The following is a 113500-nucleotide window of genomic DNA, read 5'->3' as shown; positions in this document are numbered from 1 at the left end:
AGCATTCGACTATATATACTTCCGACGCACAACTCGGAGTCAATATGACCGAACCAAATTCCCTGCGGTGCCTGTGTGGCACCGTCAATATTCAGTTAAAAGGCCAACCGGAAGCAAGAGCGAACTGTCATTGCCAGTCCTGCCGGGATTTCTACGGGACTTCGATGTTGTCGGCAACTGCATGGCTACCCGAGCGAGTCGCGGTGATCAGCGGTAGCCTCTCGAAATTTGCACATCCGACAAAGCAACTGTCGCGCGCCTTTTGCCCCCATTGCGGCGAAACAGTGTTTGGTACCAACCGCCTCGGCATGTTAGTCATTCCCAACAGCTTTGTTGCGCGGGCGGCGGGCGGTGAATTGCCCGAACCAATGCAGGCGACGATGCATCTGTTCTATCGGCATAGGATCATCGACGTGGATGACAAGCTGCCGAAGTACCTCGATGGATGGGACGGGCCGACTTACGTTGGTTAGTCTGGCTGAGTACGTCGACACACAAACGAGCGAAGGACTACTCCTGGTTGAATCCACAAACTTCTTCGCCGTTATCATCAGCCCCTCTGGTCCGTTTCACCCGCAATCGACTGCACGCATTTATCGACGCTCAACTCCCATAGCGCGCTACGCGGCAGCGTCTCGTCGGAGGCTCGCTCAAGCACCGCCAGCGCGCGCGGTTTGAGCCGCACCAGGAGCAGCCGCTGTCCACGCGACGTCAATTCGGCGGAGAAGATGCGCAGTGCTTCGATCACTGAACTATCGACATCGGGTGTTTCTTCGAGACTCAGCATTACCGTCTGCACCGGCGTCGACTGCCCCCGCAGCATTAAACGCACCTTACTGAGCACGCGTTCGGCATTGGCAAAGAAGAGAGGTACCTCTGGCCGCACGATCGTGATGCCGGGGATGGGGGTTGCATCCGTGTGTGCGGAGATGTCGACGAAATCGTGGCTATCTCTCAGGCGCCCGAGCACCGAGACTGCCGGCTCAGACAAGTTACGCAGTGTTAGCAGAAGGCTCACCCCGATGGCGACCAGCAAGCCGTGAAGTATGCCAAACACGAGCACAGCCAGCAGCGCCGCTATCACGACCAGTCTGTCACGTTGCCACGTCCAGTACGGCTTGAACACGTCCGGGTGCAGTGAGTGACTGACGGCATAAATGACGATCGCAGCAAGCACCGGTTCGGGCGTGCGAGACAACTGCGGTAACAGCATCAGCACGATCAGTGCAATGACCGCTGCGGCAAATATCCCCGCGAAGCGGGTCTGCGCGCCGGCGGCTTCGTTGGCGGAAGTCGCCGAGTAGCCTGCACCCACCGGCATCCCGTGCAGTAATCCGGAGACAAGATTTGCGCAGCCGAGCGCCATGAGGTCCCGGTTAGCCGACACGACATCGCCATGCTTTAGCGCGAAGCTGCGGATCGACCCGTACGATTCCGCATACAGAATCAGCATCAGCGCAAACGCGAGTTCCGCCGTTTGCAGCCACTGTGAGCGGTCGAACCGTGGCAGGCCGACCGTCATATCGTGAAAATCGATCACGCCAACGGTGCCAATGCCATGTGCATGCCAGTCGATCCGGTACCCCAACGCGATGCCGAGCACAATCACCGCCAGCGTCGCCGGCATGCGGGCACTTCGGCCCAGCCCGAAAAGGATGGCCAGCGCAGCCGCCCCCAGCGCCACGCTATAGAAATTCCAACTGGGCGCTTGATGCGCGAGATCGAAAGCGATTCGCAGCGTATCGGTGTAATGCGAGTGCACGCCGAGTATGGCCGGCAGTTGCTTGATGGCAATCGTCAGCGCCAGGCCGAACGCAAAACCGCGCAAGACCGGCTTCGAGACAAAGTCCGACATGGCGCCCAAACGCGACGCGCCGGCCAGCAGAAAAAGAATGCCAGTCGCGGCAACGAGGGCGGCGGCGTAGGCGAGCTGCGCACCGATGCCCCCGTCGCCGGCCCCCACCGTGGCGGCAAGCACGGCTGCGGATGAGGATGTTCCCGATACGATCGCGAATCGGCTACTGCCCGTTAGCCCATAGACGACAAGCCCGGTGAGCAGCGCAATCAGGCCCGCCTGCGGTGGCAGTCCAGCGATACCCGCGTAGGCAATGGCCTCAGGCAGCAAGAGTCCTGCTATCGAAACGCCGGCCAGTACGTCACGCCCAATACGAACCCGTCGCGGGGGAGGTGGCTCGACTGAACTCGTATAGGTGGATGGCTTCTGAAGCTGTACGGCGGCGGCATGGCCGGTATCGATAGTCATATCGAGGGGCGTTATCGAATATACGGCGGTTGATAACTGTCAAGGCGTCACACGGTGACGAGCCATTATCGCCGGATTTGTTCGGAACGAGATTCCTCGAGTTCGTTATGGCACTCGCAAGTTGAGTTTTGCCGGCGGCATGCGTCCGTTGTCCTGGCGAATTCGACACGATAGGCGCTCCGCATGCCCGTCCTGCCAGGCCTCGAGATAGCCTGTCGCCCGATCGATTGACAACATGAGAAAGAAAAATTAGGATGTGATCGTTTCCTAAATTGGCGAGATAAAGATGATCCAGGCTGTTGCAAGCCGGCCCCGGGGGCGGCCGAGAGAATTCGACGAAGAGCGAGTGCTCAGTCGCGCCATCGCGCTATTCAGTGCTTCGGGATATTCGGCCACAGGAATTAGCGATCTCCAGCAGGCTACCGGCCTGACGGCCGGCAGCCTTTACAAGGCGTATCTGGACAAGGAAGGGATCTTTGCCAAAGCGCTCGAGCGTTATATCGCCCGGCGCGAGGCGGAGGTCAGCGCCATGATAAAAGGCGCGGAGAACGCACGCGCCAGCATCACAGCGCTGCTTGGCCTATATGCACGGCTGAGCCAAGGAAAGGAAGGCAAACTCGGCTGTCTGCTGGTGGCGGGCATCGCCGAGCTGCCTCAATTCTCTCGGGTCGGCGATGCGTTGCGGGGCCAGCTTGCGCAGCGTCGAGATCTATTGGCCAGACTGGTCGCCCAAGGGCAGGCCGACGGCTCGATCACTACCGCAAGCGATCCCGCGACCGTGGCAGATGTGTTGCTTGCACTGTTGCAGGGCATGCGCGTGGTCGGAAAAGCCGGTGCATTCAGCGACGATGCGGACGCATTTGTTGCCCTAGCACTCAAAGTCCTGGAGTGACCATGAACCGCCAAACGTTTGCGCTCGTGTCGGTCGGACTCACCTCCGGTCGCGGCTTACCGCGTAGCGAAGGCAGCACCGACCCTTCCATCTGTTCATACACCGGCAGCGTATGCGGCGTGGTCGCACTGACTGCGATGACCGTCGCGCTGCGCTATTCGAAAAGGACTCCGTCATGATACATGGCGTACTGCCGGCCGCCCCCGCCGGTTTTGAACATCGATTTGCTACCGTGAATGGTCTGCGTTTCCACTATGTCGACGGTGGCGCGAAGGCAGAACGCACCGTCGTCCTCATCGCCGGCTTTCCCGAGAGTTGGTACGCGTGGCGTAAGGTGATGCCGTTGCTTGGCAACGACTTTCGTGTCGTCGCCATCGACTTGCCGGGCCAAGGCGATAGTGATCGACCGCTCGACGGCTATGACACGCAAACCGTCGCACAACGTGTGCACGACCTTGTGAATCATCTCGGCATCAAGCGATACAGTATCGCCGCGCATGACGTCGGCGCATGGGTTGCGTTTCCATACGCGCACTTATTCAGCGAGGAAGTCGAGGCGCTGGCGCTAATGGATGCGGGCATCCCAGGCATCACCCTGCCGGACATGCTGCCGTCGTCTTCCAAGCTGTCGTGGAAGACCTGGCATTTCTCCTTTCACGCGGTCCCAGATCTTCCGGAGATTCTGCTTGGCGGTCGGGAAAGAGCCTATCTCGAATGGTTCTTCTGGAGCAAGGCGGCCAATCCGGCATGTTACGGCGAGGACGAAATTGCCGAGTATCTGAGGACCTACTGCGCGCCTGGCGGAATGCGCGCGGGGCTCGCATTCTATCGCGCCGCGGCCCTCTCGGCCGAACAGAACCGCGCGCTTTCGCACGACCGGAAGCTCAAGATGCCGGTACTCGGCCTCAGTGCAGACCAGGGGTCGATCCCGGATATGTCGGCTGCACTCCGCCCATTCGCAGATGAGGTGAGCGGCGAGACCATCGTGAATTGCGGACACTTTCAGCCAGAGGAACAGCCTGAGGCCGTAGCGCACGCCTTGGCGAGGTTTTTTGCTTCAGTTTGAATGACGGACGATCTGCCGCTCGTCGGCGATGGGTGGCGTTGATCGCCAAGTCGACGTCTGGCCAAGCGCGGAAAGTGATGGATTTCTCCGCTGCTGGCCAGGGGCTTGCGGTAGTCCTTATGCACGCGCTTCTGACGGTACGATGGTGAGCAGCAACTCGTCGAGGCGTTCGAGGGTGGCAGCCAGACCGTCCTTCAATCCCATCTCGATAGCTTTTTGCACATCGGCCGGCGAGTTGTAGAGCACAACGGTGGTCACAAGGGTCCGTTCCTTCGCATCGGCGAAAGCGACGTCCCAGCGTGCCCTCGGCAGGCTCGGATTCACGACGCCCGATTCATCACAAAAACCGTCGAGCGCTACGTAGCCATCGATCGGATTGATTGCCTGGTAGTCCAGACGGTTCCAGAATGATTCCCCGTCAGGCGTCGTCATGGCGTAGTGCCAATAGCCGCCTTCCTTGAACTCCATGTGCTTTGTCCGGGTGGTGAGCGGCTTGGGCGCGAACCATTGATCGAGCAATTCGCGCTTTGTATGGCAATCCCACACCAGTTGGCGTCCTGCTGCGAATTCCCGCTTCACCGTGATGCTGTTTTTTTCCATATCGACGACGAAATCAAATCGAAGGTCAGCTTTCATTGTCTTGTCCTTGGAGTTTTTCCAACAGGTTGTCCAGGTTGTCGTACCTGCTTGCCCAGATCGCGCGCTGCTCGGCAAACCACCGTTCGGCGGCCGCCAGATTCTGGCGATCGAGCATGCACGTGCGAGTTCTGCCGGTCTTGCTCGAGTGAATCAACCCGGTGTCTTCCAGTACCCGCACATGCTTCATGAACGACGGCAGCGCCATGTCGAAGGGTTCTGCCAACTCGCTCACCGTCGCGGGCCCCACGCCGAGCCGTTGAATAACTGCCCTGCGCGTAGGGTCCGCCAGTGCGTGAAAGACCGAGTTCAGCGCAATTCCATAGTTATCCATTCGGCTAACTATACGCGAGCTTATCGGTTGGCGCAAGAACCAGTCTTGGGGGTATGTTGGGCGCGCGTTGGAGGTGTCGGGCGACCTCGCCTACGATGCGCAGGTCGTTGGCTGCTGTCTTTTGGGGAAAGCTGGCGCATATTCGCTGACGTCATGACGCGGCTCGCGCATGAAGCCCCGTTGATACGGAAACGATAAGCGCATGCCAAGTCACGCGACTGCACCGATGCCAACCGATTGAAACAAGCAAGCGATCAGAATGCGTTGTCGAATGGCCGGTGGCGGACGCAAAGTCGTCGTTTGACTTGTTGCCGACAGGAGCCACGTCCGATGCGCTTCCTGGCCGATTGCGTCCTATCACAAGCATCTGCTTGCGACCCTTCTCTGTCGTTCCGCTCAGGCCGCAGTAGCGACCGCTATCGTGTGTAAAGAGGGCTCTGCCCGCCTGCTTGCCTGCCCGCGCGCGGCTTTTCGCTAATGCAATGAGCCTGGCCCATCAGGCTCGTCAACGCATCATAAATAGATTGCTCGGCGCGAACGGCGTGTTCTTCATCGACCGCGATAGCGCACCCTCAGATGCCACCGTGCGCGGCGATAAACATGGCGACGGCCGACCGGCAATAGGATTCGATTTCGTTGTCGTCCTCTGCTCTCGCCTCATCGAAGCGTGCGATCAGCAGGAGATCGGCCCCTTTGAAAAGCGCGGCAAACAAGCGGGCGGACAGGTGCGCATCGGGTACGTTCAGCATCCCCTTCTCGTGCAACTGACGCAACACGGCCTCGATGTGGGCGATGACATGGGCAGGCCCGGCCTCGTAGTGGAGCTTGCTTAACGCCTTTTGATTCGTCTTGTCGGCCAAGACCATGGCCTCGACACTGCGGACGTCCGGGCTCAACAGCGTGCGAAGCAGGGATGATCCCATCGCCATGAGCTGATCTTCGGCTGAACCGTCGACGCCGTCAGAAAGGGCCTGCGGTGCAAACTCATCGCAGCGGGCCACCATGGCCGCGCTGAACAGCGCCTCCTTGTTCTCGAAGTGCCGATAGATGCTGAGCTTGGATATCTTCGCCCGCTGCGCGACCTTGTCCATGGTCGTCGCTTGAAAACCCAATTCCACAAAGAGTTTGCAGGCCGCGTCGACGATCGTTTGGCGAAGTGCCTCGTTGGCGGGCCGGCCGCGCCGGCTCTGGCTATTTTCGGTCACGATAATTATGGTACTTGACAGTATTGAAATCTGTTAATACGATACCGCATAGTATCGCAATGTGCAAGCCAAGGGCAGGTTTCAACCGGTTGTCCAGATCAGGCGTCCCCGGGGCCCACCCCTCATTCACAACACGGAGCCCATCACCATGAATGACGTCATCATCATAGGCGGCAGCTTTGCTGGCCTCGCCGCCGCCTTGCAGCTTGGCCGTGCCCGCCGCAAGGTCACCGTTCTCGATACCGGCCGGCCGCGTAACCGCTTTGCCGGCCACTCACATGGCCTGCTCGGCCACGATCACAAGCCGCCGCTGGACATCCTGGTCGAGGCGCGGCAGCAGCTGTCGCGCTATCCAACGATCAGCTTCGTCAATGCCCGGGCCGAAAGCGTGTCTGGCGCCATCGACGATTTCTGTGTCGTCACTGACGATCACGAAAGCCTGAGGGCGCGCCGCCTGATCCTGAGCTATGGCGTCGCCGACCAGATGCCTGATGTTCCGGGCTTCGCCGAAAGCTGGGGCACGTCCATCGTGCCCTGCCCCTATTGCGACGGCTTTGAAGTCGCTGGCCAGCATTGGGGCCTTGTCTGGTCCAGCCCGCAGTCGTACCAATCTGCCAAGCTGTTCCGCGATTGGACTGACAAGTTGACTGTCTTCACCGATGGTCATGACATCGCGCCCGATATCGAGGCCGATCTGGCGCGCCGCAACATACCTCTCGTCGATGGACGGATCGTCGAGATCGCCCACCAGAAGGGCCATATCACCACCGTCAATCTGGATACTGGTCGCAATGTCTCGGTCGACGTCCTGTTCGCCCATCCGCGCAACAAGCCGTCCGCAAGCCTGCATACATCTCTGGGCCTCGCCACGGTCGATACGCCCACCGGCATAGTACTCAAGGTCGACGAGCGCCGCCAAACCAGCATGCCCGGCATCTACGCCGCTGGCGACCTCGCCACGCCCTTCTTGCCATCGGTCACCCAGGCATCCTCGCAGGGCGCATTGGCGGGCATCTTCGCCCAGCAGTCGATGGTGGTTTGAGAGCACAGATTCCCTTCTCCCATTGCGTCGTCGCCTTCGAAAAGGTTGGCGTAGATCGGCGCAGTGAAGAGCGGATCGTCGAGTCAAGGAGATGACATGGCAAAGCAAAGTGCTGATCAGGTGGGTGACTGGAATGGTCAAAGCGGTGAGCGCTGGGTCGCCAACCAGGCCCGGCTCGACGCTCTGGTGGCGGTGTTTGGCCAGGCCGCGATAGAAGCCGCCGCGCCCGCGACGGGTGAGCGCGCGCTGGACATCGGTTGCGGCGCGGGCGCATCGAGTCTGGCTCTGGCCGCCCGCGTTGGCGCGGGGGGCCAAGTGCTGGGCGTGGACATATCCGAGCCGCTGATCGAGCGAGCGCGCGCGCTTGCGCGCCACGATACGCCGGCCCTGTTTCAGGTGGCCGACGCCAGCAGCGCAGAGCTGCCCGAAGGCGCGTTTGACATCCTGTTCTCGCGTTTCGGCGTGATGTTCTTCGACGATCCGACAGCGGCGTTCGCCCACATGCGACGCGCACTCCGGCCTGGCGGGCGGGTCGCTTTTGTCTGCTGGCGCGGGGCGGCCGAGAACGACTGGATGCGCCTGCCGGTGGGCGCGCTCAAGGGCATTCTCCCGCCGAGCGCGCTGCCCGATCCCGAAGCGCTCGGCCCGTTTTCGTTCGGCGACCGAGCGCGCGTGGCGCGCATCCTGACGGCGGCCGGCTTCACCGATATCGCTATCATGCCCTTCGACGCGTCCGTCCCATTCGGCGAGGGCGAAACGCGGGACGCTGCGGTCGACGCCGCGGTGAAGATGACGCTCGAGGTCGGCCCGCTGTCGCGTGTGCTCGCTGACCAGCCCGACGACCTCCGCGCCCGCGCCGCGGCTGCAGTTCGTGCCGCCTTCGAGAGCCTCCCCGGTGAGCGGTCGGTGATGATCAACGGCGCGGCGTGGGTCGTCAATGCACGCAATCCCGCACGTTGACAGGTTACGTCGACCAATGTGTCAGAACCGGCAATTCCTCGTGTCTCGGGGAGGGTCTACCTTGAGCGCCGAACGACCGAAACGCGGCGCTGATTAGCCATTGAGGGCAAAAAGAGTAGTGGCGCTTGATGGCCGCTTGCCGTCGCTCATGACGGTCGGTTTCCGACCCATCCGAGTCACTCGACGCACGGCTGGTTGAACGGCGATTTCCGACCGTGAAGCGGCCGTTCGGCTTCCGGCCTCAATGGCCTTTACCTGCTCGTGGGAAGAACCAAGGCGCAGGAATGATCGATCGGACCGCCCCGTGGCAACTTCGGACGAATGCGTGCCTCGCGGATAGCCGTTTGATGCACTCGACGCGTTAGACCCGCTGCCAGGGCGCGGCCACTTCCACGATCGATTACAAGCCAAAAATGAGCGAGCGATGTGCCGCAACGCCCGCTGCAACGCCGGCGGCCGAGGCGAACGTCGCGTTGGACCATGCGCTCGCCGCATCGCCAGCGGCAAACACTCCCGGAACGGTGGTCTGCTTCCAGTCGTCCACGCGGATAACGGGACCTATCGGACCTTCGTCGAACTCGCATCCGAGCTGCTTTGCGAGCGGACTTGCCATCTGGGTGCGCGGCCCCACAAACAGTGCATCGATGTCGATGGCGCGGCCGTCGGCGAGACGCAACCCTGTCATGTTGGGTACGTCGCCAAGCACTTCCACGACTGGCGCCCGTTCGATCCGCACATTGCGGGCTTCGAGCAACGCAGTCTCTTCGGGCGATGGCTCGACTATGCCTTGCGTAAACCAGGTTGTCGGTCCCCAGTCGGGAACGAGCATCGCCTGATGAATCGATAGTGAATGCGTTGCCAGGACGCCGAGCCGCTTGTCCGCGACTTCGTAACCGTGACAATACGGACAATGCAGCGCGCTGATACCCCACCGTTCATCCAGGCCGGGGAGAGAGGGCAGTTCGTCTCGAACGCCCGTCGCAAGGATCAATCGATCCGCGCTTGCGGTGCTCCCACTGCTTTGCGTGACGATGAAGCAATCATCAACACGCTCCGCCGTGCGTGCTTCGCCTGTCGCGACGTGCGCCGTCGGATACGCCGAGAGTTGCGCCGTCGCCTCATCGATGATCTCGCCGGGCGCCTTGCCATCCTGCCCGAGAAAACCATGAGCGTGTGATGCGAATCGATTGCGTGGCTTTCTACTATCGAGCACAAGCACACGCCGTCGCGCGCGCGCCAGCTGCATTGCGGCTGAAAGACCGGCGAAGCTGCCGCCGATCACGATGACGTCGTAGTGCTCGTCCATACGTTCCCTCTCCAGATCATCATGCAACATTGTGAGTTGCATGATAACGCCATGTTAAACTCTTATGCAACTTGAAAAGTTTCTTGAGATGAGTGCCCACGATGAAGACCGATAGCCGCATGTCTCGCGTCTTGCACGCGCTGATTCACATGAAGCATGCGGAGGGTCCGCTCACCTCCGAAGCGCTCGGTGAAATGCTGTGCACGAACGCCGTCGTCGTGAGGCGTTTGTTCAGCGGTCTGCGCGATATTGGATACGTCACTTCGGAGAAAGGGCACGGAGGCGGTTGGGTGCTGGCCGAACCCCTCGAAAACATCACGCTACTGGACGTCTACCGTGCGGTCGGTGAACCTTCGCTTTTCTCGCATCTTGTTTCGGAGGATCATCCGGAATGTCTTGTCGAACAAGCTGTGAATGCCCATCTTTCGGCGACGCTTCTCGAAGCCGAGGCTGTCCTGCTGAAAAAATTCGAGAAGGTCACCATTGCGATGCTTGCAGGAGAAGTTGAAACTTCGGCGTTGCGGTCGAAATCGTCTCGCGTAGGGAATAAATAGCAGTCGCCGTATGCGGCCCGTCCGGTTCGGCGATGCACACGTAGGCGATTGGCAGGGTTGGGATGCGAACCCGCCGTTTAAATGGCAGTTTTGCGGGACGGGCTAGTGACTGCCGCTGGCCGCTCGCCGTCGCTCATGACGGTCGGTTTCCGACCCGTTGCTGCCGGTCGCGTATGTGAGTGGAACGTCTGTCTGTCAGCATAAACCGGTCATTCGACATACCTCAGAGAGGCTGCACGCTTGAATGCCGTGTGGAATGCAACTTGACCGACCTTGCCGGGAACGTCGATTAGAACGCAGTGCCGGATTAAGTCTGCGGGCGATCACAGGGCTATGTGGCTGAACTGTTGGCCTCAACACCGCTTCGATCAGAGTTTGGGTGCCTTTCCTAAACCCAGCTTTTCCATTGCCTCATGGGCGTCAATTATCATCGTAGCAATTTCCCCTACCGTGACCCGGAGACTTGTTGCGCGTGACCGCATGTGCTCGTAGGCGTCATTCTCACTGAGTCGATGGGCATCCATCAGAATCCGTATCGCCTTCTCGATATGGCGTCGCGCCTTGATTGCTTCTTCAAGCTTTCCGATCTTGTGGTGAAGTCGCTGTTGATAGCCAGAGGAGGCGCGTGCCAGCACCAGCGTGCTCAGTATCCCCGTGGAGCGATACGGCTTCGTGATCACGCCATGCGCCCGCGTGTCGACGAGCAGTTTCAAAGCTGTCGGGTTCTCATAGTCGGACAGCGCGATGAGTGTCGCATCGGTGTCTGCCGCGCACCAGTTGCCCGCGCTGCGTAACTCGGGGCCAACAAGAAAGAGGATCACGTCCGCATCTGCGGGCAACTGAGCTGGAAATGGCCAGACGGTGCGAACGGGGCAACCGATGCGGCGCAATTGCTCTTCCAGAACGCCACGATCCTCTCCCGGCGGATGGATCACGACGACCCGCAGCGAACGCAAATCGTCGAACAGCCGACGCGCGCCGGTGTTCATGTGAGTTCTCCGTTAAGCCAGAAGTCCGTGAAGCCGTAAGAGGTCAGATAAGGATCTGGTTTGACCGGACCGCTGCCTTCCCACACGACGTCGAACGCTCCATCTGGGCGACAGACGGCAATACGTGGCGTAAGGATCGCGTGGTTATTCTCAGGGTCGATCCTGAGCAACCCCTCGGGTGAATCGAACCCGACTTCACGAACAGCCGCCACCAGCTTTGCTGTGTCGAGACTACGGGTGCGTGCCAAGGCGAGGGCGAAGAGGTGTGCCTGGTTGTATGCCATTTCCGACCACATGCTGGCCGGCTGGTCTCCGAAACGCGCCTGCCACGCATTCATGAAACGCCGGTTGCTCTCATTGTCTAACGTATTGACGTAGCTGGCAGCTACGATATGCCCGCCACACAATTCCGGGCCAATCATCCGCGTTTCGCCCTCCGTCATTGTCAGACTGGCGATCGGGATACAGGCGGGATCGATACCGTGTTCGCGATAGAGTTTGTAGAACGCGCGTGCTCCACGTCCGATCAGGGTCGAAAAAACTACGTCCGGCTCGACGGCCTTGATCTCCCGCACGACCGCTTCGAGGGCGGAAGGGGCCGCGTCGCTTGGCAGGTAGACTTCTTCCACGATCTCTCCGCCGTGCTCTTCGACCATATCGCGCATGATTCGGTTCGACTCGCGCGGATAGATATAGTCGGCCCCAACCAGGAAAAAGCGCTTTCCGTGATGGCGGAGAAGATACGCCGCAAGTTGCATGCTGTTCTGGTTAGGTACTGCGCCCGTGTAGATGATGTTCGGCGAATACTCAAAGCCCTCATAGATCGAGCAGTACCAGAGCAGTGCGTTGTTGCGCTCGATCACCGGCAGCACTGCCTTACGGCTGGAAGAAGTGGAACACCCGAATATTACCGTTGCGTCGTCTTCCTGCAGCATGCGTGTAGCGAGCCGCCTGTATTCATCCGGGTCGCTCTTCGGGTCATACACGACGGGGTCAAGCAATCGCCCGTCGACGCCACCAGCGGCGTTGATTTCTTCGATTGCGAGTACAGTGCCCAAAAAATGCTCGGATTCTGTTGCCGCTGTGACGCCGGTTCGTGAGAACAGGACGCCGATGCGCCAGCCTGGCTCAGTAACGGAATTTCGGCTCGAGTTCATCTGAAATACCTTATCGATCGAAGAGACGCTGGATATCTTCCTGCGCCGAAGAATTCTGTAGCGCCAGCATGAGGAGAATTCTCGCTTTCTGTGGGCTGAGATTGTCGGCGAAGATCGAACCTGCCGCCTTCAGTGTGCTCCCGCCGCCAACAAAACCATACACCGGCAATACCCGGCCGTTGGGCACGCGCGTCGAAATGACAACAGGCACGTCGGCCATGATTGCTTCCCTGATCGCCTCGTACATTTCGGCGTTGACGTTGCCAAAACCAAGCGCCTGTATCACGATTCCTCTGGCGCCCAGCTTCAGGGCGGCGCGAACCAGGCCACCATCGGCGCCGGCGTACATTGGTACAATTTCCACGTACGGCAGTGTGTCCCTTTCAAGACGAATGAACTGCCGGCGCACAGGTGAGCGGGCAAATACAACACGGTCTTCGTCCACTGTTCCAAGGAACCCGAAATCCCCGGACCGGAATGCTTCCACATCAGCCGTATGTGCCTTGGTGACCTCCCGCGCCGCATTGATCTGGTTGTTCAATACAACAACGGCGCCTTTGCCGCGTGCATCCGGCGAAAGGCAAACTCGCGCAGCATTGAGCAGGTTACGCGGACCATCGAAATCGGATGCAGACGCGTTACGCTGCGCACCGGTTAGAACGATCGGCTTGTGCGTGTCGGTTGTCAGATCGAGAAACCAGGCGGTTTCTTCCAGGGTGTCCGTTCCATGGGAAACAATAACGCCCGCCACGTCATCCTTTGCCAGCGCAGATGATATTGCCCTGTGCAGCTCAATCCAACGCTGCGGCCCCATGTAATCGGAAGGCACATTGGACAGGTTGTTGACCTCCAGTCTTGCGATCGCGGTGATGGCCGGGACAGCCGCCAACAGGTCTTCGCCGGACAGAGCCGGGACCGGCGCCTGTTTCAGCGGATCGATCTTCATCGCAATGGTACCGCCCGTTGCGATGTAGGCACACTTAGGGAGTTGGGAAGGAGCAGAGGCAGTCATCGGTTCGTTAAATGGGTCATCGTTGGCGACGGCGATAGACACGCCATGCAGGGCTGAACCGCCCGCCCGCGGCGTGTCTTTTCAGACCGACTTAGACGCGGAGGTGCTCGAATACCGAATCTGCAGCTACCGGGTTTTTCGCATCACCGTTGTCGATAATTTCGCCCTGCTTCAGCACGGCATAGCGGTCTGCGACCTTCAGGGCGAAAGGCACGTGCTGCTCGATCAGCAGCAGTGTTGTGCCGTGGCGACGTCGTTCCCAAAGCAGCGCTTCGGCAAGGCGGTCAATGACCGACGGTTGCAGACCCTCAGTGATTTCATCAAGCAGGATGATCGATGGGCGCATCATGAGGGCGCGGGCGACCAGCAACATCTTCTGCTCGCCGCCGGACAGTGTGCCCGCATGTTGCTTGAGTCGGCTCTTGAAGACCGGAAAAATCGGTTCGATTTCCGCAAACCGCTCGTCGAACACCGATACCTTTTCAAGTCCGAGGCGCAGATTGTCACGGATAGTGAGATCCGGAAACAACGCGTGTTCCTGCGCCGCGTAAGCGATTCCGGCACGGGCAATCCGGTGCGGCGGCAGGCGGGTGATGTCCTGCCCGTTCAGATGGATTGCACCGCTCTTTTTCGGCAGGTAGCCCATGATCGTCTTGAGCAGCGTCGTCTTGCCCATGCCGTTCTTGCCCAGCAGGGCTACCGCGTCGCCGCTCGCGACGGTCATGGATAGCTTGCGCAGCACCACGGAAGCCTTGTATCCGCTGGTCACGTCCTGCAGGTCCAATGCGATCTGGCTCATGATGCCTCCCCTGATGTGGCGGTACCCGCGCTTCCCGTATCGTGCGCGGTTCCGGCATATATCGTTCTGACCAACTCCGAATTGACTACCTCATCGAAGCTGCCTTGCATCACGATTTGACCCTGATGCAGGACTACGATGCGTGTTGCGATTTCCTTCACGAAGTCGAGGTCGTGTTCAACCAGCAGGCAACACAGTTGATACTGGTGAGCCAATGCCGCAAGCACGTTGCCGATCTGCGTACGTTCGGTTTTTGTCAATCCTGCCGTTGGTTCGTCGAGCAGCACGATACGCGGCTCCAATGCAAGCACCATCGCCAGTTCCAGTGCCTGCTGCTGGCCGTGCGACAGGTCTTTCGCTACGGCCCCCAGCTTCTGGTCGAGGCCCGTTGTGCGAACTACCTCGAGCGCATACGGTGGCAATGCAAGCGTGTGTGAACGCTTGAAGAACGAAGGCCGTTCGATGATCGTGCCAGAGATCCTCAGGCATTCCCCGACTGTCAGGGAATCGAATATGTTCGCGTTCTGGAATTTGCGGCCCAGACCGAAACGCACGCACTGGTCAGGCGGCAAATCGCGGATATCATTTCCGCAAAGCACAACCGTGCCGTCGGAACGCTCTGCACCGTCGCTCATGCATCGCATCAATGTGGTTTTGCCTGCTCCGTTCGGCCCGATCAGTCCAACCAGTTCCCCCGCTTTGGCATTCAGGTCGATGCCCTGCAGCACCTTCAGGCTACCGAAATGTTTGGCGACACCGGCCATCTGCAGCGCCGGCGCGGAAGCCGGTTGCACATGATCGGGGCGCACGGGACGCTCAACCAGTTCGAGTTCAACGGCATTTCCAGTCAGACTGCGAAACGGTTTGAGCAGCAATGGCACCAGGCCTTGCGGCAACAGGACAATTACCGCGACGAACGCCGCACCAAGGATGAGCTGCCATGCAAACGGCATGCTGCCGCTCAGATACGACGTTGCAACATTGATCAGCAGCGTGCCAATCACAGGTCCCCACAATGTACCTCGACCGCCGAGCGCGACCCATATGATCAACTGCGTCCCTAGAACGAAGCCGGTCAGTTCCGGCGCAACCACGCCGCTGAACGATCCATAGCCAAATCCCGCGATGCTGGCAACAATGGCCGCCACAACCAGCAGGACAATCTTCCCAAGCGATGTGTTGATGCCAAGGTATGAACAGCGCGATTCATTATCGCGAATGGCCACCAGCACGCGGCCGCCATCGCTGCGCACGAAAAGCCACGCAAGCGTCGCGATGCCCAGCAATCCAGCACCCGCTATCCAGTACCACGCGTGGAGCGACAGATCAAATGTTTCGTAGCCGGTCAGGCCCGAGCTTGAGCCGGTCCACTCACCGCCAGACAGGAGCACCTGGCTGAGAACGATTGGCAAGACGAGCGACATCACAGTGGCAAAGAATGGAGAAGCGCCCCGATAAAATGACAGCCAGCCGAGCAACACTGCGATCACGGCCGCGACGAGGATGGCGGCGCCCACTGCCAGTACGACGTATCCGGGCGAGAAGCCGCCGTGTGTGAACAAGAGGCCCGCGGCATAGGCACCAACGCCGAAGAAGGCCGATTGCCCGAACGTCAGGTAACCCGTATAGCCCCACAGGATGTCGACGGTGACCGCGACGATCGAGAAGAAGAACGCCTGAATCAGGACGTTCAGGAGGTACGTGCCGAACAGGAACGGACCGACGGCCAGCAGCAGAACGGCCGATGCACCGACCAGAAGCATTCCGCGCGAAGGTATCTTTCGCCGATCCGACAACCGAATCTCGCTTTGCGAGGATTTGACGCCGACAGGGGCCGGCGACATGTTGATTTTAGCCATGCGAGAACCCCTTCGGACGAACGCGCAGCGTGAGAGCGGCAAGTACGGCGATGGTCAGGCCACCCAATACCGGACTGACAAACGTGCTAACAAGAACCTGGCACGCCCCGAACACCAGACACGTAACCAGCAGACTGACCATCGAGTAGCCTGAAACCATGACCAGCATGAAGGCACTGACCAGCCACGGTAGCCCCATGTTGGGATCGACGCTTGACAAGGGCGTAATCAGCGTGCCCGCCAGGGAACCAAGCGCTGCGCCCAGACTGAACGTGATGAAGCGGATGCGTCCAGAATGAATGCCGAGTCCGCGCGCGAGATCCTCATTCATGATCACCGCACGGGTCTTGACGCCAAAGCGTGTGCCGGACAGTAGCGCGGTGAGAAGCCCGCACAAGCCCAACGCGATCGGAATCAGCAGCAGGCGATAGGCAGAATAGTCCGTACCGGCGATCGAGAATGCTCCCTTCAGCGGCGTTTCGACAAACTGCACCTCCCGGCCGAACACCATCACAATGATCTGCCCGATGACGATTCCGAGACCCCAGGTGGCAAGGATTGCGTCGAGGGGGCGCTTATACAGGGGACGCACGATCACCTGCTCGACGAGCATGCCAACTCCTACGCCCACAGCCATTGCGAGTGGCACGCCAAACCATGGATTGAGTTTCAATTGCGTGACCACAAAGCTCGAGTAGGCACCCATCGTCAGCAGCGCACCGTGGGCGAAGTTGACGATTTTCATCACGCCGAAAATCATCATCAAGCCGGCGGTCACGATGAACAGTATCGCCGCGGTGGTGAAAATATCTAGTGCTAGAACCATTTCCGTCTCCAGTCGCATCCGCCCGCGCGGCGTACCACGCCAAGCCAGCAGGCGGATGCCTTGTCCTTGACCTCGTCTACTTGATGTTCGGGCATTGCGAGCCCGGATTGACATCAGGGAAGGTCTGCAAAATCTTCACGGAACCATCGGGCTGGATCTGACCGAGGCGCATCGCAAGCGGCGTGTGCCGGCTCTTGTCCATCGATACCACGCCGCGTGGCCCATTGAACGATACCTGGCCAAGTGCCTTTATCACCTTGCCTGGGTCTGTCGAGCCCGCCTTTTCGACCGCGGCCTTGTAAAGGAAGAAGGCCTCGTACTGCGGCTCGGACAGTTCGTTGGGCGTCTTTACGTCCTTCCCAAACTGTTTGTCCATTGCAGTGAGAAATTTCTTGTTTGCGGACGTGTCAATGCTCGTCAGATAGGACCCGGACATGTAGATGCCCGTGGCAACGTCACCCATGCTCTTCGCTGTCCCTTCGTCAATGGCGAGGTTGCCGTACGGCAGCGTCATCCCCGAACCCTTCAGCTGCTTGGCGAGCGCCACATTAGGCGCTCCCCCCGCTGTGGCGCTAATCAGCGCATCGGGATGAACGGAACGGATCTTGGAAAGAATCGGTGTCCAGTCCGTGCTGTCGATCGGCAGGTACTCTTCACCGACAACCTTGCCGCCGTGCTGCTCGATATATTTCTTTGTGAACTCGAGCATGCCGCGACCGAACGCATAGTCGCTGCCGACCAGGTAGAACGTCTTCGCGCCCTTGCTCTTCTCGAAGAAGTCGACGACAGGTGCGACCTGTTGCTCCGGCACCCAGCCGTTGACATACATCCACGGACTGCACGACCGGCCTTCATAGAACGACGTGTAGATGAACGGCTTCTTGCCGCGAGCGACGATGGGCAAAGCCGCATTGCGCGCCGCACTGGTCTCCATCGAGATGATCGCGTCAACGTCTTTCTGGAACACCAGCGTGTCGTACGCCTTCTGTGCGCCGACTGCACCAGACGCGTCGTCTGCGATTTCGAGCTGGACCTTGCGTCCCAGGATGCCACCGGCGGCGTTGATTTCTTCGACCGCGAGCTGCGATGACTGCACGACGGCAGGTGCGACTACGCTGTTGGCGCCGGACAAGCCAACCGCAACACCGATCTTGATGGGCTCTGCGGCATATGTGTTTGCAGCAAGCGCGGCTATCGCAGCTACGGCGCCTACAAGGACGCGATGTTTGAACTGATTCATGGTGTCTCCTTCACGTAAGGTCGGTTTCGTTTTCAGGATCATGCGGACATTGCCTGGCAGCTCACGGACGTGAGGAAGGCCAGCCCGTGCCCAGCATCGGGTCGTACACGTCCATGCGCCGGTCGCGCAGCAAGTGGTTAAAAGCATTGAGCGAGCGCCCAGACCGGATGCCCTGCAGATCGATTTGTGCATACAGGATTTCTTCGCGATCCTGACTAGCGGGGCCGGCCAGCGGCCATCCGTCACCGCCCACGATCAGGCTTTGTCCGATGAATGGTTGCCCGCGCTCGGTGCCGATCCGGTTCGCGCACGCGATCATCAGGCCATTGCTATGTGCGGCGGCCATGGTGAGCGTCGCGGCCATCGCCTGGTGCTCTGCCGGCTGCCCCGGCATGGGCACCCAGTTCGTTGGCACGCAGACGATGTCGGCGCCATGGGCGGCTGCCAGCCGGTACACCTCCGGGAACCATCCGTCGTAGCAGATTGCGATCGAGATCCTCCCGAGCGCTGTATGGAACACCGGCGCGCCGCGATTACCCGGTTCGAAGTAGACGTTTTCGTTGTTCCAAAGGTGGAGCTTCCGGTACGTCCCGATGTGCCCGGACGGGCCGACGCAGACAGCCGAGTTGTAAAGTCGCTTGCCCTCGCGCTCTGCAACGCCCGCAACGATATGTACGCCAAGACGCTGTGCCGCGTCAGCCCAGATCTGGACCGTCTCGCCGTTCGGAAGATCTTCGGCCAGCGCGAACGCTTCTTCGCGGTCGGCAAAAACATAGCCGGTGTTGGCCAATTCGGGCAGGACAACGAGGGCCGCGCCGTTCTTCGCAGCTTCCTCGATGTAGCGGAGCGACCTCGCGACGTTTTCATGCTTTTCGCCGATGCGGGGCTCCATCTGTACGCAGGCCACAACCGGACCGTTAGTGTTCCGAGGGGCAGGGCTGCGCTGAAAGTTTTCCAATTCTGTTCTCCAAAAGCAAAAAGCCCCCGAACCAGCGTTGGTACGCAAGTTCGGGGGCTGCATAGCCTTCCATGTAGCACGGCATCGTTGCCGCGGATTGCCAATGAAACTCGGCAATCGATGGCGCAAATGTACGAAGCCCGCGTCAGCCCGTCAAGGAGATTTGACTGATTCTAGGGAAAGCCCTTAGCTCTCTCCGGCGAGTCCAAAATCCGGAAGGCTCTGAGGGCGTTTCGCGTAGCCCCACGGGCCCCGAGTCACGACGCCGGCTGCCTGCTTGCCGAGCGCGCAACCGCTTGTGGGCCAACGGCTGCGGCCCTATTCGCTTGTTGCCCTAGGCTCGCCGCAATGCAACACGCCGGGCAGCACTATCGCCGTCACGCCTTAACTCGCGTTTCCTCACAATGCAGGCAAGCCGACTCTCGTAACGCTAGGCAAGCCAACTCTCCTCAATGGTGGCAAGCGACTCGTGTTGAAGGACCGCTGATCGAGGGTGAACGGCCGCCTGAATGCGATCCATGACCGACCGGAGATGGCCGGTAACTGTCGTCATTGCGGTTTGCGAACGTAGTAGATATCCCACTCCGTTTCTATCGTCTTCGCGAATCCGTGCCGTTGATAGAAGCGATTCGACGTCGCTGTGCGTTGTGCTTTCGAACGTTACATTCATCCGTCATGCCTCGTTAATGGAGTGTCGATGTGAGGCGCATGCAGCGCAACGCCTATGCCATTCGCAGATCGCGCAACACATCAAGTACGTGTTGCGTGGAGCGCTCGATGTGCCCCGCGCGATGGGCAATGCCGAGCCGACGCCACAACGCCGGCCGCAATGGGCGCATGACAACGCGCTTGTCGGGCAATGGCGCAGTCGCCTCATGGGGTAACAGCGCGGCGCCGTATCCTGCCGCGACCAGACTCTTGATCGCGTCGTTGTAGTTAAGCTCGATGCGTGGCACCGGTTGATGCCCCCCGGTCGCGAACCACTCCGCCGTCAGTTGTGAAAGACGCGTTGTCGCGTCGTTGAGAATGAGCGGTTGGCCAGCGAGCCATGCGGGCGTGACGCGGGCAGGGCACTGCCAATGTGCCGGCACAAAAGCCATCACGGGGTCGCGCCTCCAAGGCGTGATCACGAGTCCAGCCTCGGGCGGCTGAGGCAGCGCAACGAGCCCAACGTCCAGCGTTCCATCCACCAGTCCGGACAACGTCTCCCGCGACGTGAGCACTGCAACCTGAATGTCGATGGCGGGATGGTGCTGGCGCAGCACCTCAAGCGCTTGCGGTAACAGGTGTGCGATCGCGCCCGTCGAAGCGCCGATCCGCGCGCGCCCTTCGAGTCCTTGCACCTGGCGTTGAATGTCCGCTAGCGCCTGCTCCGCATCGGCCAGCAATCGACGTGCGCGCTCCACCAGCACCTCGCCTATCGCCGACGGCCTGACATGTCCGCGCTTTCGCGACAGCAGTGGCGCCCCAATGCGGTCTTCCAGTTCCGCGATGTGGAGGCTGACCGTTGGCGGTGCCAAGTGCAATGCACGTGCCGCCTCGGCAAATGAGCCGCGGTCTGCGATGGCCACGAGGGTGCGCAAGCGGTCCAGGCTGATTTCTCGCATGTCGGCGTCCAGATTCAGGAAAAATGAATGATCACGTTGTGAAATTCAACTTTCCCTATTCTATCTGTCAACGGAATATAGGGACTCGTGCTCGTTTTTGCTGGTTACCATTCAAAGTCAACGGAGTATTTCACGTATGGGCTCTCCCGTTGTATTCATCGACGGCGATCAAGGCACCACCGGGTTGCTGATCCAGGAACGGCTTCGTCACCGGACCGACATCAGACTGATGACGCTTGATGCCGCGGAGCGCAAAGATTTGCGGCGTCGCACGGAATTCATCAACGCCTGCGACATCGCGATCCTCTGTTTGCCTGATGCCGCGGCACGCGAGGCAGTGACCGCGATTGTCAATCCTGCGGTTCGAGTCATCGACGCCAGCTCCGCGCACCGCACGCAGCCGGACTGGGTCTACGGATTTCCGGAGATGGCGCCGGGGCAGGCCGAACGAATTGCCAACGCCCGCCGCGTCACCAATCCCGGTTGCTATCCGACCGGTGCGCTTGGCTTGCTGGGGCCGTTGGTGCAGGCCGGGCTTATCCCGCCCGATTACCCGATCAGCATTCATGCGGTCTCGGGGTACTCCGGTCGGGGACGGGCAGGCGTGGAGGAGTATGAGGGGGCGGGAGCCGTCAACGCGCCGTCATACCAGGTCTATGGCCTGAAACTCGCGCACAAACACGCGCCGGAAATCCAGAAGCACGCGGGGCTCGCGGAGCGTCCCATTTTCGTCCCGGCATACGGAGCGTTCCGTCAGGGCATCGTGCTGACGGTGCCCCTGGCGGTGCGGTTGCTGGCGCCCGGCGTGGACGGCGTGGCGCTACACACCGCCCTCGCTCGCCACTATGCTGAGGCGGTTCACGTGCGGGTCTTGCCGCTGCATGAATCGAGCGCCGTGGAGCACTTGGATCCACAAGTGCTGAACGGTACGAACGACATGCAATTAAGCGTGTTTCATAACGTGGACGACGGACAAGTCTTGCTGGCCGCCGTTTTCGACAACCTTGGCAAAGGCGCGTCTGGCGCTGCGGTTCAGAACCTGGACCTGATGCTTGCGTCGCAGTAGTTGTCGCGGGCTTGAGATGGCGTTCGGCCACCTCCGGATGTGCCAACGGCGGTTGGCGCATCTGTTGGTGGCCGTCGAACGATTCGTTCCGGTCGGTAAGGGTTAGCGGTCCGCCGGCTCAGGACGACCCTTCTCCGCCGTCGGACAGCTATTTGTGAGCGTCTCTACCACGCTCGATTACGGTCGTTCGTGGAGACATTTTCTGGACGGTGATCCGAAGCATTTGCTTCCACCCTCGATCGAAACACGTCAACTCGATCGGTCTCGCCCAGCGGCGGTGCATCAGTACTCGAACCTACGCAACTGTTAGAGCGCCAATGTCTCGTTGGTATCGACCGCATTGAGCAGCCTCGCAACGACTTCTCGCGTTTCACTGAGTTCGCGCAGCCGAACGTCGAGCTTTTCGACTTCACCGCGCAGCAACGCGCGCGCCTCTACGCATGGATGAAACACCGGTTTCTCACCGAGTACACAAGGCAGCAATAGCCGGATACTGCTGATCTTCAAACCTGCCGCGCTGAGCGTGCGGATGCGCTGTGCGGCGTCTACTTCGTCGGAACCGTATTCGCGGTAGCCCGAATCGGTCCTCCTCGGATTGAGGAGACCTTCGTTCTCGTAATACCGCAGCATCCGCTCACTGACACCGGTGCGGCGAGCCAGTTCTCCGATACGCATGACATCCCCAGAAAGAAACGCTTGACCTTGACAGCGATGTCAAAGTTTAACCTCTTTCGACCGCGCGGATTTCCCGCCGGTCCCTTCGTCAAGAGACCCCCAATATGACACCATCCAATGACACGTTTGACGGAACGTTTCCGTTTTCGCCGCGCTTCAGCGATGTTGCCGGCTTTCGCATGCATTACGTTGACGAAGGGCCTGCCGACGGCGCGGTCGTCCTGTGCATTCACGGGGAACCGACGTGGGGCTACCTGTTTCGTGATCTGATCAAGGCGCTCGCGGGCGACTACCGTGTGATCGCGCCCGACCACATGGGATTCGGCAAGAGCGAGACGCCGGGACATCGCACGTACTGGCTACAGGATCATATCGACAACCTTGAAAAGCTCGTGCTTGCGCTGGATTTAGACGACATCACTCTCGTCATGCACGACTTCGGCGGCCCCGTTGGCATGGGACTCGCCGCACGGCATCCGGGCCGCATTCGCCGAGTCGTCAGCACGAACGGACCGACGCCGTTTGGTCAAAGCACGTTATTCGACCGGCTGAATGCGAATGCCGCAGTCTCGCCATGGTTCCAGTGGATTCTCCGCTCCGATTCGCAAGGTCGTCTCGAACCCGTGCTGGACGAACTGGGCTTCAACATCCTGAGTGTCTTGAAGCTTAACGGCTTCGAAAACCACGCGCGTATTGACGATACGTGGCTGCGCGCCTACGGCTCGCGCTTCGCTCTGCCGACCGACAGTGCAGGCGCGATTGGCTGGGCAAAGGGCTTCGCGATCGGGGCACATCGTTTCGAAGTGCCCGACGCGCTAGCCCTCGACGCGATCCGTTCAAAGCCAGCGCTTGCCATCTGGGGGGAGGCCGATCGGACGCTGGCAGCTGAACACTTTCTTCCGCTGTTCAGCGAGCTATTTCCCATGGCGCCGGTTCACCGACTCGCCGGGGTCGGCCATTACAGCTTCGAGGATGCGCCGCAAGCGATTACCGGACTGATTGCCGCATTCTTGAAGGCGCACTAACTCGCGCTTGGCCGGCCCGCAACACCGGCCTGGTGTGTCCGGAGTCGATCATTTCAATTCTTCCCCGCAGCCTGGCGCGGATTGAGCGTCGCAACGTCCGAGGAGAACGGCCAGACGTTCGTGCTTTGTAGAAGTCCGTTTATGGCCGATACCGGTCACGCGCGAAGGGCAGTTTCTGACCCTTCCCGGATGTTCTCTGTTGGCTGCCTTAAATGTCTCTTGTCGGAGATAGACGGTCATCCGAATGCACATCCCCTGACGAAGGAGGGCGGCCGCGATCGGCCATTCTCTGCAACAGCGCGAGCATACCCCTCGTCCCTCAATGAGCATTAACCATCAGCGTCAACAGTCCACGCTAGAAAGACTTCATGCTCGATGGGAAGCTGGCTTTTGCCGCAGTGACGATCCACTTTCTGAACGCCCTGACGGCTTCGTCGTCCGCACGATCCACATTGACGACCATGGTGTAATCGGGGCCGCGCCAAACCGGTCCATGCAATGGACACACGAGCCTCCCCGCGGCGATCTCGCGCTCGATGAGGGGCAGCGACGCCAGGGTAACGCCGAGGCCTTCCGTCGCTGCGGCTAACTGCAGAAACACGTGATCGAAATTGAGATGGCGTACACCCCGCATGGTCGGCTCGCCCGCCTCCCGTACCCATTCAGACCATGCTGTGTGCGTGCTCGTCGAATGCAGCCATGTGTGGTTGCGCAAATCGGCGACGGCCCGGAGCGGACGACTGACCAAAGCCTTTGGACTGCATGCGGGCAAGCGCAGGTCGGGCATCAGGATCGATGACTTGAGGCCGGCCGCGTCTTCGGGGCCGGAGCGCACGCCGACGTCGAATGCATCGCTGACATAGCGGAGCCGGCGCGAAGTGGTCGAAAGCCTCACATCGACGTCCGGATACAGCGCCTGGAAATCTGCCAGCCTGGGAATAAGCCAGCACAGCGCAAAGCTCGCCAACGCATTCACGCGTACCACACCCCTGATTCGACGCGTGATCGATTCCCGTCGCAATAGGCCCACCGAATTGCCCAGCTGCGCGAACGCGCCGTTGACATCGCCGAGCAATGTGGTTCCCTCGTCGGTGGGCACGACGCCGCGCGCGCGACGCTCGAACAACGGAACGCCGAACCAGTCTTCCAGCATGCGGATTTGCTTACCCACCGCCCAATGCGTCACATGAAGCTCGTTCGCCGCACCCGCGAAGCTGCCGAGACGGGCCACCGCCTCGAAGTACCGCAAGGCATTCAAGGGGGGTAACTTTTCGGTATCCGCGGCGACGCGCTTCCTGGTACTCATAGGTGACTTTTTCTCCCGTCCGAGGCAATTTTATGTCAGTTGTTGCACGGGTGGGGCGACCGTACACTTCGGTCTGGCTTGCAACGATATGCGCGACGTGACTCGCACGTGCGCGCCCTGGTCCAACGAATGCGACTTCTCTTCCTCTCCGCGCAGGCGACGAACACAGCCGAGTGCCCCGATCCGACCCGCTCCGCGCAACGCAAACGCGTTTTATGGCTCTCGTGCACGGCACACGCGTTGCACGACGGCTACACCGACATGATCTACGCGCTGTTGCCTACATGGCAGGCGGATTTCGGCCTCGGCTACGGCGCGCTCGCGCTGTTGCGCGGCATCTACGCGGGCACCATGGCGACGCTGCAAGTGCCTGCCGGCAGCCTGGTACGCTTGCTTGGCACGCGCGCGACGCTCGCGATCGGCACGCTGCTCGCCGCGCTAGGCTATGCCCTCGCGGGCATGTCGGGCTCTTTGCTGGGGCTATGCGTTGCGCTCGCCGTGTCGGGTTGCGGATCGAGCACGCAGCATCCGCTCGGGTCGGGCGCTGTGTCGCGTGCATACGGACGCGACGCCCGCGCTCCGCTCAGTGTCTATAACTTTGCAGGCGATCTCGGCAAATCCGCGCTGCCCGCGGCCGTTTCGCTGCTGATTAACTTCATGCCGTGGCGTCATGCGCTGTGGGCGATGTCGACCATCGGCATTCTGGTCGCGCTGGTCATCGCACTTTTCCTCCCTTCGGTGTGCAGAATCGAATCGGAAGCCGAAGCGACGGCCGGCGAAGCCACGAAAAGTTCGCGAAGCGGATTCTCGCTGCTGTTTGCGATCGGCGTGCTCGATACCGCTGTGCGGATGGGCTTGCTCACGTTTCTGCCGTTTCTCCTGCGCTCGAAAGGCATCTCGCCTCAGATGATGGGTACGGCGCTGGCGCTGGTGTTCATCGGCGGCGCGGCGGGCAAGTTCGCTTGCGGCGCGCTCGGCGCGCGGGTCGGCGTGATCGGAGCGGTGTTCACCACCGAAGGCGCCACCGCGCTGCTGATTCTCGCCCTGATCTGGCTGCCGCTCGCGCCCGCGACGATCTTGCTGCCGCTGCTCGGCGTGATGCTCAACGGCACGTCGTCGGTGCTTTATGGGACGGTACCCGAACTCGCGCCGGCCGGTCGCACCGAGCGGGCATTCGCGCTCTTCTACACCGGCACGATCGCATCGGGGGCACTCGCTCCGATCGCGTACGGACTGGTGGGCGATCGGATCGGCGTGCACGGTGCGACGATCGTGACCGCCGCCACCGCGCTTGTCATCTTTCCGTTAGCGCTTGCGCTTCGCCGTCATCTAAGCACGACGTGAGTTGCCAAGTACGAGCGATGCTCAACACATCAGGAAGCCTACGACAATGCATGACACTCCGACAATCGCCCTGGTGGGCCCTGGCGCAATCGGCGCTACCGTTGCCGCTGCGCTTCACGAAGCAGGCCGTACTCCGGCGCTATTCGGGCGCACCGCACACGACCATCTGCACGTGCGATTCGACGGCGGACAGATTTGCGTGCCTGGGCCCGTGCGGACAAATCCGGCCGGCATCGAAACGACGTTCGATCTCGTCTTCGTCGCGGTGAAGACGACGCAGGTCGAAGCTGCGTCGACGTGGTTGTCCGCGTTGTGCGGTGAGAAGACTGTGGTTTGCGTGTTGCAGAACGGCGTGGAACAAAGGGATCAATTCGCGCCTTACGTGTCGAAAGACCGTGTGCTGCCTTCGGTGGTCTGGTTTCCCGCTCAACGGAAAGTCGATGCCTCGGTGTGGCTGCATGCGAAGCCGAGACTCACATTGCCGGACACGCCGGCGGCCCAGGCCGTCGTGACGGCGTTGCGCGACACCCGCTGTTCCGTGGATGTGACCGAGGACTTCACCAGCATCGCGTGGCGCAAACTGCTTCAGAACGCAGTCGCCGGATTGATGGTTCTGACGGGCCGCCGCGCCGGCATGTATTCCCGCGCCGATATCGAACACCTGTCGCTCGCGTATCTGAAGGAGTGCATCGAGGTCGCTCGTGCGGAAGGCGCGGCACTAGGCGATGAGGTCATGCGAGAAATCGTCGATGGATTCCGGCGCGCGCCACCCGATCTTGGCACATCGATCCTCGCCGACCGGCAAGCAGGCCGGCCGCTCGAATGGGATAGCCGGAACGGCGTCATACAGCGTTGCGGCCGCGCGCGTGACATCGCCACGCCGGTCAGCGATCTAATCGTGCCGCTGCTGGCGGCGGCGAGCGATGGACCAGGTTAGGCTCAGCACGGCCGTCTGTGTTCGATCCATGCGTCCAAGAGCCGGATCGGACGTTGACGGGTTTCGAAGTCAACCGGGCATCCGAGTGTCCGGCCTTTAATTCAGGCGAACGGCAGAAGCTGCCCGGTACCTGCCCGATGGCAACGGCGGATGTTGGCGGGACGCCCGATCAACGGGATGTTAAGTCGGGAAGATCTCCATCTTCCCTCGGGCAAGTCCACGCTGGATTGTCGCTAAATCGGGTATTCCAAAATCCGCAAAAATCGGTAGTCTGTGAGGCTTCGGCGAATCATGGATCCTCGCTGCACGAAAGCAATCATCCGGATATCTCCATGACTGAACCTCGTTTCACATTCCTTGACCAGCACGAATGGGAAAAATGGTTGACTCAGAACGGCGGTACGTCGACCGGGATATGGCTACGTCTTGCCAAGAAGGGCACCGGGCTGCAGACATTGACGTATGAGCAGGCGCTGGAAAGTGCCCTTTGTCATGGCTGGATCGACGGTCAAAAGCAGACGGAAAGTGATGAATACTGGTTGCAGCGCTTCACGCGACGCTCCGCAAAAAGTATCTGGTCCCGGCTCAACAAAGAGCGGGCCGAAACGCTGATCGCCGCAGGCAGAATGCTGCCTTCTGGCATGCGGGAAATCGAGAGAGCCAAAGCGGACGGCCGCTGGGAGGCAGCCTATACCTCGCCCAGTAACTCGGTCGTGCCGGACGACCTGCAGGTCGCACTGGATGCCAATCCCAAGGCCAGCGAGTTCTTTGCAACGCTGAGCGGCCGAAACCGCTATGCGATCCTGTTTCGGATACAGAACGCCAAAACGCCCGCGACGCGGAGGCGCAGGATCGAGGAGTTCATCGGCATGCTGAATCGCGGTGAAACCATTCATCCCTAAGCCGGGCAGTTCAACATCCAAGCAAAGTCGCCGGACGATGCCGCGCGCAGGGTGGGCAACCTGCTGCGCGCGCCTCGTGCCGTGCGTCGAGGCCCCGACGCTGCTATTGGGTCGTGCGGAGATGGGGCGAAGCGTTACGCTTCGCAACCACGCGCGAGCGAGCAGATCAGGTCGAGACCGTCTCCAGTTGAATGCCCCTTGTTTCAACGCCGAAGAACCAAACACATGCGGCGGCAATGCCGAAACAAACCGCCCCGAACAGAAATACGGCGTCGCTCGTTGACCACGTGACGATCGCTCCCACGAGGGTCGGGCCCAACAACGCGCCAATTCGACCGCAGAACGAGGCGTATCCACACCCCGTGGCGCGCGCCCGCGAAGGAAACAATTCCGGTGTATAGGCATAGAGGACCGCCCACATACCAAATGCGAAGAATTGCATGCTCGCCCCTGCGACATAACTCGACCACTGGTCGGCCCCGGCCTGCAACACCTGGCCGAAAACATAGGTGGCGAGCGCGCCGCCAACGAGGGTGCCGACGCACGTCAACTTTCGCCCTAGACGTTCTACCGACCACGCCGCGACGAGGAAGCCGGGAATGCCGCCGAGCGAGATACAGACCGTGAACAGAACGGACTGCGTGACGGCGACCCCGCTCGCCTGCTGCAGCGCGCCAAGCCATGTATTCAAACCGTAGAATCCGAGAAGCGCGAAGAACCAGAGCGTACCGACGACCAGCGCGCGAACGCGGTAGTTCGCCGACCAGATGACTCGCATGCCGCGTTCTTCGGGCAGACTCTCCGAGGCGATCGGTGGAACGTGGGGCAGGACATTCAGGTGAAGTCGGCGCATGACCGACTGCTCCACGCGCGCCACAACCGCATCAGCTTCGGCATACCGTCCCTGCGATTCGAGCCAACGAGGTGACTCCGGTACATAGCGGCGAATGACAAACAGGAACAGCGCGGGCACGGCCTCCAGGGCGAACAAGACGCGCCAACCGTGGTGCGCCAGCACGTAGTAGGAAAGCAGTCCGGCACTGATGAAAGCGATAGGCCAATTACCGTCCATCAACGCCAGATACTTACCTCGCTTGTCGGTGGGAATGAACTCCGACAGCAAGGTTTGCGCGAGCGGTAACTCCATTCCCATGCCGATCCCGAGCAGTAACCGGTACGCACTCAACTCGACCGGCCCCGATGCGACGGCACAGAGCACGCTGCCCAATCCCCAGACCACCATACTGATCTGAAACACCGGCTTTCGTCCGAAGCGGTCGGCAGCAATGCCCGAGCAGATTGCGCCGATCGCCATGCCGACGAAGCTCGCACTTCCGATCATCCCGGCCTGCACATTGGTAAGTGCGAAGTCGGCCTTGATCGATCCGAGCACGAACGTCATGGTGGCCAGATCGATATTGTCGAAGAAGAATGCCAGCGCTATGACGAGAAACAACCAACGGTGATACCCGCAGATGGGCAGCCGCTCCAGGCGTTGGGCCGCCGTTACACGACCGACTTCAATCGATTGCATTTTCATTCAACCTCCTCCGTTTTGACCGATCTCGTGGAATGTGTCAGTACCGGAGATCGGTACTGACATCCATCAATGTGGGCCGCCAAAACTAGTGAGGCGCGCGGGAAAATGTCGTATGCAATCGGAGTTACGCCAAGATGATGCTGCGGGATCACGTGGCATGCGTGCAACGCAAGCGACGGCGCGCGTCTCCATACTGCCCAACGCGATTATTTCGTGCGACTGAAGCGATGAGGATCGAACGCTCCTTCCGGGAGGCCCGACACGCACGCCCCTCGCTCGAATGGATAGCGAAGATAAGGTGCTTGAGGCTGGCCCGGCGGCGAATACTGGCCGTCTGCGAGAATGCGCTTCTTCGCGCTGAGGTTCTCGATCTGACATCGGATGGCCACGATCTGATTCGCGGCCCCCGGTTCGATGGCGGTGTAGTCGTTTTCCGGACGAAACTTCCCCAATGCCTGGTTCTGATGCGCAATCACGTCCTGTGTTTCCATGCGGGTGAAAGCTTTGCATCGCGCGATGACGCTGTAGTACTCAAGACTGGTGTTCTGCCCTTTGGGTGCCTTGAGCAATGCGATGGGTCGATCGATCACGATAACAATGTGCGGATCTTCCTGGATCAGTCGTGAAAATTTTCCGAATCGCGAACAGTGAATCAGGAAGGCGTCGCCTGAAAACGTAAAGCTCTGTGGCACCACGTAGGGAAACGGCTTGTCGTTCACGGCCACACGACAGATCAGCTCGTCGCGCAAAAACGCTTCGATGGCAGGCCAATCGCTCCACGTCAGATCCGTTCGGCGCATTGTGTTATCAAGATACTCAGGCGTCATGATCCATGTCTCCTGTTGAAATGATGAGTTGTTGTTCTCGCCCGGGCCCTACCCCGATGCCCGCGACGCGACACGCCGTTGCCTCCTGGACCGCCAGGACAAATTTTTGCAATGACAAGGGAAGCAAAGAGAAGGCAAGCGGGGTATCCGGGAGGGCGTCGAAGGCGGGGAAGTGGCGGATTGTCGGAACCCACCGCCCCTCCCGTGCCTCGTCGACCAGGACGGGAATCCGACCGTCGCGTGTCTTTGAGAACAGCGACAGGCAGTCGCACTTGTTCAGATACAGTTCGTCCACGCCATGGCGCTCGACGACCGCAGCCAGCTCGGCAAGGTCGAGCCGCCCGAGACGGCGCGGCCGTCCGCTGCCGGTGCCGTATTCTCCCGTCAACAGGCGAAGGGCGACGCCGACCGCGAACTCATCCTCTGACGCCAGCATTTCGTGAGCGTCGAAACGGTCTTGTTCCTCACGCCAACCAATACCGCGCAGCTCGGCGTCTGCGCAATAGCGGGCTGACTGGTCTCCTCCGAATTCGGCGCGAAACGGCCCCGCGCCGACGCGCGAAGCAATGGCCTTCGCGACACCGATCGTCTTGCGGTGATATTGACTGGGAAGATCGCCACCGACGAAGGCAAATGCCGGCGCCGTATGACTGGCGGTGACATAAGGCTGTTGTCCGCCGGTGACGTCGAGCATTACGGACTGGGCACCTTCGAACAGAACGCGGGCCCCGCCCTTGACCCTGCGCGTAAGCCATCGCGAGTCCGCGACGACGATTGTGCTCTGTAGGTCTTGCCATGCCGCGCGCATGCCTGTGATTGCGACGGCTGTCGCGGCTAAGGCTTCCGACGAGTTGTCGTGTAAAGCCGCGTAACGCGCCATCTGCTCGAACGCGCCCGCTTCGTCGGCGACCAGATCGCGAATCTGTACCACGGTGCGTATGCCGCGCTGCCAACGCAGCGACAAGTCTGCATAGCATGGACCAATGCCGTTGCCGGTCGTGCCAATGCCAGCCCCGTGTCCGGCATCGAGATCGAGATGCACGGGCTGAATGACCGTGCAGTGTTCACTCAAGTACAGCCGCGTTGCCAGCTGACAACCGGCGTTTCGGAGCGTGGTGATCTCGTCGGAAAGTTTCGTTAGATTGACGACGCATCCGGAGCCGATGTAGAGCAGCTTTCCCGAATGAAATACGCCTGAAGGCACCTGGGCGAGTCGAGCGCTTGCGCGTGGCGTCTGCACCGTGTGGCCTGCGTTCGCACCACCATTGAAGCGGGCAACGATGTCGTAATCGGCCGCAAGCATGTCGACGATCTTGGCTTTTCCCTCATCGCCGTATTGCAGGCCGACAAGAACATCGGCATATCCCGAGCCGGCGCTCATGAGGCGAGGGCGAACGTGGCTTCCACCTCGACGGGCGCATTGAACGGCAGACTTGCCACACCGATGGCGATACGGGCATGCGCTCCCGCCTCGCCGAAGAGCTGCGTCAGTAGTTCTGATGCCGCGTTCACGATAAACGGCGCGTCGGCAAATCCTTCGGATGTCGCGACGAATCCGCCTACCCGCAGCACGCTCTCGATGCGATCGAGGCGTCCGTCGGTGGCAACGTGGGCCCAACCAAGAAGATTCATCACGCAAAGCCTCGCCGCACTTCGTGCGTCATCGGTCGAAACGTCGGAGGGCACTTTGCCCACCCAAACGGGCACGCCATTTCGCACCGGCAATTGCCCGGAGACGATGAGCGTGTTGCCATGCAATTTGAAGGGCTTGAAAGGGGCCGGTGCCACCGTAAGGCTCGGCAATGCCAGCCCCGCTGCGGTGATGCGGTCGTAGATGTTCATGAGATCTCCAGAATGGCGCCGCGGCTGCGGCTGCCTGTCAATTCTGGATGATCCGGCAGGTGGGGAATGTAGCGGCGACGCAGACGTATATCGCGATTGCGCCAATCGACATCACGCGACTCAGGGCTTGAAAAATTCCGTCGGCGTGCAACCGAGCGCCTTGCGGAACATCGCGCTGAAAGCGCTTGTACTGTCATAGCCGAGCGACGAGGCAATGTCCGTCACGGAATGTTGCGCGCTCAGCATCTGCACGGCCACGAGCAATCGGGCTTGTTGCCGCCAGCGCGTAAAGGTCATGCCGGTCTGTTCCGGAAACAGTCGGATGATGGTGCGCTCGCTGGCGCCCACGACTCTGCTCCACGCCGCGACGGATGTCTCTTCCGAGGGATTCGAAAGAATCCACCGGCAAATGCGGGCGATGCGCTCGTCCGACGGCATGGGAAGGTGCAGCGGCTCGGTGCTCAGCGGTCGAATCTCATGAAACAGCAGATCTACGACGGCCGCATCCCGGCTATTGGGCGCATAGTCGACAGGCATCCGGGTGACGGCGTCGATGAGTTCGCGCAGCAGCGGCGACACCGACACCACGCAGCAATCGCTTGAGCGAAGCGGGGCGCGGTCGGCATCGAAATAAAGCGTGCGCATTTCGATGGCGCCGACCGCCTGCATGCAATGCCTGACGCTCGGCGGTACCCAGACAGCGCGAAGCGACGGCACGACCCAGTTGCCTTTCGCGGTGGTGACGACAATGGCACCCGTGCTTGCATAGATCAGCTGTCCACGGACGTGTTCGTGATAATCGATGAAGAAGCGATCCGGCAGGTCGCGAGCCATGCCACCCACCGGCCGCGCGATCCGCTGGTAATCGTCTCGATCCTCACTTTTTCCGAACATGGCGTAACCTCGTCATAGCTTGACACTTGTCCGCGCGCCGCGGCGTCGTGTGTCTCTTAGATTCGGAATTTGCGCCGTAACGATGCGGCGCGAGATCGACTTCCATTCCGATAAGTGAGGCTAGCATGCCGGTTTACCGTTCATTTGATCAAGAGGCGTTGGATCGTCAGTACAACGTTCGCGCGGGCATTCCCGATCATCTCGAAATTTTTTCTCGTTGGGCCCGCACTGGCGAGGCCTTCCGTCGCGCCAAGACTTTCAGGGGGGATGTCGCGTACGGCAGCGAGGCGAAGCAGACCTACGACCTGTTTCCCGCGCCGTGGCAAGGCCGGCCAACGCTCGTGTTCATTCATGGCGGCTACTGGCAATCGCTGGATAAATCCGATTTCAGCGCGCTGGCCGGTCTATATCAGGCCAACGACATCAACTTTGTGGTCGTGAACTATCGCTTGGCGCCAGAGGTACGGATGGCGGAAATCGTCGACGACAATCGCCAGGCAGTGCTGCACCTGTACCGAAATGCCGCGAGCCTCGGCATCGATCGCGACGCAATTTATGTTTGCGGCAGCTCGGCGGGCGGTCATTTGACGGCTGCATTGGCAGGCACTGACTGGGCGTCGTTCGATGCCCCCCCCAATTTGATCAAGGGGGCGTGTGCGATCAGCGGTCTTTACGACCTTGAGCCGATACGCCTGTGCTATCTGAACAAGGCGGTTCAGCTCGATGAAGATGACGTGGTCGCCTTTAGCCCGATCCATCATCTCCCTAAAGTACCGCTGGCGTACATTCTCAGTGTGGGCGGAGACGAGTCGGATGAATTTCATCGACTTCAGGCACAGTACCAAACGATACTGAACGACCACGGTCTGGACGTACGGATCGTGCGCCAGCGTGACGGCCATCATTTCGATGCCGTTGACCGAGTGGGCGAAGCGGGGAGCGATCTTTCGAGCGCGATTCTCACCATGATCAACGCCCGATAATTGCCTGTGGCATTGCGTGTCCGGCCATGCGTCGCGATCCTTCGTGATCGACGGACTGTGGTCGGTTACCGCCGCTGGCGAATGGTCGCTCCTGGCACCCTATTGCGCCGGGCGCGATTGTCACCGGTTGCCTTAAGCGAACCCTTCGGCCCGCCGACGTGTTAAAATCCTTGACTGATCAAACATTGATCCGTCAAAAAAATGGCTCCCAGTCCCAATACCCCGCATTCGGCGGGGCAGGTATTGCCGTTCCGGCAATCGATCGTGGCGATGCTCGGCCTGTGTTTCTGTACGATGATGGTGGCGCTCGACCAGACAGTGGTCGGTACCGCGCTGCCGACCATCGTCTCTGAACTCAAGGGTTTCGAGTACTACGCCTGGGTCGCAACCTCGTATCTCCTCACCTCCGTCATCACCGTGCCGATCTTCGGACGTCTCGGCGACTTCTACGGACGCAAGCCCTTCGTCGTTGCGGCCATCATCATCTTCACCGCCGCATCGGTCCTGTGCGGCGCCTCGAACAGCATGTTGTTTCTCGTCATTGCGCGCGCTCTGCAAGGTATCGGCGGCGGCATGCTCGTCGGCACCGCATTCGCCTGCATCCCCGAGCTGTTCCCCGATCCCCACGTGCGTCTGCGCTGGCAGGTCATGCTCAGTTCCGCCTTCGGAATCGCCAACGCCATCGGGCCCTCGCTCGGCGGTTTCCTCACCGAAGCCTATGGCTGGCGATCGGTTTTCTACGTCAACCTCCCCGTGGGTCTGCTCGGTCTGTGGTTTGTCGGCCGTCACCTGCCGCATATGCGCGCTGGCGGGCACGGCAAGGCGAGCCTCGACTGGCTCGGCGCCGTCCTGATCACCGCCACGCTCGGTAGCCTGCAAATGCTCGTCGAATGGCTGCCCGCCGATGGCCTCTCGCGCGGCGTGCTCATGTTGCTCGTCGTGTTGGCGATCTCGTCGTATGCGCTTTACCGGTGGGAGCGGCGCACGTCGCATCCGATCGTGCCGTTCGAAATGTTCCGCGACAAGAAACTCGCGCCACTTTTCGTGCTGTCGGCCTTCGCCGGCTTCACCATGTTCGGGGTGCTGTTCTACGCGCCATTGCTGCTCCAGGGCGGCTTCGGCCTCTCGCCGAGGGAAACGGGTCTGCTGATCACGCCGATGGTCGTGTGCATCACCGTCGGCAGCATCGTGAACGGCCGGCTCATCACGCGCCTGCCAAATCCGAACGTGATGCTCTACGGCGGCTTCTTTCTGCTCGCGCTCGCGTGCGCCGGCGTGATCACCACGCATCGCGGCACGCCGCATGCCCTGATCGCCACCTACATGCTGTTCGCCGGACTGGGCCTCGGTTTCGTCATGCCGAACCTCACCGTCTTCGCTCAGGAAGTTGCCGGGCCCGCGCACCTGGGCATCGCCACCGCGCTCATGCAATCTCTGCGCATGATCGGGGGGATGCTCGGCACGGCCATCGTCGGGACGCTCGTGAACCACAGCTACACCGGCCGCGTGACGGATGCCCTCGCCGCCAACGGCGGCACGCATTGGGTGCCGCAACTTGCCGATCCGCAGATCCTCGTCAATGCGCAATCGCAAAGCGATTTCCTGAGCGCGCTCGCACCCCTGGGGCAGAATGGCGCGCTCTTCATCGAATCGGCTCGCACGTCGCTCGTTGCCGCCATCCACAACGGGCAAATGATGTCGCTCGCTGCAGCGCTCGCCGGTCTGTGGTTCGTCAAGCGCGTGCCGCTCATTCGTCTGACGCGCGGCGCCAAGCCGCAGCCGCCCGTCGGGGAGTGACGCGATGCCCACACCGCAAAGACGCAACGTTATCCAGCAACTCGGCCAGACCTATCGGGCGATGATGCTTGCCTTCGACGCCCAGGTCGGACACCCGCTGCCGCGCTGGCGAATCATTCTCGCGCTGGCCGAGCGGGGTACCTGTTCTCAGAAGTTTCTCGCGGAACATTGCCGTCTCGATCCGGCGTCGCTCACACGTCAGTTGAAGGCGATGGAAGCGCTCGGCTGGATCTCGCGCGCGACCGATCCGCACGACAACCGTCTCACGAACGTCACGCTTACCGTCGCCGGCATGGCCGTGTACGACGAGGCGACGCCACGCCGTCAGGCCTTCTTCGACGACGCGCTCGAAGGCATGACGCCCGCCGAGATTGCAACCCTGGAAAGCGCTCTCGGTCATCTGGAAGCGCAGTTCAAGTCGGTGGCGTCGCGAGCGAAAGCGACCGATACCGACGCGAAGCCAAGTGGCGACGCGACGCGACCCGCGCACGTCGAGACGCCGACGCCGGCGTTAGCCACGTCACCCGGAAAACGCGCGTCGCGCAGTCGCGCGTAAGCGCCTCGTCGCGACGCGCCACTGCGCACATCGCGACCGTGTCGGACGTAAAAAAGCCGCCCATCGTGAGCTGCATCCCAACGGTTGGATTCGCGTCCAACCTCGCGGGGCAGTTCACATCGGGCGGCTTTTTCGTTGTAGCGCGCGCAGCAGCGGCTGAAGCGAGACGCGTTGCGTTATCGATGTACGATCAGAAGAACGTCTGCACGATGTCGACGACGTTGTAATCGCTGTCCACCACCGGCAAATGACGCCATTTGTCGAACGTGAGGCACGGATGCGAGATGTCGAACGCGATCATGTCGCCCACGCGGATGTTGTCGCCCGGGGCGATGCGCAGATACGCGTGCTGATCCATCATGCCCGTGACTTCCCAGTGCGCCGGCGTTGCCGTCGGTGCTTTGCTCTCGCCCGGACGGAACTGCAGCGCCGGTTCCGGCATGCCGGCATCGAACGCCGCGTCGCGCTTGCCGAGGGCGATGATCGCGCGCTCCGGCTCGGGAATCGATTGCACATACGCCCAGAGTTGCAGCGCCGGTTGCAGTTGCGAGCGCATCTGCTTCGCGATCGGGTTGCGCGTGGCGATCTGCGCTTGCGCGGCCTTGTAGATGCCGACGTCGTGCGTGAGATAGCAGCCCGGGCGCAACACGACGTCGAGCGGCGCCCCCACGTCCTTGTGCGCGAACTCGTCCGCGACGACGTCGTACCACGCCGAACCTGCACCCGAGAGTACCGCCGGCGTGCGCTCGATGCGACCCGCCGCCACCAGTTCGCGCGTGATGCCCACCGCGCGTTGCAGGAACGCCCGAATGTCCGCTTCGGTGCTCAGCACCCCCTCGTAGACTTCCACACCCGCGAGCTTGACCGCGTCGTGATACTGCGCCAGAGCGTCGAGCACGGCCTGCTGCTGCGCGGCGTCGCGCACCCCGGTACGGCCGCCGGTCACGCCCAGTTCGATGAGCACCTGGATCGACTGACCGCGCGCACGGAAGAACTTGCCCAGATGCTCCACCGCGGCGGCGGAGTCCACCAGACAGAAGAATTCGAAATCAGGATCCGTCAGCAAATCGGCGATCAGCGCCATGTTGCGCTTGCCGACGAGCTGGTTCGCCATGAGCACGCGTCGCACACCGTGGTGATACGCCGCGTGGGTCTGCTGCGCCGTGGCGAGCGTGATGCCCCACGCGCCCCCCTCGAGTTGTCGGCGGAACAGCTTGGGCGCCATCGTCGTCTTGCCGTGCGGGGCGAGTTTCACGCCGTACTCATGCACGAAGCGCTGCATCCACGCGAGGTTGTGACGGATCTTTTCCTCGTAGAGCACCGCCGTCGGCAGGCTCAGATCTTCGTCCAGCAGATTCCATCCCAATCCGGCCGTCGCGGACGGGGCGAGCGGGACTTCCATCGCCCCCAGACCCTTGTTGAGGGTATCGATCATGCCGTGCTGATAGTTTGTATCATTCATTGGGAATCATCTCCGTGACGATGCGGATAGGGCCGCTGGATGCCTCCTATAATAGCTTTTAATTCCCTGTGTTTGACAATTTTGTTATAAAGTACCAAAAAAGTTGCCAAACCTATCAGCAAGGCACCCCGGCACGGCGTCGTGGGGGCCACATGGACCCGAGAGATGCCCGAAACCTTCGATATCGTGACGCGCGTTGCCGAGCGCACCGACGCGCTGAGCCAGGCGGAACGCAAGGTCGCGCAGGTGGTGCTGGACGATGTCGCCGGCGCGGCAGCGGTGTCGATCAACGTGCTGGCCGAGCGCGCGGGCGTGAGCGAGGCGAGCGTGACGCGTTTCGCCAAGGCGATGGGCTGCCGCGACGTGCGCGATCTCAAGCTGCGTCTGGCGCAAGCCGCCGTCGTCGGACAGCGCTTTTTCGGCGCGAACGCGGCGAGCGGGCCGGACGGCTCGACGGAAACCATCGACCGCATTGCCGACGATATCCAGACGACGTTGCAGTTGCATCGCAGCCTCATCAAGCCGGACACCGCGCGTCGCGCGGCGGCCCGGTTGCTGTCGGCGCGCATGGTGTACGCGTTCGGAATGGGGGGCGGCTCGTCGCTGATGGCCGATGAAGCGCGTTACCGGCTTGTCCGGCTCGGACGCCCGGTCGCGACCTATCAGGACGCCGTGCTCGCCCGCATGGTTGCCAGCACGCTCGGGCGCGACGACGTGGTGCTCGCCTTCTCGGTGAGCGGCCACACGCCGGAGCTGGTCTCGGCCTGCGAGATCGCCCGCGAGTACGGCGCGCAGGTGGTGGCGGTCACGGCGACCGGCTCGCCGCTCGCGGCGCTGGCCGACGAGGTGCTGCCGATCCGTGCGCTGGAAACGGATTTCATTTTCAAGCCGTCGTCGTCGCGCTACGCGATGCTGCTGGCGATGGACGTGCTGGCCACGGAACTGGCGTTGCTCGCCAAGCCGCAGAGCCAGGCGCTGTTGCGGCGGATCAAGTACGTGCTCGATACGCATCGGGGCGGCGGTGATCGCCAGCCCCTGGGAGACTGACATGACTGACTGCCTCGCGAACCGAACGGTCGACACCCTCATCACCAACGTGCGTCTGGCGGACGGCTCCGGCGCGCCCATGACCGACGCGCGCTTCGACGTCGCGCTGCGCGACGGCCGCATCCAAACGATCGCCCCGGCCGGTGCGCTCGCCGGCTGGCACGCCGCGCAACAGATTCGCGGCGACGGCCAGGTGTTGAGCCCGGGCTTCATCGACGTACATACGCACGACGACACGAACGTCGTGCGCACGCCCGACATGACGCCGAAGCTCTCGCAGGGCGTGACGACGGTCGTCGTCGGCAACTGCGGCATCAGCGCGGCGCCGGTCACGCTCAGGGGCGATCCGCCCGATCCGATGAACCTGCTGGGCGACGCCGACGCATTCCAGTATCCGACCTTCGCCGCCTACGTTACCGCGCTCGAAGCCGCGCAGCCCGCGATCAACGTGGCGGCGCTCATCGGTCACACCGCGCTGCGCAGCAACCATATGGATCGCCTCGACCGGCCCGCGACCGAGGCCGAAATCGAAGGCATGCGCGCCCAATTGCGCGAAGCACTCGAGCATGGCGCATTGGGGTTGTCGACGGGGCTGGCCTACGCGAACGCGAATGCCGCGCCGACGGAGGAAGTGCTCGCGCTCGCCGAGCCGCTCGCCGCGGCGGGCGGTCTCTATGCGACGCACCTGCGCACGGAGTTCGCCGAGATTCTCGAAGCGCTTGATGAAGCCTTCCGCATCGGCCGTCATGCCCGCGTGCCGGTCGTCGTCTCGCACCTGAAGTGCGCGGGCGTCGACAACTGGGGACGCAGCAAGGAGATTCTCGACGCGCTCGACCAGGCGCAGCGCTTCCAGCCGGTCGGCTGCGACTGCTATCCGTACACGGCCAGTTCGTCGACGCTCGACCTCAAACAGGTGACGGACGACTTCGACATTCTGGTGACGTGGTCGCAACCGTACCCGGAGCAGGGCGGCAAGCTGCTCGCGACGATCGCGGTCGAGTGGGGCGTCGACCTGATGGAGGCCGCGAAGCGTCTGCAACCGGCGGGCGCGGTGTATCACTGCATGGAGGAAGACGACGTGCGGCGCATTCTGCGGCACCCGGCAACGGTCGTCGGCTCCGACGGGCTGCCGAACGATCCGTTGCCGCATCCGCGTCTGTGGGGCGCCTTCCCGCGTGTGCTCGGTCGCTACAGCCGCGAGCAGCAACTGTTCCCACTGGCCGAGGCCGTTCACAAGATGACGGGGCTCTCCGCCGAGCGCTTCGGTCTGACGGACCGGGGGCTGGTACGCGAGGGGTATTGGGCCGACCTGGTGCTGTTCGATCCGGCCACCGTGGCCGATGCCGCGACCTTCACCGATCCCATGCAGCCTGCGTACGGTATTGCGGCGGTGTGGGTCAACGGCGTGCTGGCTTGGCAGGATCGCGCGCCTACGCAGAATGCACGCGCAGGCCGCTTCGTGCGTCGCGGCACGCCGCAGCCGGTGCTTTGAATGAGTGGAAATGAAACCGTTTAGTCGAAAGGAGCAATGATGAGCATCAAACGATATGGCGTGGAAGGCGGGCAGGGCACAGGCGGGCAACGCATGCCGTTCGCACGCGCCACCGAAGCTGACGGCTTTCTGTTCGTCTCGGGTCAGACCCCGATGAAAGATGGCGAAGTGATCGACGGGGGCATCGTTGCCCAGTCGCATCAGGCCATCCGGAACATGCTGGCGATTCTCACCGAAGCCGGTTACGGACCCGAGCATGTAATGCGCATTGGCGTGTGGCTCGACGACCCGCGCGACTTCGCGTCGTTCAACAAGGTGTTCAAGGAGTACTTCGGCGATCATCCGCCCGCGCGCGCCTGCGTGGTGTCGAGCATGGTGATCGACTGCAAGGTGGAAGTGGACTGCGTGGCATACAAGAAGCCAGCCGCATAAAGCCCGAAGGGCAGAGGGATCGAAGGCCCGCGGCATGCGGGCTGTGCATTGACGGACACTTCAGTACCCGTTTCACAAAGTTTGCGGTTTGGCTTCGATGGCGGGTGTCGTCGCGAGCGCGCAGTCTTCAATCTCCTAACCCAAGAGGAGGTGGACTGTGACACTAGGATCAATTTCCGGGATCGCGCCGACGATGCAAGCACCGCAGACGGACGTCGAGGCCGTCGATGAGCAACGCGTCACGATCGATTTTCCGGCGTCGCCCGATGACGTCCGTTTGCGCTCTCAAAGCACTAGCTCGTGCCGCCTCAGCATGGCGGGGTGTACCAGCGGGATGTCGGGGCTGGTAACGCTGGTACTGGGATTGGCGGGACTCGCGACCGCGGCCTACGTCTGCGTTGAGACCGATAAGCAGGCCGGTAGCGCCGTTGCCAATAGCGAGATTCAACGGCTGGGATATGGCTTCGGTGGGAGTGTGGCCGTCCTGGGGGGCATGCTCGTGACGTATGGCGTCGGTCAGCTCTGCTATGCCGCGGCGAAGCGTCGTGAAGCTCAGGAAGAGGCGTTGGAGCTTAGCCAGCAGGCGCGATTCGAATCGACGATGGGAGAACTCCGTCCGTGAGCACGTTCGAGATTCCCCAGGGCAAGCGGCCATCGTCGCAGCATATCGCCAAGGAGATCGACGTGGCGCTGGCGGTGGTGCGCGACGCACAAAAGCAGCAGGCGGCGATGGGCATGCCGAGTCCCGGCGCGTGGGACGCGATGCAGTGCGATGCCGCGTATCGCTGCGGCTATGGTGCTTACGAGCGTGGCGACTACGCGCAGGCGATCGAGTGCTTCGCGCCGCTGTTGTCGGCGTGTCCGCTCCAGGCCGACTACGCGGTGGCGCTGGCGCTCTCGGTGCAACGGCTCGGTGAACCCAAGGCGGCGCTGTCGCTGTTCATGGCGGCGGCGTTGCTGGACGAGGCGTCGCCCGGCCCGATGTATCGCGTTGGCGAGTGCCTGATCGAGTTGCGCCAATTCGACGCGGCCTATCGCGCCATGAAGGAAACGCTGCACCGCTGCGCCGGTCGACCCCAGTATGCCAACGTGGGCAACGCGGCCCGCCGGATGATGGCCCGCGTCAGCTTCATGCGCTGACTCCCCTCTAGATGTGCGTGGATTGGCGACGGGTCTCATCAACCCGTCGCTTTTTTTCGCCCTCGGCTTATTGGCGAGCCGTGCGGGCGTTGTCCGGCATCGGCAACGTGAAGTTGGTGCGGAACGGGTTGATATCGAGTCCGCCACGCCGCGTGTAGCGCGCGTAGACGGCCAACTGGGTCGGTTGGCACTGGCGCAGGATGTCCATGAAGATCCCTTCCACGCATTGCTCATGAAAGCCAGTGTGGCGCCGGTACGAAATCACGTACTTGAGCAGCCCTTCCTGGTCGATGGGCGGGCCAACGTAGCGAATCTGCAGACTGCCCCAGTCGGGTTGTCCTGTCACCGGGCAGTTGGACTTGAACAGGTTCGAGACGAGGGTTTCCTCCACAGGCGCTTCGCCCTGTGCGGCCTTGAGCAAGGTCGCATCCGGCGAATAAATATCCGTGTCGATATCGAGCCGGTCGACGAGCAGGCCGTCAAGTTCGTCGAGTTCGAGTTTGGCGAAGCCGCCCGGCTCGACGAGACGCACCTGCACCGCCGCGCCTGCGGCTTCGGACAGATCCTGCTGAATCAGCGCCCGGGCGGCATCGGCATTCGCCAGTTTGGTCTGGGCGAATGAGCCGAGATACAGCTTGAACGATTTCGATTCGATGATGTTCGGCGAGTCGGCCGGCACCATGGCCGTGAGCAACGCGATCTGCGGCTTGCCCTTGTCGTTGAGCCACGAGAGTTCGTAGCCGTTCCAGATGTCGGCGCCAAAGAACGGCAGGACGTCGGGTACGCCGATGGCCGCGCGCGCCGGGGCACGGGCGATCGCGAAGAGCAGGGACGGGTCGTATTGCTCGGTGTAGGCAACTTCCTTGCCGAGCGGAGATTGGTCAGGCGTGGTCATGGTTGGCAATGCCGCTGATAACGTGTCCGGTCGGGCTCACCCGCGCGGCGGACTCGCAGTGGCGTGTCTGATCGTCAAAGAAGAAATCGGGCTCGAATTCGCGCAGGAACGCGCCCTTGTCGAGCCCACCCAGGAACATCGCCTCGTCGATGTCGATTTTCCAGTCCATCAGCGTGCGGATGGCCCGCTCGTGGGCCGGGGCCGAGCGCGCCGTGACCAGCGCCGTGCGGATTTTGACCGGCACTTCGTGGCCCGCCAGGCTTTGCAGGCGATGCAGGGCCTGCAACAGCGGCTTGAACGGACCCGGCGGCAGCGGGGTCGCGGCACGTTCGGTCTCGTGCTGCTGGAACGCGTCGAGGCCGTTGCGCTGGAAGACCCGTTCGGCTTCGTCGGAGAAGAGCACGGCGTCGCCGTCGAAGGCGATGCGGATTTCGTCGGGATGCAGCTCGGCCTTTTTCGCCGAGTCGGGATAGACGCGCGCGGAAGGAAAGCCGGCCACCAGCGCACTGCGCACGTCGCGCTCGTTCGCGGAGAGAAACAGGTGCGCGCCCAACGCATTGAGATAACCGAACGGATCGCGCCCGCGCGTGAACACGCCGCGCTCGATCTTGAGGTCGACCTGACGCGCCGAACGAAACACGCGCATGCCGCTCACGGGATCGTTGCGCGAGAGGACGACGACTTCCACGCGGTGGTTGTCGATCTCGTTGCCCTGGTTGAAGGCGAGGAGCTTCTGCACGAGCGGGAAGGCGACGCCGACGCGTGCGGGCACGTCGAGGCGGTCGAGCTGGTACTGCCGGTACGATCGGTCGTCGCCGCCAGCCACCCCGGCCTCGTACACGCGGTTCTCTTCTTCGAAGTCGAACAGCGCGCGCGAGGATATCGCGACAACGAGTTTGTTCTCGAGCGTGATCGGCATGGTGGCAGCGAAACTCCTGTCGTGAGGCGGTGAGCGGCGGCGTCTATCGGGCCGGCTTACGCGAGGAACAGCTTGTAGACCGGGTTGTCGCTCTCGTCCCAGTAAGGATAGCCGAGCGTGGCGAGGAAGTCGCGGAACGCGGCCTTCTCGTTGTCGGGCACCTGGATCCCCACGAGGATATTGCTGTAATCGGCCCCCTGGTTGCGGTAGTGGAACAGGCTGATGTTCCAGTTCGGGCTCATGGCCGAGAGGAAAGTCATCAGCGCGCCCGGACGCTCCGGGAACTGGAAGCGGTACAGCACTTCATGGCTGGCGAGTGTGGAGCGGCCGCCGACCATGTAGCGGATGTGCTGCTTGGAGAGTTCGTCGTTGGACAGGTCGAGCGTGGGAAAGCCGTGGCGTTCGAAGCCGGCTTTGATGCGCTCGCCTTCGTCGCGGTTGTGCATCTGTATACCCACGAAGATGTGGGCGCTCGACGCTTCGCTGATGCGATAGTTGAACTCGGTCACGTTGCGGTTGCCCACCACTTCGGTGAAGCGCTTGAAGCTGCCGCGCGCTTCGGGAATGGTGACGGCGAACACGGCTTCGCGGGCTTCACCGACTTCGGCACGCTCGGCCACGAAGCGCAGACGGTCGAAGTTCATGTTGGCGCCGGAGGTGATCGCGACGAGCGTTTCGCCTTTGAGCTTTTCGCGCTCGGAGTAGAGCTTGGCCCCGGCCACGGACAGGGCGCCCGACGGTTCGAGCACGCTGCGGGTGTCCTGGAAGACGTCTTTGATGGCGGCGCAAAGTTGGTCGGTGTCCACGCGCACGACTTCGTCGAGGTAGGCCGCGCACAGGCGGAAGGTCTCGGCGCCGACGTATTTGACGGCGGTGCCATCGGCGAAGAGGCCGACGTCGCTCAGCAGGACACGTTCGCCGGCGTGAATCGATTGGGCCATGGCGTCGGAGTCGACGGATTGCACGCCAATGACTTTGATCTCAGGCCGCACGGCTTTGACGTAGGCCGCCACGCCCGCAGCCAGGCCGCCACCGCCGATGGGCACGAAGATGGCATGCAGCGGTCCCTGGTGCTGGCGCAGAATTTCCATGGCGATGGTGCCCTGGCCGGCGATGACGTCGGGGTCATCGAACGGGGGCACGAAGGTCAGGCCGCGCTCTTCTTGCAATGTCATCGCGTGGGCGTAGGCGTCGCTGTAGGAGTCGCCCGCGAGCACGACTTCGACGGCGCGCCCGCCGTGGGTTTTCACGGCCTCGATTTTCACCTGCGGCGTGGTGACGGGCATGACGATGACGGCCTTGCAGCCCAGGCGCGCAGCAGAGTAAGCGACGCCTTGCGCGTGATTGCCTGCCGATGCGGTGAGCACGCCGCGCTCGCGGTCGGCTTCGCTCAGGTTGGCCATCTTGTTGTATGCACCCCGAATCTTGAAGGAGAACACCGTCTGGTTGTCTTCGCGCTTGAGATAAATTCGATTGTGCAGACGCATGGAGAGCGTGCGTGCGAGTTCGAGTTCGCTTTCTTTGGCGACGTCGTAGACTTTGGCGGTCAGAATCTTCTTCAGATAGTCGGGAGCTGCGTCGGACATGATTTAAGGCTTCTTCAGGTTAGGCACATCGAGGAACGAAAGGACAATGATAGACCAGCACGTCCGCCGGGGCGGTCGCGCTTGGTTTCTCGGGAAAAAACGGGAAAGGAGAGTGCGCGCCCTAGCGAAGGTCGTCTGGGGTGTCGATGTCGCGCACGATTCCGGCGTCGTCGACATCGACGATCGTAATGTGCCCGCTAATCAACAGGTCGCGCGCGCCGATGTCGCCATCGAGGGCGCTCAGGCGCGGTGTCAGGGCGGATCCGAACGCGACGGGGTGGCCGCGTTGTCCTTGGTAACTCGGAGCGACGATGGCGTCGGGCGACGTGAGTCCGCCGGCAATCGCGCGAATGGTGTTCGGATGAATGTAGGGCATGTCGGCCAGCGCGATGAGCCAGCCGTCGAGATGTTCGAGCCCCGAGGGCGGCGCTTCGTCGACGCCGGACCGGATGCCGGCGGCAAGCGTTGCGCCCATGCCGCGTTGGGTGGCATGGCTCATGACGACTTCACACCCGGCCTGCAACAGCACGCTCTCCAGCTCGGCCGAGTCCGGGCGCACCACCGCGATGACGCGCGGCAACACCGCCAGCAGCGCGTGGGCGCTGGCGAGGGCAACGGGTCGGTTCAGGGGATCGCCAGGCAGCGGCGCGAGCAGCTTGTTCCTGCGCCCCGCCGCATCGAAGCGGGTACCGAGTCCGCCTGCCAGTAGAATGGCCACGGGCGGCGTCGAGGGTCGGGTCATGGGGGTGCATTATGCGCCAGACTCTTTGTTTCTGCCAAACGCGTGCGTGTACCCTCTCGCGGGATGTGCCGACCGTCCGGTCGGTCATGGAGGCAGGGTTGCCGCCATTTTTTCGGTCGTTTTTGTCTTTTCCCGGAGTTGCATGGAGTCGTTCATCACCTGGCTGCTCGGCGTGCTGGCCCTGCCCGGCGTCGGCCTGCCGGCCATTTTCCTGGTGTCGTTTCTGTCGGCCACGCTTCTGCCCATGGGCTCGGAGCCCGCACTGTTCGGCTATGTGACGCTCAATCCACATATGCTCTGGACCGCCATCGCGGTGGCCAGCATAGGCAATACCGCTGGTGGCATGCTCGACTGGTGGATGGGCTTCGCCGCTCGCCGCGGCTTCGTTCGCCTGAAAGCCCGCCGACGCGCGCACGCCCGTACCGCCGCACTCGCGGGCGGCCCGATGCCAGAGCCCGCCAGCACGAAGCGCCCCAACGGACAAGCCCCGATGAATGAGCGCTATCACCGCTGGATGCGCCGCTTCGGCCCACCCCTGCTCCTGCTCTCCTGGCTGCCCGTGGTCGGCGACCCGTTCTGTACCCTCGCCGGATGGCTGCGACTCTCCTGGCGCGAATGCCTCTTCTTTATCGCCGTCGGCAAAACGCTTCGCTATGTCGCCGTCACGTTTCTGATGCTGCGCGTGCCCGAGTCGTTTTGGCACGGCATCTTTGCGCCCCTTAAACACCTGCTCATTGGCTGACGACCGGGCTGACGCCTGGACTGACACACACACCGGTGGTCATGCCACGCGCTTCCTTCTTCCTATGCCCGAGAGGCCGGACCGGGGCCCCTTTCCGCCTCTCAAACATAAACCCAACTCGCTGCAGAAAGGGGCCCCGGTCCGGCCCACCGTCACGCTCCCCCAAGCCCAACCCGCCCGACGTGCGCTTGCGCTACGCCTTGCCTCCGTTTCCGTTACGCCTTCGTCAGGTCGAACGGCAACGCCCGCATCCGCTTTCCCGTCAACGCAAATATGGCGTTCGCATACGCCGGCGCCAACGGCGGCAACCCCGGCTCTCCCATCCCCGTCGGTGCATCCCCCGAACCCACAATGTGCACACTGATGGCCGGCATGTCGGGCAAACGCGCCACCATGTATTGATGGAAGTTGCTCTGCTCAACTTCTCCATCCTTCATCGTGATCGCCGCGCCCGGTATCGTCATCCCCAATCCCATCAAGGCCGCTCCCTCGACCTGCGCCGCCACCGTCAACGGATTGACCGCGAAATTGCAATGCACCCCCGCCGTCACACTCACCAAACGCGGTGAATCATTGCGCATCTCAGCCACTACGACGTACGCCACCACGGAATCAAACGACTCATGCACCGCCACACCCCACGCCTGGCCCGACGGTAACTGCGCTTTTCCATAGCCGGAACGTTCAACCGCCAACGCCAACGCCTCCCGGTGCCGAGGATGCTTATCTCCCATCAACCCATACCGATACGCCACCGGGTCCTGACCCGCTTCCTTCGATAGTTCGTCTATCAATGTTTCCATGACGTACGCCGTATGCGTGTTGCCCACGGATCGCCACCACAGCACCGGCACGTTGACCTGCGGACTGTGCAACGTGAGCCGCAACGGCACCGCATATGGGGTGCCCGCAACGCCCTCGACGCTGGTGCCGTCGATGCCGTTCTTGACCATCATCTTTTCGAACGGCGTGCCCTGCAAAATCGACTGACCCACGATGGTGTGATCCCACGCCAGCACGTTGCCCTTGGCATCCAGGCCGATCTCGGCACGATGGACGTACATCGGACGGTAGTAACCGCCACGGATGTCGTCTTCCCGGCTCCAGATCACTTTCACCGGCTCACGATGCCCCGCACGCCGCCACGCTTTCGCCACCTGGGCCGCCTCGACGCCATAGTCGGACGTCGGGACCGCGCGGCGGCCAAATCCGCCGCCCGCCATGAGCGTGTGCAGTTTGACCTGCTCGGGCTTGAGGTCGAGCGTGCGCGCAATGGCGGCCTGGTCGACGGTCTGGAACTGTGTGCCGGTCCACACTTGCGCGCCCTTGTCGGAAAGCTGCACGGTGCAGTTGAGCGGCTCCATAGGCGCGTGCGCCAGGTACGGGAAGTGGTATTCGGCAACGAGGGTTTTGGGCGCACCCTTGAGCTTGGAGATGTCCGCGTCGATCGCGACCGTGCCCGGCGTCTTGGCCATTTCCACATATTTGGCCAGTTGGGCGGTCGTGTCGACATGCTCAACGCCCGTCGTGTCCCACGTGGCCTTGAGCGCGTCGCGCCCGGTCTTGGCCTGCCAGTAGCCATCGGCAATGACGGCCACGGCGGTGCCGCCCCGGTCGTCCGGGATCTCTAGGACATCGCGCACGCCCTTGACCGCCCGCGCAGCTTTGGCGTCGAACTGCTTCACTTTGGCACCGAACACGGGCGGGCGAGCAACGACAGCAACTTTCAGGTTCGGCAGCTTGAAGTCCATGCCGTACATCGGCACGCCCATGGACTTGGCCCGCGCGTCGAGCCGTCCCGTTGGCTTGCCAAGTAGGCGGAACGCCGAAGGTTCCTTGAGCGCGACATCGGCCGGCACCGGCTGCGCCTGCGCGCGCGCGGCAAGACTGCCGTACGTGGCGCGCTGGCCGTTCGGGCCGAGCACGACGCCGTTCTCGGTGCGCAACTGCGCCGCCGGCACTTTCCACTGCTGCGCCGCGGCCGCGATGAGCATGGCCCGAGCAGATGCGCCAATGCGCCGGTATTGCAGCCACGAATGCGCGACGGAGCCCGAGCCCCCCGTCATCTGGATGCCGAACACGGGGTCTTTGTAGACGTCGGCCGCCGGCGCCAGCTCGCTGCGCACTTTGGCCCAGTCGCAATCGAGTTCTTCGGCGACGAGCATGGGCAGCGCCGTCTGTACGCCTTGTCCGAAATCGAGGCGGTTGACCTGGATGGTGACGGTGTCGTCCGGCGCAATGCGCACGAAGGCCGAGGGCACGACGGGCGTGGCGGCCGCGCCCTGGGCGCTGGCTGCCCGCATGGCGCCGGGCAGCGACATTTCGAGCATGAGTCCACCGGCCGCAAGCGCCGAGGTCTTGAGAAATACTCGGCGCGTCAGGCCGGCGAAGTCGCCCACGGCGACGCCAGGGCGCGGGGAAAAGCGAAGTTCACGCATGGGTATCTCCTCGCCTCAGGCCAGCGACGCCGCAGCGTCTTTGATCGCCGCACGAATGCGGGCGTAGGTGCCGCAACGGCAGATGTTGCCGGACATTGCGGCGTCGATCTGTTCGTCGTTGGGCTGTTTGTTCTCGCGCAGCAACGCCGTGGCGGACATGATCTGGCCGCTCTGGCAGTAGCCGCACTGGGGCACGTCGTGTTTGACCCAGGCGTTCTGCACAGCACGCCCGACGGCGTCCGCCCCGACGTTTTCAATGGTGGTGATGGCCTTTCCCGCGACTGCGGAGACCGGGGTGATGCAGCTTCGGATGGGCGCACCGTCGAGATGCACGGTGCACGCGCCGCACAGCGCCATGCCGCAACCGAACTTGGTGCCGGTCATGTTGAGCGCGTCGCGCAGGGTCCAGAGCAGGGGAGTGGCCGGGTCGACATCGACCTGCACGACACGGCCGTTCAGTTGAAACGAGACCATAGAGACACCTCTTGACGGGTGGAGAGACCGGGGATCGGCAAAACATACTCCCATTCGGTGAAAGTTTCAGCGCAGGCGTGTGTCATAAGTCGTTGTATCCATTCGGATATAGCGATCAGCAGGAAGGTCGGCGATAGGGCGGGAATGCGAAGGGGCCGGCGCTCGTGTAGGGGCGGTCAACGCGGCAGTGAACGCGCCGGAGCGTCGGGAAGGAGGGGAATCTCGCGCCTCGCGGCGAATTCGGCGCGGTGCCGACGTGTTGCGGTGCAATGAAGTACAATTCTGGCTACATTCCCCTACCAACCTGTTCCCAAGCCGGAAGAAAGATCTGGGCATGCGCACGAACTGCCTCACCCCCCTGTGTTTCTACGCGATGATCGGACACGATTCGTCATCGACGTCTTCGCACGGCAGTCGTCGATCTCGTTGACCGCAGATCGTCTGTTGCCGGCCCGCGCGCACCCGTCGCGCTTGCCGCCGGCATCCATTGCGCTTACCCGATTTTGACTTTCGGCGCGTCTCGCGAGACGAACGCCGACGGCGGATGCACCGCCGCATTGACGAGCCCGACAAGATGAACGCACCCTTGCCCGCCTTCGAGCCGCACGACGCCAAGCATGCACTCGCCGCCCAGCCGCCGCGACTGCGCGAGATCCCCTACAACTACACGTCGTTTTCGGACCGCGAAATCGTCATGCGCCTGCTGGGCGCCGACGCCTGGCACATCCTCGACGAACTCCGCGCGGAGCGACGCACCGGCCGCTCGGCCCGCATGCTCTACGAGGTACTCGGCGATATCTGGGTGGTTCGCCGCAATCCGTATCTGCAAGACGACCTGCTCGATAATCCGAAGCGCCGCAAGCTGCTGATCGACGCGCTGGACCATCGTCTGAACGAGATCGACAAGCGTCGCCGCGCGGATGTGGCCGCGAACGCCGATGCGAACGGCCGCGAACGCGCCGCCCGTGTGGAGCAACTGGAGGTGGCGGCACGCCGCGCCGTGGCAGACTTCGCCGAGGAGTTCGCGAAGATGGCCGAGCTGCGCCGTCGCGCGAAGAAGGTGCTCGGTCGCACGACCGCGCATGACAACATCAAGTTCGACGGTCTGTCGCGCGTCTCGCATGTGACGGACGCGACGGACTGGCGCGTGGAGTACCCGTTCGTGGTGCTCACGCCGGACAGCGAAGCCGAAATGGCGGCGCTGGTGAAGGGGTGCTTCGAGTTGGGACTGACGGTGATTCCGCGCGGAGGCGGCACCGGCTACACGGGCGGCGCGATTCCGCTCACGCCGTTCTCGGCCGTGATCAATACGGAAAAGCTCGAGCAGCTCGATGAGGTCGAGTACTCGGCGCTGCCGGGCGTCGACGAACCGGTGCCGACGATTTTCTCGGGCGCCGGCGTGGTGACGCGTCGCGTGGCCGAGGCCGCCGAGCGGGCTGGTCTGGTGTTCGCGGTCGACCCGACGTCGATCGACGCATCGTGCATCGGTGGCAACGTGGCGATGAACGCCGGTGGCAAGAAGGCCGTGCTGTGGGGCACCGCGCTCGATAACCTCGCGTGGTGGCGCATGGTCGACCCGCAGGGCAATTGGCTCGAGGTCACCCGCCTCGATCACAATCTCGGCAAGATTCACGACATTCCGGTCGCTCGCTTCGAGTTGACGTGGTTCGACGGCAATTACGCCCCGGGCGCCGTGCTGCTCAAGACGGAAAAACTGGACATCGAAGGCAAGCGTTTCCGTAAGGAAGGGCTCGGCAAGGATGTGACGGACAAGTTCCTCGCCGGTCTGCCGGGCATTCAGAAGGAAGGCTGCGATGGTCTGATCACGAGCGCGCGCTGGATTCTGCACAAGATGCCCGCGCACACGCGCACGGTATGCCTGGAGTTCTTCGGCCAGGCGAAGGAAGCGATTCCGAGCATCGTCGAGATCAAGGACTACATGTTCGCGCAGACGGCGGCCGGCGGCGCGATTCTGGCGGGCCTGGAGCATCTGGACGAACGCTATCTGCGCGCCGTGGGCTACGCCACGAAGTCGAAGCGCAATGCGTTCCCGAAGATGGTGCTGATCGGCGATATCGTTGGCGACGATGACAACGCCGTCGCTCAGGCGACGTCGGAAGTGATTCGCATGGCCAACGGCAAGAGCGGCGAAGGTTTCGTCGCGGTGTCGGCCGAAGCCCGCAAGAAGTTCTGGCTCGACCGCTCGCGTACCGCCGCCATCGCGCGCCACACCAACGCCTTCAAGATCAATGAAGACGTGGTGATTCCGCTGCCGCGCATGGGCGAGTACACGGATCACATCGAACGCATCAACATCGAGCTGTCGCTCAAGAACAAGCTGCAACTGGTCGATGCGCTCGAAGCCTTCTTCGACGCCGGCAATCTGCCGCTGGGCAAGACGGATGACGCGAACGAGATTCCGTCGGCCGAACTGCTCGAAGATCGCGTGCAAACGGCACTCACGCTGCTGCGCGACGTGCGCGCGCGCTGGGTGTTCCTGCGCGATCATTTCGAACTGCCGCTGGCCGAAGCGATTCCGCTGCTCAATCGACACGGCGTGCGCGACCTCAACGTGGCGCTCAACGATCGGCTGAGCAAGCAGCCGCAAACCCGACTCATCGACTTGCTGCAGGATCGTACGGTGCGCGTGTCGTGGAAGCAGGAGATCCGCGGAGAACTGCGCAAGATTTTCTCGGGCGCGGAGTTCAAGCCGATCCTTGAGGAAGCGCAAGCGATTCACAAGCGCGTGCTGCACGGCCGCGTGTTCGTCGCGCTGCACATGCACGCGGGCGACGGCAATGTGCACACGAACATCCCGGTGAACTCGGATAACTACGAGATGCTCCAGGATGCGCACAAGGCGGTGGCACGCATCATGGCCATCGCCCGTTCGCTCGATGGCGTGATCTCGGGCGAACACGGTATCGGCATTACCAAGCTGGAGTTCCTGACGGAAGCCGAGATCGGCGAATTCCGCGCGTACAAGCAACGCGTGGATCCGGAAGGGCGCTTCAACAAGGGCAAGCTGCTCGATATGCCGGAACTGCCCGCCGACCTGCGCAATGCCTATACGCCCAGCTTCGGGCTGATGGGGTATGAGTCGCTGATCATGCAGCAGTCGGATATCGGCGCGATCGCGGACAGCGTGAAAGACTGCCTGCGCTGCGGCAAGTGCAAGCCGGTGTGCGCCACGCACGTGCCGCGCGCGAACCTGCTTTACAGCCCGCGCAACAAGATTCTCGCAACGTCGCTGCTCATCGAGGCGTTTCTGTACGAAGAGCAAACGCGCCGCGGGGTGTCGATCAAGCACTGGGACGAGTTCAACGACGTGGCCGATCACTGCACGGTGTGCCACAAGTGCGTAACGCCGTGTCCGGTGAAGATCGACTTCGGCGACGTGACGATGAACATGCGCAACCTGCTGCGCAAGATGGGCAAGAAGAAGTTCAATCCGGGCGCGGCCGCCGGCATGTTCTTCCTGAACGCGACGAACCCGGAGACGATCAACATCACCCGCAAGGTGATGATCGACTGGGGTTACAAGGCGCAGCGTTTCGGCGCGGACGTCTTCAAGAAGCTAGCGAAGAAGCAGACGGCACGTCCGCCTGCAACGGTGGGCAAGCCGCCGCTGCGCGAGGAAGTGATCCACTTCGTCAACAAGAAGATGCCGGGCAACCTGCCGAAGAAGACGGCGCGCGCACTGCTCGACATCGAAGACAACAAGGTCGTGCCGATCATTCGCAATCCGAAGACCACCACGGTCGATTCGGAAGCGGTGTTCTATTTCCCGGGCTGCGGCTCGGAGCGCCTGTTCTCGCAGGTCGGGCTCGCCACGCAGGCGATGCTCTGGCATGTGGGCGTGCAGACGGTGCTGCCGCCGGGCTATCTGTGCTGCGGGTATCCGCAGCGCGGCTCGGGGCAGGGCGAGAAGGCCGAGAAGATCGTGACGGACAATCGCGTGCTGTTCCACCGCATGGCGAACACGCTGAACTATCTCGATATCAAGACCGTGGTCGTGTCGTGCGGCACTTGCTACGACCAGCTCGCGGGCTATGAATTCGAGAAGATCTTCCCGGGCTGCCGCATCGTCGACATCCACGAATACCTGCTCGAGAAGAACGTGAAGCTCGAAGGCGTGAACGGTACGCGCTACATGTATCACGACCCGTGCCACACGCCGATCAAGACGATGGATCCGGTCAAGCTCGTGAACGAGTTGATGGGCAGCGAGCACGACGGCTACAAGATCGAGAAGAACGATCGGTGTTGCGGTGAGTCGGGCACACTGGCGGTCACGCGTCCGGACATCTCGACGCAGATCCGCTTCCGCAAGGAAGAGGAGATGCGCAAGGGCGCGGCGAAGCTGCGCGCGGACGGCAAGGTCGAGGACGTCAAGATTCTGACGAGCTGCCCGTCGTGCCTGCAAGGGCTGTCGCGTTATAACGACGACGCCGACATCACGGCGGACTATATCGTCGTGGAGATCGCCAAGCATGTGCTGGGTGACGAGTGGCTGGTGGACTACGTGAAGGATGCGAACCACGGCGGCATCGAACGCGTGCTGGTCTGATGGCCCGCTCGGGGACGCGGCCGATGCCTGACCGACGGACCATGGAGGCGGCATGGGGGTAGTCCTCACCGCGCTGATCCTGCTGTTTGTGGTGGCGCTGACCGGCGTGCTGGTCAGCTACGTCAAAGTTCTGCCGGTGCCGATCGTGCAGATCGCTGTGGGCGCCGCGCTCGCTTTTCCGGGCGCGGGGCTGCACATCGATCTCGATCCGGAGATCTTCTTCCTGCTGTTCATCCCGCCGTTGCTCTTCGCCGACGGCTGGCGCATGCCCAAACGCGAGTTCTGGCACCTGCGCGTGCCGATCGTCGCGATGGCGCTCGGTCTGGTGATCTTCACGGTGCTCGGCGTGGGCTATTTCATCCACTGGATGATTCCGTCGATTCCGCTTGCCGTGGCGTTCGCGCTCGGCGGCGTGCTCTCGCCAACCGATGCCGTGGCCGTCTCCGCCATCACCGCACGCCTGCAGATGCCCACGCGCCTCATGCACGTGCTCGAAGGCGAGGCCATGATGAACGACGCATCGGGCCTGGTCGCGTTCAAGTTCGCCATCGTGGCCGCGACCACGGGACTCTTTTCGATCGGTAACGCCACGTTCTCGTTTTTCGTCATCGCGCTGGGCGGCTTGCTCGCCGGCTGGGCCGTGACGTGGCTGTTCACGCAGTTCCATCGCCGCGTGATGGCGGCGTCCGCCGAAGAGCCGGCGACGGTCGTGCTGCTGCTGTTGCTCATGCCGTTTGCGGCCTATCTGCTGGCCGAACATTTCGGCTTCTCGGGCATTCTCGCGGCCGTGGCCGCCGGCATGACGGTCAGCTCGACCGATCTGCTCAATACCCGCACCGCCACCCGCATTCTCGGTAACGGGGTGTGGTCGATGCTCGAATTCGTGTTCAATGGCGCAGTGTTCGTGCTGCTCGGCCTGCAATTGCCTGACATCGTGCGTGCCGCGTTGCGGCCCGGCGAGCCGCATTGGGGAACGCTGCTCAATCTCGGCGAACTGATGGCCTACGTCGGCGCGATTTCGGCGGTGCTCATCGTGCTGCGCTTCTGCTGGGTGTGGGTGGCGTGGCGCGTGATGTATTTTCTCGGTATGCGACGTGGCGAAATCACAATGAAGCCCGGCATGCGCTTCACTGGCGTGACGGCCCTCTCGGGCGTGCGCGGCGCGGTGACGCTGGCCGGTGCGCTCTCGGTGCCGCTGGCCCTGCCGGGCGGCGCGCCGTTTCCGGGACGCGATCTGCTGATTTTCCTGGCCGCCGGCGTGATTCTGCTCTCGCTTGTCGGCGGCAGCCTCGGTTTGCCGTTCCTGCTGCGCGGCGTGCGCTGGCCGGTCGAGGACCCGCGCAATCGTGAGATGGGCGAGGCGCGCCTCGCGGCGTCGGAGGCGGCGATCCGCACCGTTGAATCGCTGCAAAAAGTCATTGCGAAGTCGGGCGACGAACTCGACACTGCCGTGTGCGCCGAAGCGGCCGCGCGGGTGATGGGGCGGTATCGCCGCACGCTCAACGCGTCGAACGCGACCGACGACGAGATGCGCGTGCGCGCGGTGCGTGAGGTCGAAGTCGAACGCCGGCTGCGCGCCGCCGCCCTGCAGGCCGAGCGCGGGGAACTGTCGCGTCTGCGCCTGGCGCACCGCATCAACGACGAGACGCTGCGCGAATTGATCAGCGAGATCGACTTCGCCGAACTTGCGCTCGGCCCGGTCGACCCGGCCACCGGCAAACGTTACAAGCGCAACAAGCAGTGAGCGCACTGACAGCACTGACCTGAACCGTCTGCGGCGCACGCGGGGAGGGCAGGGCAAACGAGGGAAGACGCATGATGGAATGTCCGTTTTGCACCGGAGAGGGCGGCGATGTCGTATGGCGCGACCCGGTGCTGCGCGTGGTGCTGGCGAATGAGATCGGCTACCCGGGCTTCGCTCGGGTGATCTGGCATGCCCACGTCGCCGAAATGAGCGATCTGCCCGCGGCGGCGCGCGAGCATGTGATGCGCGCTGTGTTCGCCGTCGAGACAGCCCAGCGCACAGTCATGTCGCCGCACAAGATCAACGTGGCGAGTCTGGGCAACATGGTGCCGCACGTGCACTGGCACGTGATTCCGCGATATCGCGACGACGTTCATTTTCCCGGCTCGGTCTGGAGCGCGCCGCAACGCGAGGTGCCGGCGGCGGTGCTCGCCGAGCGCGCCGCCTGGACACCCGCCCTGCGCGAGGCCGTGGTGGCGGAATTGAATCGTCTCCCGGCGTGGCCGGCATGACCGTTGAGGCCTGAGCGGCTATACTGCCGGCCGATGTGTCGCATGTCGGCGCACCGACCGATTATTCTGGAGCAAGACCATGGCTGGGCTGGAGAAAGACACGCCGATTCCCGTTTCCTTGACGCTGCATCGCACATCGAAGGTGCTGGAACTGGGCTACGAGGACGGAACACACTACCGCCTGCCGTTCGAATTCCTGCGCGTACTCTCGCCGTCGGCGGAAGTGCGTGGCCACGGCCCGGGGCAGGAGACGCTGCAAACCGGCAAGCGCGATGTCGATCTGAATGGCCTGGAGCCGATCGGCAATTACGCCGTGCGCCCGGTGTTTTCGGACGGACACGATACCGGCATCTATTCGTGGGATTACCTCTACGAGCTGTGCGTGCGTCAGGACGCGCTGTGGCAGGAATACCTGGACAAGCTCGCGTCAGCGGGGGTCGATCGCGACACGCCGATGTCGTCGCCGGCTGCGGGTGGCTGCCACCACCATTGAGGCCCCGGCGGGGCGCACGTGCGTGTGGCGCGCCCGCTTACATGAATCTGGGAGATTGCAATGGGCCAACAGACCCACTTCGGTTATGAAACCGTCGACGAGAAGGAAAAGGCCGGCAAGGTCGCCGAGGTGTTCCATTCGGTCGCGAGCAAGTACGACATCATGAATGACCTGATGTCGGGTGGACTGCACCGGATCTGGAAAGCCTTCACGATCGGACGCGCCGCCGTGCGCCCCGGCTTCAAGGTGCTCGACATCGCGGGCGGCACGGGCGACCTGTCGAAGGCGTTTGCGCGCGCGGCCGGCCCAACCGGCGAAGTCTGGCTCACCGACATCAACGAATCGATGCTGCGCGTGGGGCGCGATCGCCTGCTCGACGCAGGCATTGTCACCCCGACCCTGCTGTGCGATGCCGAAAAGCTGCCGTTCCCGTCGAACTATTTCGATGTGGTCACCGTGGCGTTTGGCCTGCGCAACATGACGCACAAGGATGCCGCGCTCGCCGAAATGCGCCGCGTGATCAAACCGGGCGGCAAGGTCATGGTGCTCGAGTTCTCGAAGGTTTGGCAGCCGCTCGAGAAGGCGTACGACACCTATTCGTTCAAGGTGCTGCCGTGGCTCGGTTCGCGCATCGCGGGCGACGCCGACAGCTACCGCTATCTGGCCGAGTCGATTCGCATGCACCCGGACCAGGAAACGCTCAAGTCCCTGATGGAACAGGTCGGTCTCGAACGTGTGGAATATCACAACCTGACCGCGGGGGTCGTCGCGCTGCATATCGGACGCAAATTCTGAGTTTGCGCTCACTTACCTGACGCACCCCAGCGCCCCGGACTGCGGAAAAAAGCCGCGCCGGGGCGTTTCTCTAAGAACGAGCTAATTCTGCTGTGGCAGAATCGGCCGTCGCCTCATCTGGTTTCAGTACGTAAAAAAGTGCTGAACCATTCCGGTTGACGCCTGTCAGTAGACAGCAACCTATAAACTCCACGGAGAGACCAGAACGATGTTCCAGTTCCTGAAAAACAAGCTGTTGTTGGGCGTGGTGGCCGGCGTAGTGGCGGTCGGCATGACGATCGCGGACGCCGATGCCAAACGCGTTGGCGGCGGCCGGAGCATCGGCAAGCAGTCCAGCACCGTGACGCAGCGCCAGCAAGCGCCGCAACAACCGACGCAAGCCACGCCGGGCACCGCACCGCAGCAGGCCGCACCGGCGGCAGCAGGGGCCGGTGCCGCAGGGGCCGCGGCCGCCGCCAAGCCGGCCAATCGCTGGCTCGGCCCGATCGCCGGTCTGGCGGCCGGTCTCGGTATCGCGGCCCTGCTCTCGCACTTCGGCCTGGGCGGCGCGTTCGCCAGCATGATGGCCAACGTCATCATGATTGCGCTGATCGCCTTCGCCGTGATGTGGCTGATCCGTCGTTTCCGCGGCAATAAGTCGCAGTCCCAGACGCCGGCGTATGCGGGCGCGGGTAACGACGCGTCGAACAACACGCTGCGCCAGTCGTGGGACAGCCAGCCGCAACAACCGTCGCAACCGGCACAACCGGCGTCTTCGTCGGCCCAGCCGTCGCTGTCGGGCGTGCCCGTCGCCGCGGGGGCCGCTGCCGCAGCCGCCCCGTTCGGCGTGCCGGCCGGCTTCGATGTCGACGGATTCCTGCGCAGTGCCAAGGTGTACTTCAACCGTCTGCAAGCGGCCTGGGACAAGGGCGATCAGGCCGATATCAACGAGTTCACCACGCCGCAGATGTTCGCGGAAATCAAGATGGACCTCGAAGAGCGCGGCAAGTCGGTCAACCGCACGGACGTCGTGCAACTCAATGCCGAACTGCTTGGCATCGAGGAATCGGCCGTCGAGTATGTGGCAAGCGTTCGCTTCTCGGGCCTGATCCGCGAAGCCGAGGGTGCCGCGGCCGAGCCGTTCAACGAAGTGTGGAACCTGACCAAGCCGGTGACCGGTAGCGGCGGCTGGGTGCTCGCCGGGATTCAACAGGCTAGCTAAGCGCACGACGGTTTTGCCGTAACCTGCCTTACAATGAGAGCCCGCGTCTAAAGCGCGGGCTCTTTTTTTTGCCGTCCGCCGATCGTTGCCGGGCGGCGTCTTTCGGTACGACCGGCGCGCATCGCCGGCCGACCGCCAAGCTCATGACCGTAGCCGCCAAAGCCTTTGCCGCCACCGTGAACCACTTGCTTGCCCGCGAACCGTGGGCGCGCGACCGTCTGCGCCATCACATCGGGGCGTCTGCCCGGCTGGCGATGTCGGCCATCGACCTGCGTCTGCGCGTGGGCGACGACGGCTATCTGGTCGCCGCCGATGCCAACCTGTCTTGCGACGTCAGCATCGCGGTGCCGCCGGCGGCGCTCGCCGACTTCGCGGGCGGCGGTCAGGCGGCTGTCATGCGACACGTCAAGATCGAGGGCGATGCCGAGTTTGCCAACACGGTCTCCTATCTGGCCCAGCATCTGCGCTGGGAGGTGGCCGAAGACCTGAGCAAGGTGATCGGCGACGCGGCGGCACACCGGGTGACCGAAACCGGCAAGGCGGCGGTGGCCGGCGCACGCCGCACCGGCGGCACGCTGGCGCGCTCGCTCGCCGATTACCTCGTGGAGGAGAACCCGCTGCTGGTCGGGCGTGGGCGCCTCGATGCGATGCGCAGCGGCATCGGCACGCTGCGCGACGATCTCGCGCGGCTGGAAAAGCGCCTGGAGAAGCTCGAACGCCAGACGGCCGGGCGCGATGCGGCAGCCGCCTCGGTATCCCGCCCCCTGGGAGGTCGCTGAACGATGCGCCTCCTGCGTCTGATCAAGATCTTTTTCGTCAGCTACCGCTACGGGCTCGACGAACTGGTGCTCTCGAGCATTCCTCATCCCATGGCACGCGGGCTGCTGCGCGTGTTGTCGTTCGGGCGCAGTGGGCTCAAAGCGCCGCGCGGCGAACGTTTGCGCCTCGCGCTTGAATCGCTGGGGCCGATTTTCGTGAAGTTCGGACAAGTGCTCTCGACGCGCCGTGATCTGATGCCGCCCGATATCGCGCAGGAACTGGCGCGTCTCCAGGATCAGGTGCCGCCGTTTGATCCGGCAGTTGCCCGCGCGAGCATCGAGAAGTCGCTGGGTCACCCACTCGAAGACGTCTTCGTGGAATTCGAGCGCATGCCGGTCGCGAGCGCCTCGATTGCGCAGGTGCACTTCGCCCGAGTTCGCGATGGCGAGCACGCCGGCAAAGAAGTCGCGGTCAAGGTATTGCGCCCGAATATGCTCAACGTGATCGACAGCGATCTGGCGCTCATGCGCGATCTCGCCGGTTGGGTCGAGCGGTTGTGGCCAGACGGCAAGCGGTTGAAGCCGCGTGAGGTGGTCGCCGAGTTCGACAAGTATCTGCACGACGAACTCGACCTGATGCGCGAGGCCGCCAACGCCGCGCAACTTCGTCGCAACTTCATCGACTCGGGCATGCTGATGGTGCCCGAGATCTATTGGGAATTCAGTTCCAGCGCCGTCCTCGTGATGGAGCGCATGCACGGGGTGCCGATCAGCCAGATCGACGTGCTGCGCGAGGCGGGCGTCGACCTCAAGAAGCTTGCGCGCGAGGGCGTCGAGATCTTCTTCACCCAGTTCCTGCGCGACGGCTTCTTCCACGCCGACATGCATCCGGGCAACATCCTGGTCAGTCTCGACCCGGCGACGTTCGGCCGGTATATCGCACTCGACTGCGGCATCGTCGGCGCGCTGTCCGAGTTCGACAAGAATTACCTCGCGCAGAACTTCCTCGCGTTCTTCCGTCGCGACTACCACCGGGTGGCATCGCTGCATCTGGAGTCGGGCTGGGTGCCGGCCGACACGCGGGTCGAAGAACTCGAAGGGGCGATTCGCGCCGTCTGCGAGCCTTACTTCGACCGGCCGCTCAAGGAGATTTCGCTCGGGCTCGTGCTCATGCGCCTGTTCCAGACGTCGCGCCGCTTCAACGTCGAGATTCAACCGCAGCTCGTGCTGCTGCAAAAGACGCTGCTCAATATCGAAGGTCTCGGCCGTCAGCTCGACCCGGATCTGGATTTGTGGAAGACGGCCAAGCCGTTCCTCGAACGGTGGATGGCCGAACAGATCGGCCCGCGCGGCTGGCTTGAACGGCTGAAGGCCGAAGCGCCGCAGTGGAGCAAGACGATGCCGCAACTGCCGCGGCTCATCCACCAGGCGCTCGCCGCGCATGCGCGTCCGCAGGACGACACCGTGCTGCTCGCGTTACTTCAGGAACAACGCCGCACCAATCGGCTGCTGACGGGCGCGTTCTGTCTGGTGGGCGGCGTCGCCATCGGCGTGTTGACGGCATTTGTCTGGCTCTACGGCGGATTCTGAAAATAGCGGAGCCTATGGTGCCCATCGTCCGAACGCCTTACGTCGCATTTGCCGCCCCTCGAGAAGATGACCGCCCGGAGACGGGCGGTGCGTCCGCCGCGCCTGCCGCACCTTCCGTCCCGACTTTCTCCCATCGCGATCCGTCGCGCGCGGAATTCTGGGACGAGCGTTTCGCGAGTGCCTTCATGCCTTGGGATGCGGCCGGGGTGCCCAGGGCGCTGCGCGACTTCGTCGCAGGCGAGGGCGCACCCCGGGCCACGCTGATCCCGGGCTGTGGCTCGGCGTATGAGGCCGCGTGGCTCGACACGCAAGGCTGGCCGGTGCGGGCCATCGACTTCTCGGCGACCGCCGTCGCGTCGGCCAAGGCGGGGCTCGGTTCACACGCGGCGCTCGTGGAACAGGCCGATTTCTTCACCTATACGCCGCCGTTCGCGCTCGAGGTGGTCTACGAGCGGGCGTTTCTCTGCGCCTTGCCCCGCACCCTCTGGCAGGACTACGCACGCCGGATGGCGCAACTGCTGCCCCAAGGTGGACGTCTGGCCGGATTCTTCTTCCTCAAGGAAACGCTGAAGGGCCCGCCGTTCGGCATCGCGCCGGACGCCCTGGATGCTCTGCTCGGTCAGGACTTCGTCTGCGAGGCGGACCGGCTTGTCGACGACTCGGTGCCGGTCTTCGCCGGGGCCGAACACTGGATGATCTGGCGCCGGCGCTGAGCGTCGAACACGCCTTTTGGCGTCTCGGCGGTGACTGCGCACAGGCACCATCAGCATGCAACGTCACCTCAGACGCTAGGCAATTCCCGATATTTGCCGCCATCGAACCGGGCCGTCGCGATTTTTCCTCCCCGCGTCGCGCTCGCGCCGCTATAATCGGCCGAAATTTTTTCGCCAGGCGGCACAGCGGGCAGATAAAAGCGCTCCATCGCATCGGCCCCGTCATGCACGACCTGATTTTCTGTTGCCCGGAAGGCTGAGGCCCAAGGCGCGGTATCGTTCGCTTGCGCAGTGGCCGTTTGAGGCCGGACCGGGCGCAAGACGGACGCCGCCACGCCATGACCGACGCCCCGGGGATTGGCGGGGGCCGCGCTATGCTGATCTGGTTTGTCATACTGTATTGGGTCATTTCAGTGGCCATCGGGCTGTTGGCCGCCCTCAAGGTCCGCAATACCAAGGATTTCACCGTCGCCGGCCGTCGCCTGCCCTACGGCATGGTCATCGCCGTGGTCTTCGCCACCTGGTTCGGCTCAGAAGCGGTGCTCGGCATTCCCGCCACCTTCCTCGGCGAAGGGCTGCGCGGCGTGGTCTCGGATCCGTTCGGTTCGTCGATGTGCCTGGTGCTCGTCGGCATGTTTTTCGCCCGCAAGCTGTATCGCATGAACCTCATGACGATCGGCGACTTCTACAAGCTCAGGTACAACCGTACGGTTGAAGTGGTGACGAGTATCGCCATCGTGATCTCGTACCTCGGCTGGGTCGGTGCGCAGATCAAGGCGCTGGGACTCGTGTTTCACGCGGTGTCCGGCGGCGCAATGTCCGAGCCCATGGGCATGGTGATCGGCGCGGTCTCGGTGCTGGCCTATACGCTGCTCGGCGGCATGATCTCGGTGGCGGTGACCGACTTCATCCAGATGATCATCATCGTCGTGGGGCTTGTGTACATCGCTGTGCAGGTCTCTGGCATGGTGCCGGGGGGGGCGAGCGCGGTGATCACACACGCGGCTCAGGCCGGCAAGTTCGCGTTCCTGCCGGAGTTGAACCCAACCGAAGTGCTGGCGTTCATTGCCGCGGGCATTACCATGATGTTCGGCTCGATTCCGCAACAGGACGTGTTCCAGCGCGTGATGTCGTCCAAGTCGGAGAATGTCGCGGTCGCCGGTTCGGTCACGGGCGGCGTGCTGTACTTCTTCTTCACGTTCATCCCCATCTTCCTGGCCTACTCGGCCCTGCTGATCGCCCCGTCGATGGTGCAGAAGTACATCGGCACCGATCCGCAACAGATTCTGCCGCAGTTGGTGCTTACTAGTGTGCCGGTCGTGGCGCAAGTGATGTTCTTCGGTGCGCTCCTCTCGGCCATCAAGAGCTGCGCGTCGGCCACGCTGCTGGCGCCCTCGGTGACGTTCGCGGAGAACATCGTCCGCCCGATGCTGCGCGGTCGTATCGACGACAAGCACCTGCTGCGACTGATGCGTATCGTCGTGCTCTGTTTCACGGCGCTGGTGCTGGTGTACGCGCTGAATTCCACGGCGTCGATCTTCCATATGGTCGAGAGCGCATACAAGGTCACGCTCGTGTGTTGCTTCGTGCCGCTGGCGTTCGGACTTTACTGGAAGCGTTCGAGCTCGCTGGGCGGCACGCTCGCCGTGCTCTTCGGCCTGGTCGTCTGGATCGGGTGCGAATGGCTGGCGCCCGAGGCCATGGTGCCGGCGCAGTTGGCGGGGCTGGCGGCCTCGATCGCCGGCATGGTCATTGGCTCGCTCCTCCAACCCAACGCAGGGCATGCGCAGTCTCGGGAGCCGCAGGCGTCGACGATCTGACGACCCAGGCCGGGAAGCCTTTCACTACGCGGATTACGGCAACGACCCATCTTGATCTTGGGTCGTTGCGGCCCCATATGTCGCTGGACAAATCCCGAAAGCCTTGTGAAGCGGTTATAATTCAAGGCTTTGCGCGCCTTTTTCCGTCGGAAAGTACCATGCCTATCTATGCCTATCGTTGCGAAACATGCGGTTTCGCCAAGGATGTGCTGCAAAAAATGAGCGATGATCCGCTCTCCCAGTGCCCGGAATGCGGCAAGGACACGTTTCGCAAGCAGGTGACTGCGGCCGGGTTCCAGCTCAAGGGTTCGGGGTGGTATGTGACCGATTTCCGTGGCGGTTCGGGCGGCGCGAGTGCCTCGGGCGCGGCGTCGACCTCGTCGGCGCCGGCAGCGGCGTCGGGCGAGAGCGCGACGTCGTCCGCTTCGGCCTCGTCGTCTGGCGGCGAGTCGTCGAGCGCGCCGGCGGCGAGCTGTGGCGGCGGTTGCGCCTGCCACTGAGATAGACAGAACGATGCGCGTTCGAGCCCGGCGGCCGGATGCGCCGGAACGCGGATTCGCCTGCTGACATACCCATAGCCGCCCACCTTCGCGAGCCCTGCCATGCGCGTTAAAAAACCCGCGTTGAAGACGATTTTCCTCACCGGCCTGCTGGTGCTGGTGCCGCTCGCCATCACGCTGTGGGTCCTCGGCCTGATCATCGGCACGATGGATCAGACCTTGCTGCTGTTGCCGGACGACTGGCAGCCGTCGCACCTTATCGGCATGCGCGTGCCCGGCTTCGGCGTGGTGGTGACGCTCGCGTTCGTGTTCGTCGTTGGCCTTCTGGCGCATAATTTCATCGGCCAGAAGCTGGTCGGCTGGTGGGAAGCCATCCTGACGCGCATTCCCATCGTTGGACCGCTGTATGGCAGCGTCAAGCAGGTGTCCGACACCTTGCTGTCGAGCAACGGCAACGCGTTTCGCAAGGCGTTGCTCGTGCGATATCCGCACGCGGATTCCTGGACCATCGCTTTCCTGACCGGCGCGCCGGGCGGCGACGTGGTCAATCATTTGCAGGGCGAGTTCGTGAGCGTCTATGTCCCGACGACGCCGAACCCGACGTCGGGTTTCTTCCTGATGATGCGGGCGAGCGACGTGGTCGAACTCGACATGACGGTCGATGCCGCCCTCAAGTACATCGTATCGATGGGCGTGGTGGCGCCCGCCCACAACCCGCGCCAGCAACGTCCCGGTCCGCTCCTCTGAGCCACCGGGAATCGCCGGCGCCATTTTTTGAAAATCGGAACAGCAAAATGTCCATGCGTACCTCCTACTGCGGTCTGGTGACCGAGCAACAACTGGGCCAAACGGTCAAGCTGTGTGGCTGGGTCAATCGCCGCCGCGATCACGGCGGGGTCATTTTCATCGACCTGCGCGATCGCGAAGGTCTGGTGCAGGTCGTGTGCGATCCGGACCGCGCGGAGATGTTCAAGGCCGCCGAAGGCCTGCGCAATGAATTCTGCGTGCAGATCACGGGCCTGGTGCGCAGCCGTCCGGCGGGCACCGAGAACGCCAACCTGACGAGCGGCAAGATCGAAGTGCTGTGCCACGCGCTCGAAGTGCTCAACCCGTCGGTCACGCCCCCGTTCCAGCTCGACGACGAAAACCTGTCGGAAACCACGCGCCTCACGCATCGCGTGCTGGATCTGCGTCGTCCGCAGATGCAATACAACCTGCGCCTGCGCTACAAGGTGGCGATGGAAGTGCGCAAATATCTCGACGCGCAAGGCTTCATCGACATCGAAACCCCGATGCTCACGAAGAGCACCCCGGAAGGCGCACGCGACTATCTGGTGCCCTCGCGTGTGAACGCCGGCATGTTCTTCGCGTTGCCGCAGTCGCCGCAGCTCTTCAAGCAGCTCTTGATGGTGGCCGGCTTCGACCGCTATTACCAGATCACCAAGTGCTTCCGCGACGAAGACCTGCGCGCTGACCGTCAGCCGGAATTCACGCAGATCGACTGCGAAACCTCGTTCCTCACGGAGCAGGAAATCCGCGATCTGTTCGAGAACATGATTCGTCACGTGTTCAAGGAAGCCATCGACGTCGACCTCGATGCCAAGGTGCCGGTCATGGAGTACGCGGAAGCGATGCGTCGCTTCGGCTCCGACAAGCCCGATCTGCGCGTGAAGCTCGAATTCACCGAGCTGACCGACGTGATGGGCGACGTGGACTTCAAGGTGTTCTCGGTGCCGGCCACGACCGAAGGCGGTCGCGTGGTTGCGCTGCGCGTGCCGGGCGGTGCGGAGATCTCGCGTAGCGAAATCGACGCCTACACCGATTTCGTGAAGATTTACGGCGCGAAGGGCCTGGCGTGGATCAAGGTCAACGAAGTGGCCAAGGGCCGCGACGGTCTGCAAAGCCCGATCGTGAAGAATCTGCACGACGCCGCCGTTGCCTCGATTCTCGAGCGTACCGGCGCGCAGGACGGCGACATCATTTTCTTCGGTGCGGACAAGGCCAAGGTGGTGAACGACGGCATCGGCGCGCTGCGCCTGAAGATCGGTCACTCGGAATTCGGCAAGAGCCACGGCCTGTTCGAAGCCGGCTGGCGTCCGCTGTGGGTCGTCGACTTCCCGATGTTCGAGTACGACGAGGAAGACGCCCGCTGGGTTGCGTGTCATCACCCGTTCACGAGCCCGAAGGACGAGCACATCGACTACCTCGAGACCGATCCGGGCAAGTGCCTGGCCAAAGCCTACGACATGGTGCTCAACGGCTGGGAAATCGGCGGCGGTTCGGTCCGTATCTTCCAGGAAGACGTGCAGAGCAAGGTGTTCCGTGCGCTCAATCTCGGTGAGGAAGAAGCGCGCGCGAAGTTCGGCTTCCTGCTCGACGCGCTGCAGTACGGCGCGCCGCCGCACGGGGGCATTGCGTTCGGTCTCGACCGCGTCATCACAATGATGGCCGGCGCCGATTCGATCCGCGACGTGATCGCGTTCCCGAAGACGCAACGTGCGCAGGATCTGCTCACGCAGGCACCGTCGTCGGTCGACGAGCGTCAACTGCGCGACCTGCATATCCGTCTGCGCCAGCCGGAAGCGCCCAAGGCCTGACGTGGCTCACGGGGCCGCTCGTCGGCCCCGCACGCAAGCTGAAAACCCCCTCTGCCGTCAGGCGAGGGGGTTTTCGTTTTTCGGGGGCATCGCGCATGCCGCAACACCCGGCGTTTGCCCTATACAATGCGTCATCGGTGCCGGTCTTCGGTGCCGTTCTCGAATCGCCACCTGCATGAAACCCTTCAAGATTCCCGAATCCGTGCTCGTCGTGATCTATACGCCGGCGCTCGATGTTCTGCTCATCGAGCGTGCCGACGCCGAGAACTTCTGGCAGTCGGTCACCGGCAGCAAGGACCGGCTCGACGAACCGCTGCTCGAGACGGCCGTGCGCGAAGTCTTCGAGGAGACCGGTATTCGCGTGGCAAACGGAACTGCGGTGCCCGCCGCTGCGCTGACCGATTGGCAGCACGAAATTCAGTACAACATCTATCCGCGTTGGGCCCATCGTTATGCGCCGGGCGTGACGCGCAATACGGAACACTGGTTCGGCTTGTGCGTGCCGCAGAACACCGCCGTGACGCTCTCGCCGCGCGAGCATGTCGCCTATGCGTGGCTGCCGTGGGAAGCGGCCGCCGCGCGTTGTTTTTCACCGTCGAACGGCGATGCCATCCGGCAGTTGCCGTTGCGCGTGCGCTAGCCGCGGCACGGCACGCCGATGAGCAAGTACCTGCCGTTCTCCCGCGATAACGATCTGACGCTGCTCTATCTCGGTCAGCGCTACTTCACAGCGCTCATTGCCGCCATCGATGGCGCCACCCGCGACGTGGCGCTCGAGACGTATATCTTCGAAGCCGACGAGGCGGGGCAGCAGGTCGCCGCAGCGCTGCAACGCGCCGCGCAACGCGGCGTTGCGGTACGCGTCATCCTCGACGGCATCGGCACGAGCCGCCGACTGCCGTTTCTCGCCGATTGGCGCGAGCGCGGTGTGGCGTATCGCATCTACAATCCGCGGCTGTTCGGCAAGTTCGGTTTCTCGCGCACGCACCGCAAGCTGGCCATCGTCGATCACGCGGTGGCATTTGTCGGCGGCATCAACATCATCGACGACGACAACGCCGGTGGCGACACCCGCATGGACGATCCGCGCTGGGACTTTGCCGTGCAATGCCGCGGTCCCATCGTCGCCGAAATCTCCATCGCGTTTCACATTCAGTGGCTGCGCCTCGCGCCGGGGTATCTGGGGACGCCGTTCCGTCATCGGCGCCGCGGGCAACGTGGGCGTCTGCACGCGCCTTACGCCGGTCAGGCAGCCTTCGTGGCACGCGATAACCTGCACAATCGTCGCGCGGTCGAAAAGGCGTACCTGATGGCGCTGGGCCGCGCGCGCCACGAGGTTTGGCTCGCGAATCCCTATTTCGTGCCCGGCCGCCGGCTGCGACGTGCACTGACGCAGGCGGCCCGACGCGGCGTGGCGGTGCATCTGCTGATCGGCCGCAACGAGTTCCGCCTGCTCGATGCCGCGGTGCCCTGGCTTTACGCCAAGTTGCTCGATGCCGGCGTGCGCATCGGCGAGTACGACGTGCGTCAACTGCATGGCAAGGTGGCTGTCGTCGACGACGTATGGGCGACGGTCGGCTCCTCCAATCTGGATGCGCTGTCGCTGTTCCTGAATCACGAAGCCAACGTGGTGGTGCTCGACGATCCGCTGGTCATCGAACTGCGCGACCACATCCGCCGAGCCTTTGACGAGGCGCGTCTCATCGACCCCGCCCGCTACGGCGCACGCTCGCGCTGGCGGCGCTTCCGCCAGTGGATGGCGTATCGCCTCTATCGCCTGACGATGCGGCTCCTCACGCGCGGCAAATACGACTGATTTTTGGGCGGATGCCGACGGATGATCCGCCGTTGCTCATGGCTCTCGGCCCTGTGCCGACGTCGCCGAACCCCGCCCTCCGACGGCTACCGATTAGGTATTCCGATCTAATAAATTCCTTGTTCGCCCATGGGTGTCCCCCAATAATAGGACGGCCGTTCGATTTTTTGGTTAGCATCGGAGAACGGATAACCAAAGCGATGCCAAAGATATGCGAAAGGGTGAACAGACACGAGCCGCCATCCTGAATGCCGCGCTGGAACTTGCGGGGCGCGATGGACTTGAGGGGCTGACGATCGGCTTGCTGGCTGATCGTATGCAGATGAGCAAGAGCGGCGTCTTCGCGCATTTCGGTTCGCGCGAGGACTTGCAGATTGAAGTGCTGCGCGAGTATCACCGGCGTTTCGAGGACGAGGTGTTCGCCCCCGGGATGGAAGCCCCGCGCGGCTTGCCGCGACTCAGGGCGCTGGTGGATCGCTGGATGGACAAGCGCATTCGCGAGGTGACGACGGGCTGTATCTATATCAGCGGTGCCGTCGAGTACGACGATCGCGCGGCCAGCCCGGTGCGCGAGGCCTTGGTGAAGAGCGTGCGGTTGTGGCGATCGGCCCTGCTGCGCGCGATCACGCAAGCGAAGGAGGAGGGGCATTTGCGTGCGGACACCGATCCGCGTCTGATGCTCTTTGAAATGTACAGCCTGACACTTGGCTTGCATCACGACGCGCGGTTCCTCCGGGAGCCGGGGGCCGTCGAGATGACCCGGGTGGCGCTGGAAAAACTGATTTCGTCTTATCAGCGCGGGTGAGGCGCGAGCCGTCCGCGATTCAATTCGATTTGTTCGGAGGAGTAGGTCATGGGACAGTACAACGCGCCGCTGCGCGACATGCAATTCGTTTTGCACGAACTGCTGGGCGTGGAAAACGAATTGAAGGCATTGCCGAAACACGCGGACATCGATGCCGACACCATCAACCAGGTGCTCGAAGAGGCCGGCAAGTTCTGCAGCGAAGTCGTCTTCCCGCTGAATCAGGTGGGTGATCGCGAGGGCTGCAAGTACGAAGGCGATGGCGTCGTCACGACGCCGACCGGCTTCAAGCAGGCCTATCGGCAATACGTCGAGGCCGGCTGGCCCTCGCTGGCGTGCGACCCCGCGTTCGGAGGCCAAGGGCTGCCGCAGGTCGTCAACAACGCCCTGTATGAAATGCTCAACTCCGCCAACCAGGCCTGGACGATGTATCCCGGCCTGTCGCACGGCGCTTACGAGTGCCTGCATGCGCATGGCACGCCTGAGCAGCAATCCACCTATCTGCCGAAGATCGTATCGGGCGAATGGACCGGTACGATGTGCCTGACCGAGCCGCACTGCGGCACCGACCTGGGCATGCTGCGCACGAAGGCCGAGCCGAATGGCGACGGCTCGTACGCCATCTCCGGCACCAAGATCTTCATCTCCGCCGGCGAGCACGACATGGCCGCCAACATCGTCCACCTTGTGCTGGCCCGCCTGCCGGACGCGCCGCCGGGAACGAAGGGTATCTCGCTGTTCGTTGTGCCGAAGTTCATCCCCGACGCGAATGGCGCACCGGGTGAGCGCAACGGCATCAAGTGCGGCTCGATCGAGCACAAGATGGGCATTCACGGCAATGCCACCTGCGTGATGAACCTCGACGGCGCGCGCGGCTGGCTCGTTGGCGAACCGAACAAGGGCCTGAATGCCATGTTCGTGATGATGAACGCCGCGCGTCAGGGCGTGGGCATGCAGGGCATGGGCCTGACGGAAGTCGCCTACCAGAACTCGTTGGTGTACGCGAAGGAGCGCATTCAGATGCGCTCGCTCACCGGCCCGAAGGCGCCGGACAAGCCGGCGGATCCGATCATCGTGCATCCGGACGTGCGCCGCATGCTGCTCACGCAGAAAGCCTATGTGGAAGGCGGTCGCGCGTTCTCTTACTGGACCGCGCTGCACATCGACAAGGAGCTGTCGCACGGTGACGAAGCCGAGCGTCGTGAAGCCGCCGATCTGGTCGCGCTGCTCACGCCGATCATCAAGGCCTTCCTGACCGACAACGCGTTCGAGTGCACCAACCATGCGATGCAGATTTACGGCGGCCACGGCTTCATCTCCGAGTGGGGCATGGAGCAGTATGTGCGCGACGCACGCATCAACATGATCTACGAGGGCACGAACTCGATTCAGGCGCTCGACCTGCTGGGCCGCAAGGTGCTCGGCGACATGGGGGCGAAGCTCAAGAAGTTCGGCAAGCTCGTGCAGGACTTCGTCGAGGCCGAAGGCACGAAGGAAGAAATGCAGGAGTTCGTCAATCCCCTCGCGGACATCGGCGACAAGGTGCAGAAGCTGACGATGGAAATCGGCATGAAGGCCATGGCCAATCCAGACGAAGTGGGCGCCGCCTCGGTGCCGTATCAGCGCGTGGTCGGCCATCTCGTGTTCGCTTACTTCTGGGCACGCATGGCGCGCATCGCGCTTGACAAGCAAGGCAGCGGCGACAAGTTCTACGAATCGAAGCTCGCCACGGCGCGTTTCTATTTCGCCAAGTTGCTGCCGGAGACCGCGTCGCAAATCCGCATGGCCCGTGCCGGTGCGAAGACGCTGATGGAAGTCGACGTCGACCTGTTCTGAGAGCGGAGGAGATCACCGTGAGCCAAACCAACAAACCCCTGGTCGTACGCAAGGTCGCTGTGCTGGGCGCCGGCGTGATGGGTGCGCAGATTGCCGCGCACCTCGTCAATGCGAAAGTGCCCGTCGTGCTGTTCGATCTGCCGGCCAAGGAAGGCCCGAAGAATGGCATCGTCCTGCGTGCCATCGACGGCCTGAAGAAGCTGAGCCCCGCGCCGTTCGCCGACAAGGCCGACGCCCAATACATCGAAGCGGCGAATTACGAGGACGACCTTGCCACCCTCGCCGGCTGCGACGTGGTGATCGAAGCGATCGCCGAGCGCATGGACTGGAAGCATGACCTGTACAAGAAGGTCGCGCCGCATCTGGCCAAGCACGCAATTTTCGCGTCGAATACGTCGGGCCTGTCGATCACTGAACTCTCGGAAGGCTTCGATGCCGATCTGAAGTCGCGCTTCTGCGGCGTGCACTTCTTCAATCCCCCGCGCTATATGCATCTGGTCGAATTGATCCCGACCGCCACCACGGCGCCGGAGATTCTCGACCAACTCGAAACGTTCCTCACGTCCACGCTCGGCAAGGGCGTGGTGCGCGCGAAGGATACGCCGAACTTCATCGCCAACCGCGTGGGCGTGTTCTCGATTCTAGCGGTGTTCGCCGAAGCGCAGAAGTATGGCATTCCGTTCGATGTGGTCGATGACCTGACCGGCAGCAAGCTGGGTCGTGCCAAGTCGGCCACGTTCCGCACGGCCGACGTGGTCGGTCTGGACACGATGGCGCACGTGATCAAGACGATGCAGGATGGCCTCAAGGACGACCCGTTCGCCCCGACGTATGCCACGCCGCCGGTGCTCAAGGCACTCGTAGAAAAGGGCGCGCTGGGTCAGAAGACGGGCGCGGGTTTCTACAAGAAGGAAGGCAAGGTCATCAAGGTGCTCGACCCGCAATCGGGTGAGTATGTCGAGTCGGGCAAGAAGGCCGACGAGATGGTCGTGCGCATTCTGAAGAAAGCGCCGGCCGAGCGTCTGCGTCTGCTGCGCGAATCGACGAACCCGCAAGCCCAGTTTCTGTGGGCGGTGTTCCGCGATGTGTTCCATTACATCGGTGTGTATCTCGAGCAGATCGCCGACAACGCACGTGAAATCGACTTCGCGATTCGCTGGGGCTTCGGCTGGAGCACCGGTCCGTTCGAGGACTGGCAAGCTGCGGGCTGGAAGGACATTGCGCAGTGGGTGCAGGAAGACATCGACGCCGGTCAGGCGCTCTCGAGCGCGCCGCTGCCCAAGTGGGTGACGAGCGGCAAGGTCGCCGAGGCGGGCGGTGTGCACACGGCGAATGGCTCGTATGCACCGGCCAAGGACGCGTTCGTTGCGCGCAGCACGCTGCCGGTGTATCAGCGTCAGGTTTTCCCGGCCTCGCTCGTGGGCGACGCCAGCGCCGATCCGCGCAAGTTCGGCAAGACCATCGAAGAGAACGACGCCGTGCGCCTGTGGGTCGACGAGACCCCGGGGCAGGACGACGTGCTTATCGTCTCGTTCAAGTCGAAGATGAACACCATCGGGCCGGCCGTCATCGACGGGCTGACCCGCGCGATCGATCTGGCCGAGCAGCACTATCGCGGTGTGGTCGTATGGCAGCCCACGTCGCTCAAACTCGGTGCGCCGGGTGGTCCGTTCTCTGCCGGCGCCGATCTCGAAGCGGCCATGCCCGCGTTCATGATGGGCGGGGCGAAGGGTATCGAGCCGTTCATCAAGAAGTTCCAGGACGGCATGATGCGTGTGAAGTACGCGCAGGTGCCCGTCGTCTCGGCCGTCTCCGGTATTGCGCTGGGCGGCGGGTGCGAGCTGTTGCTGCATAGCGCGAAGCGCGTGGCGGCGCTCGAGAGCTACATCGGTCTCGTGGAAGTCGGTGTCGGGCTGGTGCCGGGCGGCGGCGGCCTGAAGGAAGCGGCGATCCGCGCAGCGGAAGCCGCGAGTGCCGCGGGCAGCGTGCAGTATCTCCAGTTCGTGACCAAGTCGTTCACCAATGCGGCGATGGCGAAGGTCTCGGCCTCGGCGCTCGACGCCCGCGACATGGGCTATCTGAAGCCGACGGACACCATCGTGTACAACGTGCACGAACTGCTGTCGGTCGCCCGTAACGAGGCGCGCGCGCTGGCCATTGCCGGCTATCGTCCGCCGCTCAAGCCGGCTGGCATTCCTGTCGCTGGTCGCTCGGGGATCTCGACCATCAAGGCGTCGCTCGTGAATATGCGAGACGGCAACTTCATCTCGGCGCACGACTTCCTCATCGCCTCGCGCATCGCCGAAGCCGTGTGCGGCGGCGACGTGGAGGCCGGCAGCCTCGTGAACGAAGAATGGCTGCTGGCGCTCGAGCGTCGCGCCTTCATCGAACTGCTGGGCACGTCGAAGACCCAGGAACGCATCATGGGCATGCTGCAATCCGGCAAGCCGGTGCGCAACTAAGCCGATCGGAGACTGACATGAGCAAACAACTGCAAGACGCCTACATCGTTGCCGCCACGCGCGCGCCGATCGGCAAGGCACCCAAGGGCAGCTACAAGAACACGCGTCCGGACGACCTGCTCGCGACCATTCTCAAGAGTGCGCTCGCGCAGGTGCCGGATCTCGATCCTAAGGTCATCGAGGACGCCATCATCGGCTGTGCCATTCCCGAAGCCCAGCAGGGCCTGAACGTGGCGCGTATCGGCGCGCTGCTCTCGGGTCTGCCGAACACGGTGGGCGGGGTGACCGTCAACCGTTTCTGCGCCTCGGGCCTCACGGCGCTCGCGATGGCGGCGGACCGCATTCGTGTGGGCGAAGCCGACGCAATGTTCGCCGGGGGTATCGAGAGCATGAGCATGGTGCCGATGATGGGCAACACGCCGTCGCTCTCGCCGTCGATCTTCGAGCGCGACGAGAACGTGGGCATCGCGTACGGCATGGGGCTGACCGCCGAGAAGGTGGCGCAGCAATGGGGCGTGACGCGCGACGCGCAGGACGCCTTCGCGCTGGCCTCCCACCAGAAGGCGATCCAGGCGCAACAGGCGGGCGAATTCACGAACGAGATCACGCCGATCGAGATCGTCGAACGCTTCCCGAATCTGGCCACCGGCGACGTGTCGATCAAGACGCGCACGTTGTCGCTCGACGAAGGCCCGCGGCCGGATACGTCGATCGAAGGGCTCGGCAAACTGCGTCCGGTCTTCGCGAACAAGGGGTCGGTCACGGCCGGCAACAGTTCGCAGACGTCGGATGGTGCCGGCGCGCTGCTCGTCGTGAGCGAGAAGATTCTCAAGCAGTTCAACCTCACGCCGCTCGCCCGTTTCGTGTCGTTCGCCGTGCGCGGCGTGCCGCCCGAGATCATGGGTATCGGTCCGAAGGAGGCGATTCCCGCGGCTCTGCGCGCGGCGGGCCTGTCGCAGCAGGACATGGACTGGATCGAACTGAACGAGGCGTTTGCCGCGCAGGCCCTTGCCGTCATCAAGGATCTGGATCTCGACACCCGCAAGGTCAACCCGATGGGCGGCGCTATCGCGCTGGGCCACCCGCTGGGCGCGACCGGCGCGATCCGTGCCGCGACCGTGGTGCACGCGCTGCGCCGTCACAACCTGAAGTACGGGATGGTGACCATGTGCGTGGGGACCGGCATGGGCGCGGCGGGGATTCTCGAGCGCATGTAAGCGGGCGTGCCGTAGGCCGTCCGCTGGCAATCGTCAGACATGCGGCGGACGACGGCCCAGGGCGCCGGGGTGCGGTTTCGCAACAGCGCGACCGCCCCCGGCGTTCTCATCTACGGCGGGCAGTGACCCGGCGTCGCCAGAGGCCCGGAACATCCGAGGAGACACACGAGATGGAAGACGTATTGGTGCATCGCCAGGGCGCGGTGCAGGTGCTGACCTTCAACCGCGCGCACAAGAAGAATGCGATTACCGCCGCGATGTATCAGGCAATGGCCGAAGGCATTGCCGAGGCGGAGGCCGATCCGTCGTTGCGCGTGATCCTGATCCAGGGGCAGCCGGAGGCCTTTTCGGCAGGCAACGATCTCGAAGACTTTCTGAAAAACCCGCCGAAGGACGACGACGCCCCCGTGTTCCAGTTCCTGCGTGCGATCAGCCAGGCGACCAAACCCATTGTCGCGGCCGTGGCGGGCAATGCGGTCGGCGTCGGCACGACACTGCTGCTGCACTGCGATGTCGTGTATGCCACGCAAACCGCTCGCTTCTCGCTGCCGTTTTCGCAACTGGCGTTGTGTCCGGAGGCGGCGTCGAGCTGGCTGCTGCCGCGCGTGGCGGGCTACCAGCGTGCCGCCGAGAAGCTGCTTTTCGGTGAGCCGTTCGACGTGAACGAGGCCGTCGCGATGGGCTTCGTCAACCGTGCTGTGCCGGCGGACGAACTGGCCGACTACGCCGCGAAGCGTGCCGCGCAACTCGCGGCCATGCCGGCGGCGTCGCTGCGCGTGACCAAGCAGCTGATGAAGGGCGACAGCGCGCAAGCGGTGCAGTCGCGTATTCGCGACGAGGCGTTGGAGTTCGGTAAACGGCTCGTCTCTCCGGAAGCGCGTGAGGCGTTCACGGCGTTCTTCGAGAAGCGCAAGCCGGATTTCAGTCAGTTTTCATAACGCCTCCGCCGTCGCCGGGAAGACTCGGCGGCACAGCAGGCGCATCGACGCCGCACGCCTCATTCTGCGAGACGGCGGCGTTTTTTTGTTGGCGGACGCTCAGCTCGCCGTGTCGAGCTTGGGCAGCGGGCGCGGACGGCGATCTTCGTCGGTCGCCACGTACGTGACCATCGCCTCGGTGACCTTGACGATCTCGTGCGACAGGCGCATGCGTTGCGCATAGGCCTCGACGTAGACGGTGATCGACGTATTGCCGGTCTTCACGATCGTCGCGTAAAAGCTCAGCAGGTCGCCCACGAACACCGGCTCCTTGAACAGGAACGAGTTGACGGCAATGGTCGCCACGCGGCCGTTGGCGCGCTGTGCGGCGGGAATCGAGCCGGCAATGTCGACCTGCGACATGATCCAGCCGCCGAATACGTCGCCGTGGGCGTTGGCGTCGGCAGGCATCGGCAGTACGCGCAACGCCAGTTCTTTTTCTTCGGGCAGGGCCGTGAGGGCGGCAGTCGAGGTACTCATGAGGATCCTTGCGTGAGCCGGGAAGACTGCGAAAGTCGGAAACCGCGAGAAAGACGGCGACGGCACGCCGCTGCCGGTCCTGCTTCGGGTTTCCACGGGCGGAAGAGCCGCCCGGCGTCGGCTCAGCATGAGACGCCGGGTTCTGCGAAAATACGCCATCGACGATTTTAGCGGAAAGCCCTCGAACGAGCCGGACGCCGCCCCTCCCCATCATGAGACGTTACTCTTCGGCCGAGCCTGCACCGACGGCCTCCGACGCCGCTCGCCCCCCCCGCGGCGACTGGCAAGTCATCAAATCGCTGTTCCCGTATCTGCTCGAATTCCGCGGACGCGTCACGCTGGCGCTGTCGTGTCTCGTCATGGCGAAGGTGGCCAATCTCGGCGTGCCCATCATCATGAAGCACATCGTCGACGGGCTCGGCCCCGTGGCGACCTTCTCCGCCACGGCGCGCGCATCGGGCGATGCAAGCCTGATCGTCGTGGGCGGGCTCGGTCTGCTGGTCGTGGCATATGGGGTGGTGCGCCTGTCCACGTCGCTCTTCACCGAACTGCGGGAAATGTTGTTCTCGAAGGTGACGGAGAGTGCGGTGCGGCAGATCGCGCTCAAGGTGTTTCGCCATTTGCACGCGCTGTCGCTGCGCTTTCACCTGGAGCGTCAGACGGGCGGCATGAGTCGCGACATCGAGCGCGGCACGCGGGGCATCCAGTCGATGATCTCGTACTCGCTCTACAGCATTCTGCCCACGCTCATCGAGGTGGCGCTCGTGCTCGGCTTCTTCGTCGTGCGCTACGACGCGTTTTACGCCATCGTCACGCTCGTGGCACTGTCGTTCTACATCGTGTTCACGGTGAAAGTCACGGAGTGGCGCACGCATTTTCGTCGCACGATGAACGAACTCGACTCGAAAGCCAACGCGCGCGCCATCGATTCGCTGATCAACTACGAGACGGTGAAGTATTTCGGCAACGAGGCGTTCGAGACGCAGCGTTACGACGAGAACCTCAAGCGCTATCGCGCCGCGGCGATTCGGTCGCAGAACTCGCTCTCGGTGCTGAATTTCGGACAGCAGGCGATCATCGCGACCGGACTCATCCTGATTCTCTGGCATGCCACCCAAGGCGTGATGAGTGGCCGCATGACGCTCGGCGACCTGGTGCTCGTCAACACCTTCATGCTGCAGCTCTACATTCCGCTGAATTTCCTCGGCGTGATCTATCGCGAACTCAAACAGGCGATGACCGACATGGATCGCATGTTCACGTTGCTCGACGTGAATCGCGAAGTTGCCGATCCGCCGGGTGCGGCGCCACTTGTCTGTCATGGCGGCACCGTGCGTTTCGAGCACGTGAATTTCGGGTACGAGGCGTCGCGCCAGATTCTGCACGACGTCGATTTCACCGTGGCGGCGGGCACGACCACGGCTGTCGTCGGGCACAGCGGCTCGGGAAAATCGACACTCTCACGCCTGCTGTTCCGCTTCTACGACGTCGGCTTCCCCGGCGCGGCGGCGGGGCGCATCACCATCGACGGGCAGGACATTCGCGACGTCACGCAGGACTCGCTGCGCGCGGCCATCGGTATCGTGCCGCAGGACACTGTGCTGTTCAACGACACGATCTACTACAACATCGCGTACGGCAATCCGTCGGCGTCGCGCGAGCAGGTCATCGCCGCGGCCCGTGCGGCGCATATCCACGACTTCATCGAGAGCCTGCCGGCCGGCTATGAATCGATGGTCGGCGAGCGCGGGCTCAAGCTCTCCGGCGGCGAGAAGCAGCGCGTGGCGATTGCGCGCACCCTTCTCAAGAATCCGCATATCCTGATTTTCGACGAGGCGACCTCGGCGCTGGACTCGCGCTCCGAGCAGGCGATTCAGGCGGAATTGCGCAACATCGCCCGTGAACGCACGACGCTTGTCATCGCGCACCGCCTCTCGACGGTCGTTCACGCCGCGCAGATCATCGTGCTCGACAAGGGCCGCATCGTGGAGCGTGGCACGCACGACGACCTGCTGCGTGCCGAAGGACTCTACGCGCAGATGTGGGCGTTGCAACAGCAGCGTCGCGACGGGGAGGGCGATGCCGAGGCGTCGCACTTCGCCACGGTGGTGTCCTGAGGGCGCGTGGCAACTCGGCCGTCGGGCGGAAGGCAGGGCGGTTGAGCCGTTGGGCAGTTGGACGACTGGCGCGGACGCGGGTCTGTGCGCCGGCCGGACGATTGAGTAGACTAGCGCGCTGACATCGCCGACGCGGGAGTGCCGCATGGAAATCAAATGGCTCGAGGACTTCGTGTCGCTCGCCAAGACGAACAGTTTCAGTCGTTCGGCCGAGTTGCGCCATGTGACGCAGCCGGCGTTCTCGCGCCGGATTCAGTCGCTCGAAGCGTGGCTTGGCAGTGAACTGATCGACCGATCGAGCTATCCCACGCGCCTCACCGCGGCCGGCGAAGTGTTCTACGAGCAGGCGCTGGCATTGCTCTCGCAAGCGCAGGAGGCGCGCGCCTTGCTGCGCGAACAGCGCTCGGCCGACCATTCGGTGCTCGATTTCGCCGTGCCGCACACGCTGTCGATGACGTTCTTCCCGCGATGGCTCAAGGCGCTGGAGAAGCGTCTGGGCCTGTTGCGCAGCCGTTTGCGTGCGCTCAACGTGCACGACGCGGCGATGTCGCTGACCGATGGAGGCTGCGATCTCCTGATGTGCTACTACCATCCGAGCCAGCCCTTGCAACTCGATGCGGCGCGCTACGAGATGATCGTGCTCGGCAGCGAGCGGTTCAGCCCCTACAGCGCCCCGACGCCGCAAAAGCGCGCCCGCTTCAAGCTGCCCGGCACGCCCGACGCGCCGGTGCCCTACCTCGCCTACACGGCGAATGCCTATCTCGGCCGGATGACCGATCTGCTCGCCGGCGACGCGTCGAGCCGGCTGCATCTGGACAAGGTGTACGAGACCGACATGGCCGAGGCGCTCAAGGCCATGGTGCTCGCCGGACACGGTGTGGCCTTTCTGCCGGAAAGCGCCGTGGTCGATTCGGTCGCGCGCGGCGAGTTGGTCGATCTCGCGCCCCCGGGCAAGGCGGCGGCCCCATGGCATCTGGACATGGAGATTCGCCTGTATCGCGACCGTCTGGCCTATACCGACGCCAGCAACCGGCGCGAGCTGACCAAGCGCGATGCGCTCGAGGCGTTCTGGCAAGCCGTGCGCGATCAGATCAAAGGCTGACCGGCGTGCGTGCCGGATCGGCGCGATGCGCGTCGATTCGCGGAATGTCGGGATAATTTCAGACGGGCGGCAAAACTATGCATGAAATGCATAGTTGCATGTTTATTCGGCATTGGATTGTTCTCGGGGGTTCTCGGTAAAGTGCCAGCCATTCGTGTCGCAAGCACGGTATGTGCGTGCGGCGCAGATTGAAGCCGGAGAATTCCATAATGTCGCAAACGTCACATATCTTGCCTTCTTACCTGCAGGCCGATGATCTCGGTCCGTGGGGCAACTACCTTCAACAGGTCGACCGCGTCACGCCTTACCTGGGCACGCTGTCGCGCTGGGTCGAAACCCTCAAGCGTCCCAAGCGCATCCTGATCGTCGACTGCCCGATCGAACTCGACAATGGCACCATCGCCCATTTCGAGGGCTATCGTGTCCAGCACAATACGTCGCGCGGCCCCGGTAAGGGCGGTGTGCGTTTTCACCAGGACGTCACGCTGTCCGAAGTCATGGCGCTGTCGGCCTGGATGTCGGTCAAGAACGCAGCGGTGAACGTGCCTTACGGCGGCGCCAAGGGCGGCATTCGTGTCGACCCGCGCAAGCTCTCGCGCGGAGAACTCGAGCGTCTGACGCGTCGTTACACCAGCGAAATCAACATCATTATCGGGCCGACGAAGGATATTCCGGCGCCGGACGTCAACACCAATGAGCAGATCATGGCGTGGATGATGGATACCTACTCGATGAACGAGGGGTCCACGGCCACCGGCGTGGTGACCGGCAAGCCGATTTCGCTGGGCGGCTCGCTGGGCCGTCGTGAAGCCACGGGCCGCGGCGTGTTCGTGGTGAGTTGCGAGGCGGCCCGCCGCCTGGGACTCGACGTGCGCGGCGCACGCGTGGTGGTACAGGGCTTCGGCAACGTGGGGGGCATTGCCGCCCGTCTGTTCCACGAGGCGGGTGCGCATGTCATCGGCGTGCAAGATCACACCGGTACGATCTACAAGTCCGACGGCCTCGACGTGCCGAACCTGCTCAAGCACGTGGCCGAAACCGGCGGCGTGGGCGGCTTCCCGGCGGCTGAGACCATCAAGGACGACGAGTTCTGGTCGCTGGACTGCGAGTTCATGATTCCGGCGGCACTCGAAAACCAGATCACCGAGAAAAACGCCGACAAGATCCGCGCGAAGATCGTGGTCGAAGGGGCCAATGGCCCGACGACGACGGCGGCCGACGACATCTTGCGCAGCAAGAACATTCTTGTCGTGCCGGACGTGGTGGCCAACGCCGGCGGCGTGACGGTCTCGTACTTCGAGTGGGTGCAGGATTTCTCGAGCTTCTTCTGGACCGAGGAAGAGATCAACCACCGTCTGGAGCGCATCATGCGCGAAGCGTTCGATGGCGTGTGGCATGTGGCGCAGGAGCATAAGGTTTCGCTGCGTACTGCCGCATTCATCGTGGCGTGTACCCGTATTCTGCAAGCCCGTGAGATGCGCGGTCTGTACCCCTGATCAGGCGGTGCTGTCCGGCTAAGTAGTAATACGCAATAATGCGTAAAACAGAATGTTCGGGGCGATTTGCGTTAAGAAAGACGTACGTTCCGAACATTCGATAATAAAAAAATGGGCAAATGCGGTGCTAAAATGCATCTGTTTTTTGCCAAGGAGACTAAAGAATGACCCTCTCGAAAATTGCATTGGCGATGTGCTGTGTTGGCTTGATGGCAGGTGCTGCCCAGGCGCAGGAAACCGGTACGCTCAAGAAAATCAAGGACACCGGCGTCATCTCGCTGGGTAACCGCGAATCCTCGATTCCGTTCTCGTTCTATGACAATAACCACAATGTCGTTGGCTATGCCAATGATGTGGCGATGGCCGTCGTGGCCGAAGTCAAGAAGGAACTCAAGCTGCCGAACCTGAAGGTCACGCAGACGCCGATCACGTCTCAGAACCGCATTCCGCTGGTTCAGAACGGCACGATCGACATGGAGTGCGGTTCGACCACGAACAACGCCGAGCGTCAGAAGCAGGCAGCGTTCTCGAACACGTTCTTCATCATCGGCACGCGTTTGCTGGCGAAGAACAGCTCGGGCATCAAGGACTTCGCCGACCTCAAGGGCAAGAACGTCGTGACCACGGCGGGCACGACCTCCGAGCGTCTGCTGCGCGAGATGAACCAGAAGGACAACATGGGCATGAACATCATCAGCGCCAAGGACCACGGAGAAGCCGCGATCACGCTGCACTCGGGCCGTGCCGTCGCGTTCATGATGGATGACGCCCTGCTCGCGGGCGAGCGCGCCAAGTTCAAGGACGCCAAGGACTACAGCATTGTCGGCAAGCCGCAATCGTATGAAGCCTACGGCTGCATGATGCGCAAGGACGATCCGGCCTTCAAGAAGCTGGTGGACAAGGCCGTTGCCGATTACCAGAAGTCGGGCCAGGCGCAGAAGGACTTCGCCAAGTGGTTCCAGCAGCCGATCGCTGCGCTGGGCGGCGTGAATATGGACTTCCCCCCGTCGGCCGAGATGGCCGCGCTGTGGAAGTCGCCGAACGACCACGCTGACGTTCAAGGCGCCAAGTAAGCCTCGCAGGCTTCACGAGTCGCCGAGCACCATCAGTGCGTAATGCCGAAGCGGAAGGAGCCAATCCTTCCGCTTCTTTTTAAGCAAGACAAGTAGAAAAGGGGAGATCATGGCTCTCGGTCTCGATTTCAGTTTTTTCTTCCAGCCTGTGGCAACGGGCGAGGGGACGACCTATTTCGGGTGGTTGCTCTCGGGCTTCAAGCTCACGCTTGAAGTTGGCCTCGGCGGCTGGATCATTGCGCTCATCGTGGGCTCCGTGCTCGGCGTGATGCGCACCATCCCCAACAAATGGATATCCGGCTTCGCGACGGCCTACGTCGAGTTGTTCCGGAACATCCCGTTGCTTATCCAGTTGTTTTTCTGGTACTACGTGGCGCCCGACTTCCTGCCGGAATCGGTTCGTACGTGGTTGTTCGCGCTTAATCCGGCGAGCGTCTCGCTGCTCACCGGCGTGATCGGCCTGGGGCTCTTTACGGCGGCCCGGGTGTGTGAGCAGGTGCGCTCCGGTATCAATTCCCTGCCCAAGGGCCAGAAGAGCGCCGGTCTGGCCATGGGGCTCACGCTCCCGCAGACGTACCGCTTCGTACTGCTGCCGGTGGCCTTCCGTGTGGTGATTCCGCCGGTCACCTCGGAATTCGTCAACATCTTCAAGAACTCGGCCGTGATCTCGACGGTGAACCTGCTCGAACTGACCGGGCAGGGCAAGCAGCTCATCGATTACACGGCGCATAGCTATGAGTCCTTCATTGCTGTGACGATCGCGTACATGATCATCAACGTCGCGGTGCTGGTGCTCATGCGCTTCATCGAAGCCAAGACCCGCCTGCCGGGCTACATCGGGGGCAAATAATGGGTGAGATCTTCGCATGGGGCGGCGCTATCGACGCGATGCCGCTGCTCGTCAAGGGCATGATCACCACGCTGCAGATCACGGTGCTCGCCGTGGTCGTGGGCATCCTCTGGGGCACGATTCTCGCGATGATGCGTCTGTCGGGCGTGACCGTGCTGAAATGGTTTGCGGATCTGTACGTGAACCTGTTCCGCTCGATTCCGCTGCTGATGGTGCTGCTGTGGTTCTTCCTGATCGTGCCGCAGGTGTTACGTTCGGTGCTCGATGTGCCGCCGACCTGGGACATCCGGATGGTCTCGGCGCTCGTCGCCTTCTCGCTGTTCGAAGCGGCGTATTATTCGGAAATCATTCGCGCGGGTATCCAGAGCGTATCGCGGGGCCAGATGTCCGCCGCCTACGCGCTGGGCATGTCGTACTGGCAGGCGATGGCGCTCGTGGTGCTGCCGCAGGCGTTCCGCAACATGGTGCCGTTGTTGCTGACCCAGGGCATCATTCTGTTCCAGGACACCTCGCTCGTATACGCGATCGCCTTGGCCGACTTCTTCGGCATGGCGTACCAGGTGGGCCAGCGTGACGGCACGTTGCCCGCAATGATTGTGTTTGCCGGAGCGGTCTACTTTGTGATCTGCTTCACGGTTTCGATGTCGGTTAAACGTCTTCAGAAGAGGTTGGCGAAATGATTACCCTTAAAAACGTCTCCAAGTGGTACGGCCAGTTCCAAGTGCTCACGGACTGCTCCACTGAAGTCAAGAAGGGTGAAGTCGTGGTGGTGTGCGGCCCGTCGGGTTCGGGCAAGTCCACGCTCATCAAGACCGTCAACGGTCTGGAGCCGATCCAGCAAGGCGAGATCATCGTCGATGGCACATCGGTCGCCGATCCGAAGACGAACCTGGCCAAGCTGCGCTCGCGCGTAGGCATGGTGTTCCAGCACTTCGAATTGTTCCCGCACCTGTCGATCACCGAAAACCTGACGCTCGCGCAGGTCAAGGTGCTCGGTCGCAGCAAGGACGCCGCCCGTGTCAAGGGCCTGAAGTTGCTGGAGCGCGTGGGCCTGACGGCGCATGCCCACAAGTTCCCGGGCCAGCTCTCGGGCGGTCAGCAGCAGCGCGTGGCCATCGCTCGCGCCCTGTGCATGGACCCGATCGCCATGCTGTTCGACGAGCCGACCTCGGCGCTCGACCCGGAAATGATCAACGAAGTGCTCGACGTGATGGTCGAATTGGCGCAGGAAGGCATGACCATGATGGTGGTTACGCACGAAATGGGCTTCGCCAAGAAGGTCGCGAACCGTGTGATCTTCATGGATCAAGGCATCATCGTCGAAGACGACAAGAAGGACGAGTTCTTCGCGAATCCGAAGTCGGACCGCGCCAAGGACTTCCTGGCCAAGATCCTGCACTGATCGTTGGTGCGGGTGGAATGAAAAAAGCGTGCCTTCGGGCACGCTTTTTTTATGCTCGTCGGCGTCGGCGCGGGCTTACTGGCAGGCAGTGTTCTGCTCGTTGCGCAGACGAACGGCTTCGGGAATCGGCACGACGGTGCGCAGCGACGGCCCCCCCTTCTCGAACAGAATCAACTCACCCGGTGCGAAGGTCGTCCAGACTTCGTTGTCGGTGAGCGGTGCCGTGGCGATCACCGCCACGCGATCGGCCGGCGTCGTGAACTTGGAAAAATCGATTTCCCAGTCGGCGTCGATCAGATGCGCCTTCGTGAACGGCCACTGGCGGGCGATGAAGTGCAGCCGTGTCGAGCAGTGCGCGATCAGCGCCTGGCCGTTCGAGAGGACGAAGTTGAATACGCCGTGGCGCGTGATCGTGCGCGTAATGTCCTCGACCGCATGGAACAACTCGTCGAGTGGCGGTTGCGAACCGGGGAAGCGCTTGCGCAGGCCCTGCATGATGTCGCAGAAGGCGCGCTCGCTGTCGGTCGTCCCCACGGGCTGGTAGACGCCCGAGAGAAACGGATCGTAGTCATGCAGATCGCCGTTGTGCGCGAAGATCCAGTGGCGTCCCCACAGCTCGCGTTGGAACGGGTGGCAGTTCTCCAGCTCAACGATGCCCTGTGTCGCTTTGCGGATATGCGCGATGACGTTCTTTGACTTGATCGGGTATTTCTTCACCAGCTCGGCGATGGGCGAGTTCGCGGCGGCCTGGTGATCGATGAACAGCCGGCAGGCCTTGTCTTCGAAGAATGCAATGCCCCAGCCGTCCGCGTGGTGATCCGTACCGCCTCCACGCGCTGCGAAACCGGTAAATGAGAACGTGATGTCGGTCGGTTCCGCGCAATTCATTGCGAGCAGTTGGCACATGGGGCGGGTCAATCGAAGATGGGTTGCGCACCTCGTGTCGGAGCGCCGCAACCAGTACAATATGGGGTTGCACAAGCATAGCACTGGCCCCTGTGTACGTACATTGCCGCCCGATCGGTCCGTCGCGCCGACGCGTCACCGCGCGGCGACGGTCTCATGGGCTTGCCGTCTCCCCCAGCTCCCGGAAAACGCCCATGATCAACGAACTGACTATCACCCGCCCCGATGACTGGCACCTGCACGTGCGCGATGGCGACGTGCTCAAGAGCGTGCTGCCCGACAGCGCCCGCCAGTTCGGGCGCGCGATCATCATGCCGAACCTCAAGCCGCCGGTCACGACGACCGAACTCGCCGCCGCGTATCGCGAGCGTATTCTCGCGGCGCGCCCGGCCGGCAATGCGTTCGAGCCGCTCATGACCCTGTATCTGACCGACAACACGGCCGCCGACGAAATCCGTCGCGCGAAGGCATCGGGCTTCGTGCATGGGGTGAAGCTCTACCCCGCCGGCGCCACGACGAACTCCGACGCCGGTGTGACCGATCTGGCCAAGTGCCGCGGCGCGCTCGAAGCGATGCAGGACGTTGGCATGCCGCTGCTCGTGCACGGTGAGGTGACGAGCGCCGACATCGACATCTTCGATCGTGAAAAGGTCTTTATCGACCGCGTGATGTCGCCGCTGCGCCGCGATTTCCCGGGCCTCAAGGTGGTGTTCGAACACATCACGACCCAGGACGCCGCCGAGTATGTCGCACAGGCCGACGGCCCCATCGCCGCCACGATCACCGCGCATCACCTGCTGTACAACCGCAACGCGATCTTCACGGGCGGTATTCGTCCGCATTACTACTGCCTGCCGGTGCTCAAGCGCGAGACGCATCGCGACGCGCTCGTGAAGGCGGCTACGTCAGGCAGTCCGCGCTTCTTCCTCGGTACCGACAGTGCCCCGCACGCACGCGAAGCGAAGGAAGCCGCCTGTGGCTGCGCCGGCTGCTACACGGCGCTGCACGCGGTAGAGCTGTACGCCGAGGCGTTCGACAAGGCCGGCGCGCTCGACAAGTTCGAAGGCTTCGCCAGCTTCCACGGCCCGGATTTCTACGAACTGCCGCGCAATAGCGACAAGATCACCCTGGTGCGTGAAGACTGGGAACTGCCGGCGGCACTGCCGATGGGCGATGCGACCGTGGTGCCGTTGCGCGGCGGCGAAGTCATCGGCTGGAAGTTCAAGGGGTGAGTCCAGAGGACGCGTCGGCGCCTTTGGCGTCCACGCGGACAGGCTTGCCGGCGATCGACTGGCACGCGCCCTGGTTCGACGCGGTCGCCGAGCGGGGACGGGACGCCTTGGCGGGCGCCGACTGGCGCGAGGCGCTGTCGGCGCAAGCGGCGGCGGCCGGACAGGTGAGTGGGCGGGGGCGGGCGTTGCGATTCGTCGCCCCACAGGCGCTTCCCGCCGACACCGCCTACGAGGCCTTCATCGCGGACACAGGCGGGGTGCCGACGCGCCTTAATCTGCATGACTTCTTCAATGCGCTGATCTGGCTGGCCTATCCGCGAGGCAAGGCGGCGCTCAACGCTCGTCAGGCCGCCGCCATCGCCGTCGACGGTGTGCAAGCCACGCGCGGTGCCACGCGCGATGCCGCCACCCTCTTCGACGAAAATGCCGTCCTCTTCGCGTGTAGCGACCCTGCGCTGGGCGGGGCGCTTCGGGCGTTCGACTGGCACACGCTCTTCGTTGCACGGCGTGCCGATTGGGGGCGCGCCTGCGAGGTGCAGCCTTTCGGGCATGCGTTGCTGGAGAAGCTCGTTGCCCCGTACCCGGCAGTGACCGCGCACGCGTGGATCGTGGACGTGCCACACGCCTACTTTGGCTGGACACCGAATGCGCGCCGCGCCTGGCTCGACACCCGGATCGCGCCGGGGCTCGCCAATGGGCCGCTCACGACACGTGACTTCGCCCCCTTGCCGGTGTTGGGCATCCCCGGTTGGTGGCCGGCCAACCAAGACCCCGCCTATTATCGGGACACCTCGGTCTTCCGGCCTGGCCGGCGTCGGACGAGCTGAGTGTCTCGGTGGCGCGTGGGCCAGGAGGGCGGACGTTGGGCAGAGTCAGGCGCTGAAGTAGGGCAGGGGCAGGGCGGCGGAACGGCGGCGGCACGGCGGCACGCGTGGTACACTTCGGCCCGCAGAGTCGGCCAGACAATCGCCGCCTCCCTTTGGGAGGGGGAGGAAAGTCCGGACTCCACAGGGCAGGGTGATGGCTAACGGCCATCCGTCGTGAGACGCGGAACAGGGCAACAGAGAACAGACCGCCGATGGCCCCTGGCGCAAGCCAGGCGGATCAGGTAAGGGTGAAACGGTGCGGTAAGAGCGCACCGCGGCGTGCGGCAACGCACACGGCACGGTAACCTCCACCCGGAGCAATTCCAAATAGGCAGGTGAACGGCATGCGCCTCGTGCGGATGCCGGCAACGGGGCCCCCGGGAGCCTGCGGGTAGGAAGCTTGAGCGGCGCAGTGATGCGTCGCCTAGAGGAATGATTGTCAGGCGCGGCGCGAGTCGCGTTCACAGAATCCGGCTTATCGGCCGGCTCTGCATCCGAACAAAACACAAAAGGCTCCCGCTGGGAGCCTTTTGTGTTTCCAACGTCATCGTGTCGGCGAGCCATGGCCGGACCGAGCGATTCTCAGCCTTCGACGATCTCGACGCTATGGGTGATCTCCGCCGTCTTCGCGAGCATGATCGACGCCGAGCAGTACTTGTCGTGAGAGAGGGTCACCGCGCGCTCCACCGTGGCGGGGTTCAGATTGCGCCCCGTCACCGTGAAGTGGAAGTGAATCTTGGTAAAGACCTTCGGATCTTCGCTGGCCCGCTCGGCCTTGAGCGTGACGTTGCAATCCTTCACTTCGGCCCGGCTCTTCTTGAGAATCAGCACGACGTCGTACGCCGTACATCCGCCCGTGCCAACCAACAGCATTTCCATCGGACGCGGCGCCTGATTGTGACCGCCACCCTCTGGGGCACCGTCCATCGCGACGATGTGTCCGCTTCCCGTCTGGGCGACGAAAGCCATACCGTCCTGGCCCATCCAACTCACCTTGCATTCCATATTCCGAAACCCCGATATCCCGTTCAAGCGAAAATTGTAACGGCTTCCGCTAAGGCGCGTACGACGCTCAACGCGACCTTGGGATGCCGACCTGGGCAGCACGGGTTGCTGCGTCGCAATATTGGCGCTTTTTTGATCGTGGTTTCAGGCGGATAAACCCTAAAGTTAGATGTTGGACTCTACTGGCCGCGTTGTTACGTAAGGTTTTTTGATGGTAACCATTTGATTTTAATGTAGATAATTGTCAGTCCCTCATCTTCCGGCCATTCCGCATTATGGTTATTGATTTCGCACTATAAATTTTCTTGCATCGCACCATCGGGTTTGCTAGACTGCAGTCATTGGTTGTTGTGCTTCACAGCAATTCTGCCAGTGTCTCCTCCACCCTCCTCCTTTGGTGGATTTAACCCGGACCCATGAGGTTCGGGTTTTTTTTTGTGCGTCGGGAAACGCTGTTTACCGACGAGTGGTTTTTTCTGTATAATCAACGGCTTTTCCGGAAATGCCCACGGAAGATACATCAGGGAGAGCCTGCAAGCACAGGACTGCGCCATGCGATGCAAATCGCGAGGACGCGGCCGGCAGACAAGCAGGAAGTTGATGTTAATGGGGCAAATGTATTTTATTTGGATCGATCATGAAGACGTTTTCCGCTAAGCCGGCAGAGGTGACGCGCGAATGGTTTGTGATTGACGCGACGGACAAAGTCCTCGGCCGTGTCGCCAGCGAAGTGGCACGCCGTCTGCGCGGCAAACACAAACCGGAATTCACGCCGCACGTTGACACGGGTGATTACATCATCATCGTCAATGCTGCCAAGCTGAAAGTTACGGGCGCAAAGCAAACCGACAAGAAGTACTACCGTCACACGGGTTACCCGGGCGGTATCTACGAAACCACGTTTGGCAAAATGCAAGAGCGTTTCCCGGGCCGTGCGCTCGAGAAGGCCGTGAAGGGCATGCTGCCGAAGGGTCCGCTGGGCTACGCGATGATCAAGAAGCTGAAGGTTTACGCCGACGGTAACCATCCGCACGAAGCGCAGCAACCGAAGTCGCTCGAGATCTAAGGGCCACGCCATGTTCAAAAACGATTGGAATTACGGCACCGGCCGTCGCAAAAGCGCTGTTGCTCGCGTCTTCATCAAGGCTGGCAAGGGCGACATCGTCGTCAACGGCAAGCCGATCAAAGAGTACTTCGCTCGCGAAACGTCGCTGATGATCGTTCGTCAGCCGCTCGAGTTGACCAACCACGCTGAAACGTTCGACATCAAGGTCAACGTGTCCGGCGGCGGTGAAACGGGTCAGGCCGGTGCGGTTCGTCACGGTATCACCCGCGCACTGATCGACTACGACGCGACGCTCAAGCCGACGCTGTCGACCGCTGGCTTCGTCACGCGCGACGCCCGTGAAGTCGAACGTAAGAAGGTGGGTCTGCACAAGGCTCGCCGTCGCAAGCAATTCTCGAAGCGTTAATCGCCCGAGTGCTTGTTCGCATCGGCCTCTGGCGGATGCAAGGAAAGGCCGCCTCGTGCGGCCTTTTTTCTATTGTGCGTCGCCTTTGGCGCGTGTGACTTGCGCAGGTGTCAGGCGCGTTGCCGTCCCACACGTGTCGTGGAAGCTTGATAGAATCGCGGTTCCGATTGAAAGGGGTAGGACATGGTCAAGGTAGGTATCGTAGGCGGCACCGGCTACACCGGTGTGGAGCTGCTCCGTTTGCTGGCACAGCACCCGGAAGTGAAGTTGACGGCGATCACCTCGCGCAAGGAAGCGGGTACGCCGGTCGCCGATATGTATCCGAACCTGCGAGGCCGTGTCGACCTGGCGTTCTGCACGCCCGACGACGCCCGCCTGACCGATTGCGATGTGGTGTTCTTCGCCACGCCGCACGGCGTGGCCATGGCGCAAGCGCGTGAGCTGCTCGCCGCCGGTGTGCGCGTGATCGATCTGGCGGCGGATTTCCGCCTGAAAGATATCGCCACGTTCGAAAAGTGGTACGGCATGCCCCACGCTTGCCCCGACATTCTCGAAGAAGCCGTCTACGGCCTGCCCGAAATCAACCGCGACAAGATCAAGAGCGCCCGCGTCATCGGTCTGCCGGGCTGCTACCCCACGTCCGTGCAACTAGGCTATGCGCCGCTGTTTGCCGGTGGTCGCAAGCTGGTCGACCCCAAACACCTGATCGCCGATGCCAAGTCAGGGGCGAGCGGTGCGGGTCGCAAGGGGGAGACGTCGCTGATTCTCGCGGAGTCGGCCGACAACTTCAAGGCCTACGCCGTGAAGGGCCATCGCCATCACCCGGAAATCAAGCAGGGTCTGGAGGCGATCGCGGGCTACGACGTGGGCCTGACGTTCGTGCCGCACCTGCTGCCCACGATTCGCGGCATCCACTCGACGCTTTACGCGACGATCCTGCCCGAAGCGCGCGACACCGATTTCCAGGCGCTGTTCGAGACGTATTACGCCGGCGAGCCGTTCGTGGACGTGCTGCCGGCCGGCTCGATGCCGGAAACGCGCTGGGTGCGCGCATCGAACTATGTCCGTATGGCGGTGCATCGTCCGGGCAATGAAGATACGCTGGTGATCCTCGTCGTCGAGGACAATCTGGTCAAGGGTGCGTCCGGTCAGGGCGTGCAGTGTATGAACCTGATGTTCGGCTTGCCGGAGAACATGGGGCTGACCCATATTCCCGTACTGCCGTAACGGTATTTATGGTCTCTAAGCCCTTGATTTTTCTGCCGTCGGCACAATCTGGGAATAGAGACTAGAATGGTACCGAACCGATTTTTGGAGATTTGCGATGAACGCACCGCTTGAGGCCGCCGTCACGGAAATGCCCGCTTTCCTGGTCTTTACCGACAGCGCCGCGGACAAGGTCAAGCAACTGATCGACGAGGAAGGCAACGCCGAGCTGAAACTGCGCGTTTTCGTGCAGGGCGGCGGTTGCTCCGGCTTTCAGTATGGTTTCACCTTCGATGAAGACGTCAACGAAGACGATACCGTGCTCGACAAGAACGGCGTGTCGCTGCTGATCGACTCGATGAGCTATCAATACCTCGTCGGCGCCGAGATTGACTATAAGGAAGACATCAACGGCGCGCAGTTCGTGATCAAGAACCCGAACGCTTCCACGACTTGTGGCTGCGGTTCTTCGTTCTCGGTCTGAGCCGCACGAAATCCGTATCTGGATGCAGTACGAGACAGGGCCCGCAAGGGCCCTTTCTTATTGCTCCGTCGATTTCCTGGTGCGATGGGTGTGCCTGGCTCAGTGCGGATAGATCGCGCCGAGAATGCGAGGGCCGTGCGCGCCGGTGACGGATGCAAGATTCCCCGGTTGCCTGACCAGGCAACGTTGCGCGAGCCAGGCGAAGGCGCGGGCCTCGACTTGATGCGGCGGTACGCCGAGCGCCTCGGTCGTCGCGACGGTCACACCCGGCAAACGCGCCGCGATGGCTTGCATGAGTGCACGATTGCGCGTTCCGCCGCCGCAGGCGTAAAACCCTTTGCAGTCGGGCGCGTAACGCAACACGTCGTCGGCGACACACTGCGCGGTCAGCGCGACGAGCGTGGCCTGGACATCCACCGGCGACACGCCCGGAGCGGCCGCCAGTCGGGCATCCAGCCAGTTCGCGTGGAACAGGTCGCGACCGGTGCTCTTCGGCGGTGTCTGACGGAAGTAAGGCTCGCTCAACAACGTGCCCAGCAAGGCCTCGTCGACGTGTCCGCTGGCGCCCCAGGCGCCTGCGTCGTCATACGAGGTTCCGAGATGACGGGCGGCCCAGCCATCGAGCAGTGCATTGCCCGGGCCGCAGTCAAAGCCGCAGACGGGCTGGCCGGATGCGGCCGCCGGCAGAATCGTCACATTGCTGATGCCGCCGAGATTGCAGACGACGCGCGTTTGCCCGGCATCCGAAAACACCGCCTGATGGTAGGCGGGCACAAGCGGTGCGCCCTGGCCGCCGGCGGCGACATCCCGGCTGCGAATGTCTGCGACGACATCGATGCCGGTCAATTCCGCGAGCAGTGCGGGCGCGTTGAGTTGGCGCGTATAACCGATTCCATCGAACTCGCCCGGACGGTGGCGGATCGTCTGCCCATGGGCGCCGATGGCAGCGATAGCGGACGCCGGCAATCCGGCCGCCGTGAGCAGCTCGCGCACGCAGTCCGCATAGACGCTTACCAATGCGTTCGCCGCCAGCGCTTCCCGGTGCAGCTCGTTTTCCGAGGGCGCTTGCAACACCATCAACGTTTCACGCAGATCGCCCGGAAAAGGGAGATAGGCTTCTGCGAGCACCTGCCCGCTGCCTGACGCGACAAGCACACCGTCGACACCGTCGAGACTGGTGCCGGACATCAGGCCGATGAAATGGGAGGGGGATGCTGGGGCGTCGAGGTGGCGAGCGGTGTCGGTCATGGGCGGAGCGGGGGCCGGAGAAATCGAATCCGCACCGGGAGGGCGCGCAGGTGAGTCACCTATCGCCCCGCACAGTGCGGTCTCCAGCATACCTCAATCGCGCTCGGCGACCTGCACGGTGCGCATCAGATCGATGCGCTTGAGAAGGTTCTCGGCGTACATGTCGAATAGCTTCAGGCGCGGACCCGAGAGCGGCGCGACCGCCGCCACGTCCGTTGAGAACGGGTTGAGCGGCACACCCTTGAAGCGCAGTTCATAGTGCAGGTGCGGGCCGGTGGCCCAGCCCGTCTGCCCGACGAAGCCGATAACCTGGCCTTGGGTGACACGCGTACCGGGCTTCATGCCTTGGCCGAAGCCGGACAGGTGGGCGTAACGCGTCTGGTAATTGCCTGAGTGATCGATCTCGACCAGATTGCCGTAACCGTTTTGCTTTCCGACGAACTTGACCACGCCGTCGCCGGCTGCAAACACGCGCGTGCCGATAGGCGCTGCGAGATCCACGCCTTCGTGCTGCTTCCACTTGTGCTGGAACGGATGCTCGCGACCGCCGAAGGCCGACGAAATCCGCGAAAATTCGACCGGCGTGCGCAGGAAAGCCTGCTTCAGATTGCGACCGTCAAAGCCGTAGTACGCGCCCTCGGGCGCGCCCTTCGGATCGGCGTACCAGATGGCCTGGTGCGTCTTGCCCTGATTGATGAACTCGATCGCCAGCACACGGCCAGTGCGCACGGTGCGATCCTGCTGCTTGATCACCTCGTACACGAGGCGGAAGCGGTCGCCGCGGCGAACGTCACGCTGGAAGTTGATCACCCCGGAGAAGATGTTCACCATCTGCGCGACGACCGCATCGGGCACGCCCGCATCGTCCATCGCCGTGAAGAAATTGCCCGCGATGGCACCGGAGCGCATGGCCCATTCGGTATCGTTGGCAAGCTGCTCCATACGGGCGCGCAGGCGACCGCCGTCGTTGCGATCGATCACCAGTTGCTGGGCCGCAGTGCTGCCGTTGGACAACACGGTGGAGAGCGAGACGAGCTTGCCGTCGTCGTCGGTCTCGGCCTGCACGACATTCCCTGGAGGCACGCCGATCAGGCGACGAGCGACGGCGTTCTCACGAATGAACCGCTCGGCCGCGGGGTCCTGGATCGACAACCGCGAGAGCATGTCGCCCAGGGTTTCGCCGCGGCGCAGGGCCACTTGATGAATAAAGGTCTGGGATTGCGCGTCGAGCTGCTGAATCTGTTTGGCCAGGTCGGGGAAGGTGAGCGGCAATGTCACGCTCACACCGTTGCGGGCCGCGTCGGGCACCATCGGTGCCACGCCGAAAGCGGTCACCATTCCCAACGTCAGGGCAGAACCGACCGTTGCCACGATTTGCACCTTCCTGCGACGGTGCTTGGGCTGCGTGGGATCGATCAGCGTCAGCAGTTCACGCGCAAAAAAATCACGGAGTTTTGGCCACATCACGTAAAATTCTGCGCAACTTACAAAAAAAGCCCGGGCGGAGCGGCACGCTTCGAGATTGCCTGTCGGAATTCCGGGGCAACCCGGCGTCGCTTCGGCCCGAGCCGAGAATTGAGCCGCGATTATAGCAGAGCTACCGCGGCCTTCGCCTTTACTGACTGCTCAAGGGAAACCCTGAACCAGTCTGGACAATGATGTTATGACAAGTGAACACGCACTCACCTCGGAAAAGAAGTATCCCGTGACCGACGCCGCGCGGGCCGCACTGGCGATCGCCAAGCGCGGTTGCGACGAGCTGCTCGTGGAAGAGGAGTTCCTCCAGAAGCTGGCGCGCAGTGAAGCGACCGGCAAGCCGCTGCGCATCAAGCTGGGACTGGACCCGACGGCGCCCGACATCCACATCGGCCACACCGTGGTGCTCAACAAGATGCGCCAGTTGCAGGATCTGGGGCACACGGTCATCTTCCTGATCGGCGATTTCACGTCACTGATCGGTGATCCGTCGGGCCGTAACAGCACGCGTCCGCCGCTCACCCGCGAGCAGATCGAGTCGAACGCCAAGACCTATTTCGAGCAGGCCGCGCTGGTGCTCGACCGTAACAAGACCGAAATTCGCTACAACAGCGAATGGTCGATGAAGCTGGGCGCGGACGGCATGATCAAGCTCGCGTCGCGCTACACCATGGCGCGCATGCTCGAGCGCGAGGACTTCACCAAGCGTTTCCAGGGCGGCGTGCCGATCGCCATCCACGAATTCCTGTATCCGCTCATGCAAGGCTACGACTCGGTGGCCCTGGAGTCGGATCTGGAACTCGGCGGGACCGACCAGAAGTTCAACCTGCTCGTGGGCCGCGAATTGCAGAAGCAATACGGCCAGGAGCCGCAGTGCATTCTGACGATGCCGCTGCTGGAAGGACTGGACGGCGTTGAGAAGATGTCGAAGTCCAAGGCCAATTACGTGGGCATCAGCGAGAAGCCGAGCGAGATGTTCGGCAAGCTCATGAGTATCTCGGACGATCTGATGTGGCGTTACTACGAGCTGCTCTCGTTCCGTACGCTCGACGAGATCGCCCAATTGCACAAGGACGTCGAAGGCGGGCGCAATCCGCGCGACGTGAAGGTGCTGCTCGCGCAGGAGATCGTGGCGCGCTTCCACTCGCAAGCCGATGCCGAGCGCGCGCTCGAGGATTTCAACGCGCGCGCCAAGGGCGGTGTGCCGGACGACATTCCGGAAGTTTCCCTTGAAGGCGCGCCGCTGGGGATCGCTCAGCTCCTCAAGCAGGCGGGCTTGGTGCCGTCGACGTCGGAAGCCAACCGCAACATCGAGCAGGGCGGCGTGCGGATCGACGGCGAGGCCGTGTCCGACAAGGGCGCGAAGATCGACGCCGGCACCTATGTCGTGCAGGTCGGCAAGCGCCGCTTCGCGCGCGTGACGCTCGCTTGAGCGTCGCCGCCCGATCGCCGCTGATGTGGCGCCTGCAGGCGCGGGTCAGCCGATGATCGCGCTCATCCAGCGGGTGCTCGAAGCCGCCGTGACGGTCGATGGCCGCACGGTGGGCGCCATCGGTCCGGGCCTGCTCGCCCTCGTGTGCGCCGAGCGCGGCGACACCGAAGCGAGCGCGGACAAGCTGCTCGCTAAGCTGCTCGGCTATCGCGTGTTCTCGGACGAGGCGGGCAAGATGAACCGCAGCGTGTCGAGCCTCGACGGCAACGGCGCGGCTGGCGGCTTGCTGCTCGTCTCGCAGTTCACGCTGGCGGCCGACACCCACAGCGGTACCCGGCCGAGCTTCACCCCGGCGGCCAGTCCGGCCGACGGCAAGCGGCTCTTCGATCATTTCGTGACGCAGGCGCGTGCGCGCCATCCGATCGTGGAAACGGGCGAATTCGGCGCTTACATGCGCGTCTCGCTCGTGAACGACGGACCGGTCACGTTCTGGCTTCAGACGCGTCCCGACGCCGGTTGACGTTCGGGGTGGGCGGCGTGTGCTGCCGATACCGCGCGTTATCTGCGCCGCCGGCCGCATCCGCCCAGGGCCTATCCCGAAAATTGCTCGGAATCGTCCGGTTGTGGGGGATGGCCCGCACGCGATTCGCATCGGTGTGATACCGTCGTCGAGTTCCGAAACGACAATGCTTGGGAGAAACCGATGAAAGTCTGGAGTGACTCGTTTGCCGACAATGCGGCGATAGATGAACAGTTCGCCTTCGGCAAACCGGATGCACAGGCGCACGTGGCGCTGTCGCAGAACAAGAATCCCCATTTGGCGTGGTCCGATGCGCCGGCCGGTACCCGTTCGTTTGTCGTGATCTGCACCGATAGCGACGTACCGAGCCAGGGCGACGACGTCAACCAGGAAGGTCGCGAAGTGCCGGCGACGCTGCCGCGCGTCGATTTCTATCATTGGGTGCTCGTGGACGTGCCGGCGTCGGTGTCCGAGATCCCGGCGGCCAGCCATAGCAACCACGTTACGCCGCGCGGCAAGTTCGGCCCGGACGCGCTCGACGGCATGCGTCACGGCGTCAACGACTACACCGCCTGGTTTGCGGGCGACGAGGGCATGCGCGGCGATTACTACGGCTACGATGGCCCGTGCCCGCCGTGGAATGACACGATCGTGCACCACTACCACTTCACCGTGTACGCGCTCGATATCGCCCGTGTGCCGCTCGACGGCCGTTTCGGGGGCGACGACGTGCTCGCGGCGATTCAGCCACACGTGCTTGGGCAGGCGCGCGTGACCGGCACCTACACGCTCAATCCGGCGCTGGCCTGACTGCGCGCCGTTTGCCTCCGCTCGCTTTGACTCACGCCACACGTAACAAGCAATCGCATCGATGACCGGCATGACCACGACCCTGACTTTGATTCGCCACGGTGAGACTGACTGGAACCGCGCCAAACGGATTCAAGGCCACACCGATATCCCGCTCTCGACCGAGGGCGAGCATCAGGCGGTCTTGTTGGGACAGCGTATCGAACGCGAGGTGGCGGCGCGCGGGCGCGTTTTCGACCACGTGCTTACGAGCGATTTGCAGCGAGCGGTGCAGACGGCGGAACCCGTCGCGCGCGCGTGCGGTTTGCCGCTGGTGCGCACCGCGAGTTTGCGGGAGCGTCACTACGGGGTCTTCGAAACCCGTGTGCCGGACGAGATCCAGGCGGAATTTCCGCAAGACTATGCGCGTTGGCAGAGCCGCGATCCCGATTTCGTGATTCCCGGCGGCGAGTCCACGCGAGGTTTCTACACGCGTATCACCGAGTCCGTCGCGCAACTGCTGCACGACTATGCGGGCAAGCATCTGGCGCTGGTGGCGCATGGCGGCGTGCTCGATTGCTGCTATCGGCTCGCAACGCGGCTTGCATTGACCGAGCCGCGAGCCTATCCGCTGCTCAATGCGAGCGTGAACCGCCTGGCCTACGATGGCCAGCGCTGGCAAGTGCTGTGTTGGGGGGATGTCGCGCATCTGGACGCCGCCGTGCGAGACGAAAGCAACGACAGGCCGGAGGGCGCTGCCGCCATGGATCGCGTCGATCCGCGCGTGGTGTGACAGGCTGGCCGGTCGGGTCAGCACGTCGGGGCGTGTAAGGCCGCTAAGTCACCTAAGTCCGCTAAGTCTGCCAAATCCGCTAAGGGCCGTGACGCAGACGTGCCTAGCGTTCCAGCGATGACTGCACGACGACAACATCGGGCGTCGCCAATGCGCGACGTCGCGCGCGGTGCGCCACGCTGTTGCGCATCGACCATCGGGCGACCTGCGCCATGTGACGCACTGCGGGCCGCACCGTCAGGCGACGTACCGTCGCCCCTTCCCCGAAGCCGAGCATCGCCTGCGACCAGTCGGGCAGCAAATCGATGCCTGCGCGAAACAACACGCCGCTGAACAGGCGCGCGCCTGTGAACGGCGCGGGCAGATTGCGCAACACACGCACGACTTCGTCGGTGCGCTCGCTCGCGCACAAGGCCGGGCGCATGGCCGCGAGATAGTCGTCGATCTGCGCGACACTCGTCGGCACGTCGCGAGCGCCGAGCGCCACCGCAATGCGCGCGACTTCCGCGTAATAACGATCCTGCTCGCTTCGGGCGAACGCCGGATCCTTGTAGACGAGATAGCTGCGCAGGAAGCTCGACGTCTCGGCCACATGCACCCACGTCAGCAGATCCGGATCGTAAGCGGCGTAGGGGCGCCCGTCGGGGGCGACGCCCTTGACCTGCAGGTGGATGCGTCGCACCCGCTCAAGCAGCGCCTGCGCGTCGGCGGTATTGCCGAACGTCGTGCCGCCGATGAATGTGGCCGTGCGGCGCAGACGGCCGATCACGTCCTGTCGGAAGGTCGAGTGATCCCAGACGCCGGCCATCGCGAGCGGGTGCAACGACTGCATCAGCAGCGCGCTGATGCCGCCGATCATCATCGACGTGAAGTCTCCATGCACATGCCAGCAGGCGGCGTCCGGGCCGAACAGGCCGGGGTCGCCAGCCGGGGTGTCGTAGTTCAGTCGTGGAGCGCCGGGGCCTGAGGTCAGGCTCACCAGCCGCATCGCAATGGCGTGCCGCACACGTCCCGACACGCCCACGACCGGCCCGGCAGGCCGCAAGGGCGTTGCCGGAGGTGGTGTCGGGAGGTCGTCGTGCGAGGACATGCGAGGTTCAGTGTGGCGATGTCAAAGCGGCAGGTTTCACTTGCCGGTGGCGTCGGGCGACCAGAGCGAGCTGCTGTCCGGCGCACTGCCAGGGGCGGCCAGTCCGAAGTGACGATACGCGGCAAGTGTCGCGACGCGCCCGCGAGGTGTGCGTTGCAGGAAGCCCTGCTGGATCAGGTACGGCTCGATCACGTCTTCGATGGTGTCGCGCTCTTCGCCGATGGCGGCGGCGAGGTTGTCCACGCCCACGGGGCCGCCGTCGAACTTGTGGAGCACGGCTTCGAGCAGCTTGCGGTCCATCACGTCGAGGCCGACCGAATCGACGTCGAGCATCGAGAGCGCGGCGTCGGCCACGGCGGCGGTAATGCGCCCGTCGGCCTTCACTTCGGCGTAGTCGCGCACACGCCGCAGCAACCGGTTGGCGATACGCGGCGTGCCGCGCGCGCGGCGGGCGATCTCAAAAGCGCCGTCGTCGACGATGGCCGCGCCCAGCAGGCCGGCCGAGCGGCGTACGATGCCGGTCAGTTCTTCGGCCGTGTAGAACTCCAGACGCGCCACGATCCCGAAGCGGTCGCGCAGCGGATTCGTCAGCATGCCGGCGCGCGTGGTCGCTCCCACGAGCGTGAACGGTTGCAGATCGAGCTTGACGCTGCGCGCCGCAGGGCCTTCGCCGATCATGATGTCGATCTGGTAATCCTCGAGCGCCGGATACAGGATTTCCTCGACGACGGGCGAAAGCCGGTGGATTTCGTCGATGAACAGCACGTCGTTGGCTTCGAGATTGGTCAGCAGCGCGGCGAGGTCGCCCGGGCGCTCGAGCACGGGCCCCGACGTCTGGCGCAAATGCACGCCCATTTCGCGGGCGATGATGTGGGCGAGCGTCGTCTTGCCCAGGCCCGGCGGCCCGAACAGCAGCACGTGGTCGAGCGGTTCCGAGCGCTTGCGCGCGGCCTCGATGAAGATCTCCAACTGGCCGCGCACCTTGCGCTGACCGACATATTCGTCGAGCAGCTTGGGACGCAGCGCGCGCTCGAAGGCTTCTTCGTTAGGCGAGGCCGGGGTCGGCGCAATGATGCGCTCGGCGGCGAGTTTGTCGGTTTCGATCATGGCTGCATTGTAGCGCTTCGGACGTCGCTTGCCGGCGTGAGGCAGCACGGTATGCCGCGACGTACGACGATGACCGTGATGGCAACCGCCACGGCAAGCGCACGCGTAAGGGCAACCGCAACGGCGGTGGTGCCGCTCAGCCGACCAGACGACCGCGCCGCACGCGCAGGCCCTTGGCCGCAAGGGTCGGGGCGACGCCGGCCAGTGCCGAGTACGTCTCGCCGCTGTGCGCATGGCAGATGGCGACGCCCAGCGCGTCGGCCGCATCCTTGCCGGGGGTTCCGGTGAGCGTGAGCAGACGGGTGACCATCTCCTGGACCTGCTCCTTTCGGGCGCGTCCGTAGCCGACCACCGCTTGCTTGAGCTGCATCGGCGTGTATTCGAAGACCTCGAGCCCGCCGACCGACAGCGCTGTGATCGCCGCGCCGCGCGCTTGTCCAAGCAGCAGCGTGGATTGCGGATTGACGTTGACGAACACCTTCTCGATGGCCGCCTGATCGGGCCGATAGGTGTCGACCAGTTCCGCCACGCTCTCGAAGATGATGCGCAGCCGCGCGGGCAGTGTGCCTTCGCCGGTGCGTATGACGCCGCTCGTCACGTACTGCAGACGGTTGCCGTGCTTTTCGAGCACGCCGAAGCCAGTGACACGCAGCCCGGGGTCGATGCCAAGAATTCTCATGCGGGGGCCAATGATCGGAAAACCGACCGATGCGGGGCGAAGACGCCAATATGGCCCGTATTCTGGCACAGCCGCGCGAGGGCGTCGCTCAAGGTGTGTTTCATCGGGTGAGACGCGATGACGCCGCACCCCAGCGGATGACAACCCGGTGCGCGATAACGCCGCGGGCCGCGTCGCGTCGATTTGTCGCGGTGCCCGAGCCTGAATGCACGGGACGTTGCCCTTCGCGGCGCGACGGATTGTTGTACATTGTTTGCTGTTCAAAATATTCGACGGCCTGCGTGCGGGCCGCCCGTCCCCGATGCTCTGGATCAAAGCGCTCCATATCGTTTTCGTCGCCTCGTGGTTCGCCGGCCTGTTCTACCTGCCGCGCATCTTCGTCAACCTCGCGATGGAGAGCGATCCCGCTGCCACGCAGCGCCTGCTGCTCATGGCCCGCAAGCTCTATCGCTTCATGACGATACTGGCGGTGCCCGCGCTCGCTTTCGGACTGATCCTCTGGCTGTACTACGGGATCGGACGCTACGGCGGCTGGTTGCACGCCAAGCTGCTCATCGTGGTGTTGCTGCTGGGGTACCACCATGCGTGCGGCCGTCTGCTGCGCAAATTCGAAACCGGTCGCAACACACATTCGCATCGCTGGTATCGCTATTTCAACGAATTTCCGGTGCTGGCGCTGCTCGCGGCGGTGATCCTCGTGGTCGTCAAGCCGTTCTGACGCGCCGGATCATTTTTCACCCACGTCGTCGCACATCGCCAGCACTGGCCACCGCACCATCGCGCGCCCACCCGCGCCCACCACCAATACCCGAGAGGAGTCTGCCGTGAGTCTGACCTGCGATTATTTCGTGGCGCCGCCGTCGCCCTATGTCTACATGGGGCAGGCCCGCTTTGTCGAACTGGCACGTCGCTACGACGTGCAGATCCAGTTGAAGCCGATGGATATCGGGCGCATCTTCGCCGGCTCGGGCGGCCTGCCGCTGGCCAAGCGTGCGCCGCAGCGCCAAGCGTATCGTCTGGTCGAGCTGGCGCGCTGGTCCCGCTATCTCGGCGTGCCACTCAACCTGGAACCGAAGTACTTTCCGGTGGCGGGCGATCCGGCGGCGCGTTTGATCGTCGCCGCGCAGCTCGCGCATGGCACGGACAAGGCGCTCGCGCTGACGGCGGCCATTTCGACGGCGCTGTGGGCCGAGGAGCGCAACATCGCCGACGAGGCAACGTTGCAGGCGATCGCCGACAGCCTGTCGCTCGACGGCGCATCGCTGCTCGCGGCGTCGAAGACGGCCGGCGTGCAGGCGGCCTACGACGCCAACACCGACGACGCCGAACGCGCCGGCGTCTTCGGCGCGCCGTGGTTCGTGTTCGACGGCCAGCCCTACTGGGGCCAGGACCGCCTCGATTTTCTCGAACGGGCTTTTGCCGACGCTCAGGGCACTCGGCGCTGATCCGGCATACCGAACGTGTCGTCCGGTGCCCGCGGGTGCGGGTAGCGGCAACCTCCCAAGGAGTGAAGAGGATGAGTCTTCCGGAAGTGGTGCTGTACAAGAGCGTGCCGCCGGATGTGCGCGCGCGGTTGGCCGAAACCTTTACGCTGACGGAATTCGACGGGGTGAACGACGGCAATCGCGCGGCATTCCTGGCGGCGTTGGGCCGCGCCGAGGGCGCCATCGGCGGGGGCATGAACGTCACGCCCGCATTGCTGGACGCCGCACCCAGGCTCAAGGCCTGGGCCACCATTTCCGTGGGCTACGATCAATTCGACGTGGCCGATCTCACGCGTCGCGGCATCGTGCTGATGAATACCCCCGATGTGCTGACGGAAACCACGGCGGATACCGTCTTCGCCCTGATTCTGTCGAGTGCCCGGCGCGTCGTCGAACTGGCCGAACTGGTGAAGTCGGGCGGTTGGACGGCGAGTCTCGACGAGGCACATTTCGGTACCGACGTGCAAGGCAAGACGCTTGGCATCGTCGGCATGGGCCGCATCGGCGGCGCGGTCGCGCGTCGTGCCGCGCTCGGCTTCGGCATGAAGGTGTTGTACAGCAACCGTTCGCGCAACGAGGCTGCGGAGCAGGCCTACGGCGCTCGGCACCGGGCACTTCCGGCGTTGCTGGCCGAAGCCGACTTTGTCGTGACGCTCGTACCGCTATCGCCGGCGACGGAACGGTTGATCGGAGCGAACGAATTCGCGCAGATGAAGCCGGGCGCCATTTTCATCAACGCGGCGCGCGGCAAGGTGATCGACGAGGCGGCGCTGATCGATGCGCTGGCGTCGGGCCATCTGCGTGGGGCGGGCCTCGACGTGTTCGAGCGCGAGCCGGTGTCGGTCGATTCGCCGCTGCTGAAGATGAAGCAAGTGGTCGCGCTGCCGCATATCGGTTCGGCAACACACGAGACGCGCCATGCCATGGCCGCGTGCGCGGCGGACAACCTCGTTGCTGCGCTGACCGGCAAGCCATTACAGAACGCCGTCAATCCGCAGGCACAGCAGCGCTGAGCGCGGCATAGGCGCTGACCTTAAGCGATGCGAAATGACGAGGGTGAGGCGATAGCCGTGGCTATCGCCCTTCGTTCGTCGTCCGGCGGCGATTGATGACTTCCTTCGCGCGGGCGAGTTGGGCGGGCAGGCGATCGCCCAGGCGCAGCGCCATGCCCACGGCGAGCACGTCGCCAATGGCGAGATGCGCGATACGCGAGGTCAGTGGCGAGTAGACGTCGGTGTCTTCGTCGACATCGGCGAAGAGCGCGACGCTCGCCTGCCGCGCCAGTGGCGAGTTGCTGTGCGTGATTGCAATCACGCTCGCGCCCGCCGTTCGCGCCAACTGGACGGCTTCAAGCAGATCCTGCGTGCGCCCGGTGTTGGAGATTGCCACCACCACATCCCCTTGTCGCAGCAGCGCGGCCGACATTCCGTAGACATGCGGGTCGCTATATGCCACGGCGGGCACCCCGAGCCGGAAGAACTTGTGCTGCATGTCCTGTGCGGCAATCCCCGACGCCCCCGCGCCATAGAACTCGATGCGCCGTGCCCCGGCAAGCAGCTCGATGGCTTGCCCGATACTGTCGGGCGAGAGATTGTTGCGAACCTGCATGAGACTGCCGATGGTGCGGTCGAGCACCTTGCTGGCGATGCCCGGCACCGGTTCGTCGGGGCGGACGTCGCGGTGTACGAACGGCACCCCTTGCGCGATGCCCTGCGCCAGCCGGATCTTGAACTCCCGATAGCCGCTGCAACCCACCGCCTGACAGAACCGGGCGATTGTCGGTTGGCTGACGCTGGCGCGTTCGGCGAGTTCGTTCATCGACAGATCGACGACTTCGCGCGGCGCATCCAGCACATAGGTCGCGAGCTTGCGCTCGGACGGGCGCAATTGGGTCAGCGTGGCTTTGATTCGGTTCAGCATGGCAGGCGTCGACAAAAGCAGGCGCCCACTATAGCACCCGCAGGTCCCGGCGCCGCAGTGCGGGCGCGGATCGGCACGTGTGCATGTTGCGGCGAGAATGTACAAAAACTACATGAAATCAGCATTTCATATTATGGGGTTATGTTTCTTGATGCGGTAAAATTCGACGTAACTATTGGATAACACTAGGGACAAGCCCGGATGCCGATGTCTTTCGATTGATGCGATGTAGAATTTCTACTAAACTCCGCTCCGAATCGCACCTGCCCCTGGGTGCGGCGCAATTTCCGTTCCCCGGCATGATGTCTGAGCAAAAGAAGCCCCTGCACCCGACCGTAATGGCCGTCACGGCGCGCATTGCCGCGCGCAGCCGCGACACGCGTGCGGCGTATCTGGCCCGCATCGACGCCAGCGCCGGACGCTTCCCGCAGCGCGGCGCGCTGTCCTGTGCCAATCTGGCGCACGGATTCGCCGCCATGCCGGCCAATGACAAGCTCGTCCTGCGCGAACAGCGTCGTCCGAACGTCGGCGTCGTCACGGCTTACAACGACATGCTCTCGGCACATCAGCCATATGAGTCGTATCCGGCGCGTTTGCGCGAAGCCGCGCGCAAGCTCGGCGCCACGGTGCAGGTCGCGGGCGGGGTGCCGGCGATGTGCGACGGCGTCACGCAAGGTAACGCAGGCATGGAGCTGTCGCTGTTCTCGCGCGAGATCATCGCCATGAGTACGGCGGTCGCGCTCTCGCACAACATGTTCGATGCCGCGCTGATGCTCGGTGTTTGCGACAAGATCGTGCCGGGTCTCGTGATCGGTGCCCTGCAATTCGGTCATCTGCCGACGATTTTCGTGCCGGCTGGTCCGATGGCGAGCGGCTTGTCGAATGACGAGAAGGCCAAGATCCGCCAGGCGTATGCCACGGGCAAGGTCGGCCGCGACGCGCTGCTCGAAGCCGAGTCGCAGGCCTATCACGGCGCAGGCACCTGCACGTTCTACGGCACCGCCAACAGCAATCAGCTCCTGATGGAAATCATGGGCCTGCACCTGCCGGGCGCGGCCTTCGTGCATCCGCACATGCCGCTTCGCGACGCACTGACCGACGCCGCCCTCGCGCGCGTGCTGGCCATCGGCGCCGACACGCCCGACTACACCCCGATCGGCCATGTGGTCGACGAGCGTGCCGTCGTCAACGGCATCGTCGGCCTGCTGGCCACGGGCGGTTCCACCAATCACACGCTCCATCTGGTGGCGATGGCCCGCGCGGCGGGCGTCATCATCGATTGGGACGATTTCGACGCGTTGTCGGCCGTGGTGCCGCTCATGGCGCGCGTCTATCCGAACGGCAAGGCCGACGTGAATCATTTCCACGCGGCGGGTGGCATGGGCTTCCTGATCGGCGAATTGCTCGACGCGGGCCTGCTGCACGACGACGTCAAGACCGTGGCCGGTCCGGGCCTCGCGCGCTACCGCGCCGAGCCGTGGCTGTCGCCCGATGGACTGGCGTGGCGCGCCGGTAGCGCCTACAGTGGTGATCGTGACGTCCTGCGCGGCCATGCCGAACCGTTCGCCCCCGATGGCGGATTGCGGCTCATGCACGGCAATCTGGGACGCGGCGTCATCAAGGTGTCGGCGGTCAAGCCGGAACATCGGCGCGTGGCCGCAACGGCACGCGTATTTGCGTCGCAGGAAGCGGTTCAGACCGCGTTCGACGCCGGTGAATTGCGTCGCGACGTGGTCGTGGTGCTGCGTGGCCAGGGGCCGCGCGCCAATGGCATGCCCGAGCTGCACCGCCTCACTCCGCTACTCGGTGTTTTGCAGGACGAAGGGTTTGCGGTGGCACTCGTGACCGATGGCCGGATGTCCGGCGCCTCGGGCAAGGTGCCCGCCGTGATTCACGTGTCGCCTGAAGCATCGGGCGGCGGCCCGCTGGCACGGGTGCGCGACGGCGATCTGATCGTGCTCGACGCGAACGCCGGCATGCTGCACGCCGAGGTGGCCCCGCAGGTATGGGAGGCGCGTGAGATGGCAGAGGTGCCGGTCTCGGGCGACGACACCGGGCGTCTGCTCTTCGGTCACATGCGCGCGGCGGTGGGCGCGGCTGAAGCCGGCGCGTCCGTGTTCTTCGGTTCTGAGTGACGTGCCGGTCACGTCGCTGCATTCAAGGAAAACGTAATGGACATCAATGACATCGTTCGTGCCGGCCCCGTGGTTCCGGTGCTCCAGTTCGACAGCGTCGAGCAGGGCGAGCAGGTCTCGCGCGCGCTGCTCGCGGGCGGCGTGCGGGTCCTCGAAATCACGCTGCGCACCCCGGCCGCGATGGACGTCATTCGCCATGTGGCGGGGCTGTCCGACGAACTGATTGTCGGCGTGGGCACGCTCACACGCCCGGAAGAAATGGCGCAGGCCGTGGCGGCCGGCGCGCGCTTCGGCGTCTCGCCGGGCTACACGAGCGCGCTGGGCGCGGCGGCCAAGGCAGCAGGTCTGCCGTTGCTGCCGGGCGTGGTGACGCCGTCCGACATTCTCGCGGCGCTCGCCGATGGCTACGACACGGTGAAGTTCTTCCCGGCCGAACCGTCGGGGGGCGTGCCGATGCTCAAGGCCCTTTACGGGCCGTTCCGGCACGTGCGTTTCTGCCCGACGGGCGGTATCAGCGCCGAGTCGGCGCCGTCGTATCTCGCGCAACCCAATGTGGTGTGCGTGGGGGGATCGTGGCTCACCCCCAAGGCGCTCGTGGACGCGCAGGACTGGGACGGCATTACGCGTCTCGCGCGAGCGGCGACTGCCTTGCCGCGCCGCTAGGCAACACCGGTTTCATCGAAGCAACGCATCACATCCCACAATTCCAATAATCGGGCGCAAGCCCTTCGGGCATTCGCCCATCTAGCCAAACGAGGAGACCCCCCATGGTCGCGGTGCAAGGCAACTTGCTGCTGGTGTACGCGCTAGTCGCGGTAATCGCGCTGATTCTGCTGATCGCGCGTTTCAAACTGAATCCGTTCATCACGCTGATCGTCGTCTCGCTCGTGCTCGGGCTGGCGGTGGGTATGCCGATGGGGGGAATCGTCAAGGCGTTCGAGACAGGCGTGGGCAACACGCTGGGGCACATTGCGCTGGTGGTGGGGCTTGGCACGATGCTCGGCAAGATGATGGCCGAGTCGGGCGGGGCCGAGCGCATTGCGCGCACGCTCATCGGCGCTTTCGGTGAGAAGAACGTGCACTGGGCGATGGTCGTGATCGCGTTCATCGTCGGTCTGCCGGTGTTCTTCGAAGTCGGTTTCGTGCTGCTGATTCCGATTGCGTTCAACGTCGCCAAGCGGACCGGTACGTCGATGGTGCTCGTGGGCATTCCGATGGTGGCGGGCCTGTCGGTCGTGCACGGCCTGATTCCGCCGCACCCGGCCGCGTTGCTCGCCGTGACCGCCTACAACGCGGACATCGGTCACACCATCATGTACGCGCTGATCGTCGGCATTCCGACGGCGGCCATTGCCGGCCCGCTGTTCGCAAAGCTCATGGCGCGCCACGTGGTGCCCAATCCGGACAATCCGCTGCTCTCGCAGTTCGTCGAAAAGGACCGTGCGCTGAACGAACTGCCGGGCTTCGGCATCACGCTGTTCACGATCCTGCTGCCGGTGATCCTGATGCTCATCGGTAGCTGGGCCGACCTGTTCTTCGCGCCGAAGACGTTTGCCAACGAATTTCTGCGCCTGATCGGCAACTCGGTGATGGCGTTGCTGATCGCCACGCTCGTGAGCTTCTTCACGTTCGGCAAGCAGCGCGGTTTCAATCGCGACCACATCCTGAAGTTCACCAACGAGTGTCTGGCGCCGATCGCCACGATTACGCTGGTGGTGGGAGCGGGTGGCGGTTTCGGGCGTATCCTGATGGACAGCGGCGTGTCGAAGGCGATCGTCGATGTCGCGACGAACGCCCACCTCTCGCCGCTGCTGTTGGGCTGGCTGGTGGCGGTGCTGATTCGTATCGCGACGGGCTCGGCCACGGTGGCCATGACCACGGCGTGCGGCATCGTCGCACCGATCGCGGCGGCCGCCGGTGCCACCGTGAAACCGGAATTGATGGTGCTGGCCACGGGCGCGGGCTCGCTGATCCTGTCGCACGTCAACGACGGCGGCTTCTGGCTGGTCAAGGAATATTTCAACATGACCGTGCCGCAGACCTTCAAGACCTGGACGGTGTGCGAGACGATCATTTCGGTTGTGGCGTTGCTGCTGACGCTCGGCCTCGCCACGGTGGTGTGAGGTAGCGATGCAGGGCGTGCAACAGCGTCAATACGCTGACGCGAGTCAGCCGGTTACAAGGAGGCGAGCCATGATCGTCGTGGTAATGGGCGTATCGGGCAGCGGCAAGAGCACGGTCGGGCAACGACTTGCCGAGCGTCTGGGCTGCGGGTTTTCCGACGCGGATTCGTTTCACAGCGCCGCGAACATCGAAAAGATGCGGCGCGGTGAGGCGCTTAACGACAACGACCGCGCCCCGTGGCTGGCGGCGATTCGCGAGGCGATCGTTGCGCGCCGCGTGGCGGGGCGTCACCACGTGTTCGCGTGTTCGGCGTTGCGCTCGCGCTATCGCGACGTGCTGGGCGAGCACGACGGCGACGTCGTGTTCGTCTACCTGAAGGGGGCCCCCGAGGTGATCGGCGAGCGCCTGGCGTCGCGTGGCGGGCATTTCTTCGACCCGGCGCTGTTGCAAAGCCAGTTCGACACGCTCGAAGAACCGCGCGACGCGTTGGTGATCGACATCCGCGAGTCGCCCGACGCCATCGTCGAGACGCTGTTGCACAAACTCGCCGCCTGCCCCGGTGGCGCGGCGCTGACGCCGGCCGGGTCGGCGCGCGTACAATAGCGGTTTATTCCCTCCGCCGGCACTTCGCGTGCCGGTCGTACGCATCGAAATGGCTTCCTTCGAATTCTTCGCGCCCTGTCCTCGCGGACTGGAAGAGGCGCTCGCCGCCGAATTGGCAGAGCTGGGACGTCTGGCGCCCGTGTCGGTGGGCAAGCAGGTGCCCGGTGGCGTGCATTTCGCCGGTCCGTGGGCCGCCGGCATGGCCGCCAACCTGCATTCGCGCATCGCGAGCCGCGTGCTGCTGCGCATCGCACAGCAGGCGTACCGCACCGAACAGGACATTTACGACTTCGCCTTGCGTCAGCGCTGGGAAGAGTGGTTTTCGTCCCAGCAGACGCTGCGCGTGGACGTCACCGGCATCAAGGCGCCGGTGCGCAGCCTCGAATTCGTCACGCTGCGGATCAAGGACGCTGTGTGCGACCGCCTGCGCGAGAAGACCGGCACGCGGCCGAACATCGATACGTCGCAGCCCGACGTGCGGGTGTTCGCCTTCCTGACCGCCACCGACGCTACCCTCTATCTCGATACTTCGGGCGAAGCGCTGTTCAAGCGCGGCTGGCGCCTGGACAAGGGGGCGGCCCCGCTGCGCGAGAATCTGGCTGCGGGCATTCTGCGTCTGGCCGGCTGGCGCACCGACACGGCGGCCGACATGGTGCTGTACGACCCGATGTGCGGCAGCGGCACCTTCCTCGCGGAAGCGGCGCAGATTGCGTTGGGCGTGCCCGCGGGTGCCGAGCGCCGCTTTGGCTTCGAGAAGCTCAAGGGCTATGACATCACGGCATGGCAGGCGCTGAAGGTGCAGGCCACCGAAGCGCAACGCGATGCCCGCGTGCGCGGTGTGCCGCCGACGATTTTCGGCAGCGATATCTCGGGCGACATGCTGGCCAAGGCCCGCGCCAACCTGGAGCGTGCGGGCGTGGGCGACATCGGCCTCAAGCAGGTGGATGCGCGCGATATGTCGCCCCCGGTGGATCGACCCGGCATCATCGTCGCCAATCCGCCGTACGGCGAGCGTATCGAAGTGCGCGGACGTCGCGGATCGCGCGACGCCGATGACGGCGACGAATCGCCGGACATGCAGGGCAATCGCGGCGGTCAGTTCCAGCGCAATCAGCCGGACGGTGTCGACGCGGCATTCTTCCGCGCCTTCGGCGACGCGCTCAAGCAGCGCTTCACGGGCTGGAGTGCCTACCTGCTGACGGCCGACATGAGCCTGCCTGGACAGATGCGTCTGCGCGAATCGCGTCGTACGCCGCTGTTCAACGGCGCGCTCGAATGCCGTCTGTTCCGCTTCGACCTGATTGCCGGCTCGGTGCGCAAGCGCGCGGAAAGTGAGGGCAAGAGCGAAGGCAAGGACGAGGCGGGCGCGCCGCAAGCGTAAGCGAATCGTCTCGTTCGACGTTACGACAAAGACCGGCGGCCGCCGGTCTTTTGCTTTGTGCGCGACGGGCGCGTCGTGGCTACTGGTCGGTGGCGGGAGACCAGGCGACCCGCCTGGCTGAAGAGGGGGCAAGTGATGGAGGTGGTGCAGGTGGTGCAAGCGATACCGCCAATGCGGCTTGCGTCTCCCCGCGTCGCTGCGCCGCCAGCGTTGCGAGGCGCACGCGCAGTTCGCTCGGCGAGACCCGAGCGCGCTCTGGATCGCACGTCACGTTGTCCGGGTCCGACAGATCGCTGTCGTAGTCGAGGCCGGTGCGCGGCGAGTGGCCGGAAACGTTCATGAATCCGACGGGTGTAACGTTCCGGAGCCACCGCTCCGTCTCGCAGGTGATGGCGTTCTCGGACACGATGTCGTCACGGAAGGTTTCGCCGCGCGGATCCGGGTAAATCTCCCAGGTGTCGTCTCTCGCTTCCCAATGCGGCCAGAGCTGGCCGTCTGCGCCGAAATGCGTATATGCCAGCGCCTGATAGGCCTTGCGGCATGCCTCGCGCCGGGCACTATCGTCCGGTCGATCGCGTGTCGCCGTATTGAGCAGTCGCGTGAGGCACCCCGTGTCGCCCGACGATACGCTGTAGAAGTACACCCACTTGTTGGTGACGTCGAACGTCCACGGCACGGCGACGTCGTGACCGAACGCCTGCAGGATGCGCAGCGTCAGCACGTCGTCGGCCACGTGAACGGGGTCCTGACGTTCCAGTACGGATCGCGCCCAGTCGTTCAGCGTCGGCGTGATCACGAGCCGCTCGAAGAGGGACCAACCCGTCGGGCGTGCGCACAGGCGCTGCACGAGATCGACGGCAAGGGCAGTGGGCAGGCCCGCATCCCTGAGCGAATCGACCGTGACCTCGTGGTCTTCGAGCACGGCCAGCCGGCGCAGTGCCAATTGCTGCTGCGCGTTGAGGGCCGGTTCGCCGACGGCCGTCCTGCCGACGTTGCAATCGATTTCGCGTCCGAACACGCTGTCCGGATGTTCGGCGGCAAGGGTGATTGCCGCCTTCGTCGGATTGCACTTGGGGTTGAGGGCGCGGATCTGGACGACGTCGCTCCAGGCCATCGTTCGATAGATCGGCGCCAATGCCGGCGTACTCAGACGCGCCGTTGCGCCTGTGCCGACATGATGATTTTCCAAGTTCATCGGGACTCTCCTTCGGACAATGCAAGAGATGGCATTGTCGGGAAGGCGTTCGATGCGAGGTATCGAGATCGTGCGCCGTCATTGTCCAAACGGGGACGGACGCCTCGAAGGGTCCGATGGTGAAGCGCTCGGATGGTCCGCGGCGGGTCCCCGGATCATGCGCGCCGTTCGGTCAGGAAGCGGCGCAGGATGCCGTGCGAGTAATGGCTGGCCACCTCGCGCAGAAAGCGCGGGAAGTCGACGTGGGCGGTGTCGTCGGCGCTATCGGAGAGCGTGCGCATCACCGCGAACGGAACGCCGTACTCGTGACACACCTGTGCCACGGCGGCCCCTTCCATCTCCACGGCGAGGGTCTGCGGCAGCGCGTCGCGCAGCCGGCTGACCTCGCCCGCGCTGGAGACGAACTGATCGCCGCTCGCGACTTGCCCGACGTGCACGCGCGGGGCGCTCATCTGCCACTCGGTGCGCAGCGCGACAGGCACTTGCGTCGCCATCTCCTCGGCGAGCCAGTCGCGCGCCGCTTTCGCCAGGGCGTCGCGCAGCGGCGGTGCGCTGGCGAAGGTGTCGCGCCCGAGCAGCGGGATTTCGAAACGAGGGAAGAGGGGGCTGGCGTCCATGTCGTGCTGCACGAGCGTGTCGGCCACGACGATGTCGCCGACCGACAACCCATGCGCGAGTCCGCCGGCCACGCCTGTGAAAACGAGCTCGTCGATCGCGAACCGGTGAATCAGCGCGGCGGTCGTGGCGGCCGCCGCAACCTTGCCGACACGTGCGAGCACGACGACACAGTCATGGCCATGCAGCTTGCCCACGTGGTAGTCGCGCATACCGATGGACTCGACGTGCGCGCCGGGCGCCATCTCGGCGAGCAGATCGGTAATTTCTTCGTGGAGAGCGGCGACAATGCCGAGCGTCATGGCGCGGTTCCTGGGAGCAATGAGGAGCGCGCATTGTAGCGCGGGGCTGCCGGTCACCTTCCCGTGCAGCCCCGCAGTCCGGCCGATGGCGAACGTGTCGCCTTAGTCGACGGCCTTGACCATTTCCTCGACGACCTTCTTCGCGTCGCCGAACACCATCATGGTCTTGTCGAGATAGAACAACTCGTTATCGAGACCGGCATAGCCCGCCGCCATCGAACGCTTGTTGACGATGATCGTCTTGGCCTTGTACGCCTCGAGAATCGGCATGCCGGCGATCGGCGATGTCGGATCGTTCTTCGCGGCCGGGTTCACCACGTCGTTCGCGCCGAGCACCAGCACCACGTCCGTCTGGCCGAATTCGCCGTTGATCTCGTCCATCTCCAGCACCTGATCGTACGGCACTTCGGCTTCGGCGAGCAGCACGTTCATATGACCCGGCATGCGCCCTGCCACCGGGTGAATGGCGTAGCGCACATTCACCCCCTTCTCGGTGAGCTTGTCGGTCAACTCCTTCAGGGCGTGCTGCGCGCGGGCGACGGCCAGGCCGTAACCCGGCACGATCACCAGCGATTCCGCGTTGCTCATCAGGAACGCGGCGTCGTCAGGCGAACCCGACTTCACCGGCCGTTGTTGTTGCGCGCCGCCCGCAGGGCTCGCGCCCGGCGTTGCACCGAACCCGCCGAGAAGCACGTTGAAGAACGAGCGATTCATGGCTTTGCACATGATGTACGACAGGATC

At 63.2% G+C, this 113500-nt stretch carries 105 protein-coding genes, 1 other RNA gene and 1 pseudogene; 66 read left to right on the top strand and 41 right to left on the bottom strand.

Annotated features, from left to right (window positions below; translation table 11 throughout):
- Positions 1-44 precede the first annotated feature (44 nt).
- Complete coding sequence (locus tag BGP02_RS20810; RefSeq protein ID WP_286799161.1) at positions 45-473, top strand: GFA family protein; 429 nt, start codon at positions 45-47, stop codon at positions 471-473.
- Positions 474-550: 77 nt separating this feature from the next.
- Here the strand turns inward: BGP02_RS20810 and BGP02_RS20805 are convergent, their stop codons facing one another.
- The gene (locus BGP02_RS20805) at positions 551-2263 is read right to left on the bottom strand and encodes a SulP family inorganic anion transporter (RefSeq protein WP_286799160.1); all 1713 of its coding nucleotides are present in this window, start codon (positions 2261-2263) and stop codon (positions 551-553) included.
- A gap of 286 nt (positions 2264-2549) precedes the next feature.
- On the opposite strand from BGP02_RS20805, the gene BGP02_RS20800 reads away from it, so the two are divergent.
- Together BGP02_RS20800 and BGP02_RS20795 are read left to right on the top strand one after the other, a co-directional pair.
- Positions 2550-3155, top strand: a complete 606-nt coding sequence (locus tag BGP02_RS20800; RefSeq protein WP_286799159.1) for a TetR/AcrR family transcriptional regulator — start codon at positions 2550-2552, stop codon at positions 3153-3155.
- Positions 3156-3330: 175 nt separating this feature from the next.
- A complete protein-coding gene (locus BGP02_RS20795; RefSeq protein WP_286799158.1) occupies positions 3331-4221 on the top strand; it encodes an alpha/beta fold hydrolase in 891 nt (296 codons plus the stop codon).
- Positions 4222-4338: 117 nt separating this feature from the next.
- Here BGP02_RS20795 and BGP02_RS20790 read toward each other — a convergent pair whose 3' ends face one another.
- The 3 genes from BGP02_RS20790 to BGP02_RS20780 form a co-directional block, all read right to left on the bottom strand.
- The gene (locus BGP02_RS20790; protein WP_017235522.1) at positions 4339-4857 is read right to left on the bottom strand and encodes an SRPBCC family protein; all 519 of its coding nucleotides are present in this window, start codon (positions 4855-4857) and stop codon (positions 4339-4341) included.
- Positions 4847-5191, bottom strand: a complete 345-nt coding sequence (locus BGP02_RS20785) for an ArsR/SmtB family transcription factor (RefSeq protein WP_017235523.1) — start codon at positions 5189-5191, stop codon at positions 4847-4849. Before BGP02_RS20785 ends, BGP02_RS20790 begins: the two co-directional genes overlap by 11 nt.
- 572 nt (positions 5192-5763) lie before the next feature.
- Positions 5764-6396, bottom strand: coding sequence for a TetR/AcrR family transcriptional regulator (locus BGP02_RS20780; RefSeq protein WP_286799157.1), 633 nt, complete (start codon positions 6394-6396; stop codon positions 5764-5766).
- 148 nt (positions 6397-6544) lie between these two features.
- Here BGP02_RS20780 and BGP02_RS20775 point away from each other — a divergent pair, with 148 nt between their 5' ends.
- Positions 6545-7438 (top strand): NAD(P)/FAD-dependent oxidoreductase, encoded by an 894-nt coding sequence (locus BGP02_RS20775; RefSeq protein ID WP_150562401.1) that lies wholly within the window; start codon positions 6545-6547, stop codon positions 7436-7438.
- Positions 7439-7534: 96 nt separating this feature from the next.
- The gene (locus BGP02_RS20770; protein ID WP_286799156.1) at positions 7535-8398 is read left to right on the top strand and encodes a class I SAM-dependent methyltransferase; all 864 of its coding nucleotides are present in this window, start codon (positions 7535-7537) and stop codon (positions 8396-8398) included.
- Positions 8399-8798: 400 nt separating this feature from the next.
- On the opposite strand, the gene BGP02_RS20765 is transcribed toward BGP02_RS20770, so the two are convergent.
- The gene (locus tag BGP02_RS20765) at positions 8799-9704 is read right to left on the bottom strand and encodes an NAD(P)/FAD-dependent oxidoreductase (protein ID WP_286799155.1); all 906 of its coding nucleotides are present in this window, start codon (positions 9702-9704) and stop codon (positions 8799-8801) included.
- A gap of 101 nt (positions 9705-9805) precedes the next feature.
- Between BGP02_RS20765 and BGP02_RS20760 the strand changes: the two genes are divergently transcribed.
- Positions 9806-10258: an Rrf2 family transcriptional regulator gene (locus BGP02_RS20760; protein WP_150562403.1), complete on the top strand. Its 453-nt coding sequence runs from the start codon at positions 9806-9808 to the stop codon at positions 10256-10258.
- 368 nt (positions 10259-10626) lie between these two features.
- Here the strand turns inward: BGP02_RS20760 and BGP02_RS20755 are convergent, their stop codons facing one another.
- From BGP02_RS20755 to BGP02_RS20710, 10 genes and pseudogenes are all read right to left on the bottom strand, one after another.
- Positions 10627-11247 (bottom strand): ANTAR domain-containing response regulator, encoded by a 621-nt coding sequence (locus BGP02_RS20755; RefSeq protein ID WP_261939220.1) that lies wholly within the window; start codon positions 11245-11247, stop codon positions 10627-10629.
- Complete coding sequence (locus BGP02_RS20750) at positions 11244-12404, bottom strand: transporter substrate-binding domain-containing protein (RefSeq protein ID WP_150562405.1); 1161 nt, start codon at positions 12402-12404, stop codon at positions 11244-11246. Before BGP02_RS20750 ends, BGP02_RS20755 begins: the two co-directional genes overlap by 4 nt.
- A gap of 10 nt (positions 12405-12414) precedes the next feature.
- Complete coding sequence (locus BGP02_RS20745) at positions 12415-13416, bottom strand: asparaginase (RefSeq protein WP_286799154.1); 1002 nt, start codon at positions 13414-13416, stop codon at positions 12415-12417.
- Between the two features lie 91 nt (positions 13417-13507).
- Positions 13508-14215, bottom strand: coding sequence for a branched-chain amino acid ABC transporter ATP-binding protein (locus BGP02_RS20740; protein WP_035534536.1), 708 nt, complete (start codon positions 14213-14215; stop codon positions 13508-13510).
- Positions 14212-15978, bottom strand: coding sequence for an ABC transporter permease subunit (locus BGP02_RS20735; protein ID WP_261939793.1), 1767 nt, complete (start codon positions 15976-15978; stop codon positions 14212-14214). The genes BGP02_RS20740 and BGP02_RS20735 overlap by 4 nt, the downstream gene beginning before the upstream one ends.
- 88 nt (positions 15979-16066) lie before the next feature.
- Positions 16067-16900 carry a branched-chain amino acid ABC transporter permease gene (locus tag BGP02_RS20730; protein WP_150562407.1) on the bottom strand — a complete coding sequence of 278 codons (834 nt, stop codon included), beginning with the start codon at positions 16898-16900 and terminating at the stop codon, positions 16067-16069.
- 76 nt (positions 16901-16976) lie between these two features.
- Entirely contained in the window at positions 16977-18140 is a 1164-nt protein-coding gene (locus BGP02_RS20725) for a substrate-binding protein (RefSeq protein ID WP_150562408.1), read from the bottom strand.
- A gap of 61 nt (positions 18141-18201) precedes the next feature.
- Positions 18202-19098: a nitrilase family protein gene (locus BGP02_RS20720; protein ID WP_502688503.1), complete on the bottom strand. Its 897-nt coding sequence runs from the start codon at positions 19096-19098 to the stop codon at positions 18202-18204.
- 549 nt (positions 19099-19647) lie between these two features.
- Positions 19648-19749 (bottom strand): annotated as a pseudogene (locus BGP02_RS20715) (GNAT family N-acetyltransferase); the annotation flags it as partial.
- Between the two features lie 71 nt (positions 19750-19820).
- Positions 19821-20705 carry a LysR family transcriptional regulator gene (locus BGP02_RS20710; protein WP_017235533.1) on the bottom strand — a complete coding sequence of 295 codons (885 nt, stop codon included), beginning with the start codon at positions 20703-20705 and terminating at the stop codon, positions 19821-19823.
- A gap of 136 nt (positions 20706-20841) precedes the next feature.
- Here BGP02_RS20710 and argC (BGP02_RS20705) point away from each other — a divergent pair, with 136 nt between their 5' ends.
- Entirely contained in the window at positions 20842-21771 is a 930-nt protein-coding gene (gene argC, locus BGP02_RS20705; protein ID WP_286799239.1) for an N-acetyl-gamma-glutamyl-phosphate reductase, read from the top strand.
- Positions 21772-22077: 306 nt separating this feature from the next.
- On the opposite strand, the gene BGP02_RS20700 is transcribed toward argC (BGP02_RS20705), so the two are convergent.
- Positions 22078-22446 (bottom strand): MerR family transcriptional regulator, encoded by a 369-nt coding sequence (locus tag BGP02_RS20700; RefSeq protein WP_150562415.1) that lies wholly within the window; start codon positions 22444-22446, stop codon positions 22078-22080.
- A gap of 104 nt (positions 22447-22550) precedes the next feature.
- Here BGP02_RS20700 and BGP02_RS20695 point away from each other — a divergent pair, with 104 nt between their 5' ends.
- Complete coding sequence (locus BGP02_RS20695; protein ID WP_286799151.1) at positions 22551-23471, top strand: alpha/beta fold hydrolase; 921 nt, start codon at positions 22551-22553, stop codon at positions 23469-23471.
- A 355-nt stretch (positions 23472-23826) separates the two neighbouring features.
- On the opposite strand, the gene BGP02_RS20690 is transcribed toward BGP02_RS20695, so the two are convergent.
- Complete coding sequence (locus BGP02_RS20690) at positions 23827-24777, bottom strand: LysR substrate-binding domain-containing protein (protein WP_286799150.1); 951 nt, start codon at positions 24775-24777, stop codon at positions 23827-23829.
- A gap of 129 nt (positions 24778-24906) precedes the next feature.
- Here BGP02_RS20690 and BGP02_RS20685 point away from each other — a divergent pair, with 129 nt between their 5' ends.
- The 3 genes from BGP02_RS20685 to BGP02_RS20675 all read left to right on the top strand — a co-directional run bounded on the left by BGP02_RS20685 (position 24907) and on the right by BGP02_RS20675 (position 27960).
- Entirely contained in the window at positions 24907-26121 is a 1215-nt protein-coding gene (locus tag BGP02_RS20685; RefSeq protein ID WP_286799149.1) for an MFS transporter, read from the top strand.
- A 46-nt stretch (positions 26122-26167) separates the two neighbouring features.
- Positions 26168-27058: an oxidoreductase gene (locus tag BGP02_RS20680; RefSeq protein ID WP_286799147.1), complete on the top strand. Its 891-nt coding sequence runs from the start codon at positions 26168-26170 to the stop codon at positions 27056-27058.
- A 332-nt stretch (positions 27059-27390) separates the two neighbouring features.
- Positions 27391-27960: a YdeI/OmpD-associated family protein gene (locus BGP02_RS20675; protein WP_286799146.1), complete on the top strand. Its 570-nt coding sequence runs from the start codon at positions 27391-27393 to the stop codon at positions 27958-27960.
- A gap of 166 nt (positions 27961-28126) precedes the next feature.
- Here BGP02_RS20675 and BGP02_RS20670 read toward each other — a convergent pair whose 3' ends face one another.
- The 5 genes from BGP02_RS20670 to BGP02_RS20650 all read right to left on the bottom strand — a co-directional run bounded on the left by BGP02_RS20670 (position 28127) and on the right by BGP02_RS20650 (position 33063).
- A complete protein-coding gene (locus BGP02_RS20670; RefSeq protein WP_286799145.1) occupies positions 28127-29500 on the bottom strand; it encodes an MFS transporter in 1374 nt (457 codons plus the stop codon).
- A gap of 206 nt (positions 29501-29706) precedes the next feature.
- The gene (locus tag BGP02_RS20665) at positions 29707-30327 is read right to left on the bottom strand and encodes a pyridoxamine 5'-phosphate oxidase family protein (RefSeq protein ID WP_286799144.1); all 621 of its coding nucleotides are present in this window, start codon (positions 30325-30327) and stop codon (positions 29707-29709) included.
- Complete coding sequence (locus BGP02_RS20660; protein ID WP_286799143.1) at positions 30317-31708, bottom strand: adenylosuccinate synthetase; 1392 nt, start codon at positions 31706-31708, stop codon at positions 30317-30319. The genes BGP02_RS20665 and BGP02_RS20660 overlap by 11 nt, the downstream gene beginning before the upstream one ends.
- Entirely contained in the window at positions 31705-32169 is a 465-nt protein-coding gene (locus tag BGP02_RS20655; protein WP_286799141.1) for a RidA family protein, read from the bottom strand. Before BGP02_RS20655 ends, BGP02_RS20660 begins: the two co-directional genes overlap by 4 nt.
- A gap of 120 nt (positions 32170-32289) precedes the next feature.
- Complete coding sequence (locus BGP02_RS20650; protein ID WP_286799140.1) at positions 32290-33063, bottom strand: AraC family transcriptional regulator; 774 nt, start codon at positions 33061-33063, stop codon at positions 32290-32292.
- 125 nt (positions 33064-33188) lie between these two features.
- Between BGP02_RS20650 and BGP02_RS20645 the strand changes: the two genes are divergently transcribed.
- The 3 genes from BGP02_RS20645 (at position 33189) to BGP02_RS20635 (ending at position 36399) form a co-directional block, all read left to right on the top strand.
- Positions 33189-34046 (top strand): alpha/beta hydrolase, encoded by an 858-nt coding sequence (locus BGP02_RS20645; RefSeq protein ID WP_286799139.1) that lies wholly within the window; start codon positions 33189-33191, stop codon positions 34044-34046.
- 201 nt (positions 34047-34247) lie between these two features.
- Positions 34248-35843: an MDR family MFS transporter gene (locus tag BGP02_RS20640; RefSeq protein WP_286799138.1), complete on the top strand. Its 1596-nt coding sequence runs from the start codon at positions 34248-34250 to the stop codon at positions 35841-35843.
- A gap of 4 nt (positions 35844-35847) precedes the next feature.
- Complete coding sequence (locus BGP02_RS20635; RefSeq protein WP_353744121.1) at positions 35848-36399, top strand: MarR family winged helix-turn-helix transcriptional regulator; 552 nt, start codon at positions 35848-35850, stop codon at positions 36397-36399.
- A 190-nt stretch (positions 36400-36589) separates the two neighbouring features.
- On the opposite strand, the gene BGP02_RS20630 is transcribed toward BGP02_RS20635, so the two are convergent.
- Positions 36590-37861 (bottom strand): amino acid deaminase, encoded by a 1272-nt coding sequence (locus BGP02_RS20630; RefSeq protein ID WP_286799136.1) that lies wholly within the window; start codon positions 37859-37861, stop codon positions 36590-36592.
- A gap of 165 nt (positions 37862-38026) precedes the next feature.
- Here BGP02_RS20630 and BGP02_RS20625 point away from each other — a divergent pair, with 165 nt between their 5' ends.
- The 5 genes from BGP02_RS20625 to BGP02_RS20605 all read left to right on the top strand — a co-directional run bounded on the left by BGP02_RS20625 (position 38027) and on the right by BGP02_RS20605 (position 41972).
- Entirely contained in the window at positions 38027-38908 is an 882-nt protein-coding gene (locus BGP02_RS20625) for a MurR/RpiR family transcriptional regulator (protein WP_017235550.1), read from the top strand.
- 1 nt (position 38909) lies between these two features.
- Positions 38910-40400, top strand: coding sequence for an N-acyl-D-amino-acid deacylase family protein (locus BGP02_RS20620; protein ID WP_286799135.1), 1491 nt, complete (start codon positions 38910-38912; stop codon positions 40398-40400).
- Positions 40401-40439: 39 nt separating this feature from the next.
- Positions 40440-40832, top strand: a complete 393-nt coding sequence (locus BGP02_RS20615; protein WP_198288736.1) for a RidA family protein — start codon at positions 40440-40442, stop codon at positions 40830-40832.
- A 157-nt stretch (positions 40833-40989) separates the two neighbouring features.
- On the top strand, positions 40990-41454 hold the full coding sequence (locus BGP02_RS20610; protein ID WP_157211553.1) for a hypothetical protein: 465 nt from the start codon (positions 40990-40992) through the stop codon (positions 41452-41454).
- Entirely contained in the window at positions 41451-41972 is a 522-nt protein-coding gene (locus tag BGP02_RS20605) for a hypothetical protein (RefSeq protein WP_017235554.1), read from the top strand. Before BGP02_RS20610 ends, BGP02_RS20605 begins: the two co-directional genes overlap by 4 nt.
- Before the next feature lie 67 nt (positions 41973-42039).
- Here the strand turns inward: BGP02_RS20605 and queF are convergent, their stop codons facing one another.
- The 4 genes from queF to BGP02_RS20585 all read right to left on the bottom strand — a co-directional run bounded on the left by queF (position 42040) and on the right by BGP02_RS20585 (position 46114).
- Positions 42040-42867, bottom strand: a complete 828-nt coding sequence (gene queF, locus BGP02_RS20600; protein WP_286799134.1) for an NADPH-dependent 7-cyano-7-deazaguanine reductase QueF — start codon at positions 42865-42867, stop codon at positions 42040-42042.
- Positions 42854-43786 (bottom strand): 5'-nucleotidase, encoded by a 933-nt coding sequence (locus BGP02_RS20595; protein WP_017235556.1) that lies wholly within the window; start codon positions 43784-43786, stop codon positions 42854-42856. Before BGP02_RS20595 ends, queF begins: the two co-directional genes overlap by 14 nt.
- Positions 43787-43842: 56 nt before the next feature.
- Complete coding sequence (ilvA, locus tag BGP02_RS20590; RefSeq protein WP_017235557.1) at positions 43843-45372, bottom strand: threonine ammonia-lyase, biosynthetic; 1530 nt, start codon at positions 45370-45372, stop codon at positions 43843-43845.
- 121 nt (positions 45373-45493) lie between these two features.
- Positions 45494-46114 (bottom strand): nucleotidyltransferase family protein, encoded by a 621-nt coding sequence (locus tag BGP02_RS20585; RefSeq protein WP_017235558.1) that lies wholly within the window; start codon positions 46112-46114, stop codon positions 45494-45496.
- A gap of 142 nt (positions 46115-46256) precedes the next feature.
- On the opposite strand from BGP02_RS20585, the gene BGP02_RS20580 reads away from it, so the two are divergent.
- The gene (locus BGP02_RS20580; RefSeq protein ID WP_261939207.1) at positions 46257-46856 is read left to right on the top strand and encodes a YqaA family protein; all 600 of its coding nucleotides are present in this window, start codon (positions 46257-46259) and stop codon (positions 46854-46856) included.
- A gap of 215 nt (positions 46857-47071) precedes the next feature.
- On the opposite strand, the gene BGP02_RS20575 is transcribed toward BGP02_RS20580, so the two are convergent.
- The gene (locus BGP02_RS20575) at positions 47072-49294 is read right to left on the bottom strand and encodes a xanthine dehydrogenase family protein molybdopterin-binding subunit (protein ID WP_286799133.1); all 2223 of its coding nucleotides are present in this window, start codon (positions 49292-49294) and stop codon (positions 47072-47074) included.
- Between the two features lie 15 nt (positions 49295-49309).
- Positions 49310-49768, bottom strand: a complete 459-nt coding sequence (locus BGP02_RS20570; protein ID WP_017235561.1) for a (2Fe-2S)-binding protein — start codon at positions 49766-49768, stop codon at positions 49310-49312.
- A gap of 574 nt (positions 49769-50342) precedes the next feature.
- Between BGP02_RS20570 and BGP02_RS20565 the strand changes: the two genes are divergently transcribed.
- From BGP02_RS20565 to BGP02_RS20470, 20 genes are all read left to right on the top strand, one after another.
- The gene (locus BGP02_RS20565; protein ID WP_268567276.1) at positions 50343-54338 is read left to right on the top strand and encodes a DUF3683 domain-containing protein; all 3996 of its coding nucleotides are present in this window, start codon (positions 50343-50345) and stop codon (positions 54336-54338) included.
- Positions 54339-54390: 52 nt separating this feature from the next.
- The gene (locus tag BGP02_RS20560) at positions 54391-56082 is read left to right on the top strand and encodes a Na+/H+ antiporter (protein ID WP_150562432.1); all 1692 of its coding nucleotides are present in this window, start codon (positions 54391-54393) and stop codon (positions 56080-56082) included.
- 74 nt (positions 56083-56156) lie between these two features.
- The gene (locus BGP02_RS20555; RefSeq protein WP_026132289.1) at positions 56157-56594 is read left to right on the top strand and encodes an HIT family protein; all 438 of its coding nucleotides are present in this window, start codon (positions 56157-56159) and stop codon (positions 56592-56594) included.
- Between the two features lie 79 nt (positions 56595-56673).
- Positions 56674-57087: a gamma-butyrobetaine hydroxylase family protein gene (locus tag BGP02_RS20550; protein ID WP_150562433.1), complete on the top strand. Its 414-nt coding sequence runs from the start codon at positions 56674-56676 to the stop codon at positions 57085-57087.
- A gap of 60 nt (positions 57088-57147) precedes the next feature.
- Entirely contained in the window at positions 57148-57882 is a 735-nt protein-coding gene (gene ubiE, locus BGP02_RS20545) for a bifunctional demethylmenaquinone methyltransferase/2-methoxy-6-polyprenyl-1,4-benzoquinol methylase UbiE (RefSeq protein ID WP_017235567.1), read from the top strand.
- Between the two features lie 208 nt (positions 57883-58090).
- The gene (locus BGP02_RS20540) at positions 58091-59083 is read left to right on the top strand and encodes a Tim44 domain-containing protein (protein WP_150562434.1); all 993 of its coding nucleotides are present in this window, start codon (positions 58091-58093) and stop codon (positions 59081-59083) included.
- Between the two features lie 143 nt (positions 59084-59226).
- Complete coding sequence (locus BGP02_RS20535; RefSeq protein WP_039830728.1) at positions 59227-59862, top strand: ubiquinone biosynthesis accessory factor UbiJ; 636 nt, start codon at positions 59227-59229, stop codon at positions 59860-59862.
- Between the two features lie 3 nt (positions 59863-59865).
- Positions 59866-61431 carry a ubiquinone biosynthesis regulatory protein kinase UbiB gene (gene ubiB / locus BGP02_RS20530; RefSeq protein ID WP_261939205.1) on the top strand — a complete coding sequence of 522 codons (1566 nt, stop codon included), beginning with the start codon at positions 59866-59868 and terminating at the stop codon, positions 61429-61431.
- Between the two features lie 14 nt (positions 61432-61445).
- Positions 61446-62144 carry a methyltransferase domain-containing protein gene (locus BGP02_RS20525; protein ID WP_017235622.1) on the top strand — a complete coding sequence of 233 codons (699 nt, stop codon included), beginning with the start codon at positions 61446-61448 and terminating at the stop codon, positions 62142-62144.
- A gap of 374 nt (positions 62145-62518) precedes the next feature.
- A complete protein-coding gene (locus BGP02_RS20520; RefSeq protein WP_286799237.1) occupies positions 62519-63964 on the top strand; it encodes a high affinity choline transporter 1 in 1446 nt (481 codons plus the stop codon).
- 158 nt (positions 63965-64122) lie between these two features.
- Positions 64123-64464: an FmdB family zinc ribbon protein gene (locus tag BGP02_RS20515; RefSeq protein WP_261939204.1), complete on the top strand. Its 342-nt coding sequence runs from the start codon at positions 64123-64125 to the stop codon at positions 64462-64464.
- 102 nt (positions 64465-64566) lie between these two features.
- Positions 64567-65211, top strand: coding sequence for a DUF502 domain-containing protein (locus BGP02_RS20510; RefSeq protein ID WP_017235625.1), 645 nt, complete (start codon positions 64567-64569; stop codon positions 65209-65211).
- A 47-nt stretch (positions 65212-65258) separates the two neighbouring features.
- The gene (gene aspS / locus BGP02_RS20505) at positions 65259-67061 is read left to right on the top strand and encodes an aspartate--tRNA ligase (protein ID WP_017235626.1); all 1803 of its coding nucleotides are present in this window, start codon (positions 65259-65261) and stop codon (positions 67059-67061) included.
- Positions 67062-67236: 175 nt separating this feature from the next.
- Positions 67237-67701: a dihydroneopterin triphosphate diphosphatase gene (nudB, locus tag BGP02_RS20500; RefSeq protein WP_017235627.1), complete on the top strand. Its 465-nt coding sequence runs from the start codon at positions 67237-67239 to the stop codon at positions 67699-67701.
- Positions 67702-67719: 18 nt separating this feature from the next.
- Positions 67720-68877 carry a cardiolipin synthase ClsB gene (clsB, locus tag BGP02_RS20495; RefSeq protein WP_268567280.1) on the top strand — a complete coding sequence of 386 codons (1158 nt, stop codon included), beginning with the start codon at positions 67720-67722 and terminating at the stop codon, positions 68875-68877.
- 211 nt (positions 68878-69088) lie between these two features.
- The gene (locus tag BGP02_RS20490; RefSeq protein ID WP_017235629.1) at positions 69089-69682 is read left to right on the top strand and encodes a TetR/AcrR family transcriptional regulator; all 594 of its coding nucleotides are present in this window, start codon (positions 69089-69091) and stop codon (positions 69680-69682) included.
- A 48-nt stretch (positions 69683-69730) separates the two neighbouring features.
- Positions 69731-71518: an acyl-CoA dehydrogenase C-terminal domain-containing protein gene (locus BGP02_RS20485; protein ID WP_286799130.1), complete on the top strand. Its 1788-nt coding sequence runs from the start codon at positions 69731-69733 to the stop codon at positions 71516-71518.
- 17 nt (positions 71519-71535) lie between these two features.
- Positions 71536-73980: a 3-hydroxyacyl-CoA dehydrogenase/enoyl-CoA hydratase family protein gene (locus BGP02_RS20480; protein WP_286799129.1), complete on the top strand. Its 2445-nt coding sequence runs from the start codon at positions 71536-71538 to the stop codon at positions 73978-73980.
- A gap of 17 nt (positions 73981-73997) precedes the next feature.
- Positions 73998-75197, top strand: a complete 1200-nt coding sequence (locus BGP02_RS20475; RefSeq protein ID WP_017235632.1) for an acetyl-CoA C-acyltransferase — start codon at positions 73998-74000, stop codon at positions 75195-75197.
- A 170-nt stretch (positions 75198-75367) separates the two neighbouring features.
- Complete coding sequence (locus BGP02_RS20470) at positions 75368-76135, top strand: enoyl-CoA hydratase (protein ID WP_150562441.1); 768 nt, start codon at positions 75368-75370, stop codon at positions 76133-76135.
- A 99-nt stretch (positions 76136-76234) separates the two neighbouring features.
- Here the strand turns inward: BGP02_RS20470 and BGP02_RS20465 are convergent, their stop codons facing one another.
- Positions 76235-76654 carry an acyl-CoA thioesterase gene (locus BGP02_RS20465; RefSeq protein ID WP_017235634.1) on the bottom strand — a complete coding sequence of 140 codons (420 nt, stop codon included), beginning with the start codon at positions 76652-76654 and terminating at the stop codon, positions 76235-76237.
- Positions 76655-76866: 212 nt separating this feature from the next.
- Here BGP02_RS20465 and BGP02_RS20460 point away from each other — a divergent pair, with 212 nt between their 5' ends.
- The 7 genes from BGP02_RS20460 to BGP02_RS20430 all read left to right on the top strand — a co-directional run bounded on the left by BGP02_RS20460 (position 76867) and on the right by BGP02_RS20430 (position 84694).
- Positions 76867-78771, top strand: a complete 1905-nt coding sequence (locus tag BGP02_RS20460; RefSeq protein WP_017235635.1) for an ABCB family ABC transporter ATP-binding protein/permease — start codon at positions 76867-76869, stop codon at positions 78769-78771.
- A 145-nt stretch (positions 78772-78916) separates the two neighbouring features.
- Complete coding sequence (locus BGP02_RS20455; RefSeq protein WP_017235636.1) at positions 78917-79873, top strand: LysR family transcriptional regulator; 957 nt, start codon at positions 78917-78919, stop codon at positions 79871-79873.
- A gap of 209 nt (positions 79874-80082) precedes the next feature.
- The gene (locus BGP02_RS20450; RefSeq protein WP_017235637.1) at positions 80083-81369 is read left to right on the top strand and encodes a Glu/Leu/Phe/Val family dehydrogenase; all 1287 of its coding nucleotides are present in this window, start codon (positions 80083-80085) and stop codon (positions 81367-81369) included.
- 164 nt (positions 81370-81533) lie between these two features.
- Positions 81534-82442 (top strand): glutamate/aspartate ABC transporter substrate-binding protein, encoded by a 909-nt coding sequence (locus tag BGP02_RS20445; protein ID WP_017235638.1) that lies wholly within the window; start codon positions 81534-81536, stop codon positions 82440-82442.
- Positions 82443-82551: 109 nt separating this feature from the next.
- Positions 82552-83292 (top strand): amino acid ABC transporter permease, encoded by a 741-nt coding sequence (locus BGP02_RS20440; RefSeq protein ID WP_017235640.1) that lies wholly within the window; start codon positions 82552-82554, stop codon positions 83290-83292.
- Complete coding sequence (gene gltK / locus BGP02_RS20435) at positions 83292-83972, top strand: glutamate/aspartate ABC transporter permease GltK (protein WP_017235641.1); 681 nt, start codon at positions 83292-83294, stop codon at positions 83970-83972. The genes BGP02_RS20440 and gltK overlap by 1 nt, the downstream gene beginning before the upstream one ends.
- Entirely contained in the window at positions 83969-84694 is a 726-nt protein-coding gene (locus BGP02_RS20430) for an amino acid ABC transporter ATP-binding protein (protein WP_017235642.1), read from the top strand. Before gltK ends, BGP02_RS20430 begins: the two co-directional genes overlap by 4 nt.
- A gap of 75 nt (positions 84695-84769) precedes the next feature.
- On the opposite strand, the gene BGP02_RS20425 is transcribed toward BGP02_RS20430, so the two are convergent.
- The gene (locus BGP02_RS20425; protein ID WP_017235643.1) at positions 84770-85600 is read right to left on the bottom strand and encodes a class II glutamine amidotransferase; all 831 of its coding nucleotides are present in this window, start codon (positions 85598-85600) and stop codon (positions 84770-84772) included.
- Positions 85601-85794: 194 nt separating this feature from the next.
- Here BGP02_RS20425 and pyrC point away from each other — a divergent pair, with 194 nt between their 5' ends.
- From pyrC to rnpB, 3 genes are all read left to right on the top strand, one after another.
- A complete protein-coding gene (gene pyrC, locus BGP02_RS20420; RefSeq protein WP_261939201.1) occupies positions 85795-86832 on the top strand; it encodes a dihydroorotase in 1038 nt (345 codons plus the stop codon).
- Between the two features lie 44 nt (positions 86833-86876).
- Positions 86877-87659, top strand: a complete 783-nt coding sequence (locus BGP02_RS20415; protein ID WP_286799126.1) for a DUF3025 domain-containing protein — start codon at positions 86877-86879, stop codon at positions 87657-87659.
- A gap of 123 nt (positions 87660-87782) precedes the next feature.
- An RNA gene (gene rnpB / locus BGP02_RS20410) (RNase P RNA component class A) lies at positions 87783-88192 on the top strand.
- Positions 88193-88280: 88 nt separating this feature from the next.
- Here rnpB and BGP02_RS20405 read toward each other — a convergent pair.
- Positions 88281-88703, bottom strand: a complete 423-nt coding sequence (locus BGP02_RS20405) for an OsmC family protein (protein ID WP_026132304.1) — start codon at positions 88701-88703, stop codon at positions 88281-88283.
- Positions 88704-89340: 637 nt separating this feature from the next.
- Here BGP02_RS20405 and rplM point away from each other — a divergent pair.
- The 4 genes from rplM (at position 89341) to erpA (ending at position 91865) form a co-directional block, all read left to right on the top strand.
- Positions 89341-89769, top strand: coding sequence for a 50S ribosomal protein L13 (gene rplM / locus BGP02_RS20400; protein ID WP_010805091.1), 429 nt, complete (start codon positions 89341-89343; stop codon positions 89767-89769).
- 10 nt (positions 89770-89779) lie between these two features.
- A complete protein-coding gene (rpsI, locus tag BGP02_RS20395) occupies positions 89780-90175 on the top strand; it encodes a 30S ribosomal protein S9 (protein ID WP_010805092.1) in 396 nt (131 codons plus the stop codon).
- 183 nt (positions 90176-90358) lie between these two features.
- Positions 90359-91402, top strand: coding sequence for an N-acetyl-gamma-glutamyl-phosphate reductase (gene argC, locus BGP02_RS20390; RefSeq protein ID WP_017235648.1), 1044 nt, complete (start codon positions 90359-90361; stop codon positions 91400-91402).
- Positions 91403-91499: 97 nt separating this feature from the next.
- Positions 91500-91865, top strand: a complete 366-nt coding sequence (gene erpA, locus BGP02_RS20385; protein WP_017235649.1) for an iron-sulfur cluster insertion protein ErpA — start codon at positions 91500-91502, stop codon at positions 91863-91865.
- 99 nt (positions 91866-91964) lie between these two features.
- Here erpA and BGP02_RS20380 read toward each other — a convergent pair whose 3' ends face one another.
- Both BGP02_RS20380 and BGP02_RS20375 read right to left on the bottom strand, forming a co-directional pair.
- Positions 91965-93113, bottom strand: coding sequence for an anhydro-N-acetylmuramic acid kinase (locus BGP02_RS20380; RefSeq protein WP_017235650.1), 1149 nt, complete (start codon positions 93111-93113; stop codon positions 91965-91967).
- Between the two features lie 93 nt (positions 93114-93206).
- A complete protein-coding gene (locus tag BGP02_RS20375) occupies positions 93207-94577 on the bottom strand; it encodes a M23 family metallopeptidase (protein WP_017235651.1) in 1371 nt (456 codons plus the stop codon).
- 199 nt (positions 94578-94776) lie between these two features.
- On the opposite strand from BGP02_RS20375, the gene tyrS reads away from it, so the two are divergent.
- The 4 genes from tyrS (at position 94777) to BGP02_RS20355 (ending at position 98123) form a co-directional block, all read left to right on the top strand.
- Complete coding sequence (gene tyrS, locus BGP02_RS20370; protein ID WP_017235652.1) at positions 94777-96021, top strand: tyrosine--tRNA ligase; 1245 nt, start codon at positions 94777-94779, stop codon at positions 96019-96021.
- 52 nt (positions 96022-96073) lie between these two features.
- Positions 96074-96541, top strand: coding sequence for a D-aminoacyl-tRNA deacylase (dtd, locus tag BGP02_RS20365; RefSeq protein ID WP_017235653.1), 468 nt, complete (start codon positions 96074-96076; stop codon positions 96539-96541).
- Positions 96542-96724: 183 nt separating this feature from the next.
- On the top strand, positions 96725-97351 hold the full coding sequence (locus tag BGP02_RS20360) for a YbhB/YbcL family Raf kinase inhibitor-like protein (RefSeq protein ID WP_017235654.1): 627 nt from the start codon (positions 96725-96727) through the stop codon (positions 97349-97351).
- Positions 97352-97421: 70 nt separating this feature from the next.
- Positions 97422-98123: a histidine phosphatase family protein gene (locus BGP02_RS20355; RefSeq protein ID WP_051060347.1), complete on the top strand. Its 702-nt coding sequence runs from the start codon at positions 97422-97424 to the stop codon at positions 98121-98123.
- Positions 98124-98226: 103 nt separating this feature from the next.
- Here BGP02_RS20355 and BGP02_RS20350 read toward each other — a convergent pair whose 3' ends face one another.
- The 3 genes from BGP02_RS20350 to ruvC form a co-directional block, all read right to left on the bottom strand.
- A complete protein-coding gene (locus tag BGP02_RS20350; RefSeq protein WP_083902410.1) occupies positions 98227-99213 on the bottom strand; it encodes an oxygenase MpaB family protein in 987 nt (328 codons plus the stop codon).
- A 36-nt stretch (positions 99214-99249) separates the two neighbouring features.
- A complete protein-coding gene (gene ruvB / locus BGP02_RS20345; RefSeq protein ID WP_026132306.1) occupies positions 99250-100320 on the bottom strand; it encodes a Holliday junction branch migration DNA helicase RuvB in 1071 nt (356 codons plus the stop codon).
- A 136-nt stretch (positions 100321-100456) separates the two neighbouring features.
- Positions 100457-100999 carry a crossover junction endodeoxyribonuclease RuvC gene (ruvC, locus tag BGP02_RS20340; protein WP_017235658.1) on the bottom strand — a complete coding sequence of 181 codons (543 nt, stop codon included), beginning with the start codon at positions 100997-100999 and terminating at the stop codon, positions 100457-100459.
- Positions 101000-101300: 301 nt separating this feature from the next.
- On the opposite strand from ruvC, the gene BGP02_RS20335 reads away from it, so the two are divergent.
- The 3 genes from BGP02_RS20335 to BGP02_RS20325 all read left to right on the top strand — a co-directional run bounded on the left by BGP02_RS20335 (position 101301) and on the right by BGP02_RS20325 (position 103496).
- The gene (locus BGP02_RS20335) at positions 101301-101717 is read left to right on the top strand and encodes a CopD family protein (protein WP_026132307.1); all 417 of its coding nucleotides are present in this window, start codon (positions 101301-101303) and stop codon (positions 101715-101717) included.
- Positions 101718-101823: 106 nt separating this feature from the next.
- A complete protein-coding gene (locus tag BGP02_RS20330) occupies positions 101824-102444 on the top strand; it encodes a 2-hydroxychromene-2-carboxylate isomerase (protein ID WP_261939197.1) in 621 nt (206 codons plus the stop codon).
- A 71-nt stretch (positions 102445-102515) separates the two neighbouring features.
- Positions 102516-103496: a bifunctional glyoxylate/hydroxypyruvate reductase B gene (locus BGP02_RS20325; RefSeq protein WP_017235661.1), complete on the top strand. Its 981-nt coding sequence runs from the start codon at positions 102516-102518 to the stop codon at positions 103494-103496.
- A gap of 61 nt (positions 103497-103557) precedes the next feature.
- On the opposite strand, the gene BGP02_RS20320 is transcribed toward BGP02_RS20325, so the two are convergent.
- Positions 103558-104403 carry a MurR/RpiR family transcriptional regulator gene (locus BGP02_RS20320; RefSeq protein WP_017235662.1) on the bottom strand — a complete coding sequence of 282 codons (846 nt, stop codon included), beginning with the start codon at positions 104401-104403 and terminating at the stop codon, positions 103558-103560.
- 302 nt (positions 104404-104705) lie between these two features.
- Here BGP02_RS20320 and edd point away from each other — a divergent pair, with 302 nt between their 5' ends.
- From edd to BGP02_RS20295, 5 genes are all read left to right on the top strand, one after another.
- Positions 104706-106538 carry a phosphogluconate dehydratase gene (edd, locus tag BGP02_RS20315; protein ID WP_039830735.1) on the top strand — a complete coding sequence of 611 codons (1833 nt, stop codon included), beginning with the start codon at positions 104706-104708 and terminating at the stop codon, positions 106536-106538.
- Between the two features lie 36 nt (positions 106539-106574).
- Positions 106575-107201 carry a bifunctional 4-hydroxy-2-oxoglutarate aldolase/2-dehydro-3-deoxy-phosphogluconate aldolase gene (gene eda / locus BGP02_RS20310; RefSeq protein WP_017235664.1) on the top strand — a complete coding sequence of 209 codons (627 nt, stop codon included), beginning with the start codon at positions 106575-106577 and terminating at the stop codon, positions 107199-107201.
- Between the two features lie 104 nt (positions 107202-107305).
- Positions 107306-108661 (top strand): GntP family permease, encoded by a 1356-nt coding sequence (locus tag BGP02_RS20305; RefSeq protein ID WP_017235665.1) that lies wholly within the window; start codon positions 107306-107308, stop codon positions 108659-108661.
- Positions 108662-108731: 70 nt separating this feature from the next.
- Positions 108732-109265 carry a gluconokinase gene (locus BGP02_RS20300; RefSeq protein ID WP_017235666.1) on the top strand — a complete coding sequence of 178 codons (534 nt, stop codon included), beginning with the start codon at positions 108732-108734 and terminating at the stop codon, positions 109263-109265.
- A gap of 49 nt (positions 109266-109314) precedes the next feature.
- Positions 109315-110646 carry a THUMP domain-containing class I SAM-dependent RNA methyltransferase gene (locus BGP02_RS20295; RefSeq protein ID WP_268567285.1) on the top strand — a complete coding sequence of 444 codons (1332 nt, stop codon included), beginning with the start codon at positions 109315-109317 and terminating at the stop codon, positions 110644-110646.
- A 79-nt stretch (positions 110647-110725) separates the two neighbouring features.
- On the opposite strand, the gene BGP02_RS20290 is transcribed toward BGP02_RS20295, so the two are convergent.
- The 3 genes from BGP02_RS20290 to BGP02_RS20280 form a co-directional block, all read right to left on the bottom strand.
- The gene (locus BGP02_RS20290; protein WP_286799117.1) at positions 110726-111841 is read right to left on the bottom strand and encodes a hypothetical protein; all 1116 of its coding nucleotides are present in this window, start codon (positions 111839-111841) and stop codon (positions 110726-110728) included.
- A 155-nt stretch (positions 111842-111996) separates the two neighbouring features.
- A complete protein-coding gene (locus BGP02_RS20285; RefSeq protein ID WP_261939195.1) occupies positions 111997-112758 on the bottom strand; it encodes a 5'-methylthioadenosine/adenosylhomocysteine nucleosidase in 762 nt (253 codons plus the stop codon).
- Positions 112759-112860: 102 nt separating this feature from the next.
- Positions 112861-113500, bottom strand: a 640-nt coding sequence (locus BGP02_RS20280) for an NAD(P)(+) transhydrogenase (Re/Si-specific) subunit beta (protein WP_286799116.1), incomplete at its 5' end; no start/stop codon positions are given.

Origin of the sequence: Pandoraea sp. 64-18, from assembly GCF_001899225.1 — a bacterium.
Classification (GTDB): Bacteria; Pseudomonadota; Gammaproteobacteria; order Burkholderiales; family Burkholderiaceae; genus Pandoraea; species Pandoraea cepalis.
This window is presented reverse-complemented; position numbering and strand designations above follow the sequence as displayed.

Excerpts from the sequence above, each read along its gene's own strand:
- nudB (WP_017235627.1), top strand. The coding sequence starts at position 67,237 with ATGAAACCCTTCAAGATTCCCGAATCCGTGCTCGTCGTGATCTATACG.
- BGP02_RS20735 (WP_261939793.1), bottom strand. The coding sequence starts at position 15,978 with ATGCTTCTGGTCGGTGCATCGGCCGTTCTGCTGCTGGCCGTCGGTCCG.
- BGP02_RS20470 (WP_150562441.1), top strand. The coding sequence starts at position 75,368 with ATGGAAGACGTATTGGTGCATCGCCAGGGCGCGGTGCAGGTGCTGACC.
- clsB (WP_268567280.1), top strand. The coding sequence starts at position 67,720 with ATGAGCAAGTACCTGCCGTTCTCCCGCGATAACGATCTGACGCTGCTC.
- BGP02_RS20355 (WP_051060347.1), top strand. The coding sequence starts at position 97,422 with ATGACCACGACCCTGACTTTGATTCGCCACGGTGAGACTGACTGGAAC.
- BGP02_RS20620 (WP_286799135.1), top strand. The coding sequence starts at position 38,910 with ATGACTGACTGCCTCGCGAACCGAACGGTCGACACCCTCATCACCAAC.
- tyrS (WP_017235652.1), top strand. The coding sequence starts at position 94,777 with ATGACAAGTGAACACGCACTCACCTCGGAAAAGAAGTATCCCGTGACC.
- BGP02_RS20405 (WP_026132304.1), bottom strand. The coding sequence starts at position 88,703 with ATGGAATGCAAGGTGAGTTGGATGGGCCAGGACGGTATGGCTTTCGTC.
- BGP02_RS20510 (WP_017235625.1), top strand. The coding sequence starts at position 64,567 with ATGCGCGTTAAAAAACCCGCGTTGAAGACGATTTTCCTCACCGGCCTG.
- aspS (WP_017235626.1), top strand. The coding sequence starts at position 65,259 with ATGTCCATGCGTACCTCCTACTGCGGTCTGGTGACCGAGCAACAACTG.
- BGP02_RS20800 (WP_286799159.1), top strand. The coding sequence starts at position 2,550 with ATGATCCAGGCTGTTGCAAGCCGGCCCCGGGGGCGGCCGAGAGAATTC.
- BGP02_RS20675 (WP_286799146.1), top strand. The coding sequence starts at position 27,391 with ATGACTGAACCTCGTTTCACATTCCTTGACCAGCACGAATGGGAAAAA.
- BGP02_RS20350 (WP_083902410.1), bottom strand. The coding sequence starts at position 99,213 with ATGTCCTCGCACGACGACCTCCCGACACCACCTCCGGCAACGCCCTTG.
- BGP02_RS20775 (WP_150562401.1), top strand. The coding sequence starts at position 6,545 with ATGAATGACGTCATCATCATAGGCGGCAGCTTTGCTGGCCTCGCCGCC.
- BGP02_RS20710 (WP_017235533.1), bottom strand. The coding sequence starts at position 20,705 with ATGCGAGAAATCAGCCTGGACCGCTTGCGCACCCTCGTGGCCATCGCA.
- BGP02_RS20725 (WP_150562408.1), bottom strand. The coding sequence starts at position 18,140 with ATGAATCAGTTCAAACATCGCGTCCTTGTAGGCGCCGTAGCTGCGATA.
- BGP02_RS20670 (WP_286799145.1), bottom strand. The coding sequence starts at position 29,500 with ATGAAAATGCAATCGATTGAAGTCGGTCGTGTAACGGCGGCCCAACGC.
- BGP02_RS20485 (WP_286799130.1), top strand. The coding sequence starts at position 69,731 with ATGGGACAGTACAACGCGCCGCTGCGCGACATGCAATTCGTTTTGCAC.
- BGP02_RS20690 (WP_286799150.1), bottom strand. The coding sequence starts at position 24,777 with ATGAGTACCAGGAAGCGCGTCGCCGCGGATACCGAAAAGTTACCCCCC.
- BGP02_RS20460 (WP_017235635.1), top strand. The coding sequence starts at position 76,867 with ATGAGACGTTACTCTTCGGCCGAGCCTGCACCGACGGCCTCCGACGCC.
- BGP02_RS20490 (WP_017235629.1), top strand. The coding sequence starts at position 69,089 with ATGCGAAAGGGTGAACAGACACGAGCCGCCATCCTGAATGCCGCGCTG.
- BGP02_RS20290 (WP_286799117.1), bottom strand. The coding sequence starts at position 111,841 with ATGAACTTGGAAAATCATCATGTCGGCACAGGCGCAACGGCGCGTCTG.
- pyrC (WP_261939201.1), top strand. The coding sequence starts at position 85,795 with ATGATCAACGAACTGACTATCACCCGCCCCGATGACTGGCACCTGCAC.
- edd (WP_039830735.1), top strand. The coding sequence starts at position 104,706 with ATGTCTGAGCAAAAGAAGCCCCTGCACCCGACCGTAATGGCCGTCACG.
- BGP02_RS20635 (WP_353744121.1), top strand. The coding sequence starts at position 35,848 with ATGCCCACACCGCAAAGACGCAACGTTATCCAGCAACTCGGCCAGACC.
- argC (WP_286799239.1), top strand. The coding sequence starts at position 20,842 with ATGGGCTCTCCCGTTGTATTCATCGACGGCGATCAAGGCACCACCGGG.
- BGP02_RS20745 (WP_286799154.1), bottom strand. The coding sequence starts at position 13,416 with ATGACTGCCTCTGCTCCTTCCCAACTCCCTAAGTGTGCCTACATCGCA.
- BGP02_RS20730 (WP_150562407.1), bottom strand. The coding sequence starts at position 16,900 with ATGGTTCTAGCACTAGATATTTTCACCACCGCGGCGATACTGTTCATC.
- BGP02_RS20450 (WP_017235637.1), top strand. The coding sequence starts at position 80,083 with ATGTCGCAAACGTCACATATCTTGCCTTCTTACCTGCAGGCCGATGAT.
- BGP02_RS20300 (WP_017235666.1), top strand. The coding sequence starts at position 108,732 with ATGATCGTCGTGGTAATGGGCGTATCGGGCAGCGGCAAGAGCACGGTC.
- BGP02_RS20660 (WP_286799143.1), bottom strand. The coding sequence starts at position 31,708 with ATGAGCGCCGGCTCGGGATATGCCGATGTTCTTGTCGGCCTGCAATAC.
- BGP02_RS20650 (WP_286799140.1), bottom strand. The coding sequence starts at position 33,063 with ATGTTCGGAAAAAGTGAGGATCGAGACGATTACCAGCGGATCGCGCGG.
- BGP02_RS20560 (WP_150562432.1), top strand. The coding sequence starts at position 54,391 with ATGGGGGTAGTCCTCACCGCGCTGATCCTGCTGTTTGTGGTGGCGCTG.
- argC (WP_017235648.1), top strand. The coding sequence starts at position 90,359 with ATGGTCAAGGTAGGTATCGTAGGCGGCACCGGCTACACCGGTGTGGAG.
- BGP02_RS20295 (WP_268567285.1), top strand. The coding sequence starts at position 109,315 with ATGGCTTCCTTCGAATTCTTCGCGCCCTGTCCTCGCGGACTGGAAGAG.
- BGP02_RS20665 (WP_286799144.1), bottom strand. The coding sequence starts at position 30,327 with ATGACGCCTGAGTATCTTGATAACACAATGCGCCGAACGGATCTGACG.
- BGP02_RS20640 (WP_286799138.1), top strand. The coding sequence starts at position 34,248 with ATGGCTCCCAGTCCCAATACCCCGCATTCGGCGGGGCAGGTATTGCCG.
- BGP02_RS20750 (WP_150562405.1), bottom strand. The coding sequence starts at position 12,404 with ATGAACTCGAGCCGAAATTCCGTTACTGAGCCAGGCTGGCGCATCGGC.
- BGP02_RS20630 (WP_286799136.1), bottom strand. The coding sequence starts at position 37,861 with ATGAATGATACAAACTATCAGCACGGCATGATCGATACCCTCAACAAG.
- BGP02_RS20570 (WP_017235561.1), bottom strand. The coding sequence starts at position 49,768 with ATGGTCTCGTTTCAACTGAACGGCCGTGTCGTGCAGGTCGATGTCGAC.
- BGP02_RS20790 (WP_017235522.1), bottom strand. The coding sequence starts at position 4,857 with ATGAAAGCTGACCTTCGATTTGATTTCGTCGTCGATATGGAAAAAAAC.
- BGP02_RS20520 (WP_286799237.1), top strand. The coding sequence starts at position 62,519 with ATGCTGATCTGGTTTGTCATACTGTATTGGGTCATTTCAGTGGCCATC.
- BGP02_RS20795 (WP_286799158.1), top strand. The coding sequence starts at position 3,331 with ATGATACATGGCGTACTGCCGGCCGCCCCCGCCGGTTTTGAACATCGA.
- BGP02_RS20810 (WP_286799161.1), top strand. The coding sequence starts at position 45 with ATGACCGAACCAAATTCCCTGCGGTGCCTGTGTGGCACCGTCAATATT.
- BGP02_RS20680 (WP_286799147.1), top strand. The coding sequence starts at position 26,168 with ATGCATGACACTCCGACAATCGCCCTGGTGGGCCCTGGCGCAATCGGC.
- rplM (WP_010805091.1), top strand. The coding sequence starts at position 89,341 with ATGAAGACGTTTTCCGCTAAGCCGGCAGAGGTGACGCGCGAATGGTTT.
- BGP02_RS20615 (WP_198288736.1), top strand. The coding sequence starts at position 40,440 with ATGAGCATCAAACGATATGGCGTGGAAGGCGGGCAGGGCACAGGCGGG.
- ubiB (WP_261939205.1), top strand. The coding sequence starts at position 59,866 with ATGCGCCTCCTGCGTCTGATCAAGATCTTTTTCGTCAGCTACCGCTAC.
- BGP02_RS20475 (WP_017235632.1), top strand. The coding sequence starts at position 73,998 with ATGAGCAAACAACTGCAAGACGCCTACATCGTTGCCGCCACGCGCGCG.
- BGP02_RS20360 (WP_017235654.1), top strand. The coding sequence starts at position 96,725 with ATGAAAGTCTGGAGTGACTCGTTTGCCGACAATGCGGCGATAGATGAA.
- BGP02_RS20740 (WP_035534536.1), bottom strand. The coding sequence starts at position 14,215 with ATGAGCCAGATCGCATTGGACCTGCAGGACGTGACCAGCGGATACAAG.
- BGP02_RS20375 (WP_017235651.1), bottom strand. The coding sequence starts at position 94,577 with ATGTGGCCAAAACTCCGTGATTTTTTTGCGCGTGAACTGCTGACGCTG.
- BGP02_RS20580 (WP_261939207.1), top strand. The coding sequence starts at position 46,257 with ATGGAGTCGTTCATCACCTGGCTGCTCGGCGTGCTGGCCCTGCCCGGC.
- eda (WP_017235664.1), top strand. The coding sequence starts at position 106,575 with ATGGACATCAATGACATCGTTCGTGCCGGCCCCGTGGTTCCGGTGCTC.
- BGP02_RS20700 (WP_150562415.1), bottom strand. The coding sequence starts at position 22,446 with ATGCGTATCGGAGAACTGGCTCGCCGCACCGGTGTCAGTGAGCGGATG.
- rpsI (WP_010805092.1), top strand. The coding sequence starts at position 89,780 with ATGTTCAAAAACGATTGGAATTACGGCACCGGCCGTCGCAAAAGCGCT.
- BGP02_RS20625 (WP_017235550.1), top strand. The coding sequence starts at position 38,027 with ATGCCCGAAACCTTCGATATCGTGACGCGCGTTGCCGAGCGCACCGAC.
- dtd (WP_017235653.1), top strand. The coding sequence starts at position 96,074 with ATGATCGCGCTCATCCAGCGGGTGCTCGAAGCCGCCGTGACGGTCGAT.
- BGP02_RS20770 (WP_286799156.1), top strand. The coding sequence starts at position 7,535 with ATGGCAAAGCAAAGTGCTGATCAGGTGGGTGACTGGAATGGTCAAAGC.
- ilvA (WP_017235557.1), bottom strand. The coding sequence starts at position 45,372 with ATGTCCGACGCAGCTCCCGACTATCTGAAGAAGATTCTGACCGCCAAA.
- BGP02_RS20525 (WP_017235622.1), top strand. The coding sequence starts at position 61,446 with ATGGTGCCCATCGTCCGAACGCCTTACGTCGCATTTGCCGCCCCTCGA.
- BGP02_RS20755 (WP_261939220.1), bottom strand. The coding sequence starts at position 11,247 with ATGAACACCGGCGCGCGTCGGCTGTTCGACGATTTGCGTTCGCTGCGG.
- ubiE (WP_017235567.1), top strand. The coding sequence starts at position 57,148 with ATGGGCCAACAGACCCACTTCGGTTATGAAACCGTCGACGAGAAGGAA.
- BGP02_RS20380 (WP_017235650.1), bottom strand. The coding sequence starts at position 93,113 with ATGACCGACACCGCTCGCCACCTCGACGCCCCAGCATCCCCCTCCCAT.
- BGP02_RS20325 (WP_017235661.1), top strand. The coding sequence starts at position 102,516 with ATGAGTCTTCCGGAAGTGGTGCTGTACAAGAGCGTGCCGCCGGATGTG.
- BGP02_RS20335 (WP_026132307.1), top strand. The coding sequence starts at position 101,301 with ATGCTCTGGATCAAAGCGCTCCATATCGTTTTCGTCGCCTCGTGGTTC.
- BGP02_RS20540 (WP_150562434.1), top strand. The coding sequence starts at position 58,091 with ATGTTCCAGTTCCTGAAAAACAAGCTGTTGTTGGGCGTGGTGGCCGGC.
- BGP02_RS20645 (WP_286799139.1), top strand. The coding sequence starts at position 33,189 with ATGCCGGTTTACCGTTCATTTGATCAAGAGGCGTTGGATCGTCAGTAC.
- BGP02_RS20445 (WP_017235638.1), top strand. The coding sequence starts at position 81,534 with ATGACCCTCTCGAAAATTGCATTGGCGATGTGCTGTGTTGGCTTGATG.
- BGP02_RS20695 (WP_286799151.1), top strand. The coding sequence starts at position 22,551 with ATGACACCATCCAATGACACGTTTGACGGAACGTTTCCGTTTTCGCCG.
- BGP02_RS20575 (WP_286799133.1), bottom strand. The coding sequence starts at position 49,294 with ATGCGTGAACTTCGCTTTTCCCCGCGCCCTGGCGTCGCCGTGGGCGAC.
- BGP02_RS20555 (WP_026132289.1), top strand. The coding sequence starts at position 56,157 with ATGGAATGTCCGTTTTGCACCGGAGAGGGCGGCGATGTCGTATGGCGC.
- BGP02_RS20585 (WP_017235558.1), bottom strand. The coding sequence starts at position 46,114 with ATGACCCGACCCTCGACGCCGCCCGTGGCCATTCTACTGGCAGGCGGA.
- BGP02_RS20535 (WP_039830728.1), top strand. The coding sequence starts at position 59,227 with ATGACCGTAGCCGCCAAAGCCTTTGCCGCCACCGTGAACCACTTGCTT.
- BGP02_RS20595 (WP_017235556.1), bottom strand. The coding sequence starts at position 43,786 with ATGCCGATCACGCTCGAGAACAAACTCGTTGTCGCGATATCCTCGCGC.
- BGP02_RS20465 (WP_017235634.1), bottom strand. The coding sequence starts at position 76,654 with ATGAGTACCTCGACTGCCGCCCTCACGGCCCTGCCCGAAGAAAAAGAA.
- erpA (WP_017235649.1), top strand. The coding sequence starts at position 91,500 with ATGAACGCACCGCTTGAGGCCGCCGTCACGGAAATGCCCGCTTTCCTG.
- BGP02_RS20320 (WP_017235662.1), bottom strand. The coding sequence starts at position 104,403 with ATGCTGAACCGAATCAAAGCCACGCTGACCCAATTGCGCCCGTCCGAG.
- BGP02_RS20685 (WP_286799149.1), top strand. The coding sequence starts at position 24,907 with ATGCGACTTCTCTTCCTCTCCGCGCAGGCGACGAACACAGCCGAGTGC.
- BGP02_RS20430 (WP_017235642.1), top strand. The coding sequence starts at position 83,969 with ATGATTACCCTTAAAAACGTCTCCAAGTGGTACGGCCAGTTCCAAGTG.
- BGP02_RS20765 (WP_286799155.1), bottom strand. The coding sequence starts at position 9,704 with ATGGACGAGCACTACGACGTCATCGTGATCGGCGGCAGCTTCGCCGGT.
- BGP02_RS20550 (WP_150562433.1), top strand. The coding sequence starts at position 56,674 with ATGGCTGGGCTGGAGAAAGACACGCCGATTCCCGTTTCCTTGACGCTG.
- queF (WP_286799134.1), bottom strand. The coding sequence starts at position 42,867 with ATGACCACGCCTGACCAATCTCCGCTCGGCAAGGAAGTTGCCTACACC.
- BGP02_RS20760 (WP_150562403.1), top strand. The coding sequence starts at position 9,806 with ATGAAGACCGATAGCCGCATGTCTCGCGTCTTGCACGCGCTGATTCAC.
- BGP02_RS20805 (WP_286799160.1), bottom strand. The coding sequence starts at position 2,263 with ATGACTATCGATACCGGCCATGCCGCCGCCGTACAGCTTCAGAAGCCA.
- ruvB (WP_026132306.1), bottom strand. The coding sequence starts at position 100,320 with ATGATCGAAACCGACAAACTCGCCGCCGAGCGCATCATTGCGCCGACC.
- BGP02_RS20455 (WP_017235636.1), top strand. The coding sequence starts at position 78,917 with ATGGAAATCAAATGGCTCGAGGACTTCGTGTCGCTCGCCAAGACGAAC.
- BGP02_RS20565 (WP_268567276.1), top strand. The coding sequence starts at position 50,343 with ATGAACGCACCCTTGCCCGCCTTCGAGCCGCACGACGCCAAGCATGCA.
- ruvC (WP_017235658.1), bottom strand. The coding sequence starts at position 100,999 with ATGAGAATTCTTGGCATCGACCCCGGGCTGCGTGTCACTGGCTTCGGC.
- BGP02_RS20515 (WP_261939204.1), top strand. The coding sequence starts at position 64,123 with ATGCCTATCTATGCCTATCGTTGCGAAACATGCGGTTTCGCCAAGGAT.
- BGP02_RS20785 (WP_017235523.1), bottom strand. The coding sequence starts at position 5,191 with ATGGATAACTATGGAATTGCGCTGAACTCGGTCTTTCACGCACTGGCG.
- BGP02_RS20440 (WP_017235640.1), top strand. The coding sequence starts at position 82,552 with ATGGCTCTCGGTCTCGATTTCAGTTTTTTCTTCCAGCCTGTGGCAACG.
- BGP02_RS20655 (WP_286799141.1), bottom strand. The coding sequence starts at position 32,169 with ATGAACATCTACGACCGCATCACCGCAGCGGGGCTGGCATTGCCGAGC.
- gltK (WP_017235641.1), top strand. The coding sequence starts at position 83,292 with ATGGGTGAGATCTTCGCATGGGGCGGCGCTATCGACGCGATGCCGCTG.
- BGP02_RS20305 (WP_017235665.1), top strand. The coding sequence starts at position 107,306 with ATGGTCGCGGTGCAAGGCAACTTGCTGCTGGTGTACGCGCTAGTCGCG.
- BGP02_RS20285 (WP_261939195.1), bottom strand. The coding sequence starts at position 112,758 with ATGACGCTCGGCATTGTCGCCGCTCTCCACGAAGAAATTACCGATCTG.
- BGP02_RS20425 (WP_017235643.1), bottom strand. The coding sequence starts at position 85,600 with ATGTGCCAACTGCTCGCAATGAATTGCGCGGAACCGACCGACATCACG.